The sequence below is a fragment of the Sphingomonas phyllosphaerae 5.2 genome (genome assembly GCF_000419605.1).
GTDB classification, from domain to species: Bacteria; Pseudomonadota; Alphaproteobacteria; order Sphingomonadales; family Sphingomonadaceae; genus Sphingomonas; species Sphingomonas phyllosphaerae_B.
On the sequence record NZ_ATTI01000001.1, the window covers coordinates 1 to 111,030 of the forward strand.

A 111,030-nucleotide genomic window follows, 5' to 3' on the forward strand; every position below is an offset into this window, starting at 1 on the left:
AAGCTACGACCGCCGCCGAAACCGCCGCCGCCGCTGCCGCGATCCTCGAAGCCGCCACCGAAGCCGCCGCCGCCGAAACCACTGCCGCCGCCGCCGAAATCGTCACTGCCGCCGCCGAAACCATCGCGCTTGTCGCGCCCACGCCCGCCGCGCTGCCCGCGGCCGCCCTTGTCGTAACCCATAACCCTGTTCGTCTTCCCGGTCCGCCCGAACACTTCCATCAGGGCCACGCGCAGGACGGCGAACGCGGCTCCCTGGGCACAGGACCTACTGCGCCTCAACCGTCCCCATAGCCCATCTTCGGCTATCCTGCGAATCGTTTTGCGCATCTTTTCCGGCACGAACCGTCGATTGCCGCGGACCGGTCGCATTGTTGCCACGTTCCGTCGTGCCCGCACGTGCGACTCACGAAGCGATTGAGCCGCGCGGGTCGGCCCGCTACAGGCCGGTCATGGCTGTACATCTGCATGAGGAAGACTTGCCGGGCGACGTGTTCGCTCCCGGCGCCGCGATCGCGGTGGATACCGAGACGATGGGGCTCATCACCCCGCGCGACCGGCTGTGCCTGGTGCAATTGTCCGATGGCGGCGGCGACGAGCATCTCGTGCGCTTCTCGCCCGGCAGCGACTATGCCGCGCCGGTGCTGCGGGCGGTGCTGGCCGATCCGGCGCGGCTGAAGCTGTATCATTTCGGCCGGTTCGATATCGCGGCGCTGCGCCACTATCTGAATGTCGTGGCGGCGCCCGTCTATTGCACCAAGATCGCGTCGCGGTTGGTGCGGACCTACACCGATCGCCACGGGCTGAAGGAACTGGTGCGCGAATTGCTGGGTCAGGACATCTCGAAGCAGCAGCAGTCGTCCGACTGGGGCGGGCCGGTGCTGAGCGACGCGCAGCGCGACTATGCCGCATCCGACGTTCGTTACCTGCACCGTCTGCGCGAAGAGCTCGATCGCCGGCTGGCGCGCGAGGGGCGCACCGAATTGGCGCAGGCGTGCTTCGATTTCCTGCCGGCACGTGCCGAACTGGACCTGGCGGGCTGGCCCGAGGTGGACATCTTCGCACATGTCTGAGGTCGCGCTGCGCGTGCGGTCCGAACGGCAACGCTGGGCCCAGCCCGGCGGGCGGCACGATCGCATCATCGCGATCGCCAACCGCGCGCTGCCCGTTTCGATCGGCGTGCTGTTCGCGTTTCTGGTCATGGCACCGCTGACGATGGGCGGCGACGCATCGTTCGTGCTCGACAAGAACCGGGTCGCGGTCGCCAAGGAGCGGATGAAGCTCCAGCAGGCGCGTTACCGTGGCACCGATGCCAAGGGGCAGCCGTTCGAGCTGGATGCCGGCTCGGCGATCCAGAAGAGTTCGGCGGAGCCGATCGTGCGCATCGCCGACCTCGCCGCGGCGGTGAAACTGTCGGACGGCCCGGCGACGATGACCGCGCCGACCGGCCGCTACGACATGGACAGCGAGCAGGTGAACGTCGACGGCCCGATCAAGGTGCGCGGTCCCAACAACTACACGCTCGACACCAACAATGCGGTGGTCGACCTCAAGACGCGCAAGCTGCGTTCCACCGGGACGGCGAGCGGCACCGTGCGGCAGGGCACGTTCCGCGGCGACCGGATGAGCGCCGACCTGGAAGCGCGCTCCGTCACGCTCGACGGCAATGCGCGCTTGCGGTTCACCCCGAGACGATAGAGAAGCCCTCCGCATGTCGCGCCCAGCCGCCTTTGCCTTCCTGTCGCTCATCGCCGCTCCGGCGGCCGCGCAGACGCGCCACGACACCAATGCTCCGATCGACTTCGGGGCCGATCATATCGAGTTGCAGGATCGCGCCAATCGCGCGGTGCTCGCGGGCAACGTCAAGGTTCGGCAGGGCGCGATGACGCTGACCGCGCAGCGGATGACCGTCGCCTACACCGGTCAGGTGATCGGCGGCAATCCGCAGGTCTCGCGCCTCGACGCGAGTGGCGGGGTGACGGTGGTACGGCCTGACCAGACCGCACGTAGCCAGTTCGGCGTCTATGACCTGAACCGCCGCGTCATCACGATGCTGGGGTCGGTGCGGCTGACGCAGGCCGGCAACACCGTGAACGGCGGGCGGCTGACCATCAACCTCGACACCGGGCGGGCCGTGATCGACGGATCGTCGGTGGCGGGTGGCGGCACCGGTAGCGGCGGCACCACGACGCAGGCCCCGAACGGCCGCGTGACCGGCACCTTCTCGGTGCCCAAGCGCAACTGATCGCGCGGTCGGGGCGCGGTGGGGCTTCACGCCCGCGCCTGCTTCATGCATGAAGCCTGCCAATCACGCGCGCGTTAGCGAAAATATAACCCCGTTCTGGGAAGGCGAAGCACGATGGACGGCACGACCACATCGCTGGATCACCAGGAACTGACCCGCGTGGCGCCGATCCACGAGGCGGAGGTCGGCAGCGGGCTGCAGGTCGTGTCGATCGCCAAAAGCTATGACAAGCGCGTCGTGCTGACGGACGTGTCGGTGTCCGTCGGGCGTGGCGAGGTGATCGGGCTGCTCGGCCCGAACGGTGCCGGCAAGACGACCTGCTTCTATTCGGTGATGGGGCTGGTGAAGCCCGATTCGGGCCGCATCATGCTGGACGGCGACGACATCACCGGATTGCCGATGTACCGCCGCGCGATCCTCGGGCTTGGCTATCTGCCGCAGGAGACGTCGATCTTCCGCGGGCTGACGATCGAGAAGAACATATCGACCGTCCTCGAACTCGCCGAGCCCGACGCCGCCGCGCGCACCGAGAAGCTGGAGCGCCTGCTCGACGACTTCGGCCTCGCCCGGTTGCGCGACGCGCCGGCGATGGCGTTGTCCGGCGGGGAGCGGAGGCGCGCCGAGATCGCACGTGCCCTGGCCGCCGACCCATCGATCATGCTGCTTGACGAGCCGTTCGCAGGCATCGATCCGATCTCGATCGCCGATATCCGCAACCTGGTCTGTCAGTTGAAGGAACGCGGTATCGGTGTGCTGATCACCGACCACAACGTTCGCGAGACGCTCGACATCGTCGATCGCGCCTACATCATCTACGATGGCAAGGTCCTGTTCACCGGCAGCCCGGAGGAACTGGTGCGCGACGAAAACGTCCGCCGGCTCTACCTGGGCGAGGACTTCGCGCTGTAGGCCATGGAGGTGCCCGCTGCCCGGATCTTGCATCGCAAGCACGCCTCGGTAGCCGCGGGTGCCAGTCTTCGACCGGGCGGCGTCTGACAGCATGAGCCTCGCCCCGCGTCTCGATCTGCGCCAGTCGCAATCGCTGGTGATGACGCCGCAGCTCCAGCAGGCGATCAAGCTGCTGGCGCTGAGCAACCTGGAGATCGAAGGCGTCATCGCCGAGGAGCTGGAGCGCAACCCGCTGCTCGACGCCACCAGCGGCAGCGAGGATACGCCCGAAGCCCCTGCCCCCGCCGAAACGCCGACCCGCGACGAACCCGCCGGCGCCGACGAACTGGTGATGGCGGGCGAGGCCGCGGGCGAATCGCTCGACGTCGACATCGCCGCCGAACGGTTCGATGATTCGCCCTCCGATCATGCCGGCCTCTCGTCCAGCGCCGCGCCCACCAGCGGCTCCGGCGAGGCACCCGATCTCGACTCGTTCGCCGACACCAGCGAGAGCCTCGCCGACGTGCTGCTTGCGCAGGCCGGCGCGACCTTCGACGAGGCGGAATTTTTCATCGCGCGCGCGCTGATCGACCAGATCGACGAGGCCGGTTACCTGCGCGCCGCGGTCGACGACATTGCGGCGCGGCTCGGGGTGCAGACCGACCGCGTCGCAGCGGTGCTGGCGGCGATCCAGCGGTTCGAACCGACCGGCGTCGGCGCGCGAGACCTGGCCGAGTGCCTCGCGATCCAGGCGCGCGAAGCGGATCGCTACGATCCGTGCATGGCGCGACTGCTCGATCACCTCGACCTGCTGGCGCGCGGCGACATCACCCGGCTCAAGCGGCTGTGCCAGGTGGACGACGAGGATATGGCGGACATGATCCGCGAGCTGCGCGCCTATGATCCCAAGCCCGGCTGCCGCTATGGCGGCGATCCGCCCGCGCCGGTGATACCGGACCTGTCGGTGACGCGCACCGCGCGCGGCTGGGCGATCGAGCTGAACGCCGCCACGCTGCCGCGCGTGCTGGTCAACAAGGGCTATTACCACGAGCTTGCCGGCGGCGCGCAGGACAAGGCCGGGAAGGTATGGCTCGCCGAGAAGCTGGCCAGTGCGAACTGGCTGGTCAAGGCGCTCGACCAGCGGCAGCGCACGATCATCCGCGTCGCGACCGAGATCGTGCGTCAGCAGGAAGCATTCTTCCTGCGCGGCGTCGCGCACCTGCGTCCACTGACGCTGCGCCAGGTCGCCGATGCGATCGACCTGCATGAATCGACCGTCAGCCGCGTGACGAGCAACAAATACCTGACCTGCGCGCGCGGCGTGTTCGAGCTGAAATACTTCTTCACCTCGGCGATCGCTGCGGCCGACGGCGGCGACGCGGTGTCGGCCGAGGCGGTCAAAAGCGCGATCCGGGCATTGATCGCCGGCGAAGGCGCGACGATCCTTTCCGACGACACGCTGGTCGAGCAGCTGAACGCGAAGGGCTTCGACATCGCGCGTCGCACCGTCGCCAAATATCGCGAAGCGATGGGGATCGGCAGCTCGGTCCAGCGCCGCCGCGCCCGCACGCTTCAGGGCGTTTGAGCGCCTAGCCGACCGGCATCGGCTTTGCCGCGGGTTCGCAATCCGCCATCGCCTTTTCCGCGCCTTCGGGCGGCGCCGCCGGCAACCGCCCGCGCCGCCAACCGCCGTGGCGATAATAGCCGATCATCAGCAACATCGACCCCATCGATCCGGCCGGGAAGCTCCACCAGATCGCGTCGGATCCCCATGACGGTTCCAGCCCCGCCGCCATCCCCAGCCGGAGCGGGAACATCGCCGCCGCCAGGATCACCAGCGGACCGATGACGGCGCCGTTGGCGCGCACCGTGGCGGACAGCACCATCGAGACGCCGAACAGCACGAAGCTCCATCCCGCGATCAGGTTGATCCGCGTCGCGATGCCGACGGCGGCGCTGTCCTGCCCGAGGAACAGCCACAGGATATGCCGGTCGAGCACCGTCAGGATCGCGACCAGACCGCCGGTCAGCGCCAGATTGGTGAGGATGCCGACGCGCGTGATCCGCCCCACCCTGTCCCATGCCCCTGCGCCGATGTTCTGCGCGGCCATCGCGCTGACGGCTGCACCCACCGCCATCGCGGGCATCTGCACGTAGGTCCATAGCTGGTTCGCGGCGCCGTAAGCAGCGGTGGTCGCGGTGCCGTGGCGGTTGACGAGCCCGATCATCGCCAGCGCCGAGGTCGAGACGACCAGCATCTGCAACCCCATCGGCACGCCCTTGATCACGATCGTACGCAGCAGCGCGCGGTCGGGCACGATGTAGCGCCACTCCGCGCCACGCAGCCGGATCGGCAGGTCGCGGGCATAGATGAAGACGAGCAGCGCGACGAGCGACACGCCATTGGCGATCAGTGTGGCGAGCGCCGATCCCTCGATCCCCAGCGCCGGGATCGGGCCGAACCCGCGGATCAGCAGCGGATTCAGCGCGACATCGACCACCGAGCCCAACGCCATGAACTTCAGCGGCGTGATCGAATCGCCCGTACCCCGCAGCGCCATCGTCAGCAGCACCGTCAGGAACCCCGGCACCATCGCCACAAAGATCACGCGCAGATAGGCGAGCGCGAGCGGATAGACCTCTGCCGGAGTCGCCAGTACGCGCAGGATCGCCGGCGCCGCGAACAGCCCGACAACGACGGTCGCGATCGACAGCACGGTGAACAGCCCAAGCGAGGTGCCGAGCACGCGCCGCATCGCGTCCACGTCGCGCCGTCCCATGTTCTGCCCGATCAGGATCGTGGCGGCCATGCCGAAGCCGAAGACCGCCGCGATCAGCAGGAACATGATGATGTTGGCGTTCGTGGTCGCGGCCAGCGCGCGCTCGCCCAGGAATTGCCCGATCCATATCGCGTTGATCGAGCCGTTGAGCGATTGCAGGATGCTGGAGCCAAGCGTCGGCAGCGCGAACAGCAGCAGGGTGCGCCCGATCGGTCCGGTGGTCAGATCCCGTTGCGGCGCGCGTCCCATCCCGTTTCCCCGTCCCTTGCCGCGGCGGTGTAGCCCGCTTCGCGGCCGGGCGACAGCGGAACGGTCAGCGGCCGTCGCGCACCGGCGCAGGGGCGCGCTCGTCGCGGTCGCGCAGGTCGTCGCCGGCACCCTGCAATGCCGCCCCGGCGCGATCACGCGCGGTGTCGGCGCGGCGGCGCACCTCGTCCTCCAGCCGATCCGAGGCGGCGTCGATCCGGTCCGCGGCCCGATCGAGCTGGTCCGCCGCCAGCCCGTCGACGCGGTTGGCGACATGGTTGGCGAGCGTGTCGGTAAGCCCGTCGACGCTTTGCGCGACATTGTCCGACGCGCGCTCGACATCGGCGGCGATGGCGTTGCCGGTCCGCTCCGCGTGATCCTCGGCGCGATCCGAACAGGCGGCCAGCGCCAATGCGGTCAGCGGGACGATCAGGGCAAGCGTCTTCATGGTCGGTCTCCGTCGGATGGTACGCGATCAATTCGCCAGCGCGCAGCTTTGTTGCGTCAGTGTCCGCGCAGCGCGCGTCCGATCAGCGTGAAGAACGCGCGGCTGCCGTCGCTGTTGTCGACGTCCCATTCGGGATGCCATTGCACCGCCAGCACGTCGGCGCCGCACGGGCGTGCCGCCACCGCCTCGATTACGCCGTCCTCGCTGGACAGCGCCTCGACCGACAGCCCGCTTCCCAGTCGCTCGATCGCCTGCTCGTGCACCGAGTGCACCGACAGCCGCCGCGCGCCCGTCGCCTGCGCCAATACGCCACCGTCCGTGAGCCGCACATCGTGGCGATGATCGAACAGGGCGGCATAGTCGCTCTGGTCCCACCCGCCACGCAAATGCCGGCCGCAGCATCTCTCGCCCGACAGCGTACCGCCGAACAGCACGTTGATCTCCTGCATCCCGCGGCAGATCCCGAACACCGGCTTGCCCGCTCCGATCATCGCGTCGGCGAGCGTCAGCGCCACCTCGTCACGTTCGTGATCGAGCGTGCCGCCGTCCGCATCGCTCTCCGCGCCGTACCGCGTCGGCGCGACGTTCGAGCGCGATCCGGTCAGCAACAGGCCGTCGAGATGCCCGGCCACCACCCGCGCATCACATGCCGCGGCGATCGCCGGGACCAGCAGCACGCACGCGTCCGATATGCGCGCCAACGGCGCGACGAAGCGGCTCGCCGCGACCTGCACCGGGCGTTGCGCCACTTCATTGCAGCACAATACGCCGATCACCGGCTTGCGCGCCTCACGCATCGCGCAGGTCCTCGCGGACGCGCCAACCGACTGCATCGTCCAGCACCAGCGCCTCCGGCTGCACCACCGTTCGTCCGGCCGGCACGTCGTCCAGCAGCCACACGTTACCGCCGATCATCGCGCCCTGCCCGATGGTCACCCGCCCGAGGATCGTCGCCCCGGCATAGATCACCACGTCGTCCTCCACGATCGGGTGTCGCGCGTAGCGGGTGCGCGGCCGGTCGGGATCATCGCCGCGCGGGGTGCGCGCGCCGAGCGTGACGTGCTGGTAAAGCCGGACGCGCTCGCCGATGATCGCGGTCTCGCCGATCACGACGCCGGTGCCATGGTCGATGAAGAACGATGCGCCGATCGTCGCGCCGGGGTGAATGTCGATGCCGGTCCGCTCGTTGGCGAGTTCCGACACCAGCCGCGCCACGATCGGCGCACCCAGTTCATAGAGCGGGTGCGCGATGCGATGATGCAGGCTGGCGATCGCGCCGGGATAGCAGACGAGGATCTCGTCGGCACTGCGCGCGGCGGGGTCACCCAGGAACGCCGCCTCCACGTCGCTGTCGATCAGGCGCCGCACATCGCCGAGGCCGGCGACGAACAGCCGCACGATCGTCGCCGGCTGGTCGGGGTCGAAGCGGCCGCTGCTTGCCTCCGCCTGCCAATAGCCGAGTTCGGCGGCGATCTCGCGCTCCAGCTCGGTGACCGCGGCGAGCAGCTTGGCGGCGACGAAGCTATCCTCGTCCGCCGGCACGCCGCGAAAGTGTCCGAGCCGGCGCGGATAGAGGGCTGCGGCGAGCAGTTCGACCACCCGCTCCATCGCGCCGCGCGACGGGAAACTGGCGGGATCGTGCCCCGCATCGTGGCGCGTGCGCCAGTCGTGACGGGCGCTGCGCAACGCTGCAAGCGCATCGGTGACCGGTACGCCGCCGGCAGATCGGGTCATGGGCCGTCCTTTCGCGGCCATCATATCCTACCGATCGAATAGGTCTTGAAAGAAGCACATTACCCGCCCCCAAGCTGTGCTGCCCCGTCAGCCGCGGCGATCCGCACTCATGGTTCGTCGAACGGCCCGATCACCGTGCCGACGAATCCGCCGGCGTCCTTCGTGCTCAGGAACCGCACGTCGACCCCGTTTTTCAGCGTCATGCCCTTGCCGCCATTGGCGTAATCGAACGCCATCGTGCCGCCTTCGGCGCGGATGGTCAGCGCCACCGGCTTGCGCGGGTCGATCGGCGCAGTTGCGACCAGCGTATCGCGGTCCGCCCCGGCGCGGGTCCATAGCGCGACCACCGGCTTGCCCGCGGCCTGCGTCACGCCGAACAGCAACAGCGAGCGATCGTTCTGCACCGCCGCCAGCCCGGCGCGGGCGCCGTCGCGCGCCGGCACGTAGCGCATCGTCACCGATACCGTCGCGACGTGATGCTGTTGCCGCCGGCCGACGAACGACGGCACGCCGTTCAGGTCGCCGAAACGGGCGCCCGGTTGCAGCTCCAGCGCCCCATCCGCGATCCGCCAGAAGCGTTGCCCGGGCGTGCGGATGCCGATCCACTGCATCGCCAGCCTGTCACCCGCGAACGCATCAACATAGCCGAAGTCGCCACTGGTCGGCAGCACCGGCACCGGCCCGGCGGCCAGCTTCGGGCGTGGCACGACGAACGGGATCGCGGTGTTGCGCTCCAGTATGTGCGGCCAGCCGCCCCGCCACGTCACCGGCAGCAGGAACGTCTCGCGCCCGATGTTGTAGCGGCCGTCTCCGTACGGCCGCGTCGCGAGAAAGGTCGCCCACCAGTCGCCGTTCTGCGTCTGCACCAGCTTGGCATGCCCTGCCGAGGTCACGGGGTTCGCGCGGTCGGCGGGCAGGTCGCGCTGCGTCAGGATCGGGTTGCCGGCATAGGGCACGAACGGTCCGCGCAGGCTGTTCGCGCGGAACACGACCTGCGAGTGATTGTCACCGGTGCCGCCCTCGGCCGCGGTCAGATAGTAGAAGCCGTCTTTCTTGAGCAGGTGCGGTCCCTCGATCCACACCGGCTGCGTCGCGAGATCGACGCCGCCGTTCACCAATTGCGTGCTTTCGCCGATCATCCGGCCGGCGCGCCAGTCGAATTCCTGCACCCACAATGCGCGATGACCGTCGTAGCGCGGCGGCTCGGCCGGCGCGCGATTGTTGACGATAAAGGCGCGGTCGCCCTCCCAGTAAATCGACGGATCGATCCCCTCGAACGGCAGCCATGTCGGCTGCGACCATGGCCCGGCCGGATCCTTGGCCGTGATGACGAAATTGCCCCCGCATTCGACGCAGGTGTTGACGATGTAGAAGGTGCCATCGTGAAATGAGATGTCGGGCGCGAAGACCGCCTGCGACACGCGCCGTCCGGTGAAGTCGAGTTGCCCTGGCCGGTCGATCGCGTTGCCGATCTGCACCCAGTTGACCAGGTCCTTCGACCGGAACACCGGAAGCCCGGGAAAATGCGCGAACGACGAGTTGACGAGATAATAATCGTCACCGACGCGCGTCACCGACGGGTCGGGGTAATAGCCGGATAGAATGGGGTTGCGAAAATCGCCGGGCGCGGCGGCGACCCGCTCCTGCGCCTTGCCCTGATAGGTGAAGCGCTCGAACCGCGCGACCTGCGCACTCGCCGCAGTGCCGAGCACCGCCGCGCCGATCGCCGCCGCCCACGCCGCAGCCCTGTTCCGTTGATAAACGCCCACGATCCTCTCCACCACATTTTGACGGCAGAGTAGACGTTAGCGCTATCATCGCAAGAGCGCGGAGGTCGGCCCACGCCGACCAGCGCTGTCGCGTAACGGGAACGAAGCGCCCCGCTCGCCTCCGCTGCGCCGGCCAGATCATCGCAGTCAGCAGCAGCACGAGCAGCGTCAGCCCGGCGACCGGATTCCGGCAGTCGACGTGGCTCCGATCACGACGAGGTGCTTCGTCCGGCGGGGCCCCCCAGCCACTTTGATGCGTTGCCCGGTCGATCGTGAGGAGAGAATGATGAAGCTCTATTTTTCACCCGGCGCCTGCAGCCTGTCCGGCCATATCGCGCTGCATGAAGCCGGGCTCACCTTCGAGCACGAGAAGGTCGATCTGAAAGCCAAGAAGACCGAAGACGGTGAGGACTTCCTGACCATCAATCCCAAAGGCTATGTGCCGGCGCTGACGCTGGACAGCGGCGAAACGATCACCGAGAACGTCGCTATCCTCGATTGGATCGCCCATCAGGACGGCGCGCTGAAACCCGCCGGCGCGATGGGGCACACGCATCTGCTCCAGGCACTCGCCTATATCTCGACCGAGATCCACAAGGGGTTCAAACCCTTCTTCGCAGGTGGTGGCGAAGACGAGAAAGCGAAGGCAGGCGAGACGATCGTCCGGCGGATGACCTGGCTCGCCGATACGATGGAAGGTGACTATTTGTTGGGCGACACCGTGAGCGCCGCCGACTGCTATCTATTTGTCATGCTGCTGTGGGCACAAAAGAACGGGATCGAGGTGCCCGCCAAACTCGAGAAATTGCGTGACCGGATGATGGAGCGTCCTGCGGTGCGAAAGGCAATGACGCACGAAGGACTGATCCAGGCCTGATGCGTGAGTGGATGGCCGCCCTGCCCATGTCGGGGCGGTCGTCCGCAGACCGGCGACTGCGCGGTTGTCAGCGCCGTATCGGTGCTTGCTCTTCGTCAGGACGTATCGTGGAAGTAGCAATACGTCGGCCCAGAACGGCTGCGTTACCTGGCGGAACCGATCCACGAGCCGATGCCGCGCTGATTTTCGATAGCCCGCCGTTCGTCGCACGGCTGAAGATCGTGCAGCCACGCCTACATATGATTCATGCTCATGCATCCATCGCCCTATGTGCTCGCGCTTGGAGATAGCCTGACGGCTGGCTACGGCCTGCCGGCCACCGCGTCGTTCACCGCGAAGCTGCAACATGCCCTGCGAGAGCGACATCCGACCGCCGTTGTGCAAAATGCCGGCGTGTCCGGCGATACCACCGCGGATGCGCTGCAAAGGCTTCCCCGCCTGCTAAGCAGCCTCGTCCGCAAGCCCGATCTTGCGATTGTCGAGCTTGGCGCGAACGACCTGCTACGCGGTATCGCCCCTGTTCAAACCAGGTCCAATCTGAACCAGATTCTTTCCATGCTCACATCGTGCGGCATCGCCGCTTTGTTGGCGACCTTCGAGGTTCCGCCCTTTTTCGAGGCGTTTGCGGCGCGCTACGAGGGAATGTTCGCCGACGTCGCGACAAGGCATGGCGCCGACCAGGCTCCGTTCTTCCCACCCGGCGTCATGGGAAACCCTCAATTGACCCTGCCGGACCGCCTGCACCCGAACGGCAAGGCGATCGAGATGGTCGTAGCGCATCTTTTGCCGAGTGTCGTCGCAGTGCTCGACCGTCAGTGCCGCAAGTGACCTGCGTGCACCGCGCACGACGGGTGCCGCCCCGCAGCTGAAGACGGTTCCTTTCCAGCTGAGCCGCCGCGATTCGAATAGCAGCCCCGATGCTTGAATATCCCGACCCGCTTGCGGTCGCGATCAAATCAGCAGGCCGACGCGACACGCCCCTCGCTCCTGTCACAGTAGCTGGGTCCTGGCGTCAGAAAGTGGGGAAATGGATGCCCGACAAGGACTCGAACCTTGATTGACGGAGTCAGAGTCCGCTCTCTTACCATTAGAGGATCGGGCAACAGGAAGGCGCATTTAGAAGCGGTCGGCGGTCGTGTCAACGCCTGCCTTGCCCCGCGTATCCCGACTGTGTAGCCTGAAGGCCAAGCACCGGGGGGTCGCAGGGGCGATCCGGTCCGGAAGATACAAGAAAGTTGACGGCAATGGTGGATCTCACCGCCCAGTTGCCGCACCGGCAGGCGAACAGCCCTGCCCGTTCGGCCCGACCTCAGCCCCGCGCCGCGCGGGGCACGCCGCGGCATTATGCCGCGCTCGACCTTGGCACCAACAATTGCCGGCTGCTGATCGCCCGGCCGCAGGGGGACGGCTTCGCGGTCGTCGACGCGTTCTCTCGTATCGTCCGGCTTGGCGAAGGGCTCGCGCACAGCGGCGCGCTGTCCGATGCCGCGATCGAGCGCACCATCGCGGCGCTGCGCGTTTGTGCCGACAAGCTGAAGCGCCGCAACGTCACGCTCGCGCGATCGGTCGCGACCGAGGCGTGCCGCCGCGCGAGCAACGGCGCATCGTTCATCGCGCGCGTGCTGGAGGAAACCGGCATCCACCTCGACATCATCTCCGCCGAGGAAGAAGCGCGACTCGCTGTACTCGGCTGCCACGCGCTGCTCGAGCCCGGCAGCGGCCCGGCGCTGGTGTTCGATATCGGCGGCGGCTCCACCGAGCTGGTGCTGATCGATGCCGACACCACGGTGCCGCAAGTGCGCGACTGGCATTCCGCGCCGTGGGGCGTGGTGTCGCTCACCGAAAGCGCGGGCGGCGGCGATACGGCGGAAGAGCGCGCGCGCGCCTACAAGCGGATGAGGGCGCTGGTGGCCGAAAGCTTCGCCCCGTTCGCCGCGCGATTGCCGCGGCCGGCGGAGGCGCCACGGCTGCTCGGCACGTCCGGCACCGTCACCACGCTCGCCAGCGTCCATCTGGGGCTGGAGCGCTACGATCGCTCGCAGGTAGACGGGCTGATCGCGCCCGCCGCGGCGATGCGCGCGATCAGCCAGGAACTTGCCGGCATGTCGCTGGCGGAGCGGGCCAAGCTGCCGTGCATCGGTCGCGAACGCGCCGATCTGGTCGTCGCGGGTTGCGCGATCCTGGAGGGCATCCTCGACCTGTGGCCCGCCGAACGGCTGGGCGTTGCCGACCGCGGCATTCGCGAAGGCATCCTTCGCCGCCTGATGGAGACGGGCGCGTGAGGGGCACGGGTGCAGGGCGGCAGCGCGTCAAGACCGCCAAGCGGCGCACCGCGCAGTCGACGCGCTGGCTGGAGCGGCAGCTGAACGACCCCTACGTCCACCGCGCCCGCGCGGAGGGCTATCGCAGCCGTGCAGCGTTCAAGCTGGCCGAACTGGACGAACGCTTCGGGCTGCTGAAAGGCGTGAAGCGCGTCGTCGACCTCGGCATCGCGCCGGGCGGCTGGAGCCAGGTGGTCCGCCGCAAGGCGCCCGCCGCCGCGATCGTCGGGATCGACCTGCTGCCGGTCGATCCGATCGACGGCGTGACGATCTTCGAGATGGATTTCATGGACGATGCCGCCCCGGGCAAGCTGATGGAGGCGCTGGGCGGCGCGCCCGATCTCGTGATGTCGGACATGGCCGCCAACACCGTCGGTCACCCGCAGACCGACGCGCTGCGCACGATGGCGCTGGTCGAAACCGCGCTCGCCTTCGCGGTCGACGTGCTGCGGCCGGGTGGCACGTTCGTATCGAAGGTGTTCGCGGGCGGCGCCGATTCGGCGCTGGTCGCGGAGATGAAGCGCAATTTCACGACCGTGAAGCACGCCAAGCCGCCGGCGAGCCGCAAGGGCTCGGTCGAATGGTTCGTGGTCGCGCAGGGCTTCAAGGGGCGCGTGACGCGGGCGGCGGACGACGAGGACGCAGCACCTCCCGTCTAGACTAGCACAGCGAGTGCCCCGTCCGCGGCGCGTCGGGCGTGTAGCGAAGCCGTCGAGTGCCCGATCAGGAGGCTCTGGAGCGCTTCGCTACGCTTGCAATGACGACGTTTCTCCGGGCGCGCGCTACGCCTTCTTCGTTGCGATATACGCGTCGACCTGCTCCTCGAGCACATCGAGCGGCAGCGCGCCCTGCCCCAGCACCACCTCATGGAAGTCGCGCAGATCGAACTTCGGGCCAAGCGCACGTTCGGCCTTGCCGCGCAATTCGGCGATCTTCAGCTGCCCGACCATGTAGCTGGTCGCCTGCCCCGGCCAATTGAAGTATCGATCCACTTCGCGCGCGATGTCGGTGTCGCTTACCGAGCTATTCGCACGGAAATATGCCACTGCCTGCTCGCGCGTCCACTTCTTCGAATGGATGCCGGTGTCGAGCACCAGCCGGATCGCCCGCCATACCTGGTTCGATAGCATCCCGAACTCGGCATAGGGATCCTTGTACGCCCCCATCTCCTTGGCCAGCCGCTCCGAATACAGCCCCCAGCCTTCGACATAGGCGCCATAGCCACCGAACGCGCGGAATTTCGGCAGCCCCTCCAGCTCCATCGCACGGGCGATCTGGAAGTGGTGCCCCGGCGCCGCCTCGTGCGCGGCGATCGCGTCGAGCTGGATCTTCTGCGTCTGCCGCATATCGACCAGGTTGACGTAGAAGATGCCGGGCCGCGAGCCGTCAGGCGCGGGGCGGTTGTAGAAGGCGGTCGACGCCGTCGCCTCGCGCCACTTCTCGACCGCGCGCACCTCCAGCCTGGCCTTGGGCAACCGGACAAAGTAGCGCGGCGCGGCGGCCATCATCTGGGCGACGAAGCTGCGCGCATCGGTGAGATAGGCTTCGCGCCCCGCCTCGGTGTTGGGATATTTGAAGCGCGGATCGGTGCGCACCACCTCGAAGAACTGCTCCAGCGTGCCACCGAAGCCGACGCGCTGCTTGACCGCCTCCATCTCCTTGCGGATGGCCGACACCTGCCGCAGCCCCAGATCGTGGATCTGGTCGGCGGTGAGATCGGTCGTGGTCGAATCGCGCAGCCGCACCGCATAATAGGCCGCGCCCTCCGGCAGCTTCCACGCCCCGAAATTGCCGGTCGCCTGCGGCTCGATCGCGTCGAGCGTGGCGAACATCAACTGATATCCGCGCTGCATCGGCCCGGTCATCGCCGCCGCCCCGGCCGCGAGCAGCCGCTGCTTCTCCGCCGCCGGCGCCTTGAGCGCGGTCACCTTCTTGCGGAAGTCGGCCATCAGCGCCGAATCCACTCCGGTCGTGAACGGAGCGCCCGTCAACACCTTGCGTGCGTCGGCGCGCACCGGCGCGAAGACCATCTTCGGCGGCACGATCCCCATCTTCGCCTGTTCGCGCATCAACGCCGCGGTCTCCCGCATCACGCGTTCGGAATCGCGGATCCGTGCGACATAGGCGTCGGCATCCGTGACATCATCGATGCGATGCTCGTTGATGAGGAACACCGGCACGTCGCCCATCGGGCTGCCGTTGGTCGACACCGGATAGCGCCACTTGCGGAAGCGGAAGCCGTCGCGCGCCAACTCCACCTGCCGCTCGAACAGGCGATAGCTCAGCTTGCCGCTCGCCCCCAGCCGCGCCGGCGAGAACCCGGCACGCATCTCACGCAATTGCCGCTCCGACAGGTCGCGTTCACGGATCGCGCCGGCGTCCGTATTATCGTCGAGCCGGTCGTAATTGGTCTTGAGCCCGAGGCTGGTCTGCGCCTCCGGGCTGAGCGCGACGCGTGCATCGAACGCGCGGTCGAGGAAGGCGGTCAGCCGCGCATCCTCCACCGCGGTCGATGCCGCGGCCGTCGTAGCGGGCGACGTTGCGGGCGACGTTGCGGGCGACGTTGCGGGCGGCTGGGCCGCGATCGCGGCCGGAGCGGCGAGCGCCAGGAACAGCAGGCGCATCAGTTCGGCCCCTGCCCGGCGGGAGTCGCCGCCGCCGTCGAGGGCGGCACGGGCGGCGCATCCGATCGCGCCACCGCCAGCGCACGATCGTACCATGCCGACAGGTCACGCTTCATCGCGACCAGCGCTTCGGGATTAAGATAGGTCATGTGCCCCGCCGGATAATAAGTGAATGACAGGTTTCGCTGCTGCGCCGGCTCCAGCATCATGTGGCCGAGGTCATTCTCGGTTCCGAAGAACGGCGTCGCCATGTCGTACCAGCCGTTCATCGACAGCACCTGCAGATACGGGTTGCCGCGCATCGCCGCCGCCAGGTCGACCGCGGTGTTGGGGTTGTTCTGCTGCCCGCCGCCACGCAGCGGCGAATCGTGCTTCCAGTTCCAGGTCCAGCCCTTCGCATCGCGCGCCGACAGGCGGTACGGCATGTCGGTCTTGTAGCCGAGCGTATGGGTCGCATAATCGTTGAACGTGGCGATGAACGCCCCGGAGATCGCATCCGACGACACGTCGCTCTCCGGCCGCTCGCCCGCCGCATCGCTATCGACGCCGACATAGCGCGAATCGAACCGCCCGACCGTCTGCCGCGTGCCGCGCAGCAGCTCTTTCTGGAACCGCGCGAGGTCGACCCGCAGATTGCTGCGGATCAGGAAGTCGGGGGAAAGCCCGGTCAACTCGCCCATCCGCCGCGCCACGGCGTCGCGCTCCTCGGGCGTGATATTCTGCCCCTTGGCCAACGCCGACATGTACGGCCCGACCGCGAAGTCGCGCGCCTGCTGCACCACCGTCGCCACGTCGGCCGGCCGGTTCGGCAGCCGATTGTGGTACCAGGCGGTCGCGGCATAGCTCGGCAGATAGTTGAGATAGACCTGGTCCAGCCCCGGCTGGCGATAGCCATAGTTCATGATCGAGCTGAGCAGCACCACGCCATTCAGCGCCATGCCGCGATCCTGCAATTGATAGGCCAGCGCGCCGGACCGCAGCGTGCCGTAGCTCTCACCGAAGATGAACTTCGGCGAATTCCACCGCCCGTATTTGGTGGCGTAGCGCAGGATCGCCTTGGCGAAGGCATCGGCATCCTCGTCGGTGCCGTAGAAGTCGGCCGGCTTCGCATCGCCGAGCGGCCGCGAATATCCCGCGCCGATCGCGTCGAGGAACACCATGTCGGTCTTGTCGAGCAACGTATAGGGGTTCGGCCCGAAGTCGTAAGGCGCGGGGCGGATGAACTCCGGGCTGCCGGTCTGCAACCGCACCGGCGCGAACGATCCCATGTGCAACCAGAAGGTCGGGCTGCCCGGCCCGCCGTTGTAGAAGAAGGTGATCGGGCGCTTCGTCCCCGGCTTCGTCCCGTCCAGCGTGTAGGCGGTGTAGAACATCGACGCGGTCGGCTTTCCCTCGAGGTCGCGCAGCGTCAGCGTCCCCGCGGTCGCGGTATAGCCGAGCCGCTTGCCCGCCACCGTCACCGCCCCTTTCGAGGTCTCCTCTCGCTCGGCGACTGGCGCGTTGGCATAGCCGGCTTCGACCTCTTCCTTCTGCATGTCGGCGTTGCTTCTCACGGGCCGCTTGTCCTTGTCCTGCGCCGACGCAGGCATCGTCGCGGCAGCGAGCAGTAGGGCGGCGTAACCGAAGCGCATCAGGCAATCCCCTTTGGTGTCAGTGGGATGGTGTAGTCGTCACGCGGGAAACGATGCAAGCGGAGGGACTATAATCCCGCTCGTGCTGAACAGGCATGGAGCGAAGTCGAGCAGCCGTCCCGAAGCACCTTGAGGCACCTGCCCTGCCGGGCGAGACTTCGACAGGTCCAGCCTCTCCGCCGGGCGAACGGCAGGCGGTTGCTCGTCCTCAATCGTCCTCGTCCTCGAACCCCACCAGCGCCAGCGCGCGCGCCTTGATCTGGCGCGTCATGCACCAATGCACCAGCGCCTCCTCGCGCCCGTGCGTCACCCACACTTCGCGCGGCGAAATCTCCGCCAGCGTCTGGGTCAACTCGTCCCAGTCGGCATGATCGGAGAGGATCAGCGGCAGCTCGACGTTCTTCTGCCGCGCGCGCTGCCGCACGCGCATCCACCCGCTCGCCATGGCGGTGATCGGATCGGGCAGCCGCCGCGACCAGCGGTCGTTAAGCGCGGAGGGCGGGCACATCACGACATGCCCGGCCATTTCCGCCTTCGCCACGCCCGTCGCCGGGCGCAGCTCGCCCAACCGCACGCCATGTTCGGCGTAGAGGTCGCACAACCGCTGCAAGGCGCCGTGGATGTAGATCGGCGCTTCGTGCCCGCGCTCGCGCAGTTCCGCAATCACGCGCTGTGCCTTGCCCAGCGCATAGGCCCCGACGACGATGCACCGGTCGGGGTTGGCGTGCAGTCGCGCGATCAGCTTGTCGATCTCGTCGCCCGTGTCCGGGTGACGGAACACCGGAAGCCCGAACGTCGCCTCGGTGACGAACACGTCGCACTTCACCGGCTCGAACGGCACGCAGGTCGGATCGGCGCGGCGCTTGTAGTCGCCCGACACGACCACCCGCTCGCCGCGGTAATCCAGCACGATCTGCGCCGATCCCAGCACATGCCCGGCCGGCACGAACCCGACCTCGACGTCGCCCAGCCTGACGCGGCCGCCGTATCCGACGGGGCGCGCTTCCTGTTCGCCATAGCGGGCGTCCATGATCGCGAGTGTTTCCGGGGTCGCCCATACCGCGCCATGTCCGCCGCGTGCGTGGTCGGCATGGCCATGCGTCACCAGCGCGCGCGCGGCGGGGATCGACGGATCGATCCACGCATCGGCAGGACGCACGTAGATGCCGTGCGGATGCGGTTCCAGCCAATCGCCCAACGTTGCCATACCGCAACAACCACGCGCGCGGATCGAAGTTCACGTGCCGCACGTTTATGTCGCTAACAGACGGAGAAGAAACGATGTTCGGTGATGGCCTGTGGAGCTTCGTGGTGATCGCCGGTCCGATCGTCCTTGTCGTCGCCTTGCTGTTCGCGATGCTGCGCAATCGCCGCACCCCGCGTCAGGAAGCGCAGACCGAACAGGCCACGCGTGAGCTGTACAAGCAGCAATCGGAAGACGACCGTCGCCGCACGCCCTGAGCGGCGCGACACTGTCCTGCGCGGCGGCAGATGGCGCGACGTGCCTGTCGGTAGCTTCGGGTCACTTCCTCTGCTCGCGCTGACGGGGAACGCCCGGCGAGGCTCGCGTGATGCCGGCGGGCAGTTGTAGCCGGCCCGCCCGACGCTACATCGTCACCATGCCCGTCCGGACTCCCGCTTGACCGCCCTGCCCGCCGTACTCACGACATGGTTCGCCAGCCGGGGCTGGCAACCGCGGCGGCACCAGCTGGCGATGCTGGAAGAGGCGCGCGCCGGCCATCATGCGCTGCTGATCGCCGCCACCGGCGCGGGCAAGACGCTGGCCGGTTTCCTCCCGACCCTCGCCGAGCTGATCGAGCATCCGACGGAAGGGCTGCACACCCTCTACATCTCGCCCCTGAAGGCGTTGGCGGTCGACATCCAGCGTAACCTGCTCGGTCCCGTTGCCGAGATGGGTGTCGACATTCGCGTCGAGACGCGCACCGGCGACACTCCTTCGGACCGCAAGGCACGTCAGCGAGTCAAGCCGCCGCAGATCCTGCTCACGACCCCCGAATCGCTGTCGTTGCTGCTCAGCTATCCCGACAGCTTCACGATGTTCGCGGGCCTGAAGACGATCGTCGTCGATGAGGTCCATGCCTTCGCCACCGGCAAGCGCGGCGACCTGCTCAACCTGTGCATGGCACGGCTCCAGCGCATTGCCCCGGGCAGCCGCCGCGTCGCACTGTCGGCCACCGTCGCCGACCCTGACGGTTATCGCGCCTGGCTGGCGCCCGACGGCGACATCGACCGGGTCGCGCTGGTCCACGGTGATCCCGGTGTCGATCCCGACATCGCGATCCTGCTCCCCGAAGGACGCGTCCCATGGGCGGGTCATTCCGGCCGCTACGCCGCCGAACAGGTGATGGCCGAGATCGAGACGCATCGCACTTCGATCGTGTTCTGCAACACGCGCAGTCTGGCCGAGCTGATCTTCCAGGACCTGTGGAAGGCCAATGCGATGCAGCTCCCGATCGGCATCCACCACGGCAGCCTCGAAAAGGAAGCGCGCCGCAAAGTGGAGGCCGCGATGGCGGATGGCCGGCTGCGCGCCCTGGTCGCGACCGCCAGTCTCGATCTCGGCGTCGACTGGGGCGACGTGGATTGCGTGATCCAGATGGGCGCGCCGAAGGGATCGTCGCGGCTGCTTCAGCGGATCGGTCGCTCCAACCACCGGCTGGATCAGGCAAGCGAAGCGATCGTCGTCCCCGGCAACCGTTTCGAATATCTCGAGGCGCGCGCAGCGCTCGATGCGGTCGAGGCCGGCGAGCTCGACGCCGACGTGTTCCGCATGGGCGCGCTCGACGTGCTCGCCCAGCATGTGATGGCATGCGCCTGCGCCGCGCCGTTCGAACAGGCGGCCATGCTCGACGAAATCCGCTCCTCGCTGCCTTATTCGGCACTGACCGACGAGTTGTTCGATCGCGTGCTCGGCTTCATTCGCGACGGCGGCTATTCGCTGCGCGCCTACGATCGCTTCAAGCGGCTGACGCAGGACGCGGATGGCCTGTGGCGCGTCAGCCACCCGCGCTTCGTTGCGCAGCATCGCCTGAACGCCGGGATCATCGTCGAGGCGACGATGCTCAAGGTCCGTTTCCGCAACGGCCGCGCGCTCGGAAAGGTCGAGGAAAGCTTCGCTGCGACGCTCTCCCACGGTGACACCTTCTTCTTCGCGGGATTGAGCCTGGAGGTCGAGAAGATCGACACCGAGGATCTGATCGTCCGCGCCACCAGCCGCCCGGCGCGCATCCCCACCTACGGGGGCAGCCGCATGCCGCTGTCGACCAATCTCGCCAACCGCGTCCGGCGCTTCCTCGACACGCCCGCCGAATGGCACCGCTTTCCCGACGACGTCCGCGAATGGCTGGAGATCCAGCAGCGCCGCTCGACGCTCCCGCACCCGGACCAGCTGCTGGTCGAGACCTTCCCGCGCGAGGGCCGGCATTACATGATCGCCTACAGCTTCGAGGGCTGGAACGCGCACCAGTCGCTCGGGATGCTGGTGACCAGGCGCATGGAGACGCTCGGCCTCAAGCCGCTCGGCTTCGTCGCCAACGATTATGCGATCGCCTGCTATGGGCTGGAAAAGGTCACCGACCCCGCCGCCTTGTTCAGCGCCGACATCCTCGAGCATGAATTCGTCGAGTGGGTCGAACGCTCACACCTGCTCAAGCGCGCTTTCCGCGAGGTGGCGGTGATCGGCGGGCTTGTGGAGCGGCAGCACCCCGGCAAGCGCAAGACCGGGCGGCAGGTCACCTTCTCCACCGACCTGATCTATGACGTGCTGCGCCAATACGAGCCGGGCCACGTTCTGCTGGAGGCCGCCTGGGCGGACGCCCGCGCGCGGATGACCGATGTCGGTCGCCTCGCCGACCTGCTCGATCGCGCAGCCGACACGATGATCCACGTCGATCTGCCGCGCGTCACCCCGCTCGCCGTCCCGGTGTTGACGCTGATCGGGCGCGAGAAGGTGGCCACCGGCAGTGCCGACGATGCGCTGCTGATCGAGGCCGAGGCACTGGCCGCGGAGGCGATGCGCGTCGATTGATCGCGCTGGCACCCTTTCCCTGCAAGGCGTAGCGTGCTGGCCATGGAGAAGGTGCTCGCGCTCATGCTGGCGTGCCTGTCGCTGCCCGCGGCGGCGCAACAGCTCGCGCCACCCGCCGCGCCCGTCGCCGATCCTGCGGCCGACGACCTCGCCTTTCTCGACCACGAGGATCGCATGACCGTGCCCGTGCAGATCGCCGGCGCCGGTCCGTTCGCCTTCATCATCGACACCGGTGCCCAGCGCAGCGTCATCTCGCGCCAGCTCGCCGCGCGGCTGGGCCTGCCGCCCGGCCCGCGCGTGCGGCTTACCGCGATCACGGGCACCAGCGCGGTCAACACTGTCGTCATCCCGTCGCTATCGGTCAGCACGCTGGGCGCGCGGCGGGTGGAGGCACCGTCGCTGGAGGCGCAGAACCTCGGGGCGCTCGGCATCCTCGGCATCGACACGTTGCAGGACCACGCGCTCACCATCGACTTCGACCGGCAACGGATGACCGTAACCCCGGCGGTGGGACACAAACCGCCACCGCGCGAGGCTGGCGAAATCGTGGTGCGCGCACGCAGCCTCTTCGGGCAGCTCGTCGTCACCGATGCGACGGTCGCGGGGCGGCGCGTGCGCGTCGTGCTCGATACCGGAACCAGCGTGACGATCGGAAACATGGCACTCCGCCGCTTGCTCAGCCGCCGCAAGGGAGGTGAACCCGCGATCTTCACCAGCGTGCTCGGCGACCAGATCGTCACTGAATACGCCGCCTTGCCGGTGATGACGCTCGGTCCGGCCACGATCCGCGCGCTTCCGGTCGCCTTCGCCGATGCGCCGCCGTTCACCGCCTTCGGGCTGGCGACGAAGCCGGCGCTGCTGCTCGGCATGGACGCGCTGCGCCTGTTCCGCCGCGTCCATATCGACTTCGCACGCCGCGAATTGCGGCTGCTCCTGCCGCGCGACCTGCGCCGCGCCGGTTAGCGTCGGGCCAGCTCGCACCACCCGCACCCGCATCCACGTCGCCGCAGCTTCGTGCGCGGCCATTGATCGCCGGGCGCGCTTCGGGCATGGCGGGCCATGGTTCCCGTTCCGTTCGCAGAACTTCGCTTCGCCGGACACTTCTGGCACGCCCTGCCGGAGGGGGCGTTGTTCTGGCCGGAGCGCGGCGCGTTGTTGGTCGCCGACCTGCACCTCGAAAAAGCAAGCTGGTACGCGCGCAGCGGACAGATGCTGCCCCCGTACGACTCGATCGCGACGTTGACCGCGCTCGACGCGCTGGTCACCGCGACCGGCGCGGCGGAGATCTGGTGCCTCGGCGATAGCTTCCACGATATTCACGGCTGCGACCGCCTGCCGGCGTCGGCGCGCGCGTTATTGACGGCCCTCACCGCCCGCACGCGCTGGACGTGGATCACCGGCAATCACGATCGCGCATATGTCGACCGCTGCGGCGGCGCGGTAACGGACGAGGCGGAGGTCGACGGCGTCGTGCTGCGCCACGAAGCCGATCCGGCCGAGCCACGCCCCGAACTGTCGGGCCATTTCCATCCCAAGCTGCGCGTCCGCGTCCGCGGCAAGCTCGTCGCGCGCCGCTGCTTCGTCGCCACCACGACCAAGCTGATCTTTCCTGCTTTCGGGGCGCTGACCGGCGGGCTCGACGTCACCCATCCCGAGATCACGCGCGCGGCCGGCGGCGGCGCCGAGGCACTGGTCGCGTTACCGGATCGCCTGCTCCGCTTCCCATTGGCGGCCTGAGCCGCTCGGCCAGGCGGAGTGCGGCGGACTATCCGACGATGAAGTCAACCGCCGCTGCCGCATGCAGCGTGGTCGTGTCGAACAACGGCACCGGTGAATCCCCTTCACCGACCAACAGCATGATCTCGGTACAACCCAGCACGATCGCCTCCGCCCCGCGCGCGACCAGCCCCGCGATCACCGCGCGATACGCGGCGCGTGATTCCTCACGGACGATCCCGCGCACAAGCTCGTCGTAGATGATGCGATGCACGTCGCGCCGCCCGGGATCGTCGGGCACCAATACCTCCAGCCCGAACCCCGCCGCGAGCCGCTCGCGGTAGAACGGCCCCTCCATCGTAAACGCCGTCCCCAGCAGACCGATGCGGCGATGGCCCGCCGCGGCGATCGCCGCCCCTGCGGCATCGGCGATATGAAGCAACGGCCGGGGTTGCGCCTGCTCGATTGCGGCAACCACCTTGTGCATCGTGTTGGTGCACAGCACGATCGCCTCGGCACCGCCATCGGCGAGCGTCTGCGCCGCCCGCGCCATTCGTGCCGCCAGCGCGGGCCAGTCGCCGTCATGCTGAAGCGCCGCATTCTCGGCGAAGTCGAGCGACACCATCAGCAGCGGCGCCGAATGCAACCCGCCGCGTCGCGCCTGCACGCCCTGGTTGATCAGTCGATAGTAATGCGCCGAACTTTCCCAGCTCATCCCGCCGATCAAGCCAAGCGTCCGCATCAGGCAAGCGTGCCCATCAACAATCGTGGCAGGTCGCCGCTCTCGCCGCGCGCCTCCGCCATGAAGCGGTCCTTGAGTGGCGGCAGCCGGTCGACCGCTGAGATCCCGAACCGCCGGATCGCGCTTGCCGCCTTGCCCGGTACGCCGAACAGCCGCGTCAGCGTGTCGGTGGCGGCGGCCACCATGAAGGTGTCGAGGCTGCGCCACGCCTCGTAGCGATTGAGCGACTGCGCATCGCCCGCCTCCAGCCCCAGCCGCCGTCCCTCGACCAGCACCTCCACCAACGCGGCGACATCGCGGTAGCCGAGGTTTACTCCCTGGCCGGCAATCGGGTGAATGCCGTGCGCGGCGTCGCCGACCAGCACCAGCCGGGTGTCGGTGATCCGCGCCGCATGATGGAAGCCGAGCGGGTAGCTGGCGCGCGGCGAGGCGTGTGACAATGTCCCGAGAAAACCGCCCATCCGCCGCTCCGCCTCGGCCAGGAACCCGCGGTCGCCCAGCTTCAGCATCCCCGCGGCATGCTCGCCGGCCACCGTCCACACGATCGCCGAGCGATGCCCGATCGCGTCGTCCGGCAACGGCAGCAGCGCGAACGGGCCGGCCGGATAGAAGATTTCGTACGCCACATTTTCGTGGCTGTGTTCGTGATGGAACGCGCCGATGATCGCAGCGTGATCGTATTGCCAGCGCGCGACATTGATCCCCGCCGTCTCGCGGGTCGGCGAGTTGCGCCCCTCCGCCGCGACCAGCAGGTCGGCCGTTACCGTCGCGCCCGATGATAGCGTCGCGCGCACCCCGCTTGCATCACGCTCGATCGTGGCCGCACGCGTCTGCATCCTGAGATCGACGCGCTCGGCCGCCACCGCGGCATCGTATAGCGCGCGTCGCAGCAGCCGGTTTTCATACATCGTCCCCAACGCCGCATCATCTGCGGCGGGGATGAAGTCCAGTTTACCCGGCGCCAGCCCGTCGCTGACGCGGATCTGCCGGATCTCGCAGCCCTTGCCGTGCAGGCTCTGCCCCACCCCGATCGCGTCGAGCATCTTGTGGCTGGCGCTCGCGACCGCCGAAGCGCGGCCGTCGAACCCCGCCGCCAGCATCACCGCGGGATCGGCCGGGTCGACGACGATCGCGGAAAGCCCGTGGCGGTCGAGCGCGACCGCAAGCGCGCTGCCGACCAGCCCGCCACCGAGGATGAGCACATCTGCATGGTCCATGTTCTTGCCCTATCCCCTGTGGCGCCCGATGCCAACGCCCGCCGCCATCTTGACGTTGCGCCCGCGCGGGCGGAGAATATGGCGGTATTTTCTGACATCGTTGGGGGTTGGTGATGGCGAGCCGGGCGGACGCGCCGCTGTGGCGCGAAACGGTCAAGGCGGGGGCGTTGCGCAGCGCGGCGTTGCTCGCTGCGACGGCGCTGTTCGTCGCGACGATCGCGATGGCGGTGGCACTGGCCACGTATCGGCCTGGCGATGCGGCGCTCAACACTGCTGCGGCGGGCGTCTCGGGTAATTTGCTCGGACCGCCCGGGGCGTGGTTCGCGGACCTCGCGCTGACGCTGTTCGGCCCGGCGGTCGCGCTGCTGCTGCCGGTCGCACCGATTGTCGGCCTGCGGCTGTGGCGATCGCAACCGGCCAGCGACGGCTGGCGGATGCTGCGCAATACCGCCGCAGGCGTGGCGCTGATGGCGGTCGCGCTGTCGTGCGTCGCGTCGGGCGCGGTGCCGGCGCTGCCGTTCGGCTGGGGCGGCGCGGTCGGTTCCGGCGTGGTCGGCGGGTTCCGCTCGCTCGTGGCACTGATCGGCGACGTGCAGGTGACGTGGTGGAGCGTCGTCGCGCTCGGGATCGTTACCGGCATCGCCGGGGCGATCGTCTGGGGCCGCAGCCTCGAAATCGACTTCGCGCGCTTCACGCCGTCGCCGCGGCTGCTGCGTCGCCCCCGGACGGACGATGCCGATGAGGCGTTCCAGGATGGTTTCGATGGCGAGGAGGAGGATGACACGCCCGCCACGCTTGCGCGTGCCCCCGTCCCGCGCGCGGTCGCGCAACCCGACAATCGCCCGGCGCCGGTCATCAGCGACCGCACGATCGCTCCGTCGCTCGCCGCTCCCAAGCCGCAACAGCGGCTCGACCTGCGCGACAGCTTCGTCCTTCCGGGCCTGGACCTGCTCACCCCCGCCCCGGCCAACCAGAGCGGGCCGATCGACAAGGCCGGACTGGAGCGCAATGCGCGCCTGCTCGAAACCGTCCTCGACGACTTCAAGGTGCAGGGCGCAATCACCGAGGTCCGTCCCGGCCCGGTCGTGACCATGTACGAGCTCGAGCCCGCCCCCGGAACGAAGGCGAATCGCGTCATCGCGCTGGCTGACGATATCGCGCGCAACATGTCGGCGATCTCGGCCCGCGTCGCGACGATTCCCGGCCGCTCGGTGATCGGCATCGAATTGCCCAACACGAAGCGCGAGACCGTTTCACTCCACGAACTCGTCGCCAGCCAGGCGTTCGAGGATCAGACCGCGCAGCTTCCCGTGATCCTCGGCAAGAACATCGCCGGCGATCCCGTGATCGCCGATCTCGCGCCGATGCCGCATCTGCTGGTCGCGGGTACCACCGGCTCGGGCAAGTCGGTCGGCCTCAACGGCATGATCCTGTCACTGCTTTACCGGCTGACTCCCGACCAGTGCCGGATGATCATGATCGACCCGAAGATGCTCGAACTCAGCATGTACGACGACATCCCGCATTTGCTCTCTCCGGTCGTCACCGATCCGTCCAAGGCGGTCCGCGCATTGAAATGGGCCGTTGAGACGATGGAGGATCGCTATCGGCAGATGTCGTCGGTCGGCGTGCGCAGCCTCGCAAGCTTCAACGACAAGGTGCGCGCCGCGCTTGCCAAGGGCACTCCGCTCGGCCGGCGCGTCCAGACCGGCTATGGCGAGAACGGCCAGCCGATCTACGAGGAAGAGCAGCTCAACTACGACGTGCTGCCGCAGATCGTCGTTATCGTCGACGAGCTTGCCGATCTGATGATGACGGCCGGCAAGGAGGTGGAATTCCTGATTCAGCGACTGGCGCAGAAAGCGCGCGCCGCCGGCATCCACCTCATCATGGCCACGCAGCGCCCATCCGTCGACGTCATCACCGGCGTCATCAAGGCCAATCTGCCGACCCGCATCAGCTTCCATGTCACCAGCAAGATCGACTCGCGCACCATCCTCGGCGAGCAGGGTGCCGAGCAGCTGCTGGGGCGCGGCGACATGCTGTACATGCCAGGCGGCAAGGGCATCGTCCGCGTCCACGGTCCCTTCGTCAGCGACGACGAGGTGCGCGCCGTCACCGATCACTGGCGCGCGCAGGGTCAGCCCGATTACATCGAGTCGGTCACCGAGGAGCCCGCCGAAAGCTTCGCTCTCGAAGGAGCACCGACCGGCGAGGATTCGGCCGAAGACCAGCAATATCGCGCCGCTGTCTCGATCGTCTGCGGCAGCCAGAAGGCGTCGACCTCCTGGCTCCAGCGCCAGTTGCGCATCGGCTACAATAGCGCCGCGCGGCTGATCGAACGCATGGAGAAGGAAGGCGTCGTCAGCCGGCCCGACCATGTCGGCCGCCGCGAGGTGCTCCGCGACACCGACGGCAACCCGGCCTGAACCGCACGAGCGCGCGCCGGCGGGGCGGCGCGCGCCCGCCCATCAGCCGAGATGCGCAGCGAAGAACGCGGCGGTGCGCTCGTCCGCCAGCGTCGCCGCGGCGTCAGATCGCCGCTTCCCGAACTCGGTGGCGAAGCCGTGGTCCTCCCCTGCATAGTCGTGCAGCGTCACCTTGAGTTGATCGTCGAGCCCCGCGTGCATTGCGGCCTGTGTGTCCTTGTCGACGAAACCGTCCTCGCCCGCGATGTGCAGCATCAGCGGCTTCGCGATCGCGTGCCTCTCACCGAGCAGGCCGTGGACACCGACCGCATAATAGCCGACGCTCGCATCCACGTCGGTCCGTGCCGCGGTCATGTACGCCAGCCGCCCGCCCAGGCAGTATCCGACCGCGCCAACCTTCGCCACGCCGTCCTGATCACGCGCAAACCGGATCGCCGCCTCGATATCGCGGATGCCCTCATTCTGATCGAAGTGGCCCATCAACTCCAGCGCCCGCTCCATCTCCGGCGCGATATCCGGATCGAGCTCGATGCCTGGCTCGATACGCCAGAACAGGTCCGGCGCAATCGCCAGGTATCCCGCCTCGGCCAGCGTGTCGCACTTGCGGCGGATGCCGGCGTTGACGCCGAATATCTCCTGGATCACCACGATCGCGGCGCGCGGCGTGTCGGCTGGCGTAGCGCGATAGGCCGGCATCATTGCGCCATCGAGCGTCGGGATCGAGATCATCGCGGTCATCTTGGTTTGTCTCCTGTGCGGCGTTGCCGGACACAGCGCACCAGTGCGGGCAAAGTGCCACGACCAGTGCCGTTGCAGGACCCCGTCGTTCTCGCGCATAGCGGAGGAAGGCGCACGCGGGTGCATCAGCAGAGGCTCACGTCATGAAGGTCACGATCGAAGTAGACTGCACGCCGGAAGAGGCGCGGCGCATGATGGGCCTGCCAGACCTCACCTCGCTGCACGACCATTTCCTGGCGCGGATGCGCGAGACGATCGACGGGCAAGGCCCCTCCCCGGAAATGGTTGCGGCGATGTTCCGCAGCTGGGCACCGGTGGGCGATGCCGGCATGGACTTCTGGCGACAGCTGTTCGTCCCCGGCGCGAAGTCGGGCGCCAAGCCGGGCGCATGACCCGCACGATCTACGCCCTGTCCAGCGGCCGGCCGCCCGCTGCGATCGCGGTCGTCCGCGTCAGCGGCCCGGCCGCCCGGAAAGCCGGCGTCGCTCTGGCCGGCAGCCTCCCACGTCCACGCTACGCCGCGCTACGACGGCTGCGCGATAGCGGCGGCGCGACACTCGACCAGGCGCTGGTCCTGTTCTTCCCCGGCCCGCACACCGCAACGGGTGAGGACCTTGTCGAATTCCATCTTCACGGCGGCCGCGCCGTGGTCGCCGCAGTCGAGCGCGCGCTCGCTGCGCAGCCCGGTTTGTCGCTGGCAGAGCCCGGCGAATTCACGCGCCAGTCGCTGATTAACGGCCGCGTCGATCTCGCACAAACCGAGGGACTGGCGGACCTGCTGGAGGCCGAGACGGAGATGCAGCGCCGCGCCGCGCTGACGATCGCAGACGGGGTCGTCAGCCGTCAGGTGGAGGGCTGGCTCGACCGGCTGAGCGGGATAGCCGCGCGTGTCGAGGCCGAGCTGGACTTCAGTGACGAAGGCGACGTCAGCGCGGCGACGGCCTTCGATCCCACATCAGCGCTCGTGCCATTGTTGGACGACATCGCTGCCTTGCTGGACCGACCGCCGGTGGAGCGACTTCGCGACGGGATTACCGTGGTGATCGCGGGGCCACGCAATGCCGGCAAGTCCTCCCTCTTCAACGCGCTGCTCGGACGAGACGCCGCGATCGTCACCGATATTGCGGGTACGACGCGAGACGTGTTGGAGGCTCAAGTGGTACGCGACGGCTTGCCGTTCCGTCTGATCGACACCGCCGGCCTGACCGATCGTACTTCCGATCCCATCGAAGCGATCGGCATCCTGAAAGCCAGAGATCTGCTCGAATTCGCAGACGTGCTTCTGTGGCTCGGAGGTCCGGATGAGGCTCCCGCGGGTGCTATCAGGATCGCCGCCCAGATCGACCGGCGGGCTGCCGCACCGCAAAACATCGATCTCAGCACATCGATTCACGACCCCAGTTCTATCGACGCCTTGTGGAATGTGCTTTCGGTCCGGGCACGTACGTCGCTGCTCACCAGTGACCTCCCGCTGCTACGGGAACACCAACGTGCCTTGGTAGATCGCGCCCTGGGAGAGTTACGCCAAATCGATGGCCAGGATCTCCTTATTGACGCCGAGCGCCTCCGGATTGCCAACGTGGCATTGGCCGGGATATTAGGCCGGGACGCAACGGAGGCGATGCTGGACGCGCTATTCGGACGCTTCTGCCTCGGGAAATGAGTGTTCCACGTGAAACAATATGATGTGTTGGTAGTCGGCGGAGGTCACGCCGGCACCGAAGCCGCCGCCGCGGCTGCTCGTCGCGGCGCCCGCGTGGCGCTCGTCACGCAGTCGCTTCAGCATGTCGGTGTCATGTCCTGCAACCCGTCGATCGGCGGACTCGGGAAAGGTCATCTCGTTCGAGAAGTGGATGCCCTTGATGGCCTGATAGCAAAGGCTGCCGATGCTTCCGCGATCCACTATCGAATGCTCAATCGCTCCAAGGGACTTGCAGTACAGGGACCACGCGTTCAGGCCGATCGTCGCCGCTACCACACGTCCATTCAGCGCCAGCTAAGGGCCTATCCCACTCTCGCTCTCATCGAGGGCGAAGTGGCCACACTCGAAACCGCCGGTGGCAGGATCTCGGCAGTTTCACTTGCGTCCGGTGAGCGCATCGAGACCGGGGCTGTCGTGCTCGCCACGGGCACCTTCCTCGGCGGCCGAATTTTTCGTGGTAATGATCGCGAGAGCGGCGGCCGCGTCGGTGAGCGCCCCGCAACACGGCTCGGTGAGCAGATGCGGGAACTTGCCTTGCCGATGGGGCGATTGAAAACCGGTACGCCGCCGCGTCTGGACGGACGTACAATCGACTGGGCGCGGCTTGCGCCGCAGCCATCCGACGAGGACGAGTGGCGCATGTCGCCGATAACGTCTACACCCCGCCTGCCACAACTCGCCTGTGCCATCACCCGAACCAATGACCGCACGCATGACATCGTCCGCGGCGGCCTGATCGACGCTCCAATGTTCTCCGGCGCGATCGCCGGCAGCGGTCCTCGTTACTGCCCGTCGATCGAGGATAAGGTGCACCGCTTCGGCGATCGGGATGGCCATCAGATCTTCCTCGAGCCCGAAGGTCTGGAGGATGCCACCGTTTACCCGAACGGGATCTCGACGTCGCTCTCCGCGGACGTTCAACGCGAGATGATCCGATCCATCGCCGGCCTGGAAGAAGCCCGGATCACCCAGCCCGGTTACGCCGTGGAGTATGACTACATCGACCCCCGCGCATTGGATCACCGCCTCGCCCTTGCGGAAGTTCCGGGCGTGTTCTGCGCCGGCCAGCTCAACGGTACGACGGGCTACGAAGAGGCTGCTGCGCAAGGCGTGATTTCCGGTCTGAACGCGGCCGCTTTCGCTCATGGCTTAGCGCCAGCGATCATCGATCGTGCACAGGGCTATATCGGTGTGATGATCGATGATCTGGTGCTGCAAGGTATAAGCGAGCCATATCGGATGCTGACCGCACGGGCCGAGTATCGTCTCGCACTGCGGGCAGACAATGCCGAACCCAGATTGTCGCCGTGGGCAGATGCGCTGGGTTGTATCACCGATGAACGACGGCGCCATCTCGCTTCGCGACAGGTGATGCGGGATCAGGTTCGAGCTGGAAACCTGGCTGGTGCCGATCCCGACATCATCCGCGAAATCGAGGAAGACAAGCGTTACGCTCCTTACCTTACCCGGCAGGCTGAGGAGATCGGCCGCATGCGTCGCGATGGAGCGATCCCTATAACAACGGACAGTCCTACCCTTCAGGAGATCCCCGGATTATCAAACGAGATGATCGAACGTCTAAGTTCCGCTCGACCAAGCACCCTGGACGAAGCATCACGTGTCAGGGGTGTCACGCCCGCCGCGCTTGCGGCTCTCTGGCTTCACGCGAGGCGCAAGGCATGAATGAGGATGATGCCCGTACGTGGTGCGAAGAGCGTTTCTCACCCCGTGCATTCGATCGGCTGGTCCGTTTCGCCGAGATGGTGATCGACGAGAACGAACGTCAAAATCTCATCTCCCCTGCGACCTGCTCGACGATTTGGTCGCGACATATCACCGACTCCGCCCAATTGATCCTCCTCGCAGGGTCCAAAGCTTGCACCTGGATCGACATCGGTTCGGGCGCAGGTTTCCCAGGCGTGGTGGTCGGCGCTGCAACCGATCTGCATGTGGCGCTTGTTGAGCCCAGGGCGCGACGTGCCGAATTTCTCCGCGGCATCTCCCAAGCGCTCGGCTTGACCAACATCACGGTCCATCAGGCACGCGCCGAGGCTCTCACGATGCAAGCCGACGTTATAAGCGCTCGTGCAGTCGCCGGCATCAGCGATCTGCTCGCCATGTCGGGCCACATGCGCCATTCGCGAACGCGATTGATCCTTCCGCGCGGGCGTAATGGTGCTAGTGAGGTGGCCGAGCTACCCGCGAATGTCCGAACGATGTTCCACGTGGAACAAAGCGTCACAAGCAGCGAGTCAGTGATTGTCGTAGGCCAGGGAGTGAACGGCTGATGTTCTGCATCGCAGTAGCCAATCAAAAAGGCGGCGTCGGCAAGACCACCAGCGCGATCAATCTCGCCACCGCCCTTGCCGCATCCGGCCACCGGGTTCTTCTGGTCGATCTCGACCCGCAGGGCAATGCGTCGACCGGTCTCGGCATCAAGCAGGCACAGCGTCAGCGATCGAGCTATGACGTTCTGATCGACCGGGATGGTGTCGCGGAAGCGGCGGTCGCGACCGAAATTCCGTTGCTCGATGTTCTTCCGGCGACCGTCGATCTCTCCGGGGCCGAGATCGAGCTCGTCGAACTCGAAGAACGTACGCATCGACTTCGTCACGCATTCCAGCGTGCGACAAGGTCGTGGGATATCGTCCTGATCGACTGTCCCCCGTCCCTGGGGCTATTGACGATCAACGCGATGGTTGCCGCAGACGCGTTGCTGGTGCCGTTGCAATGTGAGTTCTTCGCGCTGGAAGGGCTCAGTCAGCTGCTAAACACGGTTGAGAGAATACGATCGCGTTTCAATCCTTCGCTCTCGATTCTCGGGGTGGCGCTAACGATGTATGATCGCCGCAATCGGCTGACCGAGCAAGTCGCGAACGACGTCCGTGCCGTGCTCGGCCAAGTCGTCTTCGATACCGTGATCCCGCGCAACGTTCGCCTGTCGGAAGCGCCGAGCCACGGTCTGCCCGCCCTGATCTACGATCACAAATGCAGCGGATCGGAGGCTTACATGGCACTGGCCCGCGAACTGATCCGGCGCTTGCCGAAAATGGAGAATGAAGCAGCGTGAGTGATTTCGCGTCCCGTCGTGCCAAGGGCGGCCTTGGCCGTGGCTTGAATGCCTTGCTTGGCGATGTCGCCAAGGATGAGCGTGAAACCGGTGAAGCCGGCCCGGCGCGCGGCGGGGTCCGCCTGATCCCGGTCTCGTCGATCGCCCCTCACCCCGACCAGCCACGACGCCACTTCGATGAAGCGGCGCTCGATGAACTCGCCGCATCGATCGCTCAGCGCGGGGTCATCCAGCCGATCATCGTTCGCCCGCACGGTCAGGACTTCCAGATCGTCGCCGGCGAGCGCCGCTGGCGAGCGGCGCAGCGCGCCCGTCTCCACGAAGTACCGGTCGTCGTTCGCGATTATTCGGACAGCGAGACGCTGCAGATTGCGCTGCTCGAAAATATCCAGCGCCAGGATCTCAACGCAATCGAGGAAGCGCGCGCCTATCAGCGGCTTCTCGACGAGTTCGGCCACACGCAGGAGGAACTGGCCCGCGCGGTTCACAAGTCGCGCAGCCACGTCGCGAACCTGCTGCGGCTGCTCGATCTCCCTACCGAGGTGCAGGCGCAGGTCGTCGAAGGCCGGCTGGCGATGGGCCATGCGCGCGCGCTGGTCGGTGCCGCCGATCCGATCGCGCTCGCCGAGCAGGTCCTGACGCAAGGGCTTTCAGTCCGTCAAACCGAGAAGCTGGCCAGCCAAGACAAGCATGGCTCCAGTGCCGCTCGCGCGCCCTCGCCGTCGCGCCCCGCATCCGTCGCGTCGGCGGGTGGCGGCAGCGCCGATATCGAGGCGCTCGAGCGGCAACTTGCCGACCTGCTCGGTCTTCGCGTCCACATCACCTTCAATGACGACGGCCGCGGCGCGATCACGCTGGATTACAGCTCCCTCGAACAGCTCGACATGGTGTGCCAGCGGCTCAGCGGCGAACGGATCTAGCGCAGCGAGCGCGCCAGCCGCAGCAGGAAGGTATCCGCGACCACGCGCCCCGCCGGGCCGGCCGCAATCACCTCGCGCTCGGTTCGTCGTGCCGCACGCTGCGCCGCCACCAGCGCCGGCAGCGACCAACGCCGCATTGCCGCTGCGGTCGCCGCTTCTTCGCGCCAGAACACGCGGTGACGCTTCATCACCTGCTCCACGCCCTCCCCGGCGTCCACCGCACCGCGCATCTCCGCCAGCGTCACCATTCGACGTCCCAGCGCTCGCAGGATCGGGATCGGCGAACTGTCCGGGCCCTGCATACGCCGCAGGCCATCCACCAACCCAGTGACATCGCCGGCGGTCGCCGCCAGCACGATCTCGCCGATCTCGCCCTCTGCGATCTCGGCACCGATCGCTTCCAAGGCCGCTTCGTCGGCATCGACCGGCCGCTCCGGCGCCGCGTCGAGGTACAGCGCCAGCTTCTCGACTTCGCGCATCATCACGGCGCGATCGCCGTCGCTGCCGCGGATGATGCGTTGCACCGCGGCCGCGCTCATTCGTAGGCCCGTGTTGCGCGCCAGCTCCGCGACGATCGCGGCGGCATCGCGCGCGTTGGGCGGATAGCACGCGAACGCCAACGCCCGATCGGAGTCGAGCGCCGTCTTCACCAATTTGCCGGTAGCCTTCACGGCCGGCGCCAACATCACGACCGGATTCCCCGCACGCTCCGCCGTCAGCAGCGCGGCCATCGCGTCGAGCGACTCCTCGCCTACGCCCGTTACCCGGACGAAGCGAGTCGCGCCGAACAGCGACAGCGCCGCTGCTTCGTCCGCCAGTCGCGCCGCGTCGTTGCGCAGCGTCGCACCGTCCAGATCGACGCGCTCCGCCTCGACGCCCATGCCCTTGGCCAAGCGGGCCACGAACGCCTGCGCTACAGCTTCGTCCGGGCCGTACAGAAGGAACAGCCGGATGTCCGCCGGCGGACGGTCCAGCGCCGCGTTAAGCCGCGCCTCGGTCGCCTTCACGGCCGAGCCGGCTGCGTCCGCCGAGCATAAAGCGCCAGCCGGGCGACGATCTGGTCAGCGATTGTCTCGGAAAGTCGCTCCAGCGCGGTGCTTTCCGCCGCGATCGTCGCATATTCGGAGCCGACCACGTCGATCCCCGCGTCCGACGCCGCCGTCGCATCCAGCACGACCGTACCGCTGACGCCATCGATCAACTGATAGCGCGCGCGCAGCGTCCGTCGTTCGCGCGCCACGGAATCGTCGCTGCGCGCGCCCAGCCCGACGATCTTGTCGTCAAGCCGCACGTTGAGACGATAGCGCGCAGCACCGCCCCCGATCGCCGCCAGGCGTTCCCGCAGCGCGCCACTGACCAGCCAACCGGCCTTGCCCTCGATCGGCCCGACGTCGACCGCGCCCAGCGTCGCACCGACGGCGCCGTGCCCGCCGCCGCTGTACAACGGGGTCAGCCCACAACCCGCCAGCGGCGCCGCCGCCAGCAGCAGAACGATCGCGGGCGTCCGCATGCTCACGCGACCAGGTTCACGAGCCGGTCGGGCACCACGATCACCTTGCGCGGCGTCTTGCCTTCCAGCGCGCGGATTACCTTGTCGGACGCCAGCGCCGCCGCCTCGGCATCCTCCTTCGCCAACCCCTTCGGCAGTGTCAGGGTGTCACGCAGCTTGCCGTTGATCTGCACCGCGATCGTCACTTCGTCGTCGATCAGCAGCGCCGCGTCGACGCTCGGCCATGCGACATCGGCGATCAGGCCGTCGCCGCCGCGCGCGGCCCACGCTTCCTCGGCGATATGCGGCGCCATCGGCGCCACCAACCGCATCAGCGCCGCCACCGCTGCGTCACGCGACGCCGAGGGCGCAGCCTTTTCGATCGCGCTCACCAGTTCATAGAGCTTGGCGACCGCCTTGTTGAACGACAGCGCCTCGATGTCGTCGGCGACTCCGGCGATCGCACGGTGCACCTTGCGATCGAGCGCCTTGTCCTCGCCCCCCGCCGCCGGTGCGACCGCAAACAACCGCCACAGCCGCTGGACGAAGCGCCATGCGCCCTCGATGCCGTTCTCGCTCCACTCCAGATCGCGCTCCGGCGGCGAGTCGGAGAGCATGAACCAGCGCACCGCGTCCGCGCCATATTGATCGACGATCGGCTCGGGATCGACGGTGTTCTTCTTCGACTTGGACATCTTCTCGACCCGACCGCGGATGATCGGAATCGCCCCGCTCTCCTCGGTCTCGAAGAACAGCTTCCCGCCCTCGCCAACGGTCAGGTCCGCAGGAGCCACCCACAACGCGCTCGGCGGCCCGTCGTGGTCCGGGATATCGAGTTGATAGGTCTCGTGGGTCACCATTCCCTGCGTGAACAGCCCGGTGAACGGCTCCGCCAGATCGATAAGACCGACGTGCCGCAGCGCGCGCGTCCAGAAGCGCGCATAGAGCAGGTGCAGGATCGCATGCTCGACCCCGCCGATATATTGCCCGACCGGCAACCAGCTTTCCGCCACCGCCCGGTCGAACGGACGATCCTCTGGCTGGCTGGCGAAACGGATGAAATACCACGACGAATCCGCAAACGTGTCGAGCGTGTCGGTATCGCGCAACGCATCTGCCCCGCACGCCGGGCACGCCACGTGCTTCCACGTCGGATGGCGATCGAGCGGATTGCCTGGTACGTCGAACGTCACGTCCTCCGGCAGCGTCACGGGCAATTGCTCGCGCGGCACCGGCACTTCGCCACAGGCCGCGCAATGCACGATCGGGATCGGCGTCCCCCAGTAACGCTGGCGGCTCACCCCCCAGTCACGCAGCCGGTACACGGTCGATCCAATACCCCAGCCACCTGCCTCGGCGCGCGCGATCACGTCGCGCTTGGCGTCGTCGATTTCCAGGCCGTCGAGAAACTGCGAGTTCACCAGCCGCCCGGGGCCGCTGTACGCCGCATCGGCGTCGAACGCCGGATCGGTCTGCTCGCCATCCGCCACCACCCGCCGGATCGGCAGTGCGTATTTGGTCGCGAAGTCGAAGTCGCGCTGGTCATGTGCCGGCACCCCGAACACCGCGCCCGTGCCGTATTCCATCAGCACGAAATTGGCGATGAACACCGGCAGCTCGCCGGCGCCGAACGGATGCGTCGCGGTCAGCCCGGTATCGTAGCCGAGCTTTTCCTGCGTCTCCAGCTCGGCCGCGGTCGTCCCGCCCTGCTTGCAACGCTCGATGAAGGCTGCGGCCGCCGCGTCACGCGCGGCGAGCGCCTGCGCGATCGGATGATCCGCCGCCACCGCGACGAAGCTGGCACCGAACATCGTATCGGGGCGGGTGGTGAACACTTCCACCGATCCGCCGTCGGAAAGCTGGAAGCGAAACGTCAGCCCCTGGCTCTTGCCGATCCAATTCTCCTGCATCAGCCGCACCTTGTCCGGCCAATGCTCCAGGCTACCCAGCCCCTCGATCAGTTCGTCGGCGAACTGCGTGATCTTCAGGAACCACTGGCTAAGCTTGCGCTTCTCGACCAGCGCCCCCGAACGCCAGCCCCGCCCGTCGATCACCTGCTCGTTGGCGAGCACGGTCATGTCGACCGGGTCCCAGTTGACCGCCGATTCCTTGCGATAGACCAGGCCGGCCTTCAGGAACTCGAGGAACAGCGCCTGTTCGTGCCCGTAGTAATCGGGCTCGCACGTCGCCAGTTCCCGCGACCAATCGAGCGCAAAGCCCAGCCGCTTCAGCTGCGCCTTCATCGCGGCGATATTGGCGCGCGTCCAGTTGCCGGGATGCACGCCCTTTTCCATCGCCGCATTCTCGGCCGGCATCCCGAACGCGTCCCACCCCATCGGGTGCAACACCTCGTGCCCGATCATGCGCCGATACCGCGCCAGCACGTCGCCCATCGTATAGTTGCGGACGTGCCCCATGTGGATCTTCCCCGACGGATAGGGGAACATCTCCAGCACATAGCTTTTCGGCTTGGGGCTGTCGTCGCGCGCGGCGAAGGTCGCTCGCTCGTCCCACACCTTCTGCCAGTGCGCGTCGGCCTTCAGCGCATTGAAGCGGTTCGTCATCCGCGCGCTCAGCCGGTCACCGCGCCACGGCGCAGGTCACGCGCACGCGTCAGGATGATATCCTCCAGCTTCTGCGTCGTGGCCGCCTCGACCGGCGACGCCACCCACTGGCCGTTCCGGTTCACCTCGCGCAGCGCCGCCACGCGCACCGCGTCGGCACGGAGATCCTGGTCGAGAATCGACACGGTCAGTTTCATCCGCTCGCCGGGCGTCTGCGGGTTCACGTACCAGTCGGTGACGATCACGCCGCCGTTGGAATCGGTCTGCAGCAACGGCATGAAGCTGATCGTGTCGAGCGTCGCGCGCCACAGGTAGCTGTTGACGCCGATGGTGGTGACCTTGGACGCGGCGAGGTCGCCTTCGGGCTTGCCCCCGCGGCCGCCGCACGCCGACAGCGTCAGCGACAGGGCAAGAGCGGCTGACAGGCCAGCCGCAAGGCGCGAGGGGCGGAACATCGGCATCGTCCTTACAGGGAATTCAGGTGATCGCGCCCGCTCTACCCGCACCGCCTGCCCCCGGCAAGCGCGCCACATTGTGGACATGATGCAACAGGTGCCGGATAAAGAGCCGGGGCGGTAATGGACTCGGAACGGATTCCTGTTAGGCCCGCTCTCACAGTCCGGATGTATTGGTCCGGCAAAAGGGGATGGGATTCGATCGTGGCCGCAGGACGCCGCATCGCTGCATGTATCGCGGGGGCCGTGCTGGCTGCCGCCGTCGCAGCCGTGCCCGCGCTCGGGGCCGCCGACTCCGCCAGACATGTGACGCGAAAGCTCGCTCCAGCGCCGCGCATCACCGGTTCCTTCACGCCTTCGGCCGCCGATCCCAAGCTCGCGGCGCTGTTCGCGCGCGGCGGGCTCGACCCGAGCAGCTTCAGCTTCACGCCATCCGAATCGCGGATCGGCAATCGTGCGGTGACCGTCGCGGTGCGTGCGCGCTCCAGCACCGGGTCGCGCGACTCGACCCGTTACGCCGCGGCGAACACGCAAACCGTCGGACTCGCTCCGATCGCCTACAATCTGGGTGTCGCGGTCGGCTGGAAGCGGTTCGCGATCTCCGGCGACGTCGCCAAGATCGATCTGGCCGGCGTCCCCGGCAGCCGCGAGGCCGCAGACGTCGCGCTCAGCTATTCGGGCAGCAAGTGGAGCGGCCGCGTCGGCGCGACCGCCGATCGTCCCCTGCCCGGCGCACCTCGTGCGCTCACCGAGCCGAACAGCTATTCGATCGACGTGGGCGGCAGCTACTCGATCACCCGCAACCTCGACCTGACGGCAGGCATGCGGCTGAAGACCGACCGTGAGCGCCTTGCCCGCGTCGATGACGATCGCCGCGACAGCCAGGCCGTCTACGTCGGCACCGCGTTCCGCTTTTAAGGGCCGGTTGCCGTAAGGCTGACCTGACGCTTCACACCCGCTGACCTGTCGAGCGACATGCCATCGCGGGCCACCTCGCGAAGGCAGGCCGATCGCAGTCGACCGACGGCAGCGTCGACTCGCAACACCGCCGGGAACGGCATGCGCTCGATCCCGGCTTGTGAGAGTCACCCGCCGGCAGAGCCGAAGCTACTGATTACACGCGTCGATCCCGGCGACTTCTTTCAGCGTTAGCGCCGCTCCATAGCGCTACCGTGCACTCTAGCCGACGACCGCAACCACTGTGACCGGCCGGCGGAGCCAAAGGCTGCGACGCGCCGCAGTACGTTTCCACGCCCGCCTGCCATGAGGGCGACCTTGACCATCCACCAGGGTCGATCGACACTCGACCGGTCCCCGCGAGCGCCGTCATCGCGAGCGTAGCGAAGCGATCCAGTGCATCGCGCGGAACGCTGGATTACTTCGCTCTACTCGCAAAACGGGTAAAGGTCGCAAACCTGCCCGATCGAGCGCCGTGCGCCATAACAGATGGAAAATCTTCGTTCGCGAACAGCCCGGCATCCGTAAGGCGCAGAATGTCGCCGCCTGGTACCAGGCCCTTTCGATGACCTGCCACACGCACCCCTAACCGGTGCGGGCTGGACGAACACCGCTCCACGGTCCGCGACTCGTCCCTCGCCCTGGGGCTTGATCCCCGGGATCCGCTATCCCAAGCGCTTCCCTGGACCCGGTAACGCGGTAGTCGGCCGCACCGTCAAGTCCGCCGCGGTCGGCCCCACGCATCGATCGCGGCGAACCCGTCGAATCCCAGCGCCCGGATACGTCGCCACCGCCGCATATCCATCCCGCCCAGCGCGATCACGACGACCGGTAGCCCGCGCGCGATCGTGGCTGCCCGCGCCGGTCCGATGCCGCGCGCACCCGGATGCGACCGGGTCGCGAACACCGGCGACACGAACAGCATTGTCGCGCCCGCCCGTACCCCCGCCAGCGCCTGGCGGCGATCGTGCGCCGGCCACGTCACCAGCCCGTGCCCGCGCTGCCCGTGCACCCCCGCCTCGCCGCGCATCGGCACCGCGCCGGCGCGCACCAGGACCAGCCCGCGCGCGCGCGCGATCCGGCGCACGCGTTCGAACAGCATCCGACGCTCCGCCGCCGGCGTGTCGTAATGGCGGAAGATCACGCCGCCGCCGCGCGGTAGACGCGCCAAATCGCCCCACAGCGCCCCCTCACGGCGTTCGTCGGTCATCAGCCAGCAGATGGGGTGGCGGGCAGCCATACGGCTGCCTATAGCGCGCGCAATGACCTCCGACGACCGTCTCGCCGCCATCCATGCCCGGATCGCGACCGCCGCCCGCGCCGCGCGCCGTGATCCTGCCGGCGTCACGCTGGTGGCGGTGTCGAAGACTCAGGATGCCGCGGCGATCCGCCCGCTGCTCGCCACGGGCCATCGCGACTTCGGCGAGAACCGCGTGCAAGAGGCACAGGCGAAATGGCCGGCGCTGCGTGACGAATTCGAAGGCGTGCGGCTGCACCTTGTCGGACAATTGCAGTCGAACAAGGCCGCCGATGCGGTCGCGCTCGCCGATGCCATCCATAGTGTCGATCGTGCCTCGCTCGTCACCGCGCTCGCGCGGGCGATGGAAGCCAGCGGTCGCCGGCCCGATTGCTTCGTGCAGGTCAATATCGGGGAAGAGGAGCAGAAGGGCGGCTGCGCGATCGGCGCCTTGCCGGCGCTGCTGGCCGAAGCACGCGCCGCCGACCTGCCGGTTGCGGGGCTGATGTGCGTCCCGCCGGCGGGGATCGAACCCGCGCCCTATTTTGCGTTGCTGGCGAAGATCGCAAGGGATTCCGGAATGGCAGGACTCAGCATGGGTATGTCCGACGATGTCGAGCAGGCGGTGATGCTCGGTGCCACGCACGTCCGCGTCGGCTCGGCGCTGTTCGGGCCACGCGCATGACCCCGCGTTTCGATGCCCTGCTCTTCGACTTCGACGGCGTCCTGATCGAGAGCGAGGCATCGGGCAACCGCCACCTCGCCGACTATCTGACCGCTGCCGGGCATCCGATTTCCGCGGAGGAATCGATGTCGCGCTTCATGGGTCTGGCGGGCAAGGATTTCCTCGGCGCGGTCGAGACCTATATCGGCGCTGCCATCCCCGCCGACTTCCACGCGCAGCGTACCGTCGAGAACGAGCGCTGCCTGGCAGAAGGCATTGCCGAGGTCGCGGGCGCCACCGCCTTCGTCCGCGCCCTCCCGCCAGCGCTGCGCCGCGCCGTCGTGTCTTCCAGCCGCGTGAACTGGATCGCCACGCATCTCGACCATCTCGGGCTGCGCGCCTCCTTCGGCGAACACCTTTACTCCGGCGCCGAGCACGTCGCCAACGGCAAGCCCGCCCCTGATCTCTATCTGTATGCCGCGGAGAAGCTGGGCGTCGCGATCGAACGCTGTGCGATCATCGAGGATTCGCCGGTCGGGGCGACCGGGGCAGTCGCGAGCGGCGCGTTCGTCGTCGGGCTCGTCGCCGGCGCGCATTGTGGCCCGGATCACGCAACACGCCTCCGCGCGATCGGGGTGGATGCCATCGCCCGCAACTTCGACGACGTCGCCGCCCTGTTGGGGTAACCGCTCGCTTAGAGCTGGTGGCCGGTCCGATCGCGCTTGGTCGCGAGATATCTCGCATTGTGGGGATTTGGCGGCAAGGCGTGCGGCACGCGCTCGACCACCGTCACCCCGGCCGCCTCCAGCCCCGCGACCTTCGCGGGGTTGTTGGTCAACAGCCGCACCCGGCCCTGCCCCAGCAACTGCAGCATCCGGCCCGCCACGCCAAAGTCGCGCGCGTCGATCGCGAAGCCGAGCCGCATGTTGGCGTCGACAGTGTCGAAACCCTGATCCTGAAGCGCATAGGCCCGCAGCTTGTTGACCAAACCGATCCCGCGCCCCTCCTGCCGCAGGTACAGCAACACGCCCCACCCCGCCGCCGCGATCGCGCGGATCGCCGCTTCCAGTTGCGGCCCGCAGTCGCATTTCAGGCTGCCCAACACGTCCCCGGTGAGACATTCGCTGTGTAAACGCACCAGTGGCGGTGCACCGTTCGGCACCCCGATGATCAATGCGACGTGCTCGTCGGCGCTTTCGGGCGATCGAAACGCGACGATCTCGGCGTGCTCAGCCCCCGCCACCGGCAGCCGCGCGCGCACGGCGATCGCCAGTCTTCCCGAATCCTCATGCGCATCGATATCCTCGACCCGCACCGTCTCCTCGACGGCCCCGGCCCCGATCACGAAGGCCGGCAGCAATCCCGCAATACGCGCCAGCCGTAGCGCCGCCGCTGCGGCTTGCGGCGATGTCACCGGAATCGTGCGAAAAGGTCCCTTGAAAGGCGTCGCAAGATCGAGCTGCGGATCGGCCAGCGCCGTCGCCAGCGCCATGTCGAACCATGGGGCATGCTCGATCACCACCGGCCAATCCGGCACCGCCGCATCGCGTTGATTCGACAGCTTCAATGTCTCGGCCCGCCCGCTCGACAGCAGCACGTCGTGCGCCCGGTCGCCGGTAAAGCGCGCCATCCGCTCGGCATCCGCCGTCTCGATCGCGAGCAGCGCCAGCGGAGCCTCGCCTGCCGCCGCTACGGCGATCGGCCAACCTCGCCGCATCGCATCGATCGCGCGCGCGGCATTGCGGGCACTCACCAGTCGAACTCGGTCATGATCGGCACGTGATCGGATGGCTTCAGCCAACTACGGCACGATTCAAATACCTTATGGGCCGTTGCCGTCTTCGCGACATCGCCCGTCGCCCACATATGATCCAGCCGGCGCCCGCGATCGTTCTTGGTCCAATCAGGAGAGCGATAACTCCACCACGTGTGCAACCGCGCCGGCGCCGGATGAAAATGCCGGCCGAGGTCGACCCAGTCGTTCGACCCTTTCAGCCCCTCGAGCGCCTCGACCTCGATCGGGGTGTGGCTGACCACCTTCAGCAGCGCCTTGTGGCTCCAGACGTCGCTTGGCAGCGGCGCGATGTTGAAGTCGCCTGTCAGGATCGTCGGGACGCTCAATCCCTCGGACCAGCGTGTCATCCGCTCCACAAAATCCAGCTTTTGCCCGAACTTGGGGTTCACTTCACGATCGGGAACATCGCCGCCGGCAGGGACATAGACGTTCTCCAGCCGCACGCCGTTGGGCAATCGCACGCCCAGATGCCGCGCCTCGCGGTTCGCCTGCCAGTCGAACCGGTCGTCCTCCACCACCGGCACACGCGCGACGATCGCAACACCGTGGTGCATCCGTTGGCCATGAAGCAGCACGTGCTCGTAGCCGAGCGCGCGAAAGGCGTCGGTAGGAAAGTCCGCGTCGATCACCTTCGTTTCCTGAAGACACAACACGTCGGGCCGCGCCTCGCGAAGGAATTGCTCGACGATCTCGATGCGAAAGCGGACCGAGTTGATGTTCCAGGAGACGATCTTCACGCTGGCCTAGGTAGCCAAGGCGGCACGGGCCGACAAGGCGCGGCGCGGCGACGCGATCGCCAGCCGCCACATAGAGAAAGGCCCCCGCTCCGGGGGCATGGAGCGAGGGCCGACTCAGCGTTCGTCACGCAAGCGGTAGGCGGGGAGACCGGGCAACAGGGGGAAAATCCCGGTGCCCACCGACCGTGGTTCCTATCTAGCGGCGCCAGCCTTTCGCACAGATGAACGGATTGGAAGAAAATACCCTTCTTAGCCCGTGCGACCCTGTCGACGCGGGTCTGTCCACCGGAACGTGGAGTCGGATACAGGCATGTTGAAGCGTTGGCCGCTCAGCCGGATCGTCGTACGGTTCCCCTGGCTATCGAGCGCAGCCCAGCCCTGCAGCATCAACCCGCCCGGCGCATCCGGCTTACGCGCGAAGACCATCGTCATGCGGCCATATTCGGGGTGCTTCGGATCGTAGATCTCTACCGACAGAACGCCGGAATTCGTCGACGGCACCACCTTCGCATAGCGCGAGATGTCGCGGGTCGGATCGACCAGGATGCTGAGCGGCGAATTGTTGATCGGCCAGCGCTGCACCTGCCGAACCGAATAATCGATGAACGTGAACGCCTTCCCGTCACCGACGATCAGCAGCGGCACGCCCTTCTGATACTGGAACCGGATCTTGCCCGGCTTCTTCAGCGTCAGCGTGCCGGTCAGTACCTGGCCGTTACGATCGGTCTGCGCAAAGGCTGCGGTCATCGACCCGGTGTCGGAAAGATGCCGCTGTACCGCCGCCAGATCCGGCGACGTCTGTGCGACCGCCGGCACTGAGGCCGTCACCAGAACGGTCAGCGGCAGGAGGTATTTGGACATGATGTCTCCTGACAAATACGAAGTCCCGCCGGTGCCACGGCGGCATTGAACCCGCCGTGAACCCTTACGAAAACAGCGTAACCAGCCCCGGAGTGGTTTCGGCGCCAACCCAGCCTTCGTAGATCATTCGGAAAGCGACGAAGACGATCACCGCGAGGCCGATATACGCAATCCAGCGATAGCGATCGATGATCCGCGCGATGAAGTTCGCCGCCAAACCCATCAACGCCACCGACAGCAGCAAACCGATGACCAGAATGCCGGGATGCTCACGGGCGGCACCGGCGACCGCCAGCACGTTGTCGAGGCTCATCGAAACATCCGCCACCGCGACCGCCCACGCCGCCGCGGCGAAGCTCTTTACCGGCCGGGCGAGGTTCGGATCGCCATGCGCATCGAGCTCGGACTGCCCGCCGCTGCGGATTTCGCGCCAGAACTTCCAACTGACCCACAGCAACAGCAAGCCGCCGGCGAAGATCAATCCGACGATCCCCATCAACCAGGTGACGATCAGCGCAAACAGGATCCGCAAGGCCAGCGCGGCGCCGATCCCGATCAGGATCACCTTCTTGCGCTGCTCGGTCGGCAATCCCGCCGCCAGGGCACCGACGACGATCGCATTGTCGCCCGCCAGGACCAGATCGATCATCAGCACCGATCCGAACGCCGCCAGCGCCGCCGGATCGGACAGATTGGAGAAGTCGGCAACGATATGATGCCAGATATCGCCCAGCGATCCGGGACCCTGGATGGGCGCGGCCGCGGAAGCCGCGGCGGCAAGCGTAGCGATAAGGCTCAAGATAAGGTCACTCCCCGTGCTGACCAACATCAATGATGCTGACCGGCATAACGTTCCGGCGCGGGCCTGCGAGCGATAATGTCGCTCGACGTGCCGCGGAGTGGCGGCTGCCGCCGCGCGACATCGGCCAGATACGACGCCTTGCCGGCCCGATCGGACGGGGCCGGCTGCGCGCGCGGCCGGCCCGACTGGTTATTGATTCATCGAGTCGAAGAAGTCGTCGTTTGTCTTTGAATCCTTCATCTTGCCCAGCAGGAACTCCATCGCGTCGACGGTGCCCATCTGCATAAGGATCCGGCGCAGCACCCACATCTTCGAAAGCTGCCCCTTCTCGACCAGCAGTTCTTCCTTGCGCGTACCGCTCTTGCCGACGTCAATCGCCGGGAAGATGCGCTTGTCCGCCACCTTCCGGTCGAGGACGATCTCGGCGTTGCCGGTGCCCTTGAACTCCTCGAAGATTACTTCGTCCATGCGGCTGCCGGTATCGATCAGCGAAGTCGAGATGATGGTCAACGATCCACCTTCCTCGATATTGCGGGCCGCACCGAAGAAGCGCTTCGGGCGCTGCAACGCATTGGCGTCGACACCGCCGGTCAGCACCTTGCCCGAGGACGGGACCACGGTGTTGTAGGCGCGACCGAGGCGGGTGATGTTGTCGAGCAGGATCACCACGTCCTTCTTGTGCTCGACCAGTCGCTTGGCCTTCTCGATCACCATCTCGGCAACCGCGACGTGGCGCGTCGCCGGTTCGTCGAAGGTCGACGAGACGACCTCGCCGTTCACCGTGCGCTGCATGTCGGTGACTTCCTCGGGCCGCTCGTCGATCAGCAGCACGATCAGGAACACTTCCGGATGGTTGTGTCCGATCGCGCGCGCGATGTTCTGCATCATGATCGTCTTGCCGACGCGCGGCGGCGCGACGATCAGGCAGCGCTGCCCCTTGCCGATCGGCGCGACCACGTCGAGCACGCGGCCCGACTTGTCCTTGATCGTCGGGTCCTCGATTTCCATTTTCAGCCGCTCGTCAGGGTAGAGCGGGGTGAGGTTGTCGAAGTTGACGCGCTGACGAACGCGCTCGGGCTCCTCGAAGTTGACCTGCATGATCTTCACCAGCGCGAAGTAACGCTCGCCATCCTTCGGCCCGCGGATTTCACCCTCGACGGTATCGCCGGTGCGCAGGCCGTGCTTCCGCACCTGGTTCGGGCTGACGTAGATATCGTCGGGGCCCGCGAGATAATTGGCCTGCGCCGACCGCAGGAAGCCGAAGCCGTCGGGCAGCACCTCGATCGTGCCCTCGCCCATGATCTGCTCGCCGTTTTCGGCCTGCACCTTCAGGATCGCGAACATCAGATCCTGCTTGCGCAGCGTCGAGGCACCCTCGACGCCGAGTTCCTCGGCCAGCTGCACGAGCTCGGCCGGCGCCTTCTTCTTCAAGTCCTTGAGATGCATTGTATCTGTCCGATGTGATCGGGGGTCGGGGAAGCTCGGCCGGCGATGGAGAACGCTCGAGAAACGAAGCTGTAAAGGATGCGGCGCGCACCGAGGACCGATGGCGTCGTAGGGGCGAGGTATGATTCATGCCCCGCTTAGTCAAGCGGGGATGCGCCGATCAGAACGGCTTCACGATCACAAGAATGACGATCAGCGTCGCTGCAAGCGCCGGAATCTCGTTCATCATGCGCAGCGCCTTGTTCGAGACGGTCGTGCGTCCCTTCGCCAGCTTCTTCGCATAGCCGACCGCCCAGCCATGGTAACCGGACAACAGAAAGACGATCGCGAGCTTGGCATGCAGCCACCCCAGCCCGGGCGTACCGTCCGCGATCCCCGCGTTCAACGCCAGCGCGATGCCCAGCACCCACACCGCGATCATCGCCGGCGTCAGGATGATCCGCCGCAGCTTGCCCTCGCGCTCCGTCCAGCGCGCCGCATCTGCGGGATCGGACAGCCCCTCCTGATGATAGACGAGATAACGCGGCAGCATGAACAATCCGGCCATCCAGAAAATCACGAAGATGACGTGCGCCGCCTTCACCCAATCGTAGGTCGCACCAAGGAAACCCGCCATCATTCGCCCCTCACCCGTTGTAGCAGCTGCTCGACATGCGCGATCGGGGTATGCTGCCCGATGCCGTGGCCGAGGTTGAAGACATGCGGCCGCTCCGGGAACGCCGCCAGCACGCGGTCGATCCCGCGATCAAGCGCAACGCCGCCGGTCAGCAGCGCGAGCGGGTCGAGGTTGCCTTGCACCGGCAATGCCGGCGGCAACACCGCATCTGCCCATAACGGATCGACCGTCTCATCCAGGCCGATCGCATCGACCGCGGTACCCGCGGCATAGGCGGCCAGCTTACCGCCCGCGCCCTTGGGGAAACCGATGATCGGTACGCCGGGGCAGCGCGCACGCACGCCATCGACGATCGCACGGTTGGGCGCGATCACCCAGCGCTCGAACTGCTCGGGCGAGAGGCTGCCGGCCCAGCTGTCGAAAAGCTGCACCGCCTCTACCCCGGCCGCGATCTGCCCGGCGAGATAGTCGATCGTCATCGCAACCACCGCATCTACGATCGCGGCGAACGCCTGCGGATCGGCATAGGCGTAGCGGCGAGTCGCTTCCTGATCGCGGCTACCCTGCCCGGCGACCATATAGGTCGCGATCGTCCACGGCGATCCGGCGAATCCCAGGAATGTCGTTTCCACCGGAAGCGCTGCGGTCACACCACGCACCGTCGCATAGACCGGATCGAGCCGGGCCGGCAGTGCCGCAAGCGACTCCAGCGCGGCATCGACCAGCGGCGGGGCCAGCCGCGGCCCTTCGCCGACCCCGAACGACAGGTCCTGTCCCAGCGCCCATGGCACCATCAGGATGTCGGAAAACAGGATCGCGCCGTCGAAACCAAACCGACGGATCGGCTGCAGCGTCACTTCGGTGGCTGCGATCGGATCGGTTGCAAGCGCGAGGAACCCGCCCTTCTCGGTACGCAACGCGCGATATTCGGGCAGGTAGCGTCCTGCTTGCCGCATGAGCCACGTCGGCGGTCGCTCGCTGCGGGTGCCGTTCAGGACTCGCAACAGGGGTTTGTTAACCATCATGTGCGATCCATCTTCCCTTCAAGAAGATTCTAGAGAGCTGGTTGTTGCTGTAGTGGGCGCGTGGGTTGCGGGGCTTATGCGTCATCACCGGAATTGCCAACAGCTTGACTCACGATCGTTCGATGGAGCCGAGCGGATTCGCGGCAGATGATCCCCGTGATTCACAGGCTGTGGATTGAATCCATGGCTGGGGACGACGGTGTGGATGGAATCCGGTTTATCCACGGCCGGGTGCCGCGCTTGGCGGGTCGAGCGAGTTACGCTACCGCCGATCCACACGTTATCCACAGATCGGTCCAGCAGGTTCATGAACCGCCTTCATCTCCACCTGCTGTCGGATTCGACCGGCGAGACGCTGGAGAACATCGCCAAGGCCGCACTGGCGCAATATGACGATGTCGAGACGGTGCGGCACTTCTGGCCGATGGTGCGCACCGAGACGCACCTCGACCGCATCCTCCAGGAGATCGCGCAGAACCCGGGACTGGTGATCTTCACCCTGGTCAATCCGGCGACCCGCACCGCGCTCGAAACGCGCTGCCGCGCGCTCGGGCTTCCGACGGTGGCTCCGCTCGACCCCGTCAACGATGCCCTGTCGGTGCTGCTCGGTCAGCAGGCCAAGGCGCGGCCGGGCCGCCAGCACGTGCTGGACGCCGCCTATTTCGCGCGCGTCGATGCGATCCAGTTCACGATCGCGCATGATGACGGCATCGCGCACGAGGAATGGGAAGAGGCGGACATCCTGCTCGCCGGGGTTAGCCGTTCGTCGAAGACCCCGACCTCGATCTATCTCGCCAATCGCGGATACAAGACCGCCAACATCCCGGTCGTCGTCGAAAGCCCGCCACCGCCCGTGCTGTTCTCGCTCAGGAACCCGCTGGTCGTCGGGCTTACCACCAGCACCGATCGGCTGATCCAGATCCGCCGGAACCGCCTGCTCTCGCTCAATCAGGCGACCGAAACCAATTACGTCGACCAGGACGCCGTCGCGCGCGAGATCGCTTATGCGCGGCGCATGTTCGCCGACAACGGCTGGCCGGTGATCGACGTCACGCGCCGCTCGATCGAAGAAACCGCCGCCGCGATCATCGCCCTGGTCAATGAACGCCGCGGGCTAGCTGCACGGAACACCGATTGATGCTGATCCTCGCTTCGCAAAGCGCCTCGCGCACCGCCATGCTCTCCGCCGCCGGCGTGCCGTTCAGCGCCGAACCCGCCTATGCCGACGAAGCGGCGCTGAAGGAGGCGATGGCGGGGCGTCATCCACGCGACATCGCCGACGCGCTGGCCGAGCTGAAGGCGTTGAAGGTCTCTGCGCGGCATCCCGGCCATCTGGTGTTGGGATCGGACAGCCTCGCCGTGCTCGATGACGGCACGATCCTCGACAAGCCGGCGAGTCGCGACGAGGCGCGCGATCACCTGGCGCGCATGTCCGGCAAGCGCCACGATCTGGTCAGTGCGGCGGTGATCGCCGAGAACGGGCAGGCGGTGTGGCGCATCGTCGACAAGGCCAAGATGTTCGTCCGTACCCTGTCACCCGAGTTCATCGAGACCTACCTCGATGCGGAATGGCCGGCGATCGCGAGCTGTGTCGGCTGCTACCGTATCGAGGGACCGGGTGCGCAGCTCTTCGCGCGCATCGACGGCAGCCAGTTCACGGTGCTGGGGATGCCGTTGCTCCCGGTGCTCGATTATCTGCGCGTCCGACAGGTGTTGCCGACATGACCTATGCCGAAGTGATCGGCGATCCGATCGCCCATTCCAAATCGCCGCTGATCCATGGATTCTGGCTCGAGAAGCTCGGGCTGGCGGGCGATTATCGCGCAACGCGCGTGGTCAGTGATGATCTCGGCGCCTTCTTCGCGCAGCGCGAGCAGGACACTGCGTGGCGCGGTTGCAACGTCACCGTCCCGCACAAGCTGGCGGTGCTCGATCATGTTCCGGATCCCGGTGACGTGCGCGGCGCGATTGGCGCGGTCAACACGGTGTTCCGCGGCGAGGATGGTGCGCTGGTCGCGACGAATACCGATGCCGCCGGCTTCCTTTCGCCGATCGCCGACCTCGACCTGAGCGGACGCCCGATCGTCGTCGTCGGGGCCGGCGGGGCGGCGCGGGCGGTGCTGTTCGCCTTGTCTCGCGCCGGCGTAGGGCGGGTCAGCTTGCTAAATCGTACACCGCTGAAAGGCGCGGCGCTGCTGGCGCAGTTCGGATTGAAGGGCGAGGCGCTGCCGTTGACCGCCCGGCTTCCGGCGGCGGCGTTGCTGGTCAACGCCAGCGTGCTGGGGATGGCAGGGCAGCCGCCGCTCGACCTCGATCTCGGCCCGCTTGCCGACGACGCGATCGTCTACGACATCGTCTACGCACCGCTTGTCACCCCGCTGCTTGCGGCGGCGCAGGCGCGTGGACTCGAAACGGTCGACGGACTGGAAATGCTCGTCGGGCAAGCGGCGCTCGCCTTCGAGCTGTTCTTCGGCGCCGCGCCGCCGCGCGAGCATGATGAGGAATTGCGCGCGCGCCTGCTGGCATGAGACCGGTAATTCTTGGGCTGACCGGTTCGATCGGCATGGGCAAGTCGACGGTAGCCGCGATGTTCGCCGACGCCGGCGTACCGGTGTTCGATGCCGATGCCGTGGTTCACCGGCTGCAAGGACCTGACGGGACGTTGCTCTCCGCGATCGAGGCGCGCTTTCCCGGAACGACGGGAACGAGCGGTGTCGATCGTGCCGCGCTGGGCGCGGCGGTGCTGGGCGACGATGCGGCGATGCGGACGCTGGAGGCTATCGTCCATCCCGCGGTGCGGGCCGAGCGTGCGGCGTTCGTCCACCGGCATCGGAATGCGCCGATGCTCGTCTTCGACATACCGCTGCTGTTCGAAACCGGCGGCGATCGCGACGTCGACAAGGTGGTGGTCGTTTCCGCCGCCGCGGATGTGCAGCGTGTACGCACGCTCGCCCGGCCCGGGATGACCGTCGACAAGTTCGAGGCCATCCTGGCGCGCCAGATGCCCGATGCCGAAAAGCGTGCCCGCGCCGACTGGGTGATCGGCACCGACGTGCCGTTGGAGCAGACGCGCGGGGCGGTCGACCGTGTCATCGCTTGCGTGCACGACATCGAGCGCCGATAACGATGCGATCATGCGTGAGATCGTTTTCGACACCGAAACCACCGGCCTCAGCTTTGCGGGCGGGGACCGCATGGTGGAGATCGGCTGCGTCGAGCTGGTCAACCGGGTTGAAACCGGTCGCACCTTCCATGCCTATTTCCATCCAGAGCGCGATATGCCCGTCGAGGCGGAGCGGGTCCACGGCCTGTCCGCGGCCTTTCTCTCGAAACACCCGCTGTTCGCCGCCGGTGTCGGGGCCTTGCTGGAGTTCATCGGCGACGCGCCGCTGATCGCGCACAATGCGGGGTTCGACTTCTCCTTCCTAAACGGCGAGTTGGAGCGTTGCGGCCAGACCGTCGTGTGCCGGTCGCGGATGGTGGACACGCTGGCGATCGCGCGCACCCGTCATCCCGGCGCGAAGCACACGCTCGATGCATTGTGCAACCGCTATGGCATCGATCGCTCGCACCGTGTGCTGCACGGCGCCTTGCTGGACGCACAGCTGCTCGCACAGGTCTATGTCGAACTGCTGGGCGGGCGCCAGATCGGGCTAGGCCTGATCAGCGAGGCGCCTCCGGTCATCGCTGTGGAGGTGGTTGCCGCACCGGTCCGCGCCCGTCCGCTGCGGGTCTTTTCGCCTAGCGATGCGGAACTGGTAGCGCACGCTGCGTTTCTGAAGGGGGTCAAAGAGCCCCTGTGGGGTGTCGCCGCGTCCGACTGACGCGAAAGACCGCCGGGCCGCGAGGGGGCGGTTCGGCTTGATAAGGAGAAGAAGCAATGGATATCCGGATTTCAGGTCATCAGGTGGCGATCGGCGACGCGCTGAAGGCCCACGTTCAGGACCGGCTCCAGGGTATCGCCGATAAATACTTCGCCCGCGCGATCTCCGCCGAGGTGACGTTCGGAAAGGGTCCGCACGACAACGGCTTCACCTGCGATATCGTGGCGCACGTCACGCGCGGACTGATCCTGAAGGGCCGGCACGACGCGCACGACGCGCATCTGGTCTTCGATGGTGCCGCGGAGAAGATCGAGAAGCAGCTGCGCCGCTACGTGCGTCGCCTGAAGGATCGCCACGCCGCGCATGCCGCGACCGAAGAGACCCAGGAACGCATCGGCTACGATAATGCCGGCTACACGCTGTTTGCCGAGCAGATCGGCGAGGACGATGCGGGCGATGCGCCGCTGGTGGTCGCCGAAACGCGCGTCGACGTGCCGGACGCGAGCGTATCCGATGCGGTGATGATGCTCGACCTGCGCAACACCCAGGCATTGTTGTTCAAGAATGCCGGAACCGGATCGTACAATATGGTCTATCGGCGCGGTGACGGCACGATCGGGTGGGTGGAGCCGCAGCGTGGCGGCTGATCCGCGTCGATGACGAGTGATCTCAGCGACCTGCTCGTCCCGGAACTCATCGTGGTCGGAATGTCCGCTGCCTCCAAGAAAGGGCTCTTCACGCAGCTCGGCGCGCTGGTCGCACCGCTGCTGCGGGTCGATGCGCGAACGGTGGCGGACGCTCTGGCCGCTCGCGAGAAAGAGGGCTCGACCGGCTTCGGCGGCGGTGTCGCGATCCCGCATGCGCGGATCGCGGGGCTGCCGCGCGTGGCGATAGCGGTCGCGCGACTGACCCATCCGCTCGAGTTCGGTGCGGTCGACGACGCACCGGTCGACGTCATCGTGGCGATGTTGTCGCCGCCCCAAGCGGGAGGCGAGCATCTGAAGGCATTGGCCCGGGTGGCGCGCCGAATGCGCGATCGGGGACTGGTCGCCAAGCTGCGCGGCGCCGGCTCGCCCGATGCGATCTACGCGTTGTTGACCGATCATGAGGCGCGTGATGCCGCCTGAAGGTGCCACGGCGCATTACCGCGCTCTCGAAGCGCTGTATGCGGCCGCGCCGATCAATCGCTTCTTCGCATCGCGGTTGGAGGTGACGAACCCCGGCGAGTCGCGCATCCATTTCGAGGTCGATCGTCGCCACTTTCACGCCGCAGGCGCCGCGCACGGCACCAGCTATTTCAAAATGCTGGACGACGCGGCCTTCTACGCCTGCAACAGCCTGGTAACTGATCGATTCCTCCTCACCACGCAATTCAGCCTGCTATTGACCCGCCCGTTAGGCGAGGGCCCGGTGGTTGCCGAAGGTCGCTGGATCAGCGGGCAGCGCCGGGTGTTCGTGGCCGAAGCGAGACTGGTGACCGCGGATGGTGAAGAAGTCGCGCGCGGCACGGGCACCTTCATGCGCTCGCGGATCGCACTCGCGTCGCTGCCCGGCTACGCCGCCGCATGAGCAGCCGACTGCCGACACATCTCGCGATCGGAGCGCTGCTGCGGCGAGTGAACGATTCGGGCGGGCTGGCGGTAGTGCGTGCCAGGGGCGAGCCGCAGGGTGGGGCAATCCTGGTACTGATCGCCGAAGGGCGTGGGCTTCGCGCGATCGAGCGTATGCGCGGGCTTGACGACCGGGACGCGCTGGTTGCCGCTGGCCCGGAGTCGAATGAGACAGCGATGCTGGAGGACTATTGGCAAAACCGTCGTCGGCGCGATCCCGATTTGTGGGTCATCGAACTGGACGTCCCGGACGCCGAACGGTTCGTCGCTGAAACGATCCTGTCGCATTGACCCTGTTAACCTGTCGGCCGTAGCCGATCCTCATCGACAATGTGCGTTGTGCCGATGCGGGGTGCGATCCCGAACGGTGACGCAGTCGGGGGGGACCCGGGCGATACGGAGGCAGCTAACGCTGGTTCAGCGATCGTTCCCGCGCACCCACCGCACAAAAATGATGTGGAATGCCGTTCAGCTCGCGCATCGCGACTTTCGCGACGCTTACTTTCTCGGCCATGGCTCTGATAGCGCAGAGCGCACCCGGCCTGGCCGCTGATCTTCCGGCCGTTCCTGCCGCATCTACTGCAATTCAACTCGCACTTCCGTCGCAGGTTCCCACGATCGCTCCCGCCACGGCGACCGTGCAGGAAGCCACGGTAACGCCGGAGCAGGTAGAAGAGCAGATCGCCTATCCCACGCTTGCTGCTGCAGTTGCCGACCAGTCGATCCGCTCGGACGTCGACGAAGACCTGCGCTGCCTTGCCGGCGCCATCTATTTCGAGTCGCGCGGTGAGCCGCTGAGTGGCCAGCTCGCTGTCGCCGAGGTGATCCTGAACCGCACGCGCTCGCGCCGCTTCGGTGGCAGCGTCTGCGACGTTGTGACCCAGAAGGGCCAGTTCTCGTTCGTGCGCTCCGGCCGGGTGCCGGATGCACCGAGCAACGACGATTGGCGCACGGCGATGGCAGTGGCCAAGGTCGCGATGAAGGATGCTTGGGAGAGCGATGCCGCCAACGCGCTGTACTTCAATCACCGTCGTGTCGGTCATGCCAACGGCACCCGCGTCGCCTCGATCGGCAACCACATCTTCTATCGCTGAACGAACCGGCGGGTCGGGACGAACGAAGGCTTGGCTTTCGTTCGCATGATGTTCTACTATTCCGGGCGATGCTGACGACACCGGATACCTGCCACAGCGAAACGACGACCGCCCTCTGCGCTGCGGATGTGGCGAGGGGCGTTACGCGGATGCTGCTGCGCCACGACCTGACCGCCATCGCTGAAGTATCGCTGGATGGCGGACGCCGCGCCGACCTGATGGCGATCGACCCGCGCGGACAGCTCGTCATCGTCGAGATCAAGGTATCGCGTGCCGACCTGCTGGGCGACGGCAAATGGCAGGATTACCTTGCGCATTGCGACCGGTTCTATTGGGCGGTGCCAGCAGGATTCGACGCATCACCGATCGCAGGGGAGGCGTTCCTGCCGGATCGCACCGGCTTGATCGTGGCCGATCGCTACGACGCCGCGATCATCCGCGAGGCGCGGACCGAACTGCTTCCGGCGCCGACCCGCAAGCGTGGCACCTTGGCATTCGCACGCCGCGCCGCGCGCCGCGTCATCGCCGCGAACGATCCGGACGCGGTGCAGGGCTTCTGATCCGGCGCGGGTGGGCCGCTTAAAACTTCGGACCTGACACCGCTCGCTGCGTCTTCACCGGTGCGTCCTCCAACGTCTTCAGGATCGCGAGCGAGCGGGTGTCACGCTTGGCATAATCGCGCGCCGACATGCCCGCGACGTTATCGGTCTGATCCGGGTTGCCGCCAGCAGCGAGCACGGCGCGGACCAAGGCGAGATCGCGGCGCTGCACCGCGCGGATCAGCGGCGTTTCCCCGGCATTGTTGCCGAGATTCGCGTTCGCCTTCGACGTGCCAAGGATCTGCACCAGCTCCGGCTGCCCGGCCTGAACCGCCAACATCATCGGCGTATCGCCCTGGGCGTCGCGCAGGTTCGCGTCGGCGCCCTTGGAGAGCAGGTAGCGGAGATAGGCCGCGTCGCCACGCTTCACCACGATGTGCACCGCGCCTTCCCCAGACGACACGTCGCGGGTGTTGACGATCGTTTGCCCCGGCTGGTCGAGCATCGCGATCACGGCGTTGCCGTCGCCTTTACGCACGGCTTCCAGGAATTTGTAGCGCTGCGACTGTTGTTGCGCGACGGCAGGTAAGGCTGAGGTGACGGACAGCGCGGCAAGCAGCGCGGCATTCAGGAGCGGACGACGAAGCATCGGATCGGTTCTCGCGGGAGGCCAAGGGTTGCGCCGGGCGCTATAACCCATCACATCTGCCACCACCATGAACATGCGCTGTTTCGCCGTCTCGCTCGCGTTGCTGCTCGCCGGGCCTCTCGCGGGATGCACGCAGGAACCCGCGGGTGACCCGCCGCTCGCCGGAGCGCGGATCGGCGGAGCCTTTTCGCTGACCGATCAGGACGGCCGTGCCGTCAGCGATCGTGATTTCGCCGGGCGCTATCGCATCGTCTACTTCGGCTACACCTTCTGCCCGGACGTCTGCCCCACAGACGTGCAGAACATCGCGGCCGCGCTCAAGCTGCTGGAGCGCGACGATCCGGCGTTGGCGAAGAAGATCGTGCCGATCTTCATCACGATCGATCCCGCACGCGACACGCCAGCTGCGCTCAAGCGTTTCGTGACTGCCTTCCATCCGCGGCTGGTGGGGTTGACCGGTAGCGCGGCGCAGATCGCGAAGGTCGCCAAGGAATATGGCATCTATTTCGCGCGTGGTGCAGGGACGGCCGACGGCTACCTGATGGATCACAGTCGACAGATATATCTCTTCGATCCGGACGGCCGCCCACTGGCCTTGCTGCCGGAAGGGCCACCAGCCGCAATCGCGAAGGAAATAACGACATGGGCGCGCTGACCGGCCGGTTCTGGGAATCGACCCCGCTCGACAAGCTCGATCGTGCGCAATGGGAGGCATTGTGCGACGGCTGCGGGAAGTGCTGCCTCCACAAGCTGGAGGATGAAGATACCGGCGAGCTGGTGGCCACCAACGTAGCGTGTCGCCTGCTCGACCGGGGCAGCGGGCAGTGCTCGAATTACCGCCACCGTCGCGCCTATGTCAGCGAATGCGTGCGGCTGACGATGGGCAACGTCCATGCGATCGACTGGCTGCCCACCACCTGCGCCTATCGCTTGCGCGCCAATGGCGAACAGTTGCCGACATGGCATTACCTCGTTTCCGGCGACCGGGAGGCGGTGCACCGTGCGGGCGAATCGGTGCGCGGCTGGACGATTAGCGAGGACGATGCCGGCGAACTCGAATTGCATATGGTCGATCGCCAGTTGTGAGCGACGGCATACTGGTCGTCCGCAACGCGCGCGCACGTCGCACGCGGCTGTCGTTCGATCCGGTCACCGGGCGTGCGCGGCTGACGTTGCCGTCCCGGGCATCGGCGACCAAGGCGCTGGCATGGGCACACGCACAAACGGCATGGATCGAGCGGCAGCGCGGTCGCTTGCCGGAGGCGCGTCCGTTCGTGCCCGGCGCGGTGCTGCCGGTCGACGGTCGCGCGCTGACGATCACGTGGCTTGCCGACGCGCCACGACTACCTTCGGCGATTGACGACCGGCTATTGGTCGGCGGCCCCGCCGATATGGTGCCAAGGCGCGTCGATGCGTGGTTGCGCCGCCGGGCGTTGGCGCTGCTGGAGGCCGATACGGCTTTCTACGCCGATCGTGCCGGAGTGATCGTCACTGGAGTCGCGATCGGCGATGCACGCGGGCGCTGGGGCAGCTGCGCGCATCATGGCGCGATCCGCTATAGCTGGCGGCTGGTGCTCGCCCCCCCGGACGTAAGACGCGCAACCGCCGCGCATGAAGTCGCGCACCGCGTCCACATGGATCATTCGCCCGCCTTCCACGCCCTGGTCGCGCAGCTTTACGGGCGCGAGCCGAAGGTGGAACGTGCTTGGCTTCGCGCCAACGGCGCCGCGCTTCACTGGTTCGGGCGCTCGCCGGGCGGCTGATTGGTCGGATTGCCTGTACGCGGTGGCGGGGTGCGGACCGCGTCGCGGCGTGGTTGCCCGGTAACCCGATCCAGCCAGTCCTGGTCCAACCGCTCATCGTCGCGGCGCGGTTCGCCATTATCGTCGCGCGGTGGCAGCGGCTGGACGACAGGGCGCTCGGGTCCGAATACCGGTGCCTGTTCCTGCGGCGCCGGGGTGCCATCGTCCGGACCGTAGCCGTCCTGATCGACGAAGGCCGAATTGTCGGGCGCGCCATAATAGCTCTCCGCGTCCGGTTCCAATTGCGCCTCCGGCAACGTTACCGCGGTCTCGAATCGCTCAATCGGACGATTCGCGACCGCCTTGCTCATGAAGAGCTGGAACGCGCGCGCGGGGGCGGTCCCCCCGTGCAGCCCGGCGATCGGACGTGCGTCGTCGCGCCCCATCCACACCCCGGTCGTCAGCCCGGAGGAGAAGCCGAGGAACCAGCCGTCCTTGCTGCTGGTCGTCGTACCCGTCTTGCCTGCGACCGGCCGTCCGATCTGTGCTGCGCGTCCCGTCCCGGTGTTGACGGTTGTCTGGAGCAGGTCGGTCATCTCGGCCGCGACGTTCGGTGCTACCAGCACCTGGCTGCGATCCACTTCGTGGCGATAGATTTCCTCGCCGTCAGCCGTCACGCGGGTGATGCCGAACGGCGTCACCGCCACACCCTTGTTCCCGACGCTTGCGAAGGCGCGGGTCATGTCGATCAGCCGCACGTCCGACGTGCCCAGCACCATGGAGGGGTGAGTATTGACCGTCGTCGTGATGCCGAAGCGCCGGGCCATGTCGGCCACGGTCTGGAAGCCGACGGCCTGCCCCAGCCGCGCCGCGATCGTGTTCAGCGAATAGGCGAAGGCAGTGCGCAGCGTCACCTCGCCCGAGAAGCGCCGCGAATCGTTGCGTGGGCTCCAGCCGTCGATCGTGACGGGGGCGTCGAGTTCCCTGTCCTCGGGCGTGCGCCCGGCCTCCAGCGCGGCGAGGTAAACGAATAGCTTGAACGACGACCCAGGCTGCCGCTGCGCCTGCGTCGCGCGATTATAGATCGAGCTGACGTAATCGGTCCCACCGACCATCGCGCGCACCGACCCGTCGCGATCGATCGCGACCAGCGCCCCCTGCGCCCCCTTGGGCACGTTCGCGCGTACCGCAGTATCCGCGTCGCGCTGCATCGCCGGGTCCAGCGTGGTCCAAACCTCCAGCGGCTTTTCGGTTTCGTCGATCAGCAGGTCGAGTTGTGGCAACGCCCAGTCGGTGAAGTAGCGCACGCTGTTCTGGCGCGGCGCAGGGGCCAGCTTCACACCGGTCTCATTGGCGTCACGTGCGTCGGCGACCGAGATGAAGCCGTTGCGCACCATCTGCTGGATCACGACGCCGGCACGCCCGACCGCCGCCTCGGCGTCCGCGGTCGGCGAGTAATTGGACGGCGCCTTCACGAGGCCGGCGATCACCGCCGCTTCCGCGAGGCTCAGTTCACCGGCACCGTGACCGAAGAACTTCCGGCTGGCGGCGTCGATGCCGTACGCGCCGCCGCCGTAATAGACCTTGTTGAGGTAAAGCTCGAGGATCTGATCCTTCGTGAACTTGCGCTCCAGCGCGAGCGCCAGAATGCCCTCACGGAATTTGCGCCCGAACTTCTTTTGGTTGTTCAGGAAGATGTTACGAGCCAGCTGCTGCGTGATCGTCGAGGCGCCCTGCACGCGACGGCCGCGTTCGTAGTTGACGTAGAGCGAGCGCATGATCCCGATCGGGTCGACGCCGATGTGATGGTCGAAGCGGCGATCCTCCACCGCGACCGTCGCTTCGCGCATCACCGCGGGAATGCGATCGTAGGAAAGCCATTCGCCATAGCTCGGCCCGAGCGACACCAGCACCGATCCGTCGGCGGCGTGGACGCGGATCATTTGCCCGTTCGGCGAGGATTTGAGCGATTCGAAGCTCGGCAGCTGCGAACGCGCGATATAGACAGCGGTCACCAGTGCGGCAGTCGCCAGCACGATGGCGGCGAGCGCCAGTTTCAGGGCGAGGCCCAGCCGACGTCGCCACGGCGAACGGGCTTTGGACGGGGCGGAGCGGGAGGTACGGGCGCGGGCCATATTAAGCCCGTGGCGGATAGAGGCTTGAGCGGGGCTTAACAAGACGTCTGCCACATCGGGCTGACGGGCGGCTACGCGGCGCCTGGCCCCGGCCTCTCACTCACCGCATCGAAGCGGGAGGATGGTGCGGTCGAGAAGACTCGAACTTCCACGTCCTTTCGGACACAACGACCTCAACGTTGCGCGTCTACCAATTCCGCCACGACCGCACGTGTTGTCCACCGGGCAAACCCGGCGTCTGGTAGGGACGCGCCCCTAGCAAAGCGCTTGGCGGCTGGCAACGTCAATTCGTCAGGCGCGCCGATTGCGACGTTCAGTTCGTCTCGCCGACGAAGCTTAAATCGAGCCGCTTGGAGCTCGCCGGAACATCGACCTGTGCCGAATTGAAGTCGATCGCGCCGCCCGGCAGCAGGGTGCGTTGTTGCGGGGTGATCGTCCAGCTGAAGACGATGCGGTTCTGCGAATCGCGCAGGTCGGCGCGGATATCCGGCACGCGCTGCCGGGTCGAGGACGGGTTGGTGATGCGCCCGCTTACCGCGAACAGCTCCGAACCATTGGCCATCTTGCGGCGCTCGATGGGATTGTCGGCGATGCGCAGCGGCAGTTCCTCCGGGCCGATCGACAGGCCGATCTGTTGCGCGAGTCCCGGCGCGGTCGTCCACAGGATCACAGCAACCGCAGCCAGCATCAGCAGCCCGGCGGCGAGGCTTGCGATCGTGCGCATTCGAGCGCTGCCGCGCTTCGGCGCGCGAAATGGCGGCCGGTGCGCGAATGCGTCGTAATTGCCGGGGTCCGCGGGCGTGGTGGCGGATTTTGCCGGCGGCGCTTGAAGTGGCAGCGCAGGCGGGGGGGGCGGAGCGGGCGCCTCCGCGACCGGCGCGGGTTCCGGTTCCGGAGCCGCGGGCGCCTGCAGGGGGACGGGTGCGAAGACTTCTGCCGCTTCCTCGTCCGGCTCGTCGGCGTAGGCGACGTCCTGATACCAGCTGTGCCCGCAATTGGCGCAGCGTACCGTGCGGCCCGGCGGCGCGATGGCGTGGTCCGGCACCAGGTAGCGGGCGCGGCATTCGGGACAATCGAGGATCATAGGCGCGGCACCGGCAGGACGAACGAGCCGAATCTAAGCACGCGCGCCAGTACGAAGGCAAGCGGCGAAGCGGTCTGCGAGTCCCCCATGCTTGAAGCGGCCATGCCGCGCGTGCAAAGGCTGTGGGCGATGGCGGCGATCGTGCAGTTCGAGAACGTGGGCCTGCGCTACGGCCATGGCGAAGAGGTGCTGCGCGACGTCACGTTCGCGCTCGCTGCCGGCGCCTTCTATTTTCTCACCGGTGCCAGCGGGGCTGGCAAGACCTCGCTGTTGCGGCTGCTGTACCTCGCGCAGCGCCCCAGCCGGGGGGTGATCCGGCTCTTCGGGTCCGACGTGGTCACGATGCCGCGCGCAAGGATGCCGTTGCTGCGGCGGCGGATCGGGGTCGTCTACCAGGATTTCCGGCTCATCCCTCACCTGTCGATCACGGACAATGTCGCGCTGCCACTGCGGATCGCCGCAGTGCCTGAGGAGGAGGTGCGCGAGGCGGTCGGCGAGATGCTCGCCTGGGTCGGGCTCGGGCATCGTGCCGCCGCGCGCCCGTCGACGCTGTCGGGCGGCGAGCAGCAGCGTGCGGCGATCGCGCGCGCGGTGATCGCACGTCCGGACATCCTCCTCGCCGATGAGCCGACCGGCAACGTCGACGATGCGATGGCCGACCGGCTGATCCAGTTGTTTGTATCGCTCAACGCCTTGGGCACCACCGTCGTAGTGGCGACGCACGACGCCCAGTTGTTGGCCCAGGTGCCCGCCGCGCAGACGATGCGGATCGCCGGCGGGCGGCTGGCCGATCCGGCCGGCGCGTCCCGCGTCCCGGCCTGGCGCGAGCGCGCATGACCGCAGCGACTGCCCGTGTCCTCGATACTGCGAACGAGGGCCGCATGATGGCCGGCGTGCTGGCGATCATGCTGTTCCTGACAATGCTCGCGGCGGCTGGCGGGATCGGCGCGGCGCGTGGGGCAGAGGCGTTGCGCGAAGCGCTGGCGGGGCGCGCAACGGTCCAGATCGTGATGGCCGACGCGGCGAGTCGGAAGGCGATCGCCGCGCGGGTACTGGCGACCTTGCGCATTGCGCCGGCGGTACGCCGTGCTAGTCCCGTGCCGCCCGCCGAACTGGCGCGACTGCTCGGCCCGTGGCTGGGCGATACGGCGGCCAGTGCCGACCTGCCGGTTCCGGCGTTGATCGATATCGAGCTGGCGCCGCGTCCGGATGCGCTGGCACAAGTTCGTGCCGCTTTGTCAGCGATCACACCGGCGGCGCGAGTGGATGCACATGCCGATGCACTTGCAGGGACTGGCACGCTGCTGACTACGCTTACGGTGTTGGCGGGCACGACGGTCGTGCTGATGATCGCGGCCAGCGCAGCGGTGGTGTTGCTGGCGATCCGCTCGGCGCTCGGCGCGCATCACACGACGATCGAGATCATGCACGGGCTCGGCGCGACCGATGCGCAGGTGGCGCAGCTGTTTCAACGACGTATCGCGCGCGACGCCGGCTTCGGCGCGGCGGCGGGCAGTGTGGCGGCCTGGGGAGTGATCCTGCTGCTCGGGCAGCTTGCCGGCGTTACCCGATCGCAACTGCTGGACGGTATGACGCTGGGCCAAAACGGTTGGATCGCGATAATTGCGCTGCCGTTCGCGTTCGTCGGGTTCGCGGCGACGGTGGCGTACGTGGCGGTCGTGCGTGCGTTGGGGCGGGTAGCGTGACAAAGCGACTTTTCGCCCTGGCACTATTGGCCTGGATGTTGGGGTTCGCGCTCTTCATGCTGGCGTTGCCCGCGCCTGCCGATCCGCGGGTGCTGACAGACGGTATCGTGGTGCCGACCGGTGCGGCGGGACGGACCGCCCGCGGGCTTGACCTGCTCGAGCATGGCCGGGCGCGGCGGATGCTGGTGACCGGGACCGCGCCGGGCGTCACCCGCGCCGACCTCGCGCGCGTCGCCGGTCATGCCGCGACGATCGCCTGCTGCGTCGATCTCGGTGCGGAAGCGGTCGACACGCGCAGCAACGCCGAGGAGACAGCCGCCTGGGTGCGGGCGCGTGGCTATCGCTCGATCCGGCTTGTCACCTCGAACTGGCACGCCCGGCGCGCGGCCTTGGAACTCGGGCCGGTGCTGGGGACGGAGGTGACCGTCATAGTCGACGGCGTGCCGGCGCAGCCGACGCTGACCCAGGCATTCAATGAATATAACAAGCTGCTGCTTCGCCGCGTGGTCTTGTGGGGGGAGAACTGGCGGTGAACTGGTTTCGCACGATCGCATTCCGGACGTTATTCTACATCCTGTCGGTGCCGATCGTGGCGACGACGCCGATTGCCGGCTTGTTCGGGCAACGCGTACTGATCGCGCATTCCGATCGCTGGTCGCGACTGCACCGGTTCCTGATGCGGCGGGTTCTCGGTATCACACCGCGCATCGAAGGAGTGATCCCAACGGGCCAATATCTCTTCGTCGCCAAGCACGAGGCGATGTACGAGACGCTGGAACTGCAACTGCAGCTCGGGTCGCCCGCAATGGTGTTGAAGCGTGAGTTGATGCGCATTCCGCTGTGGGGATGGTCGGCGGTGAAGTACGGGGCGATCGTCGTCGATCGCGAGGCGTCGTCCAAGGCGTTGCGCGCGCTGATGCGGGAGGCGGCGGCGGTACGCGCTACGGGGCGGTCGGTGATCGTCTATGCCGAGGGGACACGCGTTCCGCACGGCGAGAGCCCGCCGCTCCGCTCGGGATTCGCCGGGCTCTACAAGGCGCTCAACTTGCCGGTGGTGCCGATCGCGCTCGACAGCGGGCGGTTGCTGCCGAAAAAAGGGCCGAAGCGGTCGGGCGTCATCACGATCCGGATCGGCGCGCCCATCCCGCCGGGGCTGCCGCGCCGCGACGCAGAGGCGCGGGTGCACGCCGCGATCAACGTGCTGAATCAGCCCTGATCCTTCGCCTCCAGTCGCGCCTTCAACCCTGCGAGCGCGCCGAACGCGCCGGCTTCCTCTTCGCTAAGCACTCCCGCACGCTTGAGTACCGCGCCAGCATCCGGGCTACGCGGAAACGGGTCGAGCGCCAGCACCATCGTCTCGGCGGCCGCTTCGCCGAGATCGACCCCGCCGCCCTCGATCTCGATCGTGTCGAGCGCGTCGCCGGCCAGTTCGATCTCCTCCTCGCCGGCACGTGCCGGCTCAACGAAGCGCAGCGCTACGCGTTCGTCGACCGTCGCCGGCAGCGGATCGCCGGTGACGGTGCAGGCCTGCACGACCCGCGCAGTGACCCGGCCGTGCGCCATAATGCCATTAGCCTCACGGCGGATCGCGAGATCGGCCTGTAACCGCTCGACCGCCAGCAATCCGAAGCGCTGCGCCAGCGCCATGCGCTCGGCGTCGTTGGCCTCAATCATTACTTGCCGGTCTTCGCCGCCGATCTCGTCCAGCCGCTCGATGCGGGAAAATTCCGTCGTCATGGCACCCGTCCTTCTATCATTTGCGGCACCGTCACCGCATCAAGTGCGCCGCGCAGCGCGACCAGACCGTCGCGGGTATGCGCCAGCGCCGCCTCGCCGGGCGCGGTGCCGCGATACAAGTTCCTGATCAGCGCCGCGTCGAGGTCGCCGCTCGCCAACCCGTCGCGGTAGACGCCGAGCCGACCGCCCAGCATCCCCATCATCCGCCCGACATGCTTGCCGACCACCATGTCGCCGAAGCCGATCTGGCGCACCTGCGCGTCCATGTCGTCGATGAATCGCTCGGTGAGACGCGCGGTCGGTTCCGGTCCGTCGGGATCCTCCTCCAGCCGGAGCAACACCATCGCCAGCACCGCCGCCACCATGTCGAACCGCCCGTCCAGCGTATCCGGCACCGCGCCGTCCAGATACCAGTGCGGCGCGCGCGCGCGAGCGACCACCGCGTCGTACAGCGGCAGCGCCGCGCTTCGGTCGCGCCGCCGCAATACCTTCGTCAACCAGCCCAACCCGTCTTCCCTTCGATCGTGCGCACACCCGCGACGGCGCGCGCTTGTCTCGCCCCGCCTGTAAGCATATTGAGGCCGCTGGCCGCAAAGTCCACGCGCGCCTGTGACCGGAGTATCGATGCGCCCGCTGATCTTCCTTGCCCTGGCCGGCGTCCTCGCCGCGGGCTGCACGCCGCTCCGCTCGCATCAGGGCTATATCGTCGATGCCGACCTGGTGAACTCGATCCAGCCGGGGGTCGACAATCGCCAGTCGGTGCTCGCGACGCTCGGTACGCCCAGCTTCGCCGCGCAGTTCAACCAGGGCGACTGGTATTATATCGCGCGCGACAGCCGCAACTACGCCTTCAACGCGCCCAAACCGCGCGATCAGCTGACGTTGCAGATCAGCTTCGACCAGACCGGCAACGTCAGCGCGATCCGCAAATCCGGGGTCGAGCAGGTCGTCAACCTTGCGCCATATGGCAAGACGACTCCGACGCTTGGCCGCGATCGGGGCTTCTTCCAGGACCTGTTCGGCAACATCGGCGCAGTCGGCGCGGCCGGCGGCCCGGGCGGGGCGGGGCCGACTGGACGCAACGGCCAATAAGGATCCTGTCGCTTCGCTGACGGCCGCGTTCGCGGCACATTCAGCGGGCAGCGGCCATATCCTCTCCAACGAAGCGGTAGTGCCGCTTCGTTGGGTATGGAGGATAGTGATGCGTAAGATGATCACCGTGGTCCTGCTTGCCGTTACCGCGCTGCCTGGGATCGCGATATCCGTTCCCGCGGCGGCGCAATCGCGCGGCGAGGTATGGCGCGACCGGCAGGATATTCGTCGTGAGCAGCAGCAATTGGATCGTGCCCGCGCGCGCGGCGACTGGCGTGACGTGCGCGAGCAGCGACAGGATCTGCGCGAGGCGCGGCGCGAGTTCCGTGACGATCGTCGCGACCTGCGGGACCGTCGCCAATGGCGGCGCGATCGTCGCGAATGGCGCGACGAGATGCAGCGCTGGCGTTCCGGGCACCGCGACCTCTACGCTCGTGGCGGCTGGCAGGCACCGTTCCGCTATCAGTCGTTCCGACCCGGCGTCAGGATTGCGCCCACCTACTACGGGGCGCGTTACGTGATTGCCGATCCGGGGCGATACCGCTTGCCGACCGCGCCACGGGCGGCGCGTTGGGTGCGTCATTACGACGACGCGCTCTTGGTCGACCACCGTCGCGGGGTCGTGCTCGACGTGGTGCGCGGCTTCTACGGCTGATCCCAGCGCCGACCCGCGGTTCGGCCGCGCCGCCCTGTACGCGGCGACGCGGCCGGTACCGGCTTGGGTCGGCACCGGTCCCGAAAGGGGGAAAGGGACCGTGCGGCAAACGTTCTTTCCGCCATTCGGTTCTTATCGGGTCATCGGTTCTTCCTAGTCCGTTGCCATTCTGCAACAGCCTTGCCATCGTCGCGACGGTCGGGGGACGAGCAGCATGGATCGTAACGGGGCATGAACGCCGCACTCGGCGGTTTCGATCGCATCCTGCTGGAAGTGGCGCTGTTCGGCGCGGCGATCATCCTGGCGGGTGGCATCGATGATCTGCTGGTCGATCTGACGTGGTGGCGGGTACGGCGCGAGGAGCCGCTTCGCACCGACATGCCGTCGGCACCGCCGCTGCCGCTTGCGGTGTTCGTTCCCGCCTGGGACGAACAGCGGGTTATCGGCGCGATGTTGGCGGCGACGCTGGCGCGCTACGATCACCCGGATTACCGCCTGTATGTAGGCTGTTACCCCAATGATCCCGGTACCTGCACAGTCGTCCGGGCGATTGCATCAGGCGACGCGCGCGTCCGTGTGGTGATGGCGCCACATGACGGGCCGACCACCAAGGCAGATTGCCTGAATCACATGTGGCGCGCGTTGTGCCGCGACGATGAGCGCGTGGATCGGCGCACCGCGGGGGTGGTGCTGCACGATGCCGAGGATGTCGTGCATCGTGCCGAGCTACGTCTGTTCGACGATCACCTTCGCGATGTGGCGCTGGTACAATTGCCGGTCGTCCCATTGATCGATCCGCGCCGACGGCTGGTGTCCGGGCATTATGCCGATGAGTTCGCCGAGTCGCATCGGCGTGACCTCGTCGTACGCTCGGCGTTGGGAGCGGCGTTGCCGTTGGCGGGCGTCGGTTGCGCGATCCGCCGCGACGCATTGGAACGACTCGCCGCAGGACGCGGGATGCCCTTTGAGCCGCAGAGCCTGACCGAGGATTACGAACTGGGCCTGCGCGTCGCGGCGTTCGGCATGCCGGCGCGGTTCGTACGGTGGCGCGAGCGGGCAGGCGGGGCGCTGATCGCCACGCGCGCATATTTCCCGGACACGATCGACGCCGCCGTGCGGCAGAAAGCGCGCTGGGTTACCGGGATCGCATTGTCGGGATGGGATCGCACCGGTTGGGGGCATCGGCGCAATCCGGCCGAATACTGGATGCGCATGCGCGACCGGCGCGGATTGCTGGCGGTAATCGCGCTGCTTGCGGCTTACGCCGCGCTCGTCGGCTGGAGTGTCTCGTGGCTGGCGCATGCGTGGAACGGCACCGTGCCAGCGCCGGTCGGCGCCGGGCTGCGTGTGTTGCTAATGCTCAATGCCGCGCTCCTTTGCTGGCGCTTGGCAGCGCGCGCCGCGCACACCGCCGCCGAACATGGCTGGCGGGAGGGATGCTGGTCGATCCCGAGGGCGTTGGTCGCCAATTATATCGCGCTGCTCGCGGCGCGGCGCGCGCTGACGCGCTACGTCGGCACCCTGCTCGGCGCGGCCCCGCGCTGGGACAAGACGGCGCACCGTTTCCCAGAATCGCTGCCCGACTCGCAATGATGGGTGCCGGCCGACCCCTGCGCTTCCTGGCGCTGGTGCTGGGCGCGTGGATCGGCATGCGAACGTGGCAGCTGTGGCCGGACACGCCGTTGCCCCCGGTTGTCCGTGACGCGATGCGGCGGGTGATCGCGCGCGGTACGCCGCGATCCTATCCACGACCGGCGGAGCAGCTACCGCCGCGGCGGACGCAGCGGACGATATTCGGCCCGCATCAACTGGCGGCGCAGGCGAAGGTGGCGGAGTTGCCGCCTCTGCGATCCGTCACGTCGTCTGGTGACCCCGCTGCCGCCGCGCCGGTCGAGGAACGTGCTTCCTACGTTCTCGGCTTGCTCGGCATGATTCGATACGGTGCGCCAGAGCCGCCGCCGCCCACCGCGCGGCGCTGGTCGGCGAGTGGCTGGGCGATCGTTCGCGGTGCAGGGCCGGGCGGCGGCGTCGCGACGCCGCAACTCGGCGGCGGGCAGGCGGGAATACGGATTGCGCGAACGCTCGATGCGCGCGGCCGGTTGGCGGTTGCGGCGCGGGTGGCCGCCGCGCTCGGCACGAGGCAGCAGGAGGGCGCGCTTGGCGTCGAATGGCGGCCGACCCGCCTGCCGGTCCGCATTGTCGCCGAGCGTCGCTTCGGGCTCGTCAACCAGCGCGGCGGGGCCGCGGTGGGGATGGTCGGTGGGGTCAGCGAACAACCGCTTCCGATCGGCTTCCGCCTCGACGGTTACGCGCAGGTCGGTGCGGTGCTGCGCGACCGGGTGGAGAGCTATGCAGACGGCGCGCTGCGCGTTGCGCGTCCGGTGTTTCGTTCCAACGGCGGAACCGTCCTGTCGCTGGGTGCCGGCGCGTGGGGCGCGGCCCAGCGTGACGCACACCGTGTCGACATCGGCCCGGCCGCGATCCTGGAGGTACCGCTAGGCAATGCGCCGCGCTTGAGGATCGCGCTCGAATGGCGCCAGCGCGTTGCGGGCGAGGCCCGGCCGGGATCCGGGCCGGCACTGTCGATCGGTGCCGACTATTGATGGCGTCATCGGCGCGAAGCGGGTAGCGCTGCGAGCCGTCATGGACATCTATCTGCCGATCGCAAACCTCTCGGTGAACGCGCTGGTGATGATCGCGCTGGGCGCGGGCGTCGGGCTGCTCTCGGGGATGTTCGGGGTCGGCGGCGGGTTCCTGACCACGCCGCTGCTGATCGTCTACGGCATTCCGCCGACCGTCGCCGCCGCCTCCGCCGCCAGCCAGGTGACGGGTGCGAGCGTCTCGGGAGTGTTCGCGCATTTCCGCCGCGGCGGCGTCGATACGCGGATGGGCACGGTGCTGGTGATCGGCGGTGTGCTCGGCTCATTGTTCGGTGCGTGGCTTTTCCGGCTGCTCCAGCAATGGGGGCAGATCGATACGACGATCGCGATCACCTACGTGCTGCTGCTCGGCTCGATCGGGCTAATGATGCTCAAGGAAGCCGTGGAGGCGGTCTTGATCGCCAAGGGCCACCGCACGGCACGGCCGCGGCGTCGCCGACATCACCCGCTGGTCGCCAGCCTGCCGTTCCGCACCCGCTTCTATGCCTCCGGGCTCTATATTTCGCCGCTCGCGCCGTTGCTGCTCGGCTTCTTCACCGGCATCCTGACGATCCTGCTCGGCGTCGGCGGCGGATTCGTGCTGGTGCCGGCGATGATCTTCCTGCTCGGCATGTCGACGACAGTGGTGGTGGGGACCAGCCTGTTTCAGATTCTGTTCGTCACCGCCGCCGCGACGCTGGTCCATGCGACCACCACGAAAGCCGTGGATATCGTGCTTGCGGGCCTGCTGCTGGTCGGTTCGGTGGCGGGGGCGCAGGTCGGTGCGCGCTTCGCGGCGAAGGCCAGGCCGGAATATCTGCGGCTCGCATTGGCGTTGATGGTACTTCTGGTCGCGGGGCGGATCGCGCTCGGGCTTGGCTGGCGCCCGGACGAGATCTACGCGGTTGAGCTGTCGTGAGGGCGGCGCTGCTGCTCGCGCTCGCCGCGCCGCTGATGATGGCGCAGGCCAAGCCGCTGCTGGTGCCCGACGTGTCGCAGCGGCAGATAGACATCGCCTACAGCTTCACCGGCGCGGAACTGCTGCTGTTCGGCGCAATCATCTATCCCGGCGGACGCCTGCCGGTCGGCGACAAGGGCACCGACGTCGTGGTGGTCGTTAAGGGGCCGACGCAATCGGTAGTGATCCGCGAGAAGGAGAAGGTGGCGGGCATCTGGGTCAACGCCGGGCGGCTGCGCTATCGTTCGGCACCGTCATTCTATGCCGTGGCATCGTCGCGTCCGCTGGGGCGTCTGGTCGACGAGCGGACGCGCGCGATTTACGAACTGGGGCTCGACAGCCTGCAATTGTCGCCCGCCTCCGCCGCCCCGTCGGACGTGCAGGACCGTTTCACCCGCGGCCTGGTCGAGCAGCGGACGCGAACCGGGCTGTTCTACGAAGCGCCGCGGGCGGTGGAGATCACCGACGGCGTGCTTTACCGGGCGCGCGTATCGATCCCCGCTCGCGTGCCGGTGGGGCGCTTCACCGCGGAGACGTTCCTGATTCGCGACGGCCGCGTGCTGGCGGTGGCGGTGCGTGAGATCGATATCCGTAAATCGGGCTTCGAGCGATTCGTAGCGCAGGCCGCGGATCGTCACGAATGGCTGTACGGCGGCGCGGCGGTGCTGTTGTCGGTAGCACTCGGCTGGGGTGCGGGGCGGCTGGCGCGGCGCTGACGGCTCCACCGGTTGTTTACGAAGCCGGTGCTAGAGTCACGTGTCAGACGCCAGAAAGCGCCAACCACATGAACGACATACCAGGCTCGCACGCCTTCGATGCCGCAATCGCCGCCGCCTTTTCGGGCGCGCCGCCACTGCACGATGCGAGCGGCGCGATCGGCTATGTCCGGCAGATCGCCGGTGGTCGGGGCGAACTGATGCTCGACGGGGCGATGCTCGCGGCGCTGCAGGCCGACGCCGATCCGACGCTTGCGATGGCGGGGCAGGTCGGCGGGCAGGTAAAGGCGCGTGTCGGCGCGACCTGGCTGATCGCCACGATCCGCGCGCTAAGCCTGGTGGGCGGGCCGCGTGATCCGGTCGCCGCGGAGGTCGACTTCCTCGGCGAAGGTGATGAGGAGCGACTGACAGGGCGGCTCCACGGGTTCCGCCGCGGGGTCACCCGCTATCCGACGCCGGGGACGGAAGTGTTCGCGGTCGGTGGCAACGATCTCAAGGAAATCTATGCCGCGACCGGACGCGCCGCCATCGAGATCGGCACCGTTCACCCGACCCGCGACGTGCGCGCTTCGCTCTACATCGACGCGATGCTTGGCAAGCATTTCGCGTTGCTCGGCTCGACCGGCACCGGCAAGTCGACCGCCGCGGCGCTGATCCTCCACCGTATCTGCACGCTTGCGCCGCAGGGGCGTGTCGTGATGATCGACCCGCACGGCGAATATGGCGCCGCGTTCGGCAAAGCAGGCGCGCTGTTCGATGTCTCGAATTTGCAGATGCCGTATTGGTTGATGAACTTCGACGAGCATTGCGAGGTGTTCGTCACCTCCGAAGGCACGGCACGGCAAGTTGACGCCGATATCCTCGCCAAATGCCTGCTCGCCGCCAAGGCCAGGAGCCGCGCGGGGCAGGAGATCGCGAAACTTACCGTCGACGCCCCGATTCCATATCTGCTCAGCGACCTGACACAGATCATCCAGCAGGAAATGGGGAAGATGGACCGCGCGGGCGATACCTCGCCTTATCTGCGGCTGAAGAACAAGATCGACGAAGTGCGCGCTGATCCCCGCTACGGCTTCATGTTCTCCGGCATGCTGGTCGGCGACACGATGGCGGCATTCGTGCAACGCATCTTCCGTCTGCCTGGTGAGGGCAAGCCGATCTCGATCATCGACGTGTCGGGCGTACCGAGCGAGATCACGTCAGTGGTGGTCGCGGTGCTGGCGCGGATGGTGTTCGACTTCGCGATCTGGTCGCGCGGCGAGGCGCAGCGGCCAATCCTGCTGGTCTGCGAGGAGGCCCACCGTTACGTCCCCGCCGATCCCGCCGCTCGGGGATCGGTGGCGCAGATCCTCGGCCGGATCGCCAAGGAAGGGCGCAAGTACGGCGTCGCACTGGGGCTGGTGACGCAGCGCCCGTCGGACCTGTCGGAGGGCGTGCTGTCGCAATGCGGTACGATCATCTCGATGCGGCTGAACAACGATCGCGATCAGGCGTTCGTCCGCGCCGCAATGCCCGAAGGCGCGCGTGGCTTCCTCGACGCCCTGCCGGCGCTCCGCAATCGTGAGGCGATCGTCTGCGGCGAGGGCGTCGCGATCCCGATCCGGGTGGCGTTCGACACGCTGGAGGAAGGGCGGCGGCCGGCATCCGATGACCCGATCTTCTCCGAATTGTGGCGGAACACCGGCGGCGAGGAGGAGATGGTTGCCCGCACTGTGCACCGCTGGCGGTCGCAGGGCCGCTAGGTGCGTTCGCCAAGCAGCCGCAAGGTGGCGTGGTCGGGCCCGTCGAACAACGCCTTCAGCGTCTCGGCGACAATCGCCGGGGCGCCGGCACGATCGAACAGTGTCAGGGACGAGCGCAGCTTCATCGCGTCGACCACGCCCATGATCGAATCGGCCGACCGTCCACGATGCGGGCCAAGCGCAGTGACACATTCGAGATAGCGACGGCCGAGTAGCGGATGCGCCAGATAGGCGCGCGCTTCGTCCACATCGCGGATAGCATAATGCCGGGCGGTGGCGCTCTGGCCCAAGCCGGCGACTTGCGGAAAAACGAACCACATCCAGTGGGTGCGCTTGGCGCCCTGCGTCAGTTCGCGGAGTGCGGTGTCGTAAAGGGGCGCCTGAGCGGCGACGAAGCGGGCGAGATCCATCCCTGCCAAACGCGCGGGAGGGTGGAGCCGGTCCGTTCGGTCAGGCCGTGATCGCCGTCACTGCGTCAACGTAGAGCAGAAGTGCCGTGGTGGCGAAGCTGGCGGCGCTGATCAGCAGCGAGCGGGCGAGCGTGGGATAGTGCGACATCGGGCTGGCTCCGGTCAGGCGATCGGGGTGACGGGGACGGCGGCGCTGACCATCACGACGGCGACGGCGACGGCGGCGGCGATCGAGAACAGCGACTGGCGGAGAGCGGCGAAACGGATGGTCATTTGGTGAACTCCTGATGCGTCGGGCCGGTCGATCCGGCCGATGCCAGGTTCACTGCAGGGACCGTGCCAATTGGCTGCCAAGAGGGATCGACGTCGTGTCGCCACAAAACTGGCGCGATCCGCCAGCTGTTTCCGGTAAGCTCCGCCAGATTGCGGCGCGGATTACGATGCGGTGATCGTCCGCGCCCGCCCCTGGTCCTTGGCGCGGTACAAGGCAGCGTCGGCGCGCGCCATCAGCGCGGCGCGTCCCTCGCCCACACGCCCCTCGGCGACGCCGGCGGAAAAGGAGACGGTACCGATCAGTTCGCCGGTTTCGCGCACACGCGGGCGGCGCTCGGCGATCACCTGGCGGATGCGTTCGATCACCTGTGCGGCCTCGTCGAGAGGGGTGTCCTCGAACAGTAGCGCGAACTCCTCGCCGCCATAGCGGGCGACCATCATGCCCTTTTCGGACGCGAGCATCTGCGCGACCATTCGGATCACGCGATCGCCGACCGCATGGCCGAAATTGTCGTTGACGCGCTTGAAGTGGTCGATGTCGCAGATTGCGACGGTGACGGCCGTATCACGATGCAGCGACGCGAAGGTCTCGTCGAAGGCGCGTCGGTTCGGCAGGTCGGTGAGCGGATCGGTGCGTGCCGAGCCGCGTGCCTCGTCGAGCGCGGTGCGCAGTTCCTCGGTCTCGCGCAGCGCGTGGTCGAGCTTCGATTCGGCACGCTGCACGCGCTGGATCATGTCGGTGGTCAGCGCCGCGATTGCCTCGATTCCGGCCTCCGCACCCATGTCCCGCATCGTGTCGGCGGAGCGTTGCAGGTCACGACCGAAGTCGTTTGCCTCGGCATGGACGACGCGCATCGTGTCGTCGAACCCGTCCAGTTGAAGCATCATCCGCTCCATCATCGCCTGATGCGCGTCGGCATCTCCGGTCAGCGGCACATCGTCGCCGTCGTCGTCGCCAACGAGTGGCACGCCAGCGACCGCGCTGCCGCCAAGCGACGCGATGTCATGGGTGGTCAACCGCACGCCGCCATCGGTGATCGCCGCGACGCGCCGGGCGACCAGCCCTTCGCAATTGGCGATCACTTCATAGGCGAAGGCGTAATGCGCCGGTTCCGGGCTGAGGCGGTGGGCGGCGAGGAACGCCCCGATGCGGGCGAACAGCCGGTCTCCCCCGTTCGCTTGCCCGGCATCGACCGCCCTGCTCGCCATCGCCCGTCCCATATTGTCCCCACTTCGATGGGAGCGCTATAATGCGGGAACTCCTAAGATATCCTAAGCACCCGCTTAGTGTCCGGCGAGCCGGGTTACCGCCTCCAGCGAACGCGAGACGTGCTCGGCGGGGTTCATATCGGAATAGACCGAAGCGATCCGGCCGTCGCGGGCGATGACGTAGCTGGTCCGGCTGGTTACCTGCCGCCCCTTGACTTCACGTCCGAGCGCGACGTCGTAGCCCGCGACCACCTTCGGTCCGGCACTGGCCACGGTAAACTTGCCCGCGCACTCGCTGGACGAGAAGCGCTGGAGATCGGGCACGTTGTCGGCGGACATGCCGATCACCGTCGCACCGGCGGCACGGAACGCATCGACCTTCTCGGCAAAGGCGCGCGCCTCCGCATTGCAGCCGCCGGTGAAGGCGGCGGGGAAGAAGTAGAGGACGACCGGCCCGCGCTTCAGCGCATCGGCGAGTCGCACCGGCACCACCTTGCCGGCCATCGCGCCGCGGGTGGAGAAATCGGGCGCCTTCGCACCGGGCGCCAGAGCGGCAAATGCCGGGGTGGCGAGTGTGAGAGCGAGGGTGGCGGCAAGCAGGCGGCGCATCGGGCAATCTCCGGCAGGGACGGTGGCGAACAAGCCTTCGTAGCGGGGGTCGGCGCCGCCAGCCAGCCCGCTCGCGCATCACCGATCGCCGGGCTTCCGCATCGTCCGGCAATCGGGTAGCGCGATGGCCATGCCATCCACCTTGAAATGCGACCTCGCGATCGTCGGCGGCGGCCTGTCCGGCGCGCTGGTCGCGCTGGCGGTGCAAGCGCGGCATCCGGGGCTGGAGGTGCGGCTGATCGACGCTGGCGACGCGATCGGCGGCAATCACTTCTGGTCGTTCTTCGGCGCCGATCTCGACGGCCCGGAGCTGGCGCTGGTGGCGCCGGTGATCGCGCATGGCTGGCCCGATTACGACGTCCGCTTCCCCGGCCATGCGCGGACGCTGGACCAGTCTTACTACACGGTCCGCTCGGCGGCGCTGGACGCGCACGTTCGCGCCATGCTGCCGCGGCGCGCGGTGATGACCGGGCGTAACGTTCTGGCATGCAGCGCGACTGCGGTGGTGCTGGGCGACGGCGACCGGCTGAGTGCTGGCGGGGTGATCGATGCACGGGGTGCGGGCGACCTGTCGTTGCTGAAGGGGGGGTGGCAGAAGTTCGTCGGGCACGAACTGCGCGTCGTCGGCGGGCATGGCGTGACGCGCCCGGTCGTGATGGACGCCACCGTGCCGCAGCTGGACGGCTATCGCTTCGTCTATCTGCTGCCGTTCTCCCCCGACACCTTGCTGGTCGAGGACACCTATTACAGCGATACGCCCGAACTGGACGAGCCGACGCTGGCGACTCGGATCGGCGACTATGCCCGAGAGAGGGGCTGGCACGCCGAAATCGTCCACCGCGAGCGCGGCGTGCTGCCTGTGGTCAGCGGCGGCGACTTCGACGCGTATTGGCGTTCGACCGGCGCGAAGGTCGCCAAGGCCGGGGTGCGCGCCGGGCTGTTCCACCCGACCACCGGCTATTCGCTGCCGGACGCGGCGCGGCTGGCGGTGTTGATCGCGCAACACAGCGATCTTTCGGGCGCGGCGCTGCACGACCTGACTTTTCGCCACGCCGCGCGTTTGTGGCGACAACGAGGTTTTTACCGGATGCTCGATCTCATGCTGTTCAAGGCCGCCAATCCCGACCAGCGCTACCGGGTGCTGGAACGATTCTATCGCTTGTCGCCCGATCTGATCGCGCGCTTCTATGCCGCACACTCGACGACGCTCGACAAGTTGCGGGTGCTTTCGGGGAAACCGCCGGTGCCCGTGGGTCGCGCGATCGCCGCGCTGAGTGGGCGGGCATGATGCCGCCGGCATCCCGGCGCGCGGTCGTCGTCGGCGCCGGGTTCGGTGGGTTGGCGCTGGCGATCCGGCTGCAGTCGGCTGGAGTCGCTACCACGATCGTCGAGTCGCGCGACAAGCCGGGCGGGCGTGCCTATTTCTGGGAGCAGGACGGCTTCACCTTCGACGCCGGGCCGACCGTAATCACCGATCCGGCCTGCCTGGAGGAATTGTGGGCGTTGTCGGGGCAGAAGCTGGCCGACGATGTCACACTGGACGCGGTGCAGCCGTTCTACCGGCTCAACTGGCCGGACGGGACCAACTTCGACTACACCAACGACGATACGATATTGCGCGCCGAGATTGCCAAGCTGAACCCGGCCGATGTGGCCGGCTACGCCAAGTTCCTCGACTATGCCGCGGGTGTCTATCACGAAGGCTATGAAAAGCTCGGTACCGTCGCCTTCCTCGACTTTGCGTCGATGATCAAGGCTGCGCCGGCGCTCGCCAAGTATCAGGCGTGGCGGTCGGTCTACTCGATCGTGTCGAAGTTCGTCGCGGATGAGCGACTCCGGCAGGCATTGTCGTTCCACACGTTGTTGGTCGGGGGCAACCCGATGACGACGAGCGCGATCTATGCGCTGATCCACAAGCTGGAGCGCGACGGCGGCGTATGGTTCGCCCGTGGCGGGACAAACCGGCTGGTGGCCGGCATGGTCGCGCTGTTCGAGCGGCTGGGCGGCACGCTGCGGCTGGCCGACCCGGTGACGCGGATCGAGACGCTGGGCGACCGCGTCACCGCGGTCGAGACCGCAAGCGGGTGGCGCGAGCCCGTGGACATGGTCGCGGCCAACGCCGACATCATGCACGTCTATCGCGATCTGCTGCCCGAATCCGGTGCGGCCCGACGCACGGCGTCGCGGCTGGAGCGCAAGCGCTATTCGCCATCCCTGTTCGTCATCCATTTCGGGGTGAAGGGCACGTGGCCGGGCATCCCCCACCACATGATCCTGTTCGGGCCGCGTTATAAGGGGCTGCTCGACGACATCTACGAGCATGGCGTGCTGAGCGAGGACTTCTCGCTCTATCTCCACCACCCGACGGTGACCGACCCGTCGCTGGCGCCCGAGGGTGATTCGACCTTCTACGTGCTGGCCCCGGTTCCGCACATGGGCAAGTTCACCGGCGACTGGGAGACGGTGCGCCCGATCCTGGAGAAACGCATCCTCGACGAAGTGGGGCGGCGCTTGATCCCGGACATCCACGATCGGATCGTCACCAAGTTCAGCTACGCACCGACCGACTTCGCGCACGATCTGAATGCGCATCTCGGCAGCGCCTTCTCGCTGGAGCCGATCCTGACCCAGAGCGCGTATTTTCGCGTGCACAACCGCGACGATGCGATCCCGAACCTGTATTTCGTGGGCGCGGGGACGCATCCGGGGGCGGGGATCCCCGGCGTCGTCGGCAGCGCGAAGGCGACTGCGGCGCTGATGCTGGAGGGCTGAGGCAAGCCGTGGTATTTCGGTGGCGCGTGTAGACCGCCCGGCGCCGTTCAGTGGACGCGGGGCAAAGGGGTAGTACTGATGAGCCACCTTTTGCTTCAACCAAAGCATGGCAACCTGGTCAGCCGCCGAGCATCCTTGTCGCCGCAATATGGCGATCGATCGATCCGCGTGCGCTGACGAGGCATATTGCGGAACCGCAGCAGGAACGTGGTGAGCGCCCTTCATGCTTGCGCTGTTTGCGGGATCGCTCCCGTACAGCAGATCCTCTTCGCGATGCTGTCCAGGACGGGGCCGAGCGCGGCGACGGCGACGGGGTCGCGGCATTGTCGAGACGCGATCAGTCAACGAACGCTGTTGACAGTCGGAAAGCGGGATTATCCGACACGCCGATGGCGCGCTGCCCTATTCCGACACTCGCCGGGCACGCCAGTCGGCCGTTCTACCGCGGCCTCGATCGCACCAAGGCCTTGTATGTCGTCCCACGCGCCGATGTGACATGAAGGCCATTCGATGCGGCTGAAATAATCGAGGGGGGGGCGCTACGCGACCCACCCCTCCCCGCGCTACTCTGCCGCCGGCAGATACACCTCGCCGCCCTTCGCCTTGAACCGCTCGCTCATCTCCGCCATTCCGGCCTCCGCTGCCTCGGCAGCGACGAACGTCTCGACCGGCGCGTTCTGCTTCGCCGCGAAGTCGCGGACTTCCTGCGTGATCTTCATCGAGCAGAATTTCGGCCCGCACATCGAGCAGAAATGCGCGGTCTTGGCGCCCTCGGCCGGCAACGTCTGATCGTGGTACGATTCGGCCGTGTCGGGATCGAGCGACAGGTTGAACTGGTCGCGCCAGCGGAATTCGAAGCGTGCTCGCGACAGGGCGTCGTCGCGCATCTTCGCGGCCGGGTGGCCCTTGGCGAGATCGGCGGCGTGGGCGGCGAGCTTGTAGGTGACCACGCCCACCTTCACGTCGTCGCGGTCCGGCAGGCCGAGATGCTCTTTCGGGGTGACGTAACAGAGCATCGCGGTGCCGTACCAACCGATCATCGCTGCGCCGATGCCGCTGGTGATGTGGTCGTAGCCGGGCGCGATATCGGTGGTGAGCGGCCCCAGCGTGTAGAAGGGGGCCTCGCCGCACGCCTCCAGCTGCTTTTCCATGTTCTGCTTGATCTTGTGCATCGGCACGTGGCCGGGGCCCTCGATCATCACCTGCACGTCCTGTTCCCAGGCGCGCTTGGTCAGTTCGCCCAGCGTGTAGAGCTCAGCGAACTGTGCCTCGTCATTGGCGTCCGCGATGCTCCCGGGGCGCAGCCCGTCGCCCAGCGAATAGGCGATGTCATACGCCTTCATGATCTCGGTGATCTCGTCGAAGCGTTCGTAAAGGAACGACTCCTTGTGGTGGCTGAGACACCATTTCGCCATGATCGAGCCGCCGCGGCTGACGATGCCGGTCACACGCTTGGCGGTGAGCGGCACGTACGGCAGGCGAACGCCGGCGTGGATCGTGAAGTAATCGACCCCCTGCTCGGCCTGCTCGATCAGCGTGTCGCGGAAAATCTCCCACGTCAGCTCCTCGGCGATGCCGCCGACCTTCTCCAGCGCCTGGTAAATCGGGACGGTGCCGATCGGCACCGGCGAGTTGCGGATGATCCATTCGCGGGTGTCGTGGATGTTGCGGCCGGTCGACAGGTCCATGACCGTATCCGCGCCCCAGCGGATCGACCAGACCAGCTTGTCGACCTCGGCAGCGACGTTGCTGGCGACCGCGCTGTTGCCGATGTTGGCATTGATCTTCACGAGGAAGTTGCGGCCGATCGCCATCGGTTCGGATTCGGGGTGGTTGATGTTGTTCGGGATGATCGCCCGGCCGCGCGCGACCTCGTCGCGGACGAACTCCGGCGTCACGAAGTCGGGAATTTCCGCGCCGAAGCTCTCTCCGTCGCGAATATAGTCGCGCAGCATTTCGCGCCCGAGATTCTCGCGGGTCGCGACATATTCCATCTCGGGCGTGACGATACCGCGACGGGCGTAGTGCATCTGGCTGACGTTCGCGCCCGCCTTCGCGCGCAGCGGGCGACGGTTGATGTTCGGGAACGGCTGCACGCCGCCCGAGCGGTCGGGGCCGAGCTGGCCATTGTCTTCCGGGCGAAGCTCGCGGGCGCCATACGCCTCCACGTCGCCGCGGCCGATGATCCAGTCGCGGCGCAACGCGGGCAGGCCGGCCATGATGTCGATCCGCACGGCGGGATCGGTATAGGGACCCGACGTGTCGTAGACGTTGAGCGGCGGTTCTCCGCACGATGGATCGAGATCGATCGCGCGCATTGCGACGTTCAGCGGCCCGACGTGGATCTTGCGCGAGCCCCGGATCGGGCCGGTGGTGACACCGATTTCGGTGCGGGCGGGAATATCGGCCATCGATCGTCTCTCCATCTACGGGAGGAAGACGAGGGTCCGGGGACGCCGCATCCACTCCCTACGCCGGTGTCAGCCGGATCAGGTTCGGCGGGTCGAGGACTGCGGCCCTCCTCTCAACCGCAGCATCGGCGGTCCCCCGGGGAAGCGGCCGGTATAGGCGCGTCGGCATCGCAGCACCAACGAAAAAGGCCGCATCCGCAATCACGGACGCGGCCTTTGTTCGCTCGGTCGTGCGATCAGCCGTTGGCGCCGCTGCTGCGCAGCGCGTCGATCGAATTGTTGGTGCCGGCCGGGAAGAACCCGCCGCTGACCGCCGCCGCCTTGTTGAGGTAAACGATGTTGTGCACCTGCGTCGGCGAGCGGCTGTACGCGATGCCGTTGCTGTCGGCGGGCACGATATTCGCGACCTGCGCGCCGTTCACCGTGCGGGTGATGCCCTCGTCCAGCTCGTTCAGGTTGGGGAGCTTGTCAGTGCCGACACCGTCGAGGCTGTCGCGCGCGTTGGAGATCGCGTTGGCGCCGGTGATCGCCTTCGATGTAGTTGGTGACAGCAGGCCGAGCCGGTAGAGTTCGGCGCGGATCAGGCCGGCGTGATACGCCTCTGCGGCGAGGATGCCGGCCGCTGCCTCCAGATAGATCGCGCTGCCGATCAGCGGCGATGCGCCCTTGTAGGCCGTGACGCCGACGTCCTCGAACAGGAAAGCGGCGAGCAGGAAGTTTTCGTCGCTTTCGTACGGGTCGAAGGTCCCGGTCGCGCCGACGATCCCCGCCGCACGTGCCGCCTGGGTGAAGGCGCCGTTCGCGCCGCCGTCGATGTTGATCGCGGGCTGGTTGATGACCAGCGTCGACCCGGCGGCGGTGATGACGGCACGCAGCGCGTTGACGTGCGCGATCTCGTCGCCGGCGATCTCGCGCGCATAGCTGGCGATGATCGGATCGCTGAAGTTAACCTTCCGACCGCCGGTGACCGCCCCCAGCGCGCCGACGCTGCCGGTGGTGCTGGCGGTGGGCAGGGCCTGACCGAAGGCGGCAGCCGAGTAGAATTGCGCTTCGAGATATTCGAGGTTCAGCGCGAGTTGCAGGATGCCGATGTCGGTGGAGACCCCGGAGGTTGGGGTCGCGGTCGGGGTGGGTGACGGCGTCGGGCTGGGGCTTGTGCTGTTATCGTCGCTGCTGCCGCACGCGGACAGCAAGGCGAGGCCGCCGGCAGTCGCGGCGCCGGCACCGGCGAGCTTCAGGAAGCGGCGGCGCTCGGCGCGGCGAACCTCGGCAAGCTCGAGCGCGGCGAAAATGGAATCCTTGATCATGGCATCATTCCCTTGTGCGGGGCGGGTGGGGCGGGACGGGGACGGGGGGTGGCCGCCCGCGTCAGCTCGCCGCCGCGCTCGTCTTGATGTTGCCGTTGACCCCGGCCGGGAAGAATCCGCCGCTGCTGACCGCCGCCCCGTTGAGGTAGACGATGTTGAGCACCTGTGCGGGCGAGCGGCTGAAGGCGATGCCGTTCGAGTTGAGCGGCACGATGTTCGATACCGGCGCGAGCGGGTCGGTGTTGTTAGGCGCAATGCCCTGGTCGTCGCTGGGGGCGATGCCACGCACCAGATCCACGGCCGGGTTGCCGTCGAGACGGTCGCGTGCCGCCGAAATAGCGGTCGTCGCCTCGATCAGTTGCAGCGACGGGGTCGCAATGCCCTTGCGATACAGCACCGAGCGGACGATCGCGGCGTGATACGCCTCCACCGCGAGGATGCCGGCCGCAGCCTCCAGATACAGCTTGTTGTTGATGAGCGCGGGCGCCGCCCCCTTGTAGGCGGTGACGCCGACGTCCTCGAACAGATACGCGCCGAGCAGGAAATCCTCATCCGAGGCATAGGGGTCGAAGCTGGCCGGGAGCCCGGCGGCGCTGGCCGCGGCGCTAAACGCCTTGGTGCTCAGGTCGATCGCAGGCTGTGCGAGCACCGTCGTGCTGGTGAACTGGTTGCGCAGGAAGCGGACGTGCGCCAGCTCGTCCTGGTAGATCTCGTTGGCATATTGCTGGACGACCGGATCCTTGAACGTGACGGCACGCCCGCCGGTCGCCGTACCCGCGGTGCCGAACGCGCCGGCGGTGTCGGCACTGGCGAGGGCTGCACCCGTCACCGCGAAGGCGTAATAATTCGCCTCCAGATATTCGAGGTTCAACGCGAAGTTCAGGATGTCCGCTTCGGTAAAGGTCGCGGTGGGCGACGGCGTCGGCGACGGCGTGGTCTGCGCCTGCGCGGCGTTCGACAGCACCGCGGCCCCGGCGGCGGCGCCGAGTACGCCGGTGAAGAAAGTGCGACGAGAATCGCGGCGTCGCACGCGTGCGTCGAGCGTTTCGATCAGCTGCTCGCTATCCGTCATGGCAGGCTCATCCCTCAAGTTTGTTTTCGCGCCGACTGGCTGGCATAAACGAGCAATAGGCCCGCCGGGTACGGCGGCGGAATAGGAAGGATGCGCGGCTTGGGCAAATTTCTTTACGATATCGCCGCGTGAACGCTGCCGGTTTGGAGGCCGACGGTGGTCGCGCCGCGCTGGTCCGTGCATTGCTGCACACGGCGATGGAGGACCGTGCGGCCTTCCAACAGCTTTATCGCATGACGTCCGCGAAGCTGTTCGGCATCTGCCTGCGTATCTGCGGGGAGCGGCAGGCAGCGGAGGATGTGTTGCAGGACGTCTACGTCCAGGTGTGGCGGCGCGCGGGCGCCTATGAGCCGGGGCGCGCGAGCCCGATCACCTGGCTGGCGACGATCGCCCGCAACCGTGCGCTCGATTGGCGCCGCGCGCATGCGCGTACGCCGCAAGGCGCGGATGCGGAGCTGCCCGAGATCGCCGATCCCGCACCGGACGCAGAGGCCGAATTGATCGATGCCGACGAGGCGGCGCGAGTGCGGGCCTGTCTGGAAGAGCTGGAGGCGCGGCAACGCAATGCGGTGCGCACCGCCTTCTACGAGGGCGTGACCTATGCCGAGCTTGCGGCGCGCGAATCGGTGCCGCTGGCGACGATGAAGAGCATGGTGAGACGGGCGCTGATCCGGTTGCGGGGGTGCTTGTCCGATGACGTCTGAGGATCGCGCACTCGCCGCCGAGCTGGTGCTCGGATTGCTCGACGCGAGCGAACATGCCGCTGCCCGCGCGCGTCTGCTGACCGACCGCGATTTCGCGGTGGAGGTTGCCTATTGGCAGGCATGGCTGATGCCGCTGGTGCATGCCGCGCCCGACGTGGCGCCACCTGATACGCTGGAACCCAAGGTGATGGCCGCGATCGAGGGCGATGTCCCGGGTGCCGCCACGCGACGTGGCGGGTGGCGTGGGCTGGCGTTCGCGGTTGTCGCAGCGGCGGCCGCCATCGTGGCGCTGCTCCTCGGGCCGCTGCATACGCCGACTCCGGTCCCGCCACCACGTAGCGCGGTGTCGGCGCCGTTGCTCGCTGCGCTTGCAGTACCGGCGGACCAGCAGGCCACGGGCCGGGCCGCGCTGGCGGCGGCGGTGGACGCGGGGGCAGGGGTTGTTCGGGTGTCGCCGGTCGCGGCGGTGCCGTCGCGACGGGCGGCCGAGCTGTGGGCGATCGGGGCCGATGGCGCGGCGCCGGTGTCGCTTGGCCTGCTCGCCGCGAACGGTTCGACCCGGATCGCAGTGCCCGTGGCGGCGCGGCGATTGTTGCGTGCAGGGACGACGCTGGCGGTGTCGATCGAGCCGGTCGGGGGATCGATGACGGGTGCGCCAACCGGTCCGGTGGTGGCCGCGGGTGTGATCGCGGCTGCTGGATGAGAGGGTGATCGATCGGGACGGCGGCAGGGTGCCGCCTCCCGGTCGTGGCGGTGTACGCGCCACTCGCAGGCTTGGTGCGGATCGACAATCATCGCCCACCTTCGCCTATCATCACCCTCGCCTTGAGCGAGGATGACGGGCAATGGATTATTCGGTCACGAGCCGGTAACTTCGATGTCGAACCGAAAGTCGAAGACTACGGGGAGGTCGTACCGGCGATGTGCCGCTTTCGCCGAGGCCGAGGCGGCAAACCGCGTCGGCGGTCTGGGCTCACGCCCGCCGGGCGAGCTCGGGCGTGTCCCGACGCAGCATGCGCCGGGACGCCTAGCGACTAGAAGGTGTAGCCGATGCCCAGCGCCGCCAGCCACTGGCTGCGCGAACCCGCCACAGACACCACCGGCGAATCACCGAAGTCGTTCAACATCTTCTTGTAGGTGACGCCGCCGATCGCCTTCCACCCCTTCAACAGGTTGCCGCTCAGCGAATACGTGCCGGCGATCCCCGCGGTCCAATGTTTCCACCCGCCGCGCGTGCGGAACTGCGGCAGACCGCTGGCCAGCGCCTGCGCGCCGTCGACGTCGAAATAGGAACGCGCGAACCTGCGCTCGACGCGCTCGGCCGATGCGAACAGGCCGACGCCCGCCTTCAGGCTGAGCGGCGTGAAGTAATTGACCGACGGACTCCAGATTCCGCTGTCGTGGACGCCGTTCACGTCGTGGCGGTAGCTGACCGAGGCGGACAGCTTGTCATACGGGCTGGTGAGCACCCCGGTCTTGCCGATGCCGACGTAGCCGCCCAGTTCGATCGCGGTGCCACGCTCGCCCAGTGCGCGGACGCGGCGGTCGTCGATCGCATTGTTGTTGGTACGGTTGAAGTTGATGACGCCGACCGGACCGGCCTGCAGATCCCACGACGGCCCGCTCGGATTCGGGATCAGGTCGATCGAGGCCCGGTTGCCGAGAATCTGGAACGCGAAATTGTGGAAGGAGCCGATCGCCGCCGGCCCGGGCACGAAGCGGTAATCGTTCGAACCCTCGTAATCCGGCAGATAGGCTGCGGCGACCGCGACGGTTGCGGTGTCGCCGACCAGCATTGGATCAGGCGTCGGATTCGGCTCGGCCGGGATTGACGCGCTTTGCGCCAGCGCCGGGATGGATAGGCAGGCGAAGGCGGCGGCAGCAAGCGAGCGAAGCGCAATACGGGTAACGTTCACGTAGATTCCCTTTCGATACGGTCGTGCAACCGTCCTCCAGGTATTTCGCTCCACCTTATCGATGTTAGAGGATGTAACGCATCCGGACCTGTTGCTCTTCGGCATCAGTGGCGAGCGTGAAGCGCGCCGCGGCAAAGCGCGGCGGCCCGAAGCGTATCGCGGGATTGCGCGAGAAGCCGAAGCCTTCCTTCGGAATGCCCGCGAACGTATCCAGCTTCTTGTTGTCGTTCTCGTCGTGAATCACTGCGACAGCATAGTCGCCGCGTGGCAACGCGGTGAAGCGGATGCTGTGCTGATCGGCGGGGACCGAGCGCGTCACAGCATCGCGATCGTCGACGCAATTGGGGAAGTTGGCGGGATCAGCCGTCAGGCAGATTCGGATCATGCCCTTCGCTGAACGCAGCTGCGCGATGTCGACCTGCAACGCCCCCACCGGAGCCGCGCCAATCAGCGGCACCGCCAGCAGAGCCAGCGCCATGGCTCCCAGCCGCTTGCGCCCGTTGTGCCCGGGCATGCGCGCGCGCAAAATCCCCAAGACCGGCGTCGGTGCCGCACAGCCGGTCCCAGAAGCGGAAATATAGGCCATAATTACATCCGTACCGTTCATGGTGCCGCTGGTGATGGCTGGCCGTGATCAGCCAGCCGCCTACCCTGCCCCCCCACATGAAGCGGGGGAAGATCTCCCACCCCATGTGATTGGTTACACCCATAACCGTCATGATCGTCAGCACCATCCCGAGCGCGGCGACATGGATCGGAATCACGAAGACCAGTAGCGGAATGGCAACAGCCCCGGTCAGTGCCTCGATCGGGTGGAAGGCCATTGCCGCCCAGGCAGTCGGCGGTCGGCTGGCATGGTGCACGGCATGCGCCAGCTTGAAGACGCGCGGGCGGTGCATCCAGCGATGCGTCCAGTAGAACCAGGTGTCGTGCGCCAGCAGGTAAAGCAGCACCGAAACCGGCAGATACCATAGCGGCCAGGCGTGCGCGTCGTCGTAGATCCGCGTCCAGCCGCGGTTCTGCCAGCCCCAGGCGACGACCCCCGCCGGCGTGCCGTAGATGAACGCCGAGGCGAGGCTCCACGCGATCTCGCGGCGGATCTGCGGGTCCAGCCCGGCGTAGAGCCGCGGATGGCGCAGCCGCGTGGCGAGCGCGAAGCCGCCGCTGGCGGCGAGGTAGCGCACGCCGACGATGGCGCTCATCGCCAGCGCGGACAGGAGGATGGCGATTACGGCGGACATGGTATGCCTTCTAGCCTGTTGGCGGCGCAGGCGATAGGCAGGTATCATGCCCGTACGCCCCGCAGACATCGCCCTCGCTCATCGCCTCGCCGACGCCGCCGGCGCGGTGATCCGTCCCTATTTCCGCCAGCCGGCCGGGCTGGAGCTGAAGGCCGACCGCTCGCCCGTCACCCGCGCAGACCGCGAGGCGGAGGAGGCGATGCGCCGGCTGCTGGACGCGGAATGTCCGGCCGACGGGGTGGTCGGGGAGGAGCATGGCACGAAAGACGGCGTGACGGGCCGGCAATGGGTGCTGGACCCGATCGACGGGACTCGCAGCTTCACCGCCGGGCGCGCGATCTTCGGCACGTTGATCGCACTGGTCGAGGACGGCTGGCCGGTGCTGGGGATCATCGACCAGCCTGTGCAGCGCGAGCGCTGGACAGGGGTGGCGGGCCGACCGACGCTGCTGAACGACGCGCCGGTGCGGACGCGGGCGTGCGCCGCGCTGGACGGGGCGATCGTCGCGACGACCAGTCCGCATCTGTTCGAGGAAGCGGACGTACCGCACTTCATGGCGTTGGTGACGGCGGCGAGCGGCGGCGCGGCGCGGCAAGGGCCGGTATATGGAGGTGACTGCTACAATTATGGGCTGCTGGCGAGCGGGTTCCTCGACATCGTCTGTGAGTCCGGGTTGCAACTCTACGACTTCGCGGCGCTGGCGCCGATCGTTGAGGGCGCGGGCGGGCGAATGTGCGACTGGAACGGCGATCCGCTGACCGCCGCAAGCGCGGGACATGTGCTGGCGATCGGCGACCCGGCGCGGACCGATGATGTTCTGGAGGCGCTGCGCAGCGTCGCGGGGCACGATCACCACGACCATTGAGGATGGTGACGTGGTCGGGGGGTGTGACCTGCTTGGCTGATGCTGATCTACGGCGAAGAGGGGAGCGATCCTTTTCGTGATGGTCCGCTCCGGCACGGGCACTGCAGCTCGTGATGCCGAACCATCGGGACACGCGGCGTCGCAAGTCAGCGAGCGACCTTAAAGTCTTCGAATCCGGCTATTAACGGGAACGGAAATCCGCTTGTCTGAGGGTTGAGATGGCCTGTTCCTGGCATCCTGGACGTATCCACGTCGCCTGCGATCTCAATGTCCGCAAGCCGCGTCGGTCGTGCGTGATGCGAAGCCGTTGATATAAGAACGGATATGCGGTTGGCGGCGGCTTCGGCCCATTCGGGCCGGGGCACGCGGCGCCGGTGCTCACGGCTTTGACAGCGTGAACCGGTCGATGTCGAGCCACCCGCCCTTTTCGGCGGGATTGTAGCAGGATAGCGCGAACTGGACGCCCTGGAAGGTGCCGGTCTGCCAGTCGAAGACCAGCGGCACCGCACCACCGACGGCGGTGAAGCGGCGGCCGTCCTCGCTGTAGGACAGCAACGCGGTCTTCGCGGGGAAGTCCATGTCGGTGCGCAGCCACAGACGGGTGCCGCGAAAGGAGCGTCCGGGCTCACGAATTTCGACATTCGGACCGTTTTTTCGATCCTCGGTGACACGCATGGTGAGCAAATTCGCACCACCCGCGACCGACAGCTGCGCGCTGAACTTGCCGAGCGTGCCGAAGCCGCAGATGTCGCCGCGCTTGAGGCCGCGGGTGTCGATCAACACCTCGCCACGGGCACGCGGCGCCTGGCCTTTCTGCACGAGCGTGTTCCGCGCCCACCAGAATTGCGTGCCGGGCGCGGCGTGGAGGCGGAGCCAGCCGGGCCGCTCCGTGAGCGACCAGTGGCGTGCGAGCGGATCGTGGTTCCACTGCCATTGCCGTCCGAGCGTGGGGCGCGCGAAATCGTCGCTGGCCGGCGGCTCGACGAAAGGCTGCCCGGCGATCGGCTTGCGCGCGACGTCGGGCACGCGGCCGGGCGCATCCGGGGTACCCCAGACCGGCCAGTCGTCGCGCCAGAAGATCGGGCTGATGTTGGTCACGCGCCCGATCGCGCCGGCATCGCGCATCACGAAGCCGTACCAGCCGCCCCCGGCGCTCCCGGCAGGCAGATCGACGATCGCGCCCTGATGCCCGCCGGTGGTGTCGTCGATCTGCGCGCGCGTTTCCCACGGGCCGGTCAGCGCGCGCGAACGTGAGACGGTGAGCGCGAGTTTGCCGGGGATGGCGTTGAAGAGGTAGTAATAGCCGGCGCGCTTGATGAGCTTCGAGCCCTCCGCGCCCTTGTTGTAGTGGATGACGCGCGACGCGGTGATCCGTGTCACGTCGTGGTCGAGGGTGTGGAGCGTGATCGTCCCGTCGCTGCCGATCGACGTGGCGAGATAGGCCGCGCCGTCGTCGTCGAAGAACAACGCCGGATCGAAGGCGGCGCGATCGAGCGAGACGTAGCGCCACGGTCCCCTGGGATCGCGCGCGCTGTAGATGCGGGTGTGCTGCCCGACGGGAGTGACCGCGACGTAGAAGATGCCGTCGCGATGACGCAGGCTGGGGGCGTAGATGCCGTGGCGGTACGAGCCGCCGTGCCGCGCATCGAACGGCGGCTCGCCATCCAGCCGCGGGATCAGGTGCGAGAGGATGTCCCAGTTCACGAGATCGCGCGAGTGCAGCAGCGTGAGGCCGGGGACGTTGGCGAACGTGGTGCTGGCGAAATAGAAGTCGCGGCCGACGCGAATGATGTCGGGATCGGGATAATCCGCGTTGAGCGGGGGATTGGCGTAGCTGCCGTCCCCACGGTCGCTGCGCCAAACCTGTGCCTCCACCGCCACCGCGCCGGCAATCAGCGCGACCGTGGCAAGAATGCCGCGTGTGGCGGATCGCGTATACCGACTGTCTGCCCGAACGCGCATTCGCTGCCCTCCCAAACCCCAACAGGCATCCGAGACCCGATGGCCCTCAAAAAACCGGCGCAGGTGAAACGCCTGGACACTGATGAAAATTGCTGTGCTGTTTGTGCCACACATGTTGCGCGTCAGCGTCGATATAGACCTTATTCTTGATTGACAGCGGCTTACCCCCTGATAGCGATATCACCAAGCGCGCAGCAGAGCGTGAATGATAACGCGGCGAACGGGCCGCGAAAAACTGGAGGGGATTATGAAGGGAAGCCAAATTCTCGGCGCGCTCGCGCGCTCGTCGTCGGTGTGGGCGCTGGCCGTCAGCGTCGGCGTGACCGGCGTGGCCGGCGCGCAGACCGCCACCGGCGGCACGACCGCGAGCCCGACCAACGCCCAGCCGGGCGCCACCACGCTCGCGCAGGACACCGCGACCCCGACCACGGCCGTGGGCGAGGACAGCGCCGGGGGTGACGACATCGTCGTTACCGGCGTGCGCGCCAGCCTCGACCGCGCGATCGCGATCAAGCGCGACTCGCCGGGCGTCGTCGACGCGATCAGCGCGGAGGATATCGGCAAGTTCCCCGACACCAACCTCGCCGAATCGTTGCAGCGGATCACCGGCGTCTCGATCAACCGCGTGAACGGCGAAGGTTCGCAGGTCTCTGTCCGCGGCTTCTCGGGCGGGTTCAACCTGGTGACGATCAACGGGCGTCAGCTGCCCGCGACCAACATCGACACCAGCGGCGGCAATCTGTTCGCACGCGGCGCGGGCCGCTCGTTCGACTTCCAGAACATCGCCTCGGAAGGCGTCAGCGGGCTGGAGGTCTACAAGACGGGACGCGCCTCGGTGCCGACCGGCGGCATCGGCGCCACGATCAACATCGATACGCGCAAGCCGCTCGACTCGCGTGAGAGCGGCATGACCGGCTCGATCGGCGCCAAGGCGCTGTACGACACGTCGGTAGAAAAGTCCGAGGACAGCAAGCACCGCGTGACCCCGGAAGTGTCGGGGCTGCTCAACTACAAGAACGACGAAGGCACGTTCGGCGCGGCGGTGTTCGGCAGCTACCAGCTGCGTTACTCGGCGTCGGCGCAGTCGAACCCGAACTACTGGAACGTCGTTCCGACCGCGGACTTCTTCAATCCCGGCACGTTCATCAACTCGACCACGGTCATCGACGGCACGCGTCCGACCGCGCCGTACGTGCTGGTGCCGAACGACAGCCGCTACCAGTTCTCGGAAAACCGCCGCGAGCGCATCAACTTCCAGGGCGTGTTGCAGTTCAAGCCGACCGACACCCTGGAATTCACGGTCGACAGCCTGTTCGCGCAAAACCGCCTGCGTGAGCAGCGCAGCGAGCAGACGAACTGGTTCAACCGCCCGTTCAGCGAAGTGCGTTTCGACGACAACCCGAACATGGCGACCGCGATCTTCCTGCGCGATTACCTGCCGAACGGCCCGAAGGACGAAGGCTTCGAGCAGCAGCAGGCGGCGACCAAGGCACGGCTGGGATCGGTCGGCCTGAACGCCAAGTGGGAGTTCATGCCCAACCTGACGTTGACCGTCGACGGGCACCATTCGGTGTCGACCTCGTCGCCGGACAACCCCAACGGCACCACCGCGACGACGGTGGCGCTGGGCGCGCCGGTGATCCAGGGCCACTCGCTCGACTTCAGCACCGGCTTCCCGCAGCAGGCGCAGGTCATCAACGACTGCTATCGCGCGACGCCAACGTCGATCGCCAGCGGCAATTGCAACGGCGTGCTCGACATCGGCGACCTGGGCTCCGCCCCGGCGCGCACGATCATCTCGCGCCAGCGGCAGCAGATCGACCAGCTGCAGGCGCGGCTCGGCTGGGATCTGGGCGGCGGCAGCCGCTTCGATGCCGGTGGTTCGTACACCGACTCGAAGATGCATTCGACGCAGACGCAGACGCAGCAGACGCTGGGCGACTGGGGCCTGCAAAATCCGGGCATCATCTCGCAGCTGGCACCGGAGCTGGTCCAGCAATATTGCCTGACCTGCAAGTTCGACCACTTCAACCCGGCGTCGGAAGGCCAGTCGCTGATCGCGTTCCGCGGCAATGCGATCGACCTCTACAACGTGCTGAGCCCCTATTACACCGGGCTGGGCCAGCCGCCGGCACCGTCGGCCCCCGCCGACGACACCGTCCGCGAAAAGATCTGGGCGGTGTTCGGCCAGTTCACGTGGAACGGCGAAGTCGCAGGCAAGCCGGCGAACCTCGTCATCGGCGCACGGTACGAGCAGACGCGGGTCCAGTCGGACGCGGTGCAGACCTACAACAACATCGTCTGGACGGCCGACAACGACTTCCGCGGCGATTCGAGCGGGGTGTTCACGAGCCGACGCCAGCGCGGCAATTACGAGAACCTGTTGCCGGCGGTCGATTTCAGCATCGAGCCGATCACCAACGTGAAGGCGCGCGTCTCGTTCAGCCGCACGCTCGCACGGCCCGACTACGGCAACCTGTTCGCGACCGAATCGGCGGGTGCGCCGGGCCGTCCGACCGCGCTGGGCGGCATCCCGACCGGCAACAAGGGCAATGCCAACCTGCTGCCGCTGCTGTCGGATAACTTCGACGTGTCGCTGGAGTGGTATTACAAGCCGTCCAGCTTCGTCTCGATCGGGTTCTTCGACAAGCGGGTCGCCAACTTCCTGGGCACCGGGGTCATCAACCAGAACCTGTTCGGGTTGCGCGACCCCAGCTCCGGCGCGGCCGGATCGCGTTCCGGCACGGCGGCGGCATACCTGCGTGGCGCCGGACGCGACCTGAGCGACGTGAATCTGTTCAGCTACACGGCGTTGCTGGTGCAGAACAACGGCAATCAGGCGGCGGCGACCTCGCAGTTCGAGGCGAATTACGTCACCGGCCCGAATGGCGGCGGCGCACTCAACCAGTCGTTCGTCAACAGCCTGCTGGCGGCGGTCGACATCGCCTCCGATCCGAACGATCCGCTGTTCAACTTCTCGGTCTCGCAGCCGATCAACAACCGCGAGGGCAAGATCCACGGCTTCGAACTGGCGTGGACGAACTTCTTCGGGAACACCGGCTTCGGTTTCGCGGGGTCGTTCACGAAGGTGAGCGGTGACGTGAACGTCGATCCGTACGCGGACCCGACGGTCAACATCTTCGCGCTGACCGGATTGGGCAACAGCGCGAACGCCACCGGCATCTACGACAAGAACGGCCTGTCGGCGCGTGTCGCGTACAACTGGCGCGACAAGTACCTGGTCGCGACCAACCAGGGCGGCAACCGCAACCCGTTGTTCGTGGCGCCGTTCGGCACGCTGGACGTCAACATCAGCTACGACGTGAACGACCATGTCGCGGTCACGCTGGAAGGGATCAACCTGACCAGCGAGAGCGTGAAGACCTATGGCCGTACCGAGCGTAACCTGGTGCTGGCGCAGGAATTGAAGCCGCGTTTCCTGCTGGGCGCGCGCTATCGCTTCTGAGGCGCGGGCGACACGCCGGCGATTACCGGAGGGCCACCGCTTGCGGTGGCCCTTTGCGTTTGGAAGAATGATCCGATGACCTTCGTCCCACTCGACAATGTCGATCACCACGCGCTGACCGTCGCGGTGCGCGCCGGCGCCGAATTCGGCGACCACGCGAACCTGCTGCCGATCGTGCCGGCCGAATTCGAGGAGGCGCAGCGCGACCTGCCGATCGTCTTTCGCCGCGGCGGCGACGGGATCGCGGCCTTCGTGCTGCTCGGCTTCGATCGCGGCGAGAATTTGTTCGTCGCGGATGGGCAGTGGACGACCCGCTATGTGCCCGCGGTGCAGCGGCGCGGGCCGTTCGCGCTGGCGCGGTCGGCGACCGGCGAGGAGGCGATCGAGGTCGATCTCGACGATGCGCGGGTCGGGGCGGCGGACGGGTTGCCGCTGTTCCGCGATCATGGCGGCGACGCGCCGTATCTGGAGCATGTCACCGCGGCGTTGCGGCTGCTGCGCGACGGGCAGGCGAGCGCGGCCGCGATCCATGCCGATCTTGCGGCGGCGGGGCTGCTGCGCGACGTGACGCTGCGCATCGATCTGGGCGACGCCGGGGGATATGAACTGACCGACCTGCTGACGATCGATCAGGCGGCTCTGGCGGGATTGTCGGGCGCGGTGTTGGAGCGGCTGCACGGCAACGGCCTGTTGCGTGCGGCGACGATGGCGGCGGCGTCGCTGGGGAATATCGAGCGGCTGATCGAGTTGAAGACGCTGCGGGTGGCGGGGTGAGCGCGGCGATCACCGACGTGCGCGCGCGCGAGATCGCGGCGGACGATCCGGCGGCGCGCGACCTTCCCGCGCTGGTCGCGGGCGGGCAGCCGGTGGTGGTGCGCGGGCTGGCCGCGGACTGGCCGCTGGTGGTGGCGGGGCAGGCGGGGCCGAAGGTGGCGGTCGATTACCTGCTGCGCTTCTACGGCGGGCGACCGGGGGCGGGCTATACCGCGGCGGCGGACCGGGGCGGGCGGTATTTCTACGACGAGACGCTGACGCGGCTCGATTTCGCGGCGGAGCGGGTCGCCCTCGACGATTACCTGGCACGGATGCTGGCGTCGCTGGAGGAGGTGGGCGCGCCGTCCTTCTACATCGGCTCGACCGACCTCGACCAATTCTTCCCCGGCATGACCGGCGAAAACCCGCTGCCGCACGCCGATGTTGCGCGCGTGCTGCGCAGCATCTGGATCGGGACACGGACGATCGCGTCGGCGCATTACGACATGTCGAACAACATCGCGGTATGCGCGGTCGGGCGGCGGCGGTTCACGTTGTTCCCGCCCGAACAGGTGGCGAACCTCTATCCGGGGCCACTGGAGCCGACACCGGGCGGGCAGGTGGTGTCGCTGGTCGATTTCCGCGCGCCGGACCCGACGCGCTACCCGGATTTCCCGAAGGCGGTGGCGGCGGCGCAGGTGGCGGAGCTGGGGCCGGGCGACGCGGTGGTCTATCCGGCGCTCTGGTGGCACCATGTCGAGGCGCTCGATCCGTTCAACGTGCTGGTGAACTATTGGTGGAACGACGCGCCCGCGTTCATGGACACGCCGATGAACACGCTGCTCCACGCGCTGCTGAGCCTGCGCGACCGCCCGGCGGCGGAGAAGGCGTCGTGGCGGGCGCTGTTCGATTACTACGTGTTCGACGACGCCGGCCGCGCCGCGGCGCATTTGCCGGAGGCCGCGCGCGGGCCGCTCGCCCCGCTCGACGATATCGCGGCGCGGCGATTGCGCGCTGACTTGCTGAGGAAGCTGAACCGATGACACGCGTACGGCGGGTGGTGATTGCCGGCGGCGGGACCGCGGGCTGGCTGGCGGCGGCGATCCTGACCAAGCAGGTCGGCGCGATGGTGGAAGTCACGCTGGTCGAATCGGAGGAAATCGGCACGGTCGGCGTCGGCGAATCGACGATCCCGACGGTGCGCGCCTTCCATGCGCTGCTGGGGATCGACGAGCGCGAGTTCGTGCGCGCGACCGGCGCCAGCTTCAAGCTGGGGATATCCTTCGAAGGCTGGTCGCGCGAGGCGGAGCGCTACATGCACTCTTTCGGCAAGCTGGGCCATTCGACGTGGATGGCGGACTTCCACCATTTCTGGCTGGAGGGCCGCGCGCAGGGCGTCGCCGACGAGCTCGGCGCCTATTGCGTCGAGCATGAGGCGGCACGCGGCGAGCGATTCGCGGGCGGGCAGGATGCCGCGCTGAACTATGCGTATCATTTCGATGCCGGGCGCTATGCGCGCTATCTGCGCGAACGCTGCGAGGCGGACGGCCTGACGCGCGTCGAGGGCAAGATCGCGCGGGTCGAGCGCGACGGCGAGAGCGGCGACATCGCGGCGCTGATCATGGAGGATGGCGCGCGCGTCGAGGGCGACCTGTTCCTGGATTGCACCGGTTTTCGCGCGCTGCTGATCGGCGACGCGCTCGGGGTCGGATACGAGGACTGGCGCGAGTGGCTGCCGACCGACCGGGCGATCGCGGTGCAGACGACCGCGACGGGGCCGGCGGTGCCCTATACGCGCGCGATCGCGCATGACGCAGGGTGGCAGTGGCGCATCCCGCTCCAGCATCGGCTGGGCAACGGAATCGTCTATGCCAGCGATTACCTGAGTGAGGACGAAGCGCGGGCGCGGCTGCTGTCGACGGTTACCGGCGAGACGCTGATCGAGCCGCGCACGATCCGCTTCCGCACCGGGCGACGGGTGAAGGCGTGGGAGCGCAATTGCGTGGCGCTGAGCCTGGCGGGCGGGTTCGTCGAACCGCTGGAGTCGACCAGCATCCACCTGATCATGATCGCACTGACGCGATTGTTGCAGCTGTTTCCGTTCGACGGGGTCAGCGAGGCGGCGGCGGCGCGCTTCAACGACATGGCGCAGCGCGAGGTCGAGGGGGTGCGCGACTTCATCATCCTGCACTACACGCTCAACCAGCGCGACGAGCCGTTCTGGCGACGGATGCGCGACATGCCGCTACCCGATTCGCTGGCGACGCGGATCGCGCTGTTCCGCGAGAGCGCGCAGGCGTTCCAGGCGAGCGACGAACTGTTCACGGTGACGTCGTGGGTGCAGGTGATGCTGGGGCAGCGATTGATGCCGGACACGCACAACCGGCTGGCGCGGATGATGCCGCCCGGGCGATTGCAGCAGACGCTGGGACAGCTCGCCGGGCAGGTGGCGGGCGCCGTGCGCGGATTGCCCGTGCATCAGGCCTATCTGGACCGGATGTAACGCGCCGTCGCCGCGCCGATCTTCAGCGCGGGCGGGTCCAGAGCCGGTGATCGCGCGGCGTGTCGGGGAGCGATTGCCGGCGCGCCGCCTGCACCGCGGCGCGCGCGATCCAGCCGAGCTTCGCGGCCTTCGACGTGGTGACGCGGTGGTCCCACGCGCGTTCGCCGCGCGCGGCAACGGCACGGGCGATGTCGCCGTAGATGCCGGCCGCGGCGAGCACCGCCCACGCCGAGCGGAACGACAGCGCCTTGGTGCCGATCGCCGCGCTGTCCTCGTGCAGTTGCGCGCGCGTGGCGAGCCGGCGCGCAAGCACCGCGAGCCGCGGGCGAAACGGCGGCTTCATGTGCTGGCCGGGCGGCATGTCCATCTCGGCAAGCCACTCGTCGGGCAGGTAGCAGCGCGCGACGCGGTCATCCTCGTCGATGTCGCGCGCGATATTGGCGAGCTGGAAGGCGAGGCCGAGGTCACAGGCACGGTCGAGCGTCGCGTCGTCGTCGGGCGACACCCCCATCACTACCGCCATCAGGCAGCCGACGGCACCGGCGACATGGTAGCAATAACGATAGAGGTCGTTTTCGCTGCGCGGGCGCCAGTCGTCGGCATCGAGCTGGAAACCGTCGATCACGTCGTGGACGAAGCGGCGCGGCAGCCCGGTCTCCCGCGCGACGACGCCCAGCGCGTCGAAGGCGGGCTCGCCGGTGGCTTGCCCGTCGAGCGCCATGTCACTGAGTGCGCGGACCCTGTCGACCTGCGCCTGCGCGTCGGTGACGATCGTGCGGTCGTGGCCGTGATCCTGCCCGTCGACCAGATCGTCGCAGGCGCGGCACCAGGCGTACAGCAGCCACGCACGCTCGCGCACGACCGGGGCGAACAGTTTCGAGGCGGCGGCGAAGCTCTTCGACCCGCGCGCGATCGAGGCGCGGGCGCTTTCGACCAGCGCCGCGCGCGTTTCGATCACCGGATGCGCTCCCTAAAGATCCGACGCGGCCATGCGCACGATCGGCTGCGTCGGAACATGTGCGGCCATGCGGTCGAGCAGCCCATCGAGCGTCGCGTCGACGATCAGCAGCTCGCGGTGCTGCGCGCGCAGGAAGCCGACCTCGCCCATCTTCTCCCAGAAGGCGACGATCGCGTCGTAATAGCCACGCGCATTGAGCAACCCCACCGGATCGGCGTGATAGCCGAGTTGCGCCCAGCTGAGCGCTTCCCACAATTCGTCCATCGTGCCGGTGCCGCCGGGCAGGGTGACGAAGCCGTCGGCGAGGTCGGTGAACAGCTGCTTGCGCTGGTGCATCCCCGTCACAACGTGCAACTCGGCGAGGCCGCGATGTGCGACTTCCGCGTCGACCAGCGCCTGCGGGATCACGCCGATCACCTCGCCGCCCGCCGCCAGCGCCGCATCGGCGATCGCGCCCATCAGCCCCAGCCGCCCGCCGCCATAGACGACGCCGATCCCGCGGGTGGCGAGCGCATGCCCGACCTCCCGTGCCAGATCGACGTAGAAGGGGTCGGCGGGCGTGGCGGAGCCGCAGTAGATGGCGAGGCGCTTCATACGCTGGGCGCTACGGGATCGCGGGAGGCAGGGCAACCGTATCGGCCGTACGCCGCGACGTTGATCGGGGCCGACGCCTCTCGTCGTCGTGAGCGCAGCAAAGCGACCCCCGATCGGACCAGGACGCGCTGAATCGCTTCGCTACGCCCGCCATGACGGATCGGTTCGACCGCTCCGTGCGGTGGCTACGCATCGTGCAGTGACAGCGCACCTGCGCGATCGATCGACGACGCAGGCAACCGTATCGGCTGCGTCATGCGATGTTGATCGGGGCTGACCCCGCCGCGCGTGATGGCGAGCGCAGCAAAGCAATAACGGGTTCGACCGGGACGCTCTGGATTGCTTCGCTACGCTCGCCATGACGGATGGGTTCGACCATGCCGTGCGGAGCCCAAGCCTGCTGCAGTGGCAGGACACCTGCGTGACCGATCGCCTCCGTAACGGCCTTCGCTCTTGCCGCCATTCGCCGGGCAGCGCGCGTTCGCGATCCGCGGGATGCTATTGCCGTTGCGAAATCCTCCTGCGGAGGTCCCACCACCAGAGCCGTGATTGGCACGGGAGTCGCCCGATCAAGCCCGCCAGTGACGGCAAACGTCGACGGCCGGCGTACGTCGATCCGGCGACGATCACGCCAGCGGCGGGACGGTCCAGTCGATCGTGCCGCGGCCATGCGCTTCGAGGAAGGCGTTGGCCTTGCTGAAATGACCCGAGCCGAACCAGCCCTTGTACGCCGACAGCGGCGAGGGGTGGGGAGCGGTGAGGATCAGATGTCGCCCGTGCGGATCGGCGGCGCGGATCAGCGGGATCTTTGCCTGCGCGTGGCTGCCCCAGAGCATGAACACGGTCGGCGTCGCACGCGTCGCGACCGCGCGGATGATGGCGTCGGTCAACTGTTCCCAGCCACGCCCGCGGTGAGCGGCGGCGCGGCCTTCCGCAACGGTCAGCACGGTATTGAGCAGTAGCACCCCCTGCCGCGCCCATGATTCGAGGAAGCCGTGCGTGGGCGGGGCGATGCCGCAGTCGCTGGCGAGTTCGCGGTAGATGTTGGCGAGGCTGGGCGGGGGCTTCACGCCCGGGCGGACCGAGAAGCACAGGCCATGCGCCTGACCGGCGCCGTGATAGGGATCCTGCCCGAGGATCACGACCCGCACGTCGGCGAGCGGGGTGAGTTCGAGCGCGCGGAAGCGGTCGGCGGCCGGCGGGAAGATGCGTGCGCCCCCGGCTTCCTCAGCAGTGAGGAAACGCTGGAGCGCGCCCATCGTGTCGCTGGCCAGCGCGGCGGCGAGCGCCGCGCGCCAGCCCGGGTCGACCGGTGCGGTGAGGGCGTCGGTCATTGCGTCGGGTGGCGCATGAAGCCGGCGAGCGGTTCGAACGTCGCGGCGTCCGTCACCGCGACGTTCGCGACGCGCGCGGCGGGCGGGCCGTGCCGGGCGGCGGTCGCGAGCTGGTCCAGGATGTCGGACGCGCCCTCGACTAGTGCCTCGACGCTGCCGTCGCTGCGGTTGCGGACCCAGCCCGCGACGTCGTGTGCGCGCGCCTGCGCGACGAACCAGTCGCGATAGCCGACGCCCTGCACGCGGCCGGTGATGGTGAAGTGGCGGCGCGTCATCCGTCGCGGCGATGTTCGAGCAGCCACGGCCGCGGGCGACCGGTCGGTTTCGGCGTGCCGTCGAGCCGGATCGCGCGGGTGACGACCACCGGGCGGAGCATCAGCGTACCGTTCATCTGCTGCCCGGTCGGCTCGGCGAGGATGCGCTTGACCGTCTTCTGCCCGGCAACGACGCGGCCGAAGGCGGCATAACCCGGATCGCGCGGGCTCCAGTCCATGTACGCGGCCGGACCGACCGTGATGAAGAAGTTGCCGTTCGCCGATCCCGGCGGGCCCTTGCGCGCCATCGAGATCGTCATGTTCAGATGGCGGATACCGGTCTTCTTCGTGGATTCGTGCGGGATCATGTCGAGGAAGCGGCGCGCGTCGGTGCGGATGCCCGACTGGATGAAGCCGGTGCCGGGCAGCTTCCTGCTTCGCGCGGTACGATAGAAACTGACCCCGTCGAAGCGGCCGTCATCGACGTAGCGCATGAAATTGTCGGTAGTGGCCGGCGCGTGGCGGCGGTCGAGCGCGAGGACGATCGGGCCGTCCGCGGTCTCCAGCCGGACGCGGACCCAGCCGGGCACGGCCCGATCGGCGCGTTGCGCGGCGGCCGGGAGCGGGGCGAGGGCGAGCAGGGCGAGGAGCAGGCGGGGGAGGCGCATGAGCAGCGATGTACGGATCGCCTGCGACGATCGCAACGCCGTCAGATCCCCGGCCACTTGAGCCCGGCGGGCAGCGCGTCAGCGGCATAGTCGACCTGCGACACGCGGCGGCGGCGATGGCCATGCGCCGCGGCGGACGCGTGGAGGATAGCGGTGGCATAGCACCAGATGTCGCCCGCCGCGGCGACGCAACGGATCGTGCCGCAGCGTGCGACGGTGGCGCGACCGCCTCCCCCCCCCCCCCCCCCGGCGATCGGCCCAGCCGGGGCGATCAGCAGGGGCGCATCGTCGTCGGGCATGTCGTCCAGGTGCACGCGCAGCGTCAGCATTGCGGCGGTGACGGCGAAGGGCGGCTCGACATGGACGATTCCCTGCTTGATCGACCGTAGCCGGCGACGTCGACGCGCGCGTACCGCGATGGCCCGATCCTGATGCCAGCCAGGCGCCCAGTTCGTCGCGGCGCGCTTGTCGAACAGGACGGCGCGGACCGGGCGCGCGCGGGTGCCGAGGCGGCGGACGGCGACGGCATGATCGGCCCGGCGGCGAGCAGGCCGGGGAGGGCGGGATTATGCAAGAGCGTCGCCCTGCGTCGATCCATCATCGTCATGACGAACGTTGCGCCACGCTCCAGCGCGTGCGGGGCGGGCGCTTGATTGGTTCGCGATGCTCACAGGGGGGCGGGGCAGTGACGCGGGCGTGACGCTCGCTCGGGTGCGGAACCGGCGGGCAGCATCGCTTCGCGGCTGCCCGCCGTCCGTCGTTACAGCTTCCCGGTCAGTTCCGGGATGATCTTGAACAGGTCGCCGACCAGTCCGAGGTCGGCGACCTGGAAGATCGGCGCGTCCTCGTCCTTGTTGATCGCGATGATCGTCTTGCTGTCCTTCATGCCCGCAAGATGCTGGATCGCGCCCGAAATGCCGACCGCGACATAGACCTCCGGGGCGACGATCTTGCCGGTCTGCCCGACCTGATAATCGTTGGGGACATAGCCCGCGTCGACGGCGGCGCGGCTGGCGCCGACGCCCGCGCCCAGCTTGTCGGCGAGCGGCTCGATCAGTTCGTGGAACTTCTCGCCCGAGCCGAGCGCGCGTCCGCCGGACACGATGATCCTGGCGCTGGTCAGTTCCGGGCGCGTGGACGCGGCGATTTCCTGGTTGACGAAGGTGGCGAGGCCGGTGTCGCCGGTCGCGGCAACCGCCTCGATGGTTCCCGAACCGCCCTCGGCGGCCGCCTTCTCGAACGCCGTGCCGCGGACGGTGATGACCTTCTTGGCGTCCGATGTACGGACGGTGGCGATCGCGTTGCCGGCGTAGATCGGGCGCGTGAACGTGTCCTCGCCCTCCACCGACAGGATGTCGCTGATCTGCATGACGTCGAGCAGCGCGGCGACCCGCGGGGCGACCGCCTTGCCGGTGGTGGTCGCCGGCACGACGAACGCATCGTGGTGGCCCATCAGTTCGACCACCAGCGGCGCGACGTTCTCGGCCAGCGCATGCGCATAGGCGGCGTCGTCCGCGACATGGACCTTGCCGACGCCGGCGATCTTCGCCGCCGCATCCGCGACGCCGCCGACGTTCTGCCCGGCGACGAGCAGGTGTACCTCGCCCAGCTTCGCCGCGGCGGTGACCGCGGAGAGTGTGGCGCTTTTGACGGCCGAACCGTCGTGTTCGACCCAAACCAGAGTCTTCATGTCCGTTCTCCCGCCGCTTACTTCGCGATGCCCATCGACTTCAGCTTGTCGACGAGCGCATCCACGTCCGCCACCTTGATGCCGGCCTGGCGCTTGGCCGGTTCGGCGACGCTGATCGTGGTCAGCCGCGGCGTGACGTCGACGCCGAGATCGGCGGCGGTCCTGGTCGCCAGCGGCTTTGACTTGGCCTTCATGATGTTGGGCAGGCTGGCGTAGCGCGGTTCGTTGAGGCGCAGGTCGGTAGTGACGATCGCCGGGAGCTTGAACGTGTCCGTCTCCAGGCCGCCATCGACTTCGCGCGTCACGGTGACGACGTCGCCGCCCAGCTCGACCTTCGACGCGAACGTGCCCTGGCCCCAGCCGAGCAGCCCCGCGAGCATCTGCCCGGTCTGGTTGTTGTCGTCGTCGATCGCCTGCTTGCCGAGGATCACCAGCTGCGGCTGTTCCTCCTCGACGATCTTCGCAAGCAGCTTGGCGACGCCCAGCGGCTCGACCTTGGTGTCCGACGTGACGAGGATCGCGCGATCGGCGCCCATCGCCAGCGCGGTGCGCAGCGTGTCCTGCGCCTTGAGCTCGCCGATCGAAACGACGACGATCTCGGTGACCGCACCCTTTTCCTTCAGGCGGATGGCTTCCTCGACCGCAATCTCGTCGAAGGGGTTCATGCTCATCTTGACGTTGGCCAGGTCGACGCCCGAACCGTCCGCTTTCACGCGGGGCTTCACGTTGTAGTCAAGCACGCGCTTGACCGGCACCAAGACCTTCATCGAGGCTCCTTCCGGGGATCGTTCTTTACAGACATTCTCGGCGCGAGATGTGGCGGTTCGGCGCGGGTTTCGCAAGTCGGGTACGGTCCCGCGGCGATGTCGTAGCGTCAGCGCGCATGAAAACGGGCCGGGACGCCGATGCGCCCGGCCCGTTTCGACAAATCACCGATTCGGGAAGAGGTCAGGCGACCTTCTTCACCTCCGCGACGATCTTCTGCGCGGCATCGCCCAGGTCGTTGGCCGGAACGATCGCGAGACCGGAGTTCGAGAGGATCTCCTTGCCCTTCTCGACATTCGTGCCCTCAAGACGGACGACCAGCGGCACCGAGAGGTTCACTTCCTTCGCCGCGGCGACGATGCCCTCGGCGATGATGTCGCACTTCATGATCCCGCCGAAGATGTTGACGAGGATGCCCTTCACGTTCGGGTCGGCGAGGATGATCTTGAACGCCGCGGTCACCTTCTCGGTGGTCGCGCCGCCGCCGACGTCGAGGAAGTTGGCGGGGAACATGCCGTTCAGCTTGATGATGTCCATCGTCGCCATGGCGAGGCCGGCACCGTTGACCATGCAGCCGATGTCGCCGTCCAGCTTGATATAGGCCAGGTCGTACTTGGACGCCTCCAGCTCAGCCGGATCCTCCTCGGTCTCGTCGCGCAGCTCGGCGAGATCCTTGTGGCGGAACATCGCGTTGCCGTCGAAGCCGACCTTGGCGTCGAGCACCATCAGCTTGCCATCGTCGGTGACGGCCAGCGGGTTGATCTCGATCTGCGAGGCGTCGGTGCCGACGAACGCGTCATAGACCTTGCCGGCCAGGCTCTGCGCCTGCTTGGCGAGGTCGCCGGTCAGGCCCAGCGCATTGGCGACGGCGCGGCCGTGGTGCGGCTGGAAGCCCGTGGCGGGATCGACCGCGAAGGTGTGGATCTTCTCCGGCGTGTCGTGCGCGACGGTTTCGATGTCCATCCCGCCTTCGGTGGAGACGACGAACGCGACGCGACCGGTGGCGCGATCGACGAGCAGCGCGAGGTAGAATTCCTTCGCGATGTCGACGCCATCGGTCACGTACAGGCGGTTCACCTGCTTGCCGGCGTCACCGGTCTGGATCGTCACCAGCGTGTTGCCGAGCATCTCGGTCGCGGCGTGGCGCACTTCTTCCTCGGTCCTGGCGAGACGGACGCCACCCTTGCTGCCCTCGGGCAGCTCGGTGAACTTGCCCTTGCCGCGGCCGCCGGCATGGATTTGCGCCTTGACGACGTAGAGCGGCCCCGGGAGCTTCTTCGACGCCTCGACGGCCTCCTCCACGGTCATGGCGGCATGACCGGCGGGCACGGCGACGCCGAACTTCGCGAGCAGTTCCTTGGCCTGATATTCGTGGATGTTCACGGGGCTCTCCCAGGTGCAGCGATAAAATCGCGCCAGCCTAGAGCACAATGGTGCAAGCGAATCCACCCTTTATCGTCCAGCATCTGCGAAGCAAGTGCAATAAGCGGAAGAAGTTGCCAGAACGTTCCCGCTGCGCCATGCCGGAGACGTGATACGGCTTCCGCATCCGGCGCTGCACGCCAGCCATTCCGGCATCTGGGTGGCGGAAGGCGACGCGACGCGTGCCTTGTCGCGCGGCGAGGCGATCCGGCTGGCGGCCGACACGCCGGTGATCCTGTTGAACGCGCCGCTGATCGGACAACGGCTCGGCTATGCCGAGCTGTCCGGCCTCGACCTGCTCGAACTGTTCGCGTTCCTGCACCCGGCGCGGTTCATGGTGCCGACCCCGAAGGGTGTGGCAGATGCGTGCGGGCTGCCGGTTCCCACGCGTGACGACGAGATCGCCGCGTTCCTGCGTGCGGCGGCCGAGCGGATGCTGGCGGTAACGGACGGCGCCTGGGTCGAGCGCGAAGGGGCGTGGACCGCGGCGCAGTCGCTCACCCGCGCGCGTTGGGCATGGGCGCCGATGGTGGCGGCGCGCATCCCCAAGCCGCAGCAGAACGAACGCTGGCTGTTCTCGCGCCTGCCCGAATGGGAGGAGGTCGCGCCACGCCCGGCGCCGCGCAGCGTGACGCTGGAGGATCGCGCGGTGCTCGAGCGCCTCGACCGGCTGACCGGACAGGGTGCGGAAACGCGCGTGGGGCAGCGTGCCTATGCCGCCGCCGCCAGCACCGCCTTTGCCCCGCGCGCGGCGCGCGACACGCCCAACCTGGTGCTGGCGGAGGCGGGGACCGGGATCGGAAAGACGCTCGGCTATCTCGCGCCGGCCAGCCTGTGGGCGGAGCAGGCGGGCGGGGCGGTGTGGGTGTCGACCTATACCAAGGCGCTGCAACGGCAACTGGGGCACGAGACACGGCGGCTCCACCCCGATCGCGCGGTCCGCAAGGCAAAGGTCGTGACGCGGAAAGGGCGCGAGAATTACCTGTGCCTGCTCAACCTGGAGGACGCGCTGCAGGGCGGGTTCGCGGGGCGCGCGGCGATCCTGGCGCATCTGGTCGCGCGCTGGGCGGCGTATACCGACGATGGCGACATGATCGGCGGCGACCTGCCGGGATGGCTGGTGGCGCTGTTCCGCCGCAACGGGACGACCGCGCTGACCGACCGGCGCGGCGAGTGCGTGTATGCCGGCTGCCCGCATTACCGGAAATGCTTCATCGAGCGCGCGGCGCGTGCGTCCGCGGAAGCGGATCTGGTGATCGCCAACCACGCGTTGGTGATGGTCAATGCCGCGCGTGGGCGCGAACTGGCGACACGCCCGACCCGCTACGTCTTTGACGAAGGACATCATCTGTTCGATGCGGCCGACGCGATGTTCGGCACGGTCCTGTCCGGTGCGGAGACGATCGAGTTGCGGCGCTGGATCATCGGGCCGGAGGGGACGGCGCGCGGACGACGGCGCGGGTTGCAGGCGCGACTGTCCGATGTCGCCAGTTACGACGAACAGGGCGGACGCGCGGTCGGCGAGATCGTGACAGCGGCGCAGGCACTGGCATCGGACGGATGGCTGGCGCGGGTTGCGGAGGGGCAACCGTTCGGCGCGGTCGAGGCGCTGCTGGGGGCGGTGCGCGGGCTGGCCTATGCCCGCGCCGAGGAACGCGGCGCGGACGCCGGCTACGGGCTGGAAACCGAACTGGCCGAGCCGTCGCCCGAGTTGATCGAAGCCGCGGCGCCCGCTGCGCACGCGCTCGACGCGCTGGTGCGGCCGATGGTGGCACTGGGCAAGCGGCTGGAGGCGGTGCTGGCGGAGGGGCCGGACTGGCTGGACGGCGCAGCGCGCGCGCGGGTGGAAGGGGCGATCGCCTCGCTCGGCTGGCGCGCGGAGACGGTGGCGTCGTGGCTGGCGTTGCTGGCACGCGTCGGTGGGCCGGCGGACCCGCGCTTCGTCGACTGGCTGGCGGTCGACCGGGTCGAAGGGCGCGAATACGATATCGGGCTGCACCGGCGCTGGCTCGACCCGACGCTGCCCTTCGCCGAGACGGTGCTGAAGGGGGCGCACGGCGCGCTGGTGACCTCGGCGACATTGACCGCGGGCGGCGACTGGGACACCGCCGAGGCGCGGGTCGGAGCGCCGCACCTGCCACGTGCCGCCGGGCGCTTCCAGGCGGCGAGTCCGTTCGATTACGCAGCGCGCGCCGAAGTGGTGATCGTCACCGATGTGAAGCGCGGCGACATCCCCGCGCTTGCCAACGCGTATGCGCGGCTGGTCGAGGCGAGCGCCGGGGGGGCGCTGGGGTTGTTCACCGCGATCCGGCGGTTGCGCGCCGTCCATGCGCGGGTCGCAGACCGGCTGGCACGCGCCGGGCTGCCGCTGCACGCGCAGCACGTCGATCCGGTGGATACGGGCACGCTGGTCGACATCTTCCGCGACGATCCGCACGCCAGCCTGTTCGGCACCGATGCGCTGCGCGACGGCGTCGACGTACCCGGCCATTCGCTGCGGCTGGTGGTGATGGAGGGGGTGCCATGGCCGAAGCCGACCGTGCTTCACGGCGCGCGGCGGCTGGCCGGCGGCGGCAGCGCCTATGACGACCGGATCGTGCGCGCGCGGCTGGCGCAGGCGTTCGGGCGGCTGATCCGGCGCGAGAGCGACGCAGGGCTGTTCGTGCTGCTGTCCGCGGCGATGCCGTCGCGCTTGCTCGATGCGTTCCCGCCGGGTGTGCCGGTGACGCGCGTGCCGCTGGACGAGGCGGTGGAAAGAGTAAGGCGGCGGCTATCCACAAGCGGTGACATCGGGCATGACGCGCGCCTCGACGCCTGACGGAGAACCTCGCGCGTGAAGACGCTGACGCTGTTGCGCCACGCCAAGTCGGGCTGGGACGATCCGGTGGCGCGCGACTTCGATCGCCCGCTGAACCCGAAGGGGCGCCGCGCCGCGGCGACGATGGGGCGGCATCTGCGCGAGCTTGGCTTGCAGTTCGATCGCGTGATCGCTTCGCCCGCGGTGCGCGTCGAAGAGACGGTGGCGGAGATCGAGCACGGGCTGGGGCGCGCGCTCTCCCCCGAGTGGGACCGTCGGCTGTACCTCGCCTCCGCCGCGACGTTGCTCGATCTGGTGCACGAATTGGGCGGGGCGTCCGCCTCGATCCTGCTGATCGGGCACAATCCCGGGCTGGAGGACCTTACGCTGTTGCTGGTGTCCGATCAGGCGGGCGGGCTGCGCGAGGCGGCCGAGGAGAAATATCCCACCGCAACACTCGCCGAGCTGACGTTCGACACGGACGACTGGCAGGACGTCGCGGCCGGGCGCGGGTTGCTGCGCCGGTTCGTGCGGCCGCGCGATGTCGATCCAACGCTGGGGCCGGATTCGAATTGACCCGGATCGCTGCCGGGCGAGCAGCGGCGTTTGTTCGTCACGCTCGATCGTGCCGGGCGGGCGTGCGGTGAGCGTGTCGAAGATAGCGGCGGTGCGGCCTGCACTATCAATGCCGTGTACCGCGCGACGCCCCGTCGACCGCGCTTCGCTCTACGTGGCGGGCGCCTGACGGGCGCCGCACACGACATTGGCAGGCTTCGCGGCGCGGATCGTGCATTGCGGCCGTCCGGCGATCGATACCTGCGCGTCCGGGCCGGCGGTGACCTGCGCGGCCGTGCGGGCGGCGGCGCGGACGATGATGTCGCCCATCGCCTGAACCGCGATCCGGTCCGATGCGACGCCCGCCACGTCGATGGTGCCGGGACCGTTGCCCGTCACCCGCACCTCAGCCGCGCGCCCGGCGGCGGTAATCGTACCGTCGCCGACCAAAGTCGCGGCGAAGCTGTCGGCGTCGACACGCGCGATCGTGATCGTGCCCGTGCCAGCGACAGATGCGCTCGCCCGGCTGCCGCGCAGCGCGTCGAGTGTGACAGTCGCCGGGACGAACAGCGCGATCGACTCGACGCGCGGGGTAAAGATCGTGACGTGGCCGATCGGCGCGGATGCACGCGGCGCGCGGATCGTCAGCGTATTGCCGTCCACGCGAACGTCGAGCGTGTCGAGCGCGGCGCGCCCCGGCCCGGTTGCGCGCACGCCGGTGCCGGCCCCTGTGGTGATGCGCACGTCAATCGGCGCCTCGATCCGGATACGTTCGACGCTGCCGACCGGCCACCGGCGCTCGGCGGCGTGCGCCGGTACCGCAAGCGTCGCGAGCAGCGGGATCAGCCGCCGCAGCGTACGTCGCCCGAGCCGGCCTTGCGAACGGTGCAGCGCGCCTCCGCGCCGAGGTCGACATCGCCCGAGCCGCTTGCCGACACCGTCGCGTCGCCGCGGACAGTGACCCGGATATCGCCCGAGCCCGCCGACTGGACGTGCGCGGTGCGCGCGATCAGTTGCGCGGCGGCGACGTCGCCCGATCCGGTCGCGTCGATCGCGAGCTGTCGCGCTTCACCCCGGGCGGCGAGCCCGCCCGAGCCGACGATCGAGAGGCGGAGCCGATCGACCGCGACCTGCGCGAGCGTCAGGTCTCCCGATCCGGTGAGGCGCGCATCGAACGACGCGCCGCGCACCTGGTCCACGCGCAAATCGCCCGAACCGTCGAGCGCGGCCGCGGTAAGCGCGGGCGCCGTGACATGGATGCGCGCGTCACCATCGCCGGACGACCAGCTGCGGGAGATCGTCAACTGCCTGCCGTTCTTGCTGATCTTCAGCTTGTCGAGGATTTTCGGATCGCCCTCGGCGCGTATCGAGAAGGCTCCCCCGACGCGGACGTCGACATCGTCGCTGCCCGCGAGGCGGACCGCGTCGAAGTCACGGACGTCATAGCTGCGGGAGCTGCCGGTACCGTTCGGCGCGTTCCCCGACTTGCCATCGTCGCCGTTGTTGCCGCACGCCACCAGCGGCAGCAGCGCCGCGAGAACCATCGTCCGCATCACCCGTCTCCCTTGTGTGTTGCGATGCTAATACACGCCTGCGGCCGGCACAAACGAAAAAAGGGCGACCGTCGCCGGCCGCCCTTTCCGCACGCAACAGGGTCAGGCGACCGCGTCAGGCGGGCACCTTGTCCTTGTTGTAGATCGCTGCGGCCTTGCGCAGGATATCGAGGATCTTCTCCTGCGCCGCCGGCTCGTCGATCTGCTCCATCGCGGCCAGCTCGCGGGCGAGGCGGCTGCACGCCCCCTCGAAGATCTGGCGCTCGGAATAGCTCTGCTCGGGCTGGTCGTCGGCGCGGAACAGGTCGCGGACCACTTCGGCGATCGACGCGAGGTCGCCCGAATTGATCTTCGCCTCATATTCCTGCGCGCGACGCGACCACATCGTGCGCTTCACCTTGGGCTTGCCCTTGAGCGTCTCCATCGCCTCGCGCATCGTCTTGTCCGACGACAGCTTCCGCATGCCCACCGATTCGGCCTTGTTGGTCGGCACGCGAAGCGTCATGCGCTCCTTCTCGAACCGCAGGACATAAAGCTCCAGCTGCATGCCGGCGATTTCCTGTTTCTGCAGCTCGATGACGCGCCCGACGCCGTGCTTGGGATAGACGACATAGTCGCCGACATCGAAATGCAGAGCCTTGGCAGCCATAGGTGGCCTTTCCAATGTTGTGGCCCCAACAGGCGCGACCCGTGACGCGAGCACCGCGAAACGACAATCAGGCTGGGGCGATAAGGTTTGGACGTCTCCGGCGAACGCTGACGAAGCGCCCGTGCCGGACGTATATAAACGCTTTGCAACAAAATTTCCAGCCTGTTTAGGGCAGGGGCGCTGACGAAGCGGAACTTTCTTACAATCGGGACGTGTCGTGACGCGCCAGCCAGCCGCGCAGGATGCCGACGGTCTCGACCGGGCGGTCCGACAGAGTGCCGTGCGCCGCGCCTGGAATGACTGCGACTTCGGCACCGCCCGGCACGCGCGCGGCGAAGCCGGCGGCGGTGACGGGGCGCGCCTCGTCATACTGGCCGACCATGAACAACGTGCGGGCGCCGTCGAGCCGGGCGAGCAGCGGCGTGCCGTCGTAATCGCGGAGCGTGCCGGTCGCGACGAACTCGCTCTTCCCCCACATCGTCTCGTAAAGTCGTTGATTGAAGCCGCGATTCCCGATCACGCGCGCGGCATCGCGCAGCGCGGCCGGGGCGTCCTCGCGGCGATTGTAGTGGCGGTAGAAAACGTCCGTAGCACGGTCGCAGGCCGCGGCGGGCGGCGGCGTGTCCCCTTCGCAGGCGACCAGCGTGTCGCGCGCATCGGCCGGGAGCGCGGCGCGCAGCGCGGCGGCATCGGCGAGCCACGCGCCGGTCGCGATCAGCGGGCCGCCGAGCACGACGCCGGCGAGTGCGGCCGGCCGGCGCGCGGCATATTCGAGCGCGATCGTACCGCCCCAGCTGAGGCCGCAAACGTGCCAGTGCGGGACATTCAGCCCGACACGGACCGCCTCCAGCTCGTCGACGAAGCGCGCGACGCGCCAATTGGCCGGCGCCTGCGGCCACTCCGAGCGACCGCTGTCGAGCTGGTCGTAGAGGATCACGGCGCGTTCGTCAGCGAGTGCCAGCGCGTCGAGCAGCGACGTGTGCGTGCCGCCAGGCCCGCCATGGATCAGCACGAGCGGCGCGCGCGGCCCGCGCAGGTCGCCGTTGACGCGGACATAGACGCGCCCGCCCGGTACCGGCAGCATCGCCTCGCGCGTCGGACGCGGATAGCTGGCGTCTCGCGCGAACGCCGGTCGCGCGAGCAGCCCCGCCGCGCCCGCGGCAAGGAGCGCGCGGCGCGACAGGTGCATCGGCGTCAGTCGCCCTTGCCGGGCTCGGCCGAGAAGAACTTGTCGTACTTGCCCTCCACGCCCTTCATCTCGTCGGCGTCGGGCGGCGTCTGATCCAGCTTGCGCGTGACGTTGGGCCATTGCGCCGAGAAGGTATTGTTGAGCTCAAGCCATTGTTCCAGCCCGCTTTCAGTGTCGGGCAGGATCGCTTCGGCGGGGCATTCCGGCTCGCACACGCCGCAGTCGATGCATTCCGACGGGTTGATGACGAGCATGTTATCGCCCTCGTAGAAGCAGTCGACCGGACATACTTCCACGCAGTCCATGTACTTGCAGCGGATGCAGGCGTCGGTGACGACATAGGTCATGGTCGGCTATTCCTTACTTCTCGGGCGCCGCTTTCGCGCCGGTCGTCGCGCGCGTCAACGCTTCTGGC

The 111,030-nt window shown here is 67.6% G+C and carries 113 protein-coding genes, 2 tRNA genes and 1 riboswitch (1 of these 116 only partly in view); of the genes, 59 read left to right on the forward strand and 56 right to left on the reverse strand.

Translation table 11 applies throughout. The features are described 5' to 3' along the window. Positions 1-341 (reverse strand): hypothetical protein (locus SPHPHY_RS21620; protein ID WP_231370309.1); only part of this gene is annotated, 341 nt, incomplete at its 3' end. Between the two features lie 110 nt (positions 342-451). Between SPHPHY_RS21620 and SPHPHY_RS0100010 the strand changes: the two genes are divergently transcribed. From SPHPHY_RS0100010 to rpoN, 5 genes are all read left to right on the forward strand, one after another. Continuing rightward, positions 452-1,072, forward strand: coding sequence for a ribonuclease D (locus SPHPHY_RS0100010; protein ID WP_022684662.1), 621 nt, complete (start codon positions 452-454; stop codon positions 1,070-1,072). Then, entirely contained in the window at positions 1,065-1,697 is a 633-nt protein-coding gene (lptC, locus tag SPHPHY_RS0100015) for an LPS export ABC transporter periplasmic protein LptC (RefSeq protein WP_022684663.1), read from the forward strand. The genes SPHPHY_RS0100010 and lptC overlap by 8 nt, the downstream gene beginning before the upstream one ends. A 13-nt stretch (positions 1,698-1,710) precedes the next feature. Beyond that, complete coding sequence (locus tag SPHPHY_RS0100020) at positions 1,711-2,244, forward strand: LptA/OstA family protein (RefSeq protein ID WP_022684664.1); 534 nt, start codon at positions 1,711-1,713, stop codon at positions 2,242-2,244. A gap of 114 nt (positions 2,245-2,358) precedes the next feature. After that, positions 2,359-3,153 (forward strand): LPS export ABC transporter ATP-binding protein, encoded by a 795-nt coding sequence (lptB, locus tag SPHPHY_RS0100025; RefSeq protein ID WP_022684665.1) that lies wholly within the window; start codon positions 2,359-2,361, stop codon positions 3,151-3,153. Between the two features lie 91 nt (positions 3,154-3,244). Continuing rightward, positions 3,245-4,717: an RNA polymerase factor sigma-54 gene (rpoN, locus tag SPHPHY_RS0100030; protein ID WP_022684666.1), complete on the forward strand. Its 1,473-nt coding sequence runs from the start codon at positions 3,245-3,247 to the stop codon at positions 4,715-4,717. A 4-nt stretch (positions 4,718-4,721) separates the two neighbouring features. On the opposite strand, the gene SPHPHY_RS0100035 is transcribed toward rpoN, so the two are convergent. From SPHPHY_RS0100035 to SPHPHY_RS0100055, 5 genes are all read right to left on the reverse strand, one after another. Beyond that, positions 4,722-6,161, reverse strand: a complete 1,440-nt coding sequence (locus SPHPHY_RS0100035) for an MATE family efflux transporter (RefSeq protein WP_022684667.1) — start codon at positions 6,159-6,161, stop codon at positions 4,722-4,724. Between the two features lie 64 nt (positions 6,162-6,225). After that, entirely contained in the window at positions 6,226-6,606 is a 381-nt protein-coding gene (locus tag SPHPHY_RS0100040; RefSeq protein ID WP_022684668.1) for a hypothetical protein, read from the reverse strand. Between the two features lie 56 nt (positions 6,607-6,662). Then, positions 6,663-7,403 (reverse strand): gamma-glutamyl-gamma-aminobutyrate hydrolase family protein, encoded by a 741-nt coding sequence (locus SPHPHY_RS0100045; RefSeq protein WP_022684669.1) that lies wholly within the window; start codon positions 7,401-7,403, stop codon positions 6,663-6,665. Beyond that, on the reverse strand, positions 7,396-8,340 hold the full coding sequence (epsC, locus tag SPHPHY_RS0100050) for a serine O-acetyltransferase EpsC (protein WP_022684670.1): 945 nt from the start codon (positions 8,338-8,340) through the stop codon (positions 7,396-7,398). The genes SPHPHY_RS0100045 and epsC overlap by 8 nt, the downstream gene beginning before the upstream one ends. 107 nt (positions 8,341-8,447) lie before the next feature. Next, on the reverse strand, positions 8,448-10,121 hold the full coding sequence (locus tag SPHPHY_RS0100055; protein WP_022684671.1) for a family 43 glycosylhydrolase: 1,674 nt from the start codon (positions 10,119-10,121) through the stop codon (positions 8,448-8,450). A 274-nt stretch (positions 10,122-10,395) separates the two neighbouring features. Here SPHPHY_RS0100055 and SPHPHY_RS0100060 point away from each other — a divergent pair, with 274 nt between their 5' ends. Further along, positions 10,396-10,986, forward strand: a complete 591-nt coding sequence (locus SPHPHY_RS0100060; protein WP_028056303.1) for a glutathione S-transferase N-terminal domain-containing protein — start codon at positions 10,396-10,398, stop codon at positions 10,984-10,986. Positions 10,987-11,232: 246 nt separating this feature from the next. Next, a complete protein-coding gene (locus tag SPHPHY_RS0100065) occupies positions 11,233-11,814 on the forward strand; it encodes an arylesterase (protein WP_028056304.1) in 582 nt (193 codons plus the stop codon). Positions 11,815-12,014: 200 nt separating this feature from the next. Here SPHPHY_RS0100065 and SPHPHY_RS0100070 read toward each other — a convergent pair. Further along, positions 12,015-12,088 (reverse strand) — tRNA-Gln (locus SPHPHY_RS0100070). Between the two features lie 142 nt (positions 12,089-12,230). Here SPHPHY_RS0100070 and SPHPHY_RS0100075 point away from each other — a divergent pair. Together SPHPHY_RS0100075 and SPHPHY_RS0100080 are read left to right on the forward strand one after the other, a co-directional pair. Further along, complete coding sequence (locus SPHPHY_RS0100075) at positions 12,231-13,268, forward strand: Ppx/GppA phosphatase family protein (RefSeq protein WP_022684674.1); 1,038 nt, start codon at positions 12,231-12,233, stop codon at positions 13,266-13,268. Next, positions 13,265-13,966 carry an RlmE family RNA methyltransferase gene (locus SPHPHY_RS0100080; RefSeq protein WP_022684675.1) on the forward strand — a complete coding sequence of 234 codons (702 nt, stop codon included), beginning with the start codon at positions 13,265-13,267 and terminating at the stop codon, positions 13,964-13,966. The genes SPHPHY_RS0100075 and SPHPHY_RS0100080 overlap by 4 nt, the downstream gene beginning before the upstream one ends. A 123-nt stretch (positions 13,967-14,089) precedes the next feature. Here the strand turns inward: SPHPHY_RS0100080 and SPHPHY_RS0100085 are convergent, their stop codons facing one another. From SPHPHY_RS0100085 to SPHPHY_RS0100095, 3 genes are all read right to left on the reverse strand, one after another. Then, the gene (locus tag SPHPHY_RS0100085; RefSeq protein WP_043130140.1) at positions 14,090-15,931 is read right to left on the reverse strand and encodes a DUF885 domain-containing protein; all 1,842 of its coding nucleotides are present in this window, start codon (positions 15,929-15,931) and stop codon (positions 14,090-14,092) included. Continuing rightward, positions 15,931-17,562 (reverse strand): S10 family peptidase, encoded by a 1,632-nt coding sequence (locus SPHPHY_RS0100090; protein ID WP_022684677.1) that lies wholly within the window; start codon positions 17,560-17,562, stop codon positions 15,931-15,933. The genes SPHPHY_RS0100085 and SPHPHY_RS0100090 overlap by 1 nt, the downstream gene beginning before the upstream one ends. A 208-nt stretch (positions 17,563-17,770) precedes the next feature. Continuing rightward, a complete protein-coding gene (locus SPHPHY_RS0100095) occupies positions 17,771-18,769 on the reverse strand; it encodes a ligase-associated DNA damage response exonuclease (RefSeq protein ID WP_022684678.1) in 999 nt (332 codons plus the stop codon). A 74-nt stretch (positions 18,770-18,843) separates the two neighbouring features. Here SPHPHY_RS0100095 and SPHPHY_RS0100100 point away from each other — a divergent pair, with 74 nt between their 5' ends. The 4 genes from SPHPHY_RS0100100 to pdeM all read left to right on the forward strand — a co-directional run bounded on the left by SPHPHY_RS0100100 (position 18,844) and on the right by pdeM (position 23,347). Continuing rightward, entirely contained in the window at positions 18,844-19,023 is a 180-nt protein-coding gene (locus SPHPHY_RS0100100; protein WP_022684679.1) for a hypothetical protein, read from the forward strand. Between the two features lie 178 nt (positions 19,024-19,201). Beyond that, complete coding sequence (locus tag SPHPHY_RS0100105; RefSeq protein WP_022684680.1) at positions 19,202-21,610, forward strand: ligase-associated DNA damage response DEXH box helicase; 2,409 nt, start codon at positions 19,202-19,204, stop codon at positions 21,608-21,610. A 42-nt stretch (positions 21,611-21,652) separates the two neighbouring features. Next, positions 21,653-22,573: an aspartyl protease family protein gene (locus SPHPHY_RS0100110; RefSeq protein ID WP_028056306.1), complete on the forward strand. Its 921-nt coding sequence runs from the start codon at positions 21,653-21,655 to the stop codon at positions 22,571-22,573. Between the two features lie 96 nt (positions 22,574-22,669). After that, positions 22,670-23,347: a ligase-associated DNA damage response endonuclease PdeM gene (pdeM, locus tag SPHPHY_RS0100115; RefSeq protein WP_022684682.1), complete on the forward strand. Its 678-nt coding sequence runs from the start codon at positions 22,670-22,672 to the stop codon at positions 23,345-23,347. Positions 23,348-23,375: 28 nt separating this feature from the next. On the opposite strand, the gene SPHPHY_RS0100120 is transcribed toward pdeM, so the two are convergent. Both SPHPHY_RS0100120 and SPHPHY_RS0100125 read right to left on the reverse strand, forming a co-directional pair. Next, positions 23,376-24,068, reverse strand: a complete 693-nt coding sequence (locus SPHPHY_RS0100120; RefSeq protein ID WP_022684683.1) for an aspartate/glutamate racemase family protein — start codon at positions 24,066-24,068, stop codon at positions 23,376-23,378. Further along, positions 24,068-25,285: a UbiH/UbiF/VisC/COQ6 family ubiquinone biosynthesis hydroxylase gene (locus SPHPHY_RS0100125; RefSeq protein WP_022684684.1), complete on the reverse strand. Its 1,218-nt coding sequence runs from the start codon at positions 25,283-25,285 to the stop codon at positions 24,068-24,070. The genes SPHPHY_RS0100120 and SPHPHY_RS0100125 overlap by 1 nt, the downstream gene beginning before the upstream one ends. A 113-nt stretch (positions 25,286-25,398) precedes the next feature. Between SPHPHY_RS0100125 and SPHPHY_RS0100130 the strand changes: the two genes are divergently transcribed. Beyond that, positions 25,399-27,714 (forward strand): FtsK/SpoIIIE family DNA translocase, encoded by a 2,316-nt coding sequence (locus SPHPHY_RS0100130; RefSeq protein WP_022684685.1) that lies wholly within the window; start codon positions 25,399-25,401, stop codon positions 27,712-27,714. Between the two features lie 42 nt (positions 27,715-27,756). Here the strand turns inward: SPHPHY_RS0100130 and SPHPHY_RS0100135 are convergent, their stop codons facing one another. Next, a complete protein-coding gene (locus tag SPHPHY_RS0100135) occupies positions 27,757-28,452 on the reverse strand; it encodes a dienelactone hydrolase family protein (protein ID WP_022684686.1) in 696 nt (231 codons plus the stop codon). Between the two features lie 143 nt (positions 28,453-28,595). Here SPHPHY_RS0100135 and SPHPHY_RS0100140 point away from each other — a divergent pair, with 143 nt between their 5' ends. The 6 genes from SPHPHY_RS0100140 to SPHPHY_RS0100165 are packed head-to-tail and all read left to right on the forward strand — an operon-like array spanning position 28,596 to position 34,144. Continuing rightward, positions 28,596-28,844, forward strand: coding sequence for a DUF6489 family protein (locus tag SPHPHY_RS0100140; RefSeq protein ID WP_022684687.1), 249 nt, complete (start codon positions 28,596-28,598; stop codon positions 28,842-28,844). Further along, a complete protein-coding gene (gene mnmE, locus SPHPHY_RS0100145; protein WP_022684688.1) occupies positions 28,841-30,115 on the forward strand; it encodes a tRNA uridine-5-carboxymethylaminomethyl(34) synthesis GTPase MnmE in 1,275 nt (424 codons plus the stop codon). Before SPHPHY_RS0100140 ends, mnmE begins: the two co-directional genes overlap by 4 nt. Positions 30,116-30,124: 9 nt before the next feature. Further along, complete coding sequence (gene mnmG, locus SPHPHY_RS0100150) at positions 30,125-31,837, forward strand: tRNA uridine-5-carboxymethylaminomethyl(34) synthesis enzyme MnmG (RefSeq protein WP_028056307.1); 1,713 nt, start codon at positions 30,125-30,127, stop codon at positions 31,835-31,837. Beyond that, entirely contained in the window at positions 31,834-32,442 is a 609-nt protein-coding gene (gene rsmG, locus SPHPHY_RS0100155) for a 16S rRNA (guanine(527)-N(7))-methyltransferase RsmG (RefSeq protein WP_022684690.1), read from the forward strand. The genes mnmG and rsmG overlap by 4 nt, the downstream gene beginning before the upstream one ends. Then, complete coding sequence (locus SPHPHY_RS0100160) at positions 32,442-33,224, forward strand: ParA family protein (RefSeq protein WP_022684691.1); 783 nt, start codon at positions 32,442-32,444, stop codon at positions 33,222-33,224. Before rsmG ends, SPHPHY_RS0100160 begins: the two co-directional genes overlap by 1 nt. Then, positions 33,221-34,144 carry a ParB/RepB/Spo0J family partition protein gene (locus tag SPHPHY_RS0100165; RefSeq protein ID WP_028056308.1) on the forward strand — a complete coding sequence of 308 codons (924 nt, stop codon included), beginning with the start codon at positions 33,221-33,223 and terminating at the stop codon, positions 34,142-34,144. Before SPHPHY_RS0100160 ends, SPHPHY_RS0100165 begins: the two co-directional genes overlap by 4 nt. Here the strand turns inward: SPHPHY_RS0100165 and holA are convergent. Genes holA through SPHPHY_RS0100185 form a run of 4 tightly spaced genes read right to left on the reverse strand, consistent with a single transcriptional unit; the run spans position 34,141 to position 38,652 of the window. Next, complete coding sequence (gene holA, locus SPHPHY_RS0100170) at positions 34,141-35,151, reverse strand: DNA polymerase III subunit delta (RefSeq protein ID WP_022684693.1); 1,011 nt, start codon at positions 35,149-35,151, stop codon at positions 34,141-34,143. The two genes, SPHPHY_RS0100165 and holA, sit on opposite strands and share 4 nt — an antisense overlap. After that, positions 35,148-35,654, reverse strand: a complete 507-nt coding sequence (gene lptE / locus SPHPHY_RS0100175; protein ID WP_028056309.1) for an LPS assembly lipoprotein LptE — start codon at positions 35,652-35,654, stop codon at positions 35,148-35,150. Before lptE ends, holA begins: the two co-directional genes overlap by 4 nt. 2 nt (positions 35,655-35,656) lie before the next feature. Then, complete coding sequence (gene leuS, locus SPHPHY_RS0100180; protein WP_022684695.1) at positions 35,657-38,197, reverse strand: leucine--tRNA ligase; 2,541 nt, start codon at positions 38,195-38,197, stop codon at positions 35,657-35,659. Between the two features lie 8 nt (positions 38,198-38,205). After that, positions 38,206-38,652 (reverse strand): DUF3576 domain-containing protein, encoded by a 447-nt coding sequence (locus SPHPHY_RS0100185; RefSeq protein WP_028056310.1) that lies wholly within the window; start codon positions 38,650-38,652, stop codon positions 38,206-38,208. Between the two features lie 204 nt (positions 38,653-38,856). Between SPHPHY_RS0100185 and SPHPHY_RS0100190 the strand changes: the two genes are divergently transcribed. Beyond that, positions 38,857-39,570, forward strand: coding sequence for a hypothetical protein (locus SPHPHY_RS0100190; RefSeq protein WP_231370310.1), 714 nt, complete (start codon positions 38,857-38,859; stop codon positions 39,568-39,570). A gap of 754 nt (positions 39,571-40,324) precedes the next feature. Here SPHPHY_RS0100190 and SPHPHY_RS0100195 read toward each other — a convergent pair. After that, entirely contained in the window at positions 40,325-40,819 is a 495-nt protein-coding gene (locus tag SPHPHY_RS0100195) for a thiamine phosphate synthase (RefSeq protein ID WP_081645359.1), read from the reverse strand. A 52-nt stretch (positions 40,820-40,871) separates the two neighbouring features. On the opposite strand from SPHPHY_RS0100195, the gene SPHPHY_RS0100200 reads away from it, so the two are divergent. Together SPHPHY_RS0100200 and SPHPHY_RS0100205 are read left to right on the forward strand one after the other, a co-directional pair. After that, positions 40,872-41,531 carry a YggS family pyridoxal phosphate-dependent enzyme gene (locus SPHPHY_RS0100200; protein ID WP_022684699.1) on the forward strand — a complete coding sequence of 220 codons (660 nt, stop codon included), beginning with the start codon at positions 40,872-40,874 and terminating at the stop codon, positions 41,529-41,531. Next, entirely contained in the window at positions 41,528-42,196 is a 669-nt protein-coding gene (locus tag SPHPHY_RS0100205) for an HAD family hydrolase (RefSeq protein WP_022684700.1), read from the forward strand. Before SPHPHY_RS0100200 ends, SPHPHY_RS0100205 begins: the two co-directional genes overlap by 4 nt. Before the next feature lie 8 nt (positions 42,197-42,204). Here the strand turns inward: SPHPHY_RS0100205 and ribA are convergent, their stop codons facing one another. The 7 genes from ribA to hemE all read right to left on the reverse strand — a co-directional run bounded on the left by ribA (position 42,205) and on the right by hemE (position 48,789). Then, entirely contained in the window at positions 42,205-43,227 is a 1,023-nt protein-coding gene (gene ribA, locus SPHPHY_RS0100210) for a GTP cyclohydrolase II (RefSeq protein ID WP_051148340.1), read from the reverse strand. A gap of 32 nt (positions 43,228-43,259) precedes the next feature. Next, positions 43,260-44,042 carry an exodeoxyribonuclease III gene (locus tag SPHPHY_RS0100215; RefSeq protein WP_022684702.1) on the reverse strand — a complete coding sequence of 261 codons (783 nt, stop codon included), beginning with the start codon at positions 44,040-44,042 and terminating at the stop codon, positions 43,260-43,262. 249 nt (positions 44,043-44,291) lie between these two features. Beyond that, positions 44,292-44,903, reverse strand: a complete 612-nt coding sequence (locus SPHPHY_RS0100220) for a LolA family protein (RefSeq protein ID WP_022684703.1) — start codon at positions 44,901-44,903, stop codon at positions 44,292-44,294. A gap of 64 nt (positions 44,904-44,967) precedes the next feature. Then, complete coding sequence (locus tag SPHPHY_RS0100225; RefSeq protein WP_022684704.1) at positions 44,968-45,732, reverse strand: TerC family protein; 765 nt, start codon at positions 45,730-45,732, stop codon at positions 44,968-44,970. A gap of 162 nt (positions 45,733-45,894) precedes the next feature. Continuing rightward, a complete protein-coding gene (gene rho / locus SPHPHY_RS0100230) occupies positions 45,895-47,151 on the reverse strand; it encodes a transcription termination factor Rho (RefSeq protein ID WP_022684705.1) in 1,257 nt (418 codons plus the stop codon). Positions 47,152-47,311: 160 nt separating this feature from the next. Further along, positions 47,312-47,767, reverse strand: coding sequence for a CopD family protein (locus SPHPHY_RS0100235; RefSeq protein WP_022684706.1), 456 nt, complete (start codon positions 47,765-47,767; stop codon positions 47,312-47,314). Beyond that, positions 47,767-48,789: a uroporphyrinogen decarboxylase gene (gene hemE / locus SPHPHY_RS0100240; RefSeq protein WP_419554947.1), complete on the reverse strand. Its 1,023-nt coding sequence runs from the start codon at positions 48,787-48,789 to the stop codon at positions 47,767-47,769. The genes SPHPHY_RS0100235 and hemE overlap by 1 nt, the downstream gene beginning before the upstream one ends. Positions 48,790-49,099: 310 nt before the next feature. Here hemE and SPHPHY_RS0100245 point away from each other — a divergent pair, with 310 nt between their 5' ends. From SPHPHY_RS0100245 to SPHPHY_RS0100295, 11 genes are all read left to right on the forward strand, one after another. Further along, positions 49,100-49,930, forward strand: coding sequence for a pyruvate, water dikinase regulatory protein (locus SPHPHY_RS0100245; RefSeq protein ID WP_022684708.1), 831 nt, complete (start codon positions 49,100-49,102; stop codon positions 49,928-49,930). After that, positions 49,930-50,517: a Maf family protein gene (locus SPHPHY_RS0100250; protein WP_022684709.1), complete on the forward strand. Its 588-nt coding sequence runs from the start codon at positions 49,930-49,932 to the stop codon at positions 50,515-50,517. The genes SPHPHY_RS0100245 and SPHPHY_RS0100250 overlap by 1 nt, the downstream gene beginning before the upstream one ends. After that, positions 50,514-51,320, forward strand: a complete 807-nt coding sequence (locus tag SPHPHY_RS0100255) for a shikimate dehydrogenase family protein (protein WP_022684710.1) — start codon at positions 50,514-50,516, stop codon at positions 51,318-51,320. Before SPHPHY_RS0100250 ends, SPHPHY_RS0100255 begins: the two co-directional genes overlap by 4 nt. Further along, the gene (gene coaE / locus SPHPHY_RS0100260; RefSeq protein WP_022684711.1) at positions 51,317-51,916 is read left to right on the forward strand and encodes a dephospho-CoA kinase; all 600 of its coding nucleotides are present in this window, start codon (positions 51,317-51,319) and stop codon (positions 51,914-51,916) included. The genes SPHPHY_RS0100255 and coaE overlap by 4 nt, the downstream gene beginning before the upstream one ends. Before the next feature lie 10 nt (positions 51,917-51,926). Continuing rightward, positions 51,927-52,616, forward strand: coding sequence for a DNA polymerase III subunit epsilon (gene dnaQ, locus SPHPHY_RS0100265; RefSeq protein ID WP_022684712.1), 690 nt, complete (start codon positions 51,927-51,929; stop codon positions 52,614-52,616). Between the two features lie 56 nt (positions 52,617-52,672). Beyond that, the gene (gene hpf, locus SPHPHY_RS0100270) at positions 52,673-53,263 is read left to right on the forward strand and encodes a ribosome hibernation-promoting factor, HPF/YfiA family (protein WP_022684713.1); all 591 of its coding nucleotides are present in this window, start codon (positions 52,673-52,675) and stop codon (positions 53,261-53,263) included. A 9-nt stretch (positions 53,264-53,272) separates the two neighbouring features. Further along, on the forward strand, positions 53,273-53,743 hold the full coding sequence (locus SPHPHY_RS0100275; protein ID WP_022684714.1) for a PTS sugar transporter subunit IIA: 471 nt from the start codon (positions 53,273-53,275) through the stop codon (positions 53,741-53,743). Continuing rightward, on the forward strand, positions 53,733-54,185 hold the full coding sequence (locus tag SPHPHY_RS0100280; RefSeq protein ID WP_022684715.1) for a PaaI family thioesterase: 453 nt from the start codon (positions 53,733-53,735) through the stop codon (positions 54,183-54,185). Before SPHPHY_RS0100275 ends, SPHPHY_RS0100280 begins: the two co-directional genes overlap by 11 nt. Next, positions 54,182-54,517, forward strand: coding sequence for a DUF1491 family protein (locus tag SPHPHY_RS0100285; protein ID WP_022684716.1), 336 nt, complete (start codon positions 54,182-54,184; stop codon positions 54,515-54,517). Before SPHPHY_RS0100280 ends, SPHPHY_RS0100285 begins: the two co-directional genes overlap by 4 nt. Before the next feature lie 170 nt (positions 54,518-54,687). Continuing rightward, a complete protein-coding gene (locus SPHPHY_RS0100290) occupies positions 54,688-55,320 on the forward strand; it encodes a cell wall hydrolase (protein WP_022684717.1) in 633 nt (210 codons plus the stop codon). Positions 55,321-55,388: 68 nt separating this feature from the next. Then, positions 55,389-55,880: an MmcB family DNA repair protein gene (locus SPHPHY_RS0100295; protein WP_022684718.1), complete on the forward strand. Its 492-nt coding sequence runs from the start codon at positions 55,389-55,391 to the stop codon at positions 55,878-55,880. Between the two features lie 19 nt (positions 55,881-55,899). Here the strand turns inward: SPHPHY_RS0100295 and SPHPHY_RS0100300 are convergent, their stop codons facing one another. Continuing rightward, complete coding sequence (locus tag SPHPHY_RS0100300; RefSeq protein ID WP_231370311.1) at positions 55,900-56,583, reverse strand: ankyrin repeat domain-containing protein; 684 nt, start codon at positions 56,581-56,583, stop codon at positions 55,900-55,902. Here SPHPHY_RS0100300 and SPHPHY_RS0100305 point away from each other — a divergent pair. From SPHPHY_RS0100305 to SPHPHY_RS0100315, 3 genes are read left to right on the forward strand one after another with little or no spacing between them, the layout of a single operon-like run. Next, complete coding sequence (locus SPHPHY_RS0100305; RefSeq protein ID WP_022684720.1) at positions 56,576-57,163, forward strand: SCO family protein; 588 nt, start codon at positions 56,576-56,578, stop codon at positions 57,161-57,163. The genes SPHPHY_RS0100300 and SPHPHY_RS0100305 overlap by 8 nt on opposite strands. Then, positions 57,151-57,594, forward strand: coding sequence for a YcgN family cysteine cluster protein (locus SPHPHY_RS0100310; protein ID WP_022684721.1), 444 nt, complete (start codon positions 57,151-57,153; stop codon positions 57,592-57,594). Before SPHPHY_RS0100305 ends, SPHPHY_RS0100310 begins: the two co-directional genes overlap by 13 nt. After that, positions 57,591-58,271, forward strand: coding sequence for a M48 family metallopeptidase (locus SPHPHY_RS0100315; protein ID WP_022684722.1), 681 nt, complete (start codon positions 57,591-57,593; stop codon positions 58,269-58,271). Before SPHPHY_RS0100310 ends, SPHPHY_RS0100315 begins: the two co-directional genes overlap by 4 nt. On the opposite strand, the gene SPHPHY_RS0100320 is transcribed toward SPHPHY_RS0100315, so the two are convergent. The 3 genes from SPHPHY_RS0100320 to SPHPHY_RS0100330 all read right to left on the reverse strand — a co-directional run bounded on the left by SPHPHY_RS0100320 (position 58,241) and on the right by SPHPHY_RS0100330 (position 61,469). Beyond that, positions 58,241-60,385 carry a transglycosylase domain-containing protein gene (locus SPHPHY_RS0100320; protein WP_081645180.1) on the reverse strand — a complete coding sequence of 715 codons (2,145 nt, stop codon included), beginning with the start codon at positions 60,383-60,385 and terminating at the stop codon, positions 58,241-58,243. The two genes, SPHPHY_RS0100315 and SPHPHY_RS0100320, sit on opposite strands and share 31 nt — an antisense overlap. Before the next feature lie 122 nt (positions 60,386-60,507). Continuing rightward, a tRNA-Leu gene (locus SPHPHY_RS0100325) sits at positions 60,508-60,594 on the reverse strand. A 104-nt stretch (positions 60,595-60,698) separates the two neighbouring features. Then, complete coding sequence (locus SPHPHY_RS0100330; protein ID WP_022684724.1) at positions 60,699-61,469, reverse strand: MJ0042-type zinc finger domain-containing protein; 771 nt, start codon at positions 61,467-61,469, stop codon at positions 60,699-60,701. Positions 61,470-61,598: 129 nt separating this feature from the next. Between SPHPHY_RS0100330 and ftsE the strand changes: the two genes are divergently transcribed. From ftsE to SPHPHY_RS0100350, 4 genes are read left to right on the forward strand one after another with little or no spacing between them, the layout of a single operon-like run. After that, the gene (gene ftsE, locus SPHPHY_RS0100335; protein WP_028056316.1) at positions 61,599-62,306 is read left to right on the forward strand and encodes a cell division ATP-binding protein FtsE; all 708 of its coding nucleotides are present in this window, start codon (positions 61,599-61,601) and stop codon (positions 62,304-62,306) included. Then, on the forward strand, positions 62,303-63,175 hold the full coding sequence (locus SPHPHY_RS0100340; RefSeq protein ID WP_043129876.1) for a cell division protein FtsX: 873 nt from the start codon (positions 62,303-62,305) through the stop codon (positions 63,173-63,175). The genes ftsE and SPHPHY_RS0100340 overlap by 4 nt, the downstream gene beginning before the upstream one ends. Continuing rightward, on the forward strand, positions 63,172-63,708 hold the full coding sequence (locus tag SPHPHY_RS0100345; protein ID WP_022684727.1) for a YdcF family protein: 537 nt from the start codon (positions 63,172-63,174) through the stop codon (positions 63,706-63,708). The genes SPHPHY_RS0100340 and SPHPHY_RS0100345 overlap by 4 nt, the downstream gene beginning before the upstream one ends. After that, positions 63,705-64,391 (forward strand): lysophospholipid acyltransferase family protein, encoded by a 687-nt coding sequence (locus SPHPHY_RS0100350; RefSeq protein WP_022684728.1) that lies wholly within the window; start codon positions 63,705-63,707, stop codon positions 64,389-64,391. Before SPHPHY_RS0100345 ends, SPHPHY_RS0100350 begins: the two co-directional genes overlap by 4 nt. Here SPHPHY_RS0100350 and SPHPHY_RS0100355 read toward each other — a convergent pair. Continuing rightward, complete coding sequence (locus SPHPHY_RS0100355) at positions 64,382-64,912, reverse strand: YceD family protein (protein ID WP_022684729.1); 531 nt, start codon at positions 64,910-64,912, stop codon at positions 64,382-64,384. The genes SPHPHY_RS0100350 and SPHPHY_RS0100355 overlap by 10 nt on opposite strands. Continuing rightward, the gene (locus SPHPHY_RS0100360) at positions 64,909-65,418 is read right to left on the reverse strand and encodes a ubiquinol-cytochrome C chaperone family protein (RefSeq protein ID WP_022684730.1); all 510 of its coding nucleotides are present in this window, start codon (positions 65,416-65,418) and stop codon (positions 64,909-64,911) included. The genes SPHPHY_RS0100355 and SPHPHY_RS0100360 overlap by 4 nt, the downstream gene beginning before the upstream one ends. A 118-nt stretch (positions 65,419-65,536) precedes the next feature. Here SPHPHY_RS0100360 and SPHPHY_RS0100365 point away from each other — a divergent pair, with 118 nt between their 5' ends. The 7 genes from SPHPHY_RS0100365 to SPHPHY_RS0100395 all read left to right on the forward strand — a co-directional run bounded on the left by SPHPHY_RS0100365 (position 65,537) and on the right by SPHPHY_RS0100395 (position 72,714). Then, the gene (locus tag SPHPHY_RS0100365; protein ID WP_043130152.1) at positions 65,537-66,004 is read left to right on the forward strand and encodes an outer membrane protein assembly factor BamE; all 468 of its coding nucleotides are present in this window, start codon (positions 65,537-65,539) and stop codon (positions 66,002-66,004) included. Positions 66,005-66,113: 109 nt separating this feature from the next. Continuing rightward, positions 66,114-66,659: an RcnB family protein gene (locus tag SPHPHY_RS0100370; protein WP_022684732.1), complete on the forward strand. Its 546-nt coding sequence runs from the start codon at positions 66,114-66,116 to the stop codon at positions 66,657-66,659. Between the two features lie 231 nt (positions 66,660-66,890). Continuing rightward, positions 66,891-68,252 (forward strand): glycosyl transferase family protein, encoded by a 1,362-nt coding sequence (locus SPHPHY_RS0100375; protein WP_022684733.1) that lies wholly within the window; start codon positions 66,891-66,893, stop codon positions 68,250-68,252. Continuing rightward, positions 68,249-69,262, forward strand: a complete 1,014-nt coding sequence (locus SPHPHY_RS0100380; RefSeq protein WP_231370312.1) for a hypothetical protein — start codon at positions 68,249-68,251, stop codon at positions 69,260-69,262. Before SPHPHY_RS0100375 ends, SPHPHY_RS0100380 begins: the two co-directional genes overlap by 4 nt. A 40-nt stretch (positions 69,263-69,302) precedes the next feature. After that, positions 69,303-70,217 (forward strand): sulfite exporter TauE/SafE family protein, encoded by a 915-nt coding sequence (locus SPHPHY_RS0100385; protein WP_022684735.1) that lies wholly within the window; start codon positions 69,303-69,305, stop codon positions 70,215-70,217. A 38-nt stretch (positions 70,218-70,255) separates the two neighbouring features. Continuing rightward, positions 70,256-70,972, forward strand: a complete 717-nt coding sequence (locus tag SPHPHY_RS0100390; RefSeq protein ID WP_081645361.1) for a TIGR02186 family protein — start codon at positions 70,256-70,258, stop codon at positions 70,970-70,972. 68 nt (positions 70,973-71,040) lie between these two features. Continuing rightward, a complete protein-coding gene (locus tag SPHPHY_RS0100395) occupies positions 71,041-72,714 on the forward strand; it encodes an ATP-binding protein (protein WP_022684737.1) in 1,674 nt (557 codons plus the stop codon). On the opposite strand, the gene SPHPHY_RS0100400 is transcribed toward SPHPHY_RS0100395, so the two are convergent. From SPHPHY_RS0100400 to SPHPHY_RS0100420, 3 genes are all read right to left on the reverse strand, one after another. Further along, positions 72,711-73,124 (reverse strand): DUF1810 domain-containing protein, encoded by a 414-nt coding sequence (locus SPHPHY_RS0100400; protein WP_022684738.1) that lies wholly within the window; start codon positions 73,122-73,124, stop codon positions 72,711-72,713. The two genes, SPHPHY_RS0100395 and SPHPHY_RS0100400, sit on opposite strands and share 4 nt — an antisense overlap. Positions 73,125-73,559: 435 nt before the next feature. Then, a complete protein-coding gene (locus SPHPHY_RS0100415) occupies positions 73,560-74,606 on the reverse strand; it encodes a sensor domain-containing diguanylate cyclase (RefSeq protein ID WP_022684741.1) in 1,047 nt (348 codons plus the stop codon). A gap of 75 nt (positions 74,607-74,681) precedes the next feature. Beyond that, positions 74,682-75,215, reverse strand: coding sequence for a peroxiredoxin (locus tag SPHPHY_RS0100420; RefSeq protein WP_022684742.1), 534 nt, complete (start codon positions 75,213-75,215; stop codon positions 74,682-74,684). A 130-nt stretch (positions 75,216-75,345) separates the two neighbouring features. Here SPHPHY_RS0100420 and crtY point away from each other — a divergent pair, with 130 nt between their 5' ends. Further along, positions 75,346-76,503 (forward strand): lycopene beta-cyclase CrtY, encoded by a 1,158-nt coding sequence (crtY, locus tag SPHPHY_RS0100425; protein ID WP_028056320.1) that lies wholly within the window; start codon positions 75,346-75,348, stop codon positions 76,501-76,503. Next, positions 76,500-77,987, forward strand: a complete 1,488-nt coding sequence (locus SPHPHY_RS0100430) for a phytoene desaturase (protein ID WP_022684744.1) — start codon at positions 76,500-76,502, stop codon at positions 77,985-77,987. The genes crtY and SPHPHY_RS0100430 overlap by 4 nt, the downstream gene beginning before the upstream one ends. A 563-nt stretch (positions 77,988-78,550) precedes the next feature. Here the strand turns inward: SPHPHY_RS0100430 and thiC are convergent. The 3 genes from thiC to SPHPHY_RS0100445 all read right to left on the reverse strand — a co-directional run bounded on the left by thiC (position 78,551) and on the right by SPHPHY_RS0100445 (position 82,777). After that, positions 78,551-80,398: a phosphomethylpyrimidine synthase ThiC gene (thiC, locus tag SPHPHY_RS0100435; RefSeq protein ID WP_022684745.1), complete on the reverse strand. Its 1,848-nt coding sequence runs from the start codon at positions 80,396-80,398 to the stop codon at positions 78,551-78,553. A gap of 38 nt (positions 80,399-80,436) precedes the next feature. Next, a riboswitch (TPP riboswitch) is annotated at positions 80,437-80,547 on the reverse strand. 87 nt (positions 80,548-80,634) lie between these two features. Next, positions 80,635-81,705 carry a ferritin-like domain-containing protein gene (locus SPHPHY_RS0100440; RefSeq protein WP_022684746.1) on the reverse strand — a complete coding sequence of 357 codons (1,071 nt, stop codon included), beginning with the start codon at positions 81,703-81,705 and terminating at the stop codon, positions 80,635-80,637. Positions 81,706-81,766: 61 nt separating this feature from the next. Next, positions 81,767-82,777 carry a ferritin-like domain-containing protein gene (locus tag SPHPHY_RS0100445; RefSeq protein WP_022684747.1) on the reverse strand — a complete coding sequence of 337 codons (1,011 nt, stop codon included), beginning with the start codon at positions 82,775-82,777 and terminating at the stop codon, positions 81,767-81,769. A gap of 128 nt (positions 82,778-82,905) precedes the next feature. On the opposite strand from SPHPHY_RS0100445, the gene SPHPHY_RS0100450 reads away from it, so the two are divergent. Together SPHPHY_RS0100450 and SPHPHY_RS0100455 are read left to right on the forward strand one after the other, a co-directional pair. Next, the gene (locus tag SPHPHY_RS0100450; protein WP_022684748.1) at positions 82,906-83,481 is read left to right on the forward strand and encodes a sigma-70 family RNA polymerase sigma factor; all 576 of its coding nucleotides are present in this window, start codon (positions 82,906-82,908) and stop codon (positions 83,479-83,481) included. Then, entirely contained in the window at positions 83,471-84,184 is a 714-nt protein-coding gene (locus SPHPHY_RS0100455) for an anti-sigma factor (protein WP_022684749.1), read from the forward strand. Before SPHPHY_RS0100450 ends, SPHPHY_RS0100455 begins: the two co-directional genes overlap by 11 nt. Before the next feature lie 331 nt (positions 84,185-84,515). On the opposite strand, the gene SPHPHY_RS0100460 is transcribed toward SPHPHY_RS0100455, so the two are convergent. The 3 genes from SPHPHY_RS0100460 to SPHPHY_RS18715 all read right to left on the reverse strand — a co-directional run bounded on the left by SPHPHY_RS0100460 (position 84,516) and on the right by SPHPHY_RS18715 (position 86,638). Beyond that, complete coding sequence (locus SPHPHY_RS0100460; protein ID WP_231370314.1) at positions 84,516-85,397, reverse strand: MipA/OmpV family protein; 882 nt, start codon at positions 85,395-85,397, stop codon at positions 84,516-84,518. 64 nt (positions 85,398-85,461) lie between these two features. Beyond that, a complete protein-coding gene (locus SPHPHY_RS0100465; protein ID WP_231370315.1) occupies positions 85,462-85,782 on the reverse strand; it encodes a DUF2141 domain-containing protein in 321 nt (106 codons plus the stop codon). Continuing rightward, the gene (locus tag SPHPHY_RS18715) at positions 85,757-86,638 is read right to left on the reverse strand and encodes a sterol desaturase family protein (protein WP_022684752.1); all 882 of its coding nucleotides are present in this window, start codon (positions 86,636-86,638) and stop codon (positions 85,757-85,759) included. The genes SPHPHY_RS0100465 and SPHPHY_RS18715 overlap by 26 nt, the downstream gene beginning before the upstream one ends. A gap of 46 nt (positions 86,639-86,684) precedes the next feature. Between SPHPHY_RS18715 and SPHPHY_RS0100475 the strand changes: the two genes are divergently transcribed. Beyond that, positions 86,685-87,503 carry an inositol monophosphatase family protein gene (locus tag SPHPHY_RS0100475; RefSeq protein ID WP_022684753.1) on the forward strand — a complete coding sequence of 273 codons (819 nt, stop codon included), beginning with the start codon at positions 86,685-86,687 and terminating at the stop codon, positions 87,501-87,503. Positions 87,504-87,881: 378 nt separating this feature from the next. Here the strand turns inward: SPHPHY_RS0100475 and SPHPHY_RS0100480 are convergent, their stop codons facing one another. Beyond that, a complete protein-coding gene (locus SPHPHY_RS0100480; protein WP_051148242.1) occupies positions 87,882-89,465 on the reverse strand; it encodes a glycoside hydrolase 43 family protein in 1,584 nt (527 codons plus the stop codon). Between the two features lie 247 nt (positions 89,466-89,712). On the opposite strand from SPHPHY_RS0100480, the gene SPHPHY_RS0100485 reads away from it, so the two are divergent. From SPHPHY_RS0100485 to SPHPHY_RS0100500, 4 genes are all read left to right on the forward strand, one after another. Further along, entirely contained in the window at positions 89,713-92,931 is a 3,219-nt protein-coding gene (locus SPHPHY_RS0100485; protein ID WP_022684755.1) for a TonB-dependent receptor, read from the forward strand. Between the two features lie 75 nt (positions 92,932-93,006). Further along, complete coding sequence (locus SPHPHY_RS0100490) at positions 93,007-93,705, forward strand: SapC family protein (RefSeq protein WP_022684756.1); 699 nt, start codon at positions 93,007-93,009, stop codon at positions 93,703-93,705. Further along, entirely contained in the window at positions 93,702-94,727 is a 1,026-nt protein-coding gene (locus SPHPHY_RS0100495; protein ID WP_022684757.1) for a cupin-like domain-containing protein, read from the forward strand. The genes SPHPHY_RS0100490 and SPHPHY_RS0100495 overlap by 4 nt, the downstream gene beginning before the upstream one ends. Next, on the forward strand, positions 94,724-96,187 hold the full coding sequence (locus SPHPHY_RS0100500) for a tryptophan halogenase family protein (protein ID WP_022684758.1): 1,464 nt from the start codon (positions 94,724-94,726) through the stop codon (positions 96,185-96,187). Before SPHPHY_RS0100495 ends, SPHPHY_RS0100500 begins: the two co-directional genes overlap by 4 nt. A gap of 22 nt (positions 96,188-96,209) precedes the next feature. Here the strand turns inward: SPHPHY_RS0100500 and SPHPHY_RS0100505 are convergent, their stop codons facing one another. The 9 genes from SPHPHY_RS0100505 to sucC form a co-directional block, all read right to left on the reverse strand. Further along, positions 96,210-97,145, reverse strand: a complete 936-nt coding sequence (locus SPHPHY_RS0100505; RefSeq protein ID WP_022684759.1) for a phytoene/squalene synthase family protein — start codon at positions 97,143-97,145, stop codon at positions 96,210-96,212. Between the two features lie 12 nt (positions 97,146-97,157). Then, positions 97,158-97,739 carry a TIGR00730 family Rossman fold protein gene (locus tag SPHPHY_RS0100510; RefSeq protein ID WP_022684760.1) on the reverse strand — a complete coding sequence of 194 codons (582 nt, stop codon included), beginning with the start codon at positions 97,737-97,739 and terminating at the stop codon, positions 97,158-97,160. Between the two features lie 626 nt (positions 97,740-98,365). Next, on the reverse strand, positions 98,366-99,073 hold the full coding sequence (ung, locus tag SPHPHY_RS0100515) for a uracil-DNA glycosylase (RefSeq protein ID WP_022684761.1): 708 nt from the start codon (positions 99,071-99,073) through the stop codon (positions 98,366-98,368). Continuing rightward, positions 99,070-99,348, reverse strand: a complete 279-nt coding sequence (locus SPHPHY_RS0100520; RefSeq protein ID WP_022684762.1) for an acylphosphatase — start codon at positions 99,346-99,348, stop codon at positions 99,070-99,072. Before SPHPHY_RS0100520 ends, ung begins: the two co-directional genes overlap by 4 nt. Beyond that, positions 99,345-99,995 (reverse strand): peptidylprolyl isomerase, encoded by a 651-nt coding sequence (locus tag SPHPHY_RS0100525; protein ID WP_028056327.1) that lies wholly within the window; start codon positions 99,993-99,995, stop codon positions 99,345-99,347. Before SPHPHY_RS0100525 ends, SPHPHY_RS0100520 begins: the two co-directional genes overlap by 4 nt. 41 nt (positions 99,996-100,036) lie before the next feature. Beyond that, positions 100,037-100,324 carry a hypothetical protein gene (locus tag SPHPHY_RS18720; protein WP_022684764.1) on the reverse strand — a complete coding sequence of 96 codons (288 nt, stop codon included), beginning with the start codon at positions 100,322-100,324 and terminating at the stop codon, positions 100,037-100,039. A gap of 431 nt (positions 100,325-100,755) precedes the next feature. After that, complete coding sequence (locus SPHPHY_RS0100535) at positions 100,756-101,685, reverse strand: electron transfer flavoprotein subunit alpha/FixB family protein (protein WP_022684765.1); 930 nt, start codon at positions 101,683-101,685, stop codon at positions 100,756-100,758. 17 nt (positions 101,686-101,702) lie between these two features. Next, positions 101,703-102,452, reverse strand: coding sequence for an electron transfer flavoprotein subunit beta/FixA family protein (locus SPHPHY_RS0100540; protein WP_022684766.1), 750 nt, complete (start codon positions 102,450-102,452; stop codon positions 101,703-101,705). Positions 102,453-102,633: 181 nt separating this feature from the next. Continuing rightward, positions 102,634-103,833, reverse strand: coding sequence for an ADP-forming succinate--CoA ligase subunit beta (sucC, locus tag SPHPHY_RS0100545; protein ID WP_022684767.1), 1,200 nt, complete (start codon positions 103,831-103,833; stop codon positions 102,634-102,636). Positions 103,834-103,981: 148 nt separating this feature from the next. Here sucC and SPHPHY_RS0100550 point away from each other — a divergent pair, with 148 nt between their 5' ends. Next, positions 103,982-106,690, forward strand: coding sequence for an ATP-dependent DNA helicase (locus tag SPHPHY_RS0100550; protein ID WP_022684768.1), 2,709 nt, complete (start codon positions 103,982-103,984; stop codon positions 106,688-106,690). 15 nt (positions 106,691-106,705) lie between these two features. Continuing rightward, complete coding sequence (locus tag SPHPHY_RS0100555) at positions 106,706-107,245, forward strand: SixA phosphatase family protein (protein ID WP_022684769.1); 540 nt, start codon at positions 106,706-106,708, stop codon at positions 107,243-107,245. Positions 107,246-107,395: 150 nt separating this feature from the next. Here SPHPHY_RS0100555 and SPHPHY_RS0100560 read toward each other — a convergent pair whose 3' ends face one another. From SPHPHY_RS0100560 to SPHPHY_RS18725, 6 genes are all read right to left on the reverse strand, one after another. Then, a complete protein-coding gene (locus SPHPHY_RS0100560) occupies positions 107,396-108,115 on the reverse strand; it encodes a GIN domain-containing protein (RefSeq protein ID WP_081645181.1) in 720 nt (239 codons plus the stop codon). Then, positions 108,067-108,777 (reverse strand): head GIN domain-containing protein, encoded by a 711-nt coding sequence (locus SPHPHY_RS0100565; RefSeq protein WP_022684771.1) that lies wholly within the window; start codon positions 108,775-108,777, stop codon positions 108,067-108,069. The genes SPHPHY_RS0100560 and SPHPHY_RS0100565 overlap by 49 nt, the downstream gene beginning before the upstream one ends. A 115-nt stretch (positions 108,778-108,892) precedes the next feature. Then, entirely contained in the window at positions 108,893-109,426 is a 534-nt protein-coding gene (locus SPHPHY_RS0100570) for a CarD family transcriptional regulator (RefSeq protein WP_022684772.1), read from the reverse strand. A 199-nt stretch (positions 109,427-109,625) separates the two neighbouring features. After that, entirely contained in the window at positions 109,626-110,615 is a 990-nt protein-coding gene (locus SPHPHY_RS0100575) for an alpha/beta fold hydrolase (protein ID WP_022684773.1), read from the reverse strand. A gap of 5 nt (positions 110,616-110,620) precedes the next feature. Continuing rightward, positions 110,621-110,962 (reverse strand): ferredoxin FdxA, encoded by a 342-nt coding sequence (gene fdxA / locus SPHPHY_RS0100580; protein WP_022684774.1) that lies wholly within the window; start codon positions 110,960-110,962, stop codon positions 110,621-110,623. Positions 110,963-110,975: 13 nt separating this feature from the next. Then, a protein-coding gene (locus tag SPHPHY_RS18725; protein ID WP_419554960.1) for an RNA-binding S4 domain-containing protein crosses the window boundary here: on the reverse strand, positions 110,976-111,030 show its end. 266 nt of this gene lie beyond the right edge of the window; only the last 55 of its 321 coding nucleotides appear in the window; its start codon lies off the right edge, out of view — the gene reads right to left on this strand; it ends in the stop codon at positions 110,976-110,978.

Bases quoted from the DNA above. Each gene is read 5' to 3' on its own strand.
- SPHPHY_RS0100535 (WP_022684765.1), bottom strand. From the start codon at position 101,685: ATGAAGACTCTGGTTTGGGTCGAACACGACGGTTCGGCCGTCAAAAGC.
- rho (WP_022684705.1), bottom strand. From the start codon at position 47,151: ATGCATCTCAAGGACTTGAAGAAGAAGGCGCCGGCCGAGCTCGTGCAG.
- SPHPHY_RS0100320 (WP_081645180.1), bottom strand. From the start codon at position 60,385: ATGGCCCGCGCCCGTACCTCCCGCTCCGCCCCGTCCAAAGCCCGTTCG.
- dnaQ (WP_022684712.1), top strand. From the start codon at position 51,927: ATGCGTGAGATCGTTTTCGACACCGAAACCACCGGCCTCAGCTTTGCG.
- SPHPHY_RS0100035 (WP_022684667.1), bottom strand. From the start codon at position 6,161: ATGGGACGCGCGCCGCAACGGGATCTGACCACCGGACCGATCGGGCGC.
- mnmE (WP_022684688.1), top strand. From the start codon at position 28,841: ATGACCCGCACGATCTACGCCCTGTCCAGCGGCCGGCCGCCCGCTGCG.
- SPHPHY_RS0100285 (WP_022684716.1), top strand. From the start codon at position 54,182: ATGAGCAGCCGACTGCCGACACATCTCGCGATCGGAGCGCTGCTGCGG.
- SPHPHY_RS0100330 (WP_022684724.1), bottom strand. From the start codon at position 61,469: ATGATCCTCGATTGTCCCGAATGCCGCGCCCGCTACCTGGTGCCGGAC.
- SPHPHY_RS0100220 (WP_022684703.1), bottom strand. From the start codon at position 44,903: ATGTCCAAATACCTCCTGCCGCTGACCGTTCTGGTGACGGCCTCAGTG.
- SPHPHY_RS0100385 (WP_022684735.1), top strand. From the start codon at position 69,303: ATGGACATCTATCTGCCGATCGCAAACCTCTCGGTGAACGCGCTGGTG.
- SPHPHY_RS0100465 (WP_231370315.1), bottom strand. From the start codon at position 85,782: ATGATCCGAATCTGCCTGACGGCTGATCCCGCCAACTTCCCCAATTGC.
- SPHPHY_RS0100205 (WP_022684700.1), top strand. From the start codon at position 41,528: ATGACCCCGCGTTTCGATGCCCTGCTCTTCGACTTCGACGGCGTCCTG.
- SPHPHY_RS0100045 (WP_022684669.1), bottom strand. From the start codon at position 7,403: ATGCGTGAGGCGCGCAAGCCGGTGATCGGCGTATTGTGCTGCAATGAA.
- SPHPHY_RS0100400 (WP_022684738.1), bottom strand. From the start codon at position 73,124: ATGGATCTCGCCCGCTTCGTCGCCGCTCAGGCGCCCCTTTACGACACC.
- SPHPHY_RS0100255 (WP_022684710.1), top strand. From the start codon at position 50,514: ATGACCTATGCCGAAGTGATCGGCGATCCGATCGCCCATTCCAAATCG.
- ribA (WP_051148340.1), bottom strand. From the start codon at position 43,227: ATGCGGCGAGGTTGGCCGATCGCCGTAGCGGCGGCAGGCGAGGCTCCG.
- SPHPHY_RS0100395 (WP_022684737.1), top strand. From the start codon at position 71,041: ATGAACGACATACCAGGCTCGCACGCCTTCGATGCCGCAATCGCCGCC.
- SPHPHY_RS0100445 (WP_022684747.1), bottom strand. From the start codon at position 82,777: ATGACGGATAGCGAGCAGCTGATCGAAACGCTCGACGCACGCGTGCGA.
- SPHPHY_RS0100440 (WP_022684746.1), bottom strand. From the start codon at position 81,705: ATGATCAAGGATTCCATTTTCGCCGCGCTCGAGCTTGCCGAGGTTCGC.
- SPHPHY_RS0100570 (WP_022684772.1), bottom strand. From the start codon at position 109,426: ATGGCTGCCAAGGCTCTGCATTTCGATGTCGGCGACTATGTCGTCTAT.
- SPHPHY_RS0100295 (WP_022684718.1), top strand. From the start codon at position 55,389: ATGCTGACGACACCGGATACCTGCCACAGCGAAACGACGACCGCCCTC.
- SPHPHY_RS0100110 (WP_028056306.1), top strand. From the start codon at position 21,653: ATGGAGAAGGTGCTCGCGCTCATGCTGGCGTGCCTGTCGCTGCCCGCG.
- SPHPHY_RS0100430 (WP_022684744.1), top strand. From the start codon at position 76,500: ATGATGCCGCCGGCATCCCGGCGCGCGGTCGTCGTCGGCGCCGGGTTC.
- SPHPHY_RS0100390 (WP_081645361.1), top strand. From the start codon at position 70,256: ATGGCGCAGGCCAAGCCGCTGCTGGTGCCCGACGTGTCGCAGCGGCAG.
- SPHPHY_RS0100500 (WP_022684758.1), top strand. From the start codon at position 94,724: ATGACACGCGTACGGCGGGTGGTGATTGCCGGCGGCGGGACCGCGGGC.
- SPHPHY_RS0100280 (WP_022684715.1), top strand. From the start codon at position 53,733: ATGCCGCCTGAAGGTGCCACGGCGCATTACCGCGCTCTCGAAGCGCTG.
- SPHPHY_RS0100310 (WP_022684721.1), top strand. From the start codon at position 57,151: ATGGGCGCGCTGACCGGCCGGTTCTGGGAATCGACCCCGCTCGACAAG.
- SPHPHY_RS0100250 (WP_022684709.1), top strand. From the start codon at position 49,930: ATGCTGATCCTCGCTTCGCAAAGCGCCTCGCGCACCGCCATGCTCTCC.
- hemE (WP_419554947.1), bottom strand. From the start codon at position 48,789: ATGGTTAACAAACCCCTGTTGCGAGTCCTGAACGGCACCCGCAGCGAG.
- SPHPHY_RS0100485 (WP_022684755.1), top strand. From the start codon at position 89,713: ATGAAGGGAAGCCAAATTCTCGGCGCGCTCGCGCGCTCGTCGTCGGTG.
- SPHPHY_RS0100075 (WP_022684674.1), top strand. From the start codon at position 12,231: ATGGTGGATCTCACCGCCCAGTTGCCGCACCGGCAGGCGAACAGCCCT.
- SPHPHY_RS0100120 (WP_022684683.1), bottom strand. From the start codon at position 24,068: ATGCGGACGCTTGGCTTGATCGGCGGGATGAGCTGGGAAAGTTCGGCG.
- SPHPHY_RS0100010 (WP_022684662.1), top strand. From the start codon at position 452: ATGGCTGTACATCTGCATGAGGAAGACTTGCCGGGCGACGTGTTCGCT.
- pdeM (WP_022684682.1), top strand. From the start codon at position 22,670: ATGGTTCCCGTTCCGTTCGCAGAACTTCGCTTCGCCGGACACTTCTGG.
- SPHPHY_RS0100415 (WP_022684741.1), bottom strand. From the start codon at position 74,606: ATGGCGAGCAGGGCGGTCGATGCCGGGCAAGCGAACGGGGGAGACCGG.
- SPHPHY_RS0100200 (WP_022684699.1), top strand. From the start codon at position 40,872: ATGACCTCCGACGACCGTCTCGCCGCCATCCATGCCCGGATCGCGACC.
- SPHPHY_RS0100455 (WP_022684749.1), top strand. From the start codon at position 83,471: ATGACGTCTGAGGATCGCGCACTCGCCGCCGAGCTGGTGCTCGGATTG.
- SPHPHY_RS0100130 (WP_022684685.1), top strand. From the start codon at position 25,399: ATGGCGAGCCGGGCGGACGCGCCGCTGTGGCGCGAAACGGTCAAGGCG.
- SPHPHY_RS0100525 (WP_028056327.1), bottom strand. From the start codon at position 99,995: ATGCGCCTCCCCCGCCTGCTCCTCGCCCTGCTCGCCCTCGCCCCGCTC.
- SPHPHY_RS0100245 (WP_022684708.1), top strand. From the start codon at position 49,100: ATGAACCGCCTTCATCTCCACCTGCTGTCGGATTCGACCGGCGAGACG.
- SPHPHY_RS0100020 (WP_022684664.1), top strand. From the start codon at position 1,711: ATGTCGCGCCCAGCCGCCTTTGCCTTCCTGTCGCTCATCGCCGCTCCG.
- SPHPHY_RS0100100 (WP_022684679.1), top strand. From the start codon at position 18,844: ATGTTCGGTGATGGCCTGTGGAGCTTCGTGGTGATCGCCGGTCCGATC.
- SPHPHY_RS0100375 (WP_022684733.1), top strand. From the start codon at position 66,891: ATGAACGCCGCACTCGGCGGTTTCGATCGCATCCTGCTGGAAGTGGCG.
- leuS (WP_022684695.1), bottom strand. From the start codon at position 38,197: ATGACGAACCGCTTCAATGCGCTGAAGGCCGACGCGCACTGGCAGAAG.
- SPHPHY_RS0100085 (WP_043130140.1), bottom strand. From the start codon at position 15,931: ATGCGCCTGCTGTTCCTGGCGCTCGCCGCTCCGGCCGCGATCGCGGCC.
- ftsE (WP_028056316.1), top strand. From the start codon at position 61,599: ATGGCGGCGATCGTGCAGTTCGAGAACGTGGGCCTGCGCTACGGCCAT.
- SPHPHY_RS0100510 (WP_022684760.1), bottom strand. From the start codon at position 97,739: ATGAAGCGCCTCGCCATCTACTGCGGCTCCGCCACGCCCGCCGACCCC.
- SPHPHY_RS0100300 (WP_231370311.1), bottom strand. From the start codon at position 56,583: ATGTTCATGGTGGTGGCAGATGTGATGGGTTATAGCGCCCGGCGCAAC.
- SPHPHY_RS0100575 (WP_022684773.1), bottom strand. From the start codon at position 110,615: ATGCACCTGTCGCGCCGCGCGCTCCTTGCCGCGGGCGCGGCGGGGCTG.
- SPHPHY_RS0100140 (WP_022684687.1), top strand. From the start codon at position 28,596: ATGAAGGTCACGATCGAAGTAGACTGCACGCCGGAAGAGGCGCGGCGC.
- epsC (WP_022684670.1), bottom strand. From the start codon at position 8,340: ATGACCCGATCTGCCGGCGGCGTACCGGTCACCGATGCGCTTGCAGCG.
- SPHPHY_RS0100475 (WP_022684753.1), top strand. From the start codon at position 86,685: ATGCCCGTACGCCCCGCAGACATCGCCCTCGCTCATCGCCTCGCCGAC.
- SPHPHY_RS18715 (WP_022684752.1), bottom strand. From the start codon at position 86,638: ATGTCCGCCGTAATCGCCATCCTCCTGTCCGCGCTGGCGATGAGCGCC.
- lptB (WP_022684665.1), top strand. From the start codon at position 2,359: ATGGACGGCACGACCACATCGCTGGATCACCAGGAACTGACCCGCGTG.
- SPHPHY_RS0100040 (WP_022684668.1), bottom strand. From the start codon at position 6,606: ATGAAGACGCTTGCCCTGATCGTCCCGCTGACCGCATTGGCGCTGGCC.
- rpoN (WP_022684666.1), top strand. From the start codon at position 3,245: ATGAGCCTCGCCCCGCGTCTCGATCTGCGCCAGTCGCAATCGCTGGTG.
- SPHPHY_RS0100520 (WP_022684762.1), bottom strand. From the start codon at position 99,348: ATGACGCGCCGCCACTTCACCATCACCGGCCGCGTGCAGGGCGTCGGC.
- SPHPHY_RS0100060 (WP_028056303.1), top strand. From the start codon at position 10,396: ATGAAGCTCTATTTTTCACCCGGCGCCTGCAGCCTGTCCGGCCATATC.
- coaE (WP_022684711.1), top strand. From the start codon at position 51,317: ATGAGACCGGTAATTCTTGGGCTGACCGGTTCGATCGGCATGGGCAAG.
- rsmG (WP_022684690.1), top strand. From the start codon at position 31,834: ATGAATGAGGATGATGCCCGTACGTGGTGCGAAGAGCGTTTCTCACCC.
- SPHPHY_RS0100225 (WP_022684704.1), bottom strand. From the start codon at position 45,732: ATGTTGGTCAGCACGGGGAGTGACCTTATCTTGAGCCTTATCGCTACG.
- SPHPHY_RS0100095 (WP_022684678.1), bottom strand. From the start codon at position 18,769: ATGGCAACGTTGGGCGATTGGCTGGAACCGCATCCGCACGGCATCTAC.
- SPHPHY_RS0100480 (WP_051148242.1), bottom strand. From the start codon at position 89,465: ATGCGCGTTCGGGCAGACAGTCGGTATACGCGATCCGCCACACGCGGC.
- thiC (WP_022684745.1), bottom strand. From the start codon at position 80,398: ATGGCCGATATTCCCGCCCGCACCGAAATCGGTGTCACCACCGGCCCG.
- fdxA (WP_022684774.1), bottom strand. From the start codon at position 110,962: ATGACCTATGTCGTCACCGACGCCTGCATCCGCTGCAAGTACATGGAC.
- SPHPHY_RS0100365 (WP_043130152.1), top strand. From the start codon at position 65,537: ATGCGCCCGCTGATCTTCCTTGCCCTGGCCGGCGTCCTCGCCGCGGGC.
- SPHPHY_RS0100125 (WP_022684684.1), bottom strand. From the start codon at position 25,285: ATGGACCATGCAGATGTGCTCATCCTCGGTGGCGGGCTGGTCGGCAGC.
- SPHPHY_RS0100340 (WP_043129876.1), top strand. From the start codon at position 62,303: ATGACCGCAGCGACTGCCCGTGTCCTCGATACTGCGAACGAGGGCCGC.
- SPHPHY_RS0100235 (WP_022684706.1), bottom strand. From the start codon at position 47,767: ATGGCGGGTTTCCTTGGTGCGACCTACGATTGGGTGAAGGCGGCGCAC.
- SPHPHY_RS0100160 (WP_022684691.1), top strand. From the start codon at position 32,442: ATGTTCTGCATCGCAGTAGCCAATCAAAAAGGCGGCGTCGGCAAGACC.
- SPHPHY_RS0100135 (WP_022684686.1), bottom strand. From the start codon at position 28,452: ATGACCGCGATGATCTCGATCCCGACGCTCGATGGCGCAATGATGCCG.
- SPHPHY_RS0100490 (WP_022684756.1), top strand. From the start codon at position 93,007: ATGACCTTCGTCCCACTCGACAATGTCGATCACCACGCGCTGACCGTC.
- SPHPHY_RS18720 (WP_022684764.1), bottom strand. From the start codon at position 100,324: ATGCTGACGCTGCGCGTGCACCTGGACGACATGCCCGACGACGATGCG.
- lptE (WP_028056309.1), bottom strand. From the start codon at position 35,654: ATGCGGACGCCCGCGATCGTTCTGCTGCTGGCGGCGGCGCCGCTGGCG.
- SPHPHY_RS0100290 (WP_022684717.1), top strand. From the start codon at position 54,688: ATGCCGTTCAGCTCGCGCATCGCGACTTTCGCGACGCTTACTTTCTCG.
- SPHPHY_RS0100185 (WP_028056310.1), bottom strand. From the start codon at position 38,652: ATGTTCCGCCCCTCGCGCCTTGCGGCTGGCCTGTCAGCCGCTCTTGCC.
- SPHPHY_RS0100565 (WP_022684771.1), bottom strand. From the start codon at position 108,777: ATGCGGACGATGGTTCTCGCGGCGCTGCTGCCGCTGGTGGCGTGCGGC.
- ung (WP_022684761.1), bottom strand. From the start codon at position 99,073: ATGACCGACGCCCTCACCGCACCGGTCGACCCGGGCTGGCGCGCGGCG.
- SPHPHY_RS0100370 (WP_022684732.1), top strand. From the start codon at position 66,114: ATGCGTAAGATGATCACCGTGGTCCTGCTTGCCGTTACCGCGCTGCCT.
- SPHPHY_RS0100090 (WP_022684677.1), bottom strand. From the start codon at position 17,562: ATGCGCTTCGGTTACGCCGCCCTACTGCTCGCTGCCGCGACGATGCCT.
- SPHPHY_RS0100305 (WP_022684720.1), top strand. From the start codon at position 56,576: ATGAACATGCGCTGTTTCGCCGTCTCGCTCGCGTTGCTGCTCGCCGGG.
- SPHPHY_RS0100420 (WP_022684742.1), bottom strand. From the start codon at position 75,215: ATGCGCCGCCTGCTTGCCGCCACCCTCGCTCTCACACTCGCCACCCCG.
- SPHPHY_RS0100065 (WP_028056304.1), top strand. From the start codon at position 11,233: ATGCTCATGCATCCATCGCCCTATGTGCTCGCGCTTGGAGATAGCCTG.
- SPHPHY_RS0100195 (WP_081645359.1), bottom strand. From the start codon at position 40,819: ATGACCGACGAACGCCGTGAGGGGGCGCTGTGGGGCGATTTGGCGCGT.
- lptC (WP_022684663.1), top strand. From the start codon at position 1,065: ATGTCTGAGGTCGCGCTGCGCGTGCGGTCCGAACGGCAACGCTGGGCC.
- SPHPHY_RS0100380 (WP_231370312.1), top strand. From the start codon at position 68,249: ATGATGGGTGCCGGCCGACCCCTGCGCTTCCTGGCGCTGGTGCTGGGC.
- hpf (WP_022684713.1), top strand. From the start codon at position 52,673: ATGGATATCCGGATTTCAGGTCATCAGGTGGCGATCGGCGACGCGCTG.
- SPHPHY_RS0100540 (WP_022684766.1), bottom strand. From the start codon at position 102,452: ATGAAGGTCTTGGTGCCGGTCAAGCGCGTGCTTGACTACAACGTGAAG.
- crtY (WP_028056320.1), top strand. From the start codon at position 75,346: ATGCCATCCACCTTGAAATGCGACCTCGCGATCGTCGGCGGCGGCCTG.
- SPHPHY_RS0100355 (WP_022684729.1), bottom strand. From the start codon at position 64,912: ATGACGACGGAATTTTCCCGCATCGAGCGGCTGGACGAGATCGGCGGC.
- SPHPHY_RS0100275 (WP_022684714.1), top strand. From the start codon at position 53,273: ATGACGAGTGATCTCAGCGACCTGCTCGTCCCGGAACTCATCGTGGTC.